This window comes from Peribacillus sedimenti, from assembly GCF_046237635.1.
GTDB classification, from domain to species: domain Bacteria; phylum Bacillota; class Bacilli; order Bacillales; family DSM-1321; genus Peribacillus; species Peribacillus sedimenti.
The window spans coordinates 2,931,716-3,047,058 of record NZ_CP143547.1; the positions used below are offsets into that span (position 1 = coordinate 2,931,716).

Annotated in this window: 107 protein-coding genes, 1 tRNA gene and 1 pseudogene (1 of these 109 cut by a window edge); 28 read left to right on the forward strand and 81 right to left on the reverse strand. The window is 40.7% G+C overall.

Going from position 1 to position 115,343, the window contains the following annotated elements:
- The 3 genes from phnE to V1500_RS14520 all read left to right on the forward strand — a co-directional run.
- Nucleotides 1-653, forward strand: partial view of a phosphonate ABC transporter, permease protein PhnE gene (gene phnE / locus V1500_RS14510; protein WP_409300252.1) — the 3' portion only. Its footprint begins 103 nt before the window's first position; the window shows 653 of its 756 coding nt (coding positions 104-756); the start codon falls outside the window, past its left edge; the stop codon is at nt 651-653.
- A gap of 13 nt (nt 654-666) precedes the next feature.
- Nucleotides 667-1,428, forward strand: coding sequence for a phosphonate ABC transporter ATP-binding protein (phnC, locus tag V1500_RS14515; protein WP_409300254.1), 762 nt, complete (start codon nt 667-669; stop codon nt 1,426-1,428).
- A 91-nt stretch (nt 1,429-1,519) separates the two neighbouring features.
- The gene (locus V1500_RS14520; protein ID WP_409300256.1) at nt 1,520-2,110 is read left to right on the forward strand and encodes a polysaccharide deacetylase family protein; all 591 of its coding nucleotides are present in this window, start codon (nt 1,520-1,522) and stop codon (nt 2,108-2,110) included.
- Between the two features lie 1,113 nt (nt 2,111-3,223).
- Here V1500_RS14520 and V1500_RS14525 read toward each other — a convergent pair.
- From V1500_RS14525 to V1500_RS14570, 10 genes are all read right to left on the reverse strand, one after another.
- The gene (locus V1500_RS14525; RefSeq protein WP_409300257.1) at nt 3,224-4,123 is read right to left on the reverse strand and encodes a BadF/BadG/BcrA/BcrD ATPase family protein; all 900 of its coding nucleotides are present in this window, start codon (nt 4,121-4,123) and stop codon (nt 3,224-3,226) included.
- Between the two features lies 1 nt (nt 4,124).
- A complete protein-coding gene (locus V1500_RS14530) occupies nt 4,125-4,805 on the reverse strand; it encodes an N-acetylmannosamine-6-phosphate 2-epimerase (RefSeq protein WP_409300259.1) in 681 nt (226 codons plus the stop codon).
- A gap of 14 nt (nt 4,806-4,819) precedes the next feature.
- A complete protein-coding gene (locus V1500_RS14535) occupies nt 4,820-5,653 on the reverse strand; it encodes a MurR/RpiR family transcriptional regulator (RefSeq protein WP_409300261.1) in 834 nt (277 codons plus the stop codon).
- Nucleotides 5,654-5,677: 24 nt separating this feature from the next.
- The gene (locus tag V1500_RS14540) at nt 5,678-6,499 is read right to left on the reverse strand and encodes a carbohydrate ABC transporter permease (protein ID WP_409300262.1); all 822 of its coding nucleotides are present in this window, start codon (nt 6,497-6,499) and stop codon (nt 5,678-5,680) included.
- Nucleotides 6,500-6,510: 11 nt separating this feature from the next.
- Nucleotides 6,511-7,371, reverse strand: a complete 861-nt coding sequence (locus V1500_RS14545) for a carbohydrate ABC transporter permease (protein ID WP_409300264.1) — start codon at nt 7,369-7,371, stop codon at nt 6,511-6,513.
- A gap of 66 nt (nt 7,372-7,437) precedes the next feature.
- Nucleotides 7,438-8,766: an ABC transporter substrate-binding protein gene (locus V1500_RS14550; protein WP_409300265.1), complete on the reverse strand. Its 1,329-nt coding sequence runs from the start codon at nt 8,764-8,766 to the stop codon at nt 7,438-7,440.
- Nucleotides 8,767-9,608: 842 nt separating this feature from the next.
- Complete coding sequence (locus V1500_RS14555; RefSeq protein ID WP_409300267.1) at nt 9,609-9,722, reverse strand: YjcZ family sporulation protein; 114 nt, start codon at nt 9,720-9,722, stop codon at nt 9,609-9,611.
- Nucleotides 9,723-9,913: 191 nt separating this feature from the next.
- Nucleotides 9,914-10,045: a hypothetical protein gene (locus tag V1500_RS14560; RefSeq protein ID WP_409300269.1), complete on the reverse strand. Its 132-nt coding sequence runs from the start codon at nt 10,043-10,045 to the stop codon at nt 9,914-9,916.
- 192 nt (nt 10,046-10,237) lie between these two features.
- A complete protein-coding gene (locus tag V1500_RS14565) occupies nt 10,238-11,011 on the reverse strand; it encodes an SDR family oxidoreductase (RefSeq protein WP_409306001.1) in 774 nt (257 codons plus the stop codon).
- Nucleotides 11,012-11,190: 179 nt separating this feature from the next.
- Entirely contained in the window at nt 11,191-12,546 is a 1,356-nt protein-coding gene (locus V1500_RS14570) for a cytochrome P450 (RefSeq protein ID WP_409300271.1), read from the reverse strand.
- 1,561 nt (nt 12,547-14,107) lie between these two features.
- Between V1500_RS14570 and V1500_RS14575 the strand changes: the two genes are divergently transcribed.
- The 5 genes from V1500_RS14575 to V1500_RS14595 all read left to right on the forward strand — a co-directional run bounded on the left by V1500_RS14575 (nt 14,108) and on the right by V1500_RS14595 (nt 16,867).
- Nucleotides 14,108-14,281 (forward strand): hypothetical protein, encoded by a 174-nt coding sequence (locus V1500_RS14575; RefSeq protein WP_409300273.1) that lies wholly within the window; start codon nt 14,108-14,110, stop codon nt 14,279-14,281.
- Nucleotides 14,282-14,907: 626 nt separating this feature from the next.
- On the forward strand, nt 14,908-15,372 hold the full coding sequence (locus V1500_RS14580) for a hypothetical protein (protein ID WP_409300275.1): 465 nt from the start codon (nt 14,908-14,910) through the stop codon (nt 15,370-15,372).
- Nucleotides 15,362-16,417: an alpha/beta fold hydrolase gene (locus V1500_RS14585; protein ID WP_409300277.1), complete on the forward strand. Its 1,056-nt coding sequence runs from the start codon at nt 15,362-15,364 to the stop codon at nt 16,415-16,417. Before V1500_RS14580 ends, V1500_RS14585 begins: the two co-directional genes overlap by 11 nt.
- Before the next feature lie 36 nt (nt 16,418-16,453).
- Nucleotides 16,454-16,585 carry a hypothetical protein gene (locus V1500_RS14590; RefSeq protein ID WP_409300279.1) on the forward strand — a complete coding sequence of 44 codons (132 nt, stop codon included), beginning with the start codon at nt 16,454-16,456 and terminating at the stop codon, nt 16,583-16,585.
- 147 nt (nt 16,586-16,732) lie between these two features.
- Nucleotides 16,733-16,867, forward strand: coding sequence for a hypothetical protein (locus V1500_RS14595; RefSeq protein WP_409300281.1), 135 nt, complete (start codon nt 16,733-16,735; stop codon nt 16,865-16,867).
- Between the two features lie 367 nt (nt 16,868-17,234).
- Here V1500_RS14595 and dnaB read toward each other — a convergent pair whose 3' ends face one another.
- From dnaB to V1500_RS14670, 15 genes are all read right to left on the reverse strand, one after another.
- Entirely contained in the window at nt 17,235-18,530 is a 1,296-nt protein-coding gene (dnaB, locus tag V1500_RS14600; RefSeq protein ID WP_409300283.1) for a replicative DNA helicase, read from the reverse strand.
- A gap of 1 nt (nt 18,531) precedes the next feature.
- On the reverse strand, nt 18,532-18,867 hold the full coding sequence (locus V1500_RS14605; RefSeq protein WP_409300285.1) for a hypothetical protein: 336 nt from the start codon (nt 18,865-18,867) through the stop codon (nt 18,532-18,534).
- Nucleotides 18,860-19,618: a conserved phage C-terminal domain-containing protein gene (locus tag V1500_RS14610; protein WP_409300286.1), complete on the reverse strand. Its 759-nt coding sequence runs from the start codon at nt 19,616-19,618 to the stop codon at nt 18,860-18,862. Before V1500_RS14610 ends, V1500_RS14605 begins: the two co-directional genes overlap by 8 nt.
- Nucleotides 19,619-20,192: 574 nt before the next feature.
- Nucleotides 20,193-21,164, reverse strand: a complete 972-nt coding sequence (gene glpX / locus V1500_RS14615; protein ID WP_409300287.1) for a class II fructose-bisphosphatase — start codon at nt 21,162-21,164, stop codon at nt 20,193-20,195.
- An 18-nt stretch (nt 21,165-21,182) separates the two neighbouring features.
- Nucleotides 21,183-21,674: a ribose 5-phosphate isomerase B gene (gene rpiB, locus V1500_RS14620; RefSeq protein ID WP_409300288.1), complete on the reverse strand. Its 492-nt coding sequence runs from the start codon at nt 21,672-21,674 to the stop codon at nt 21,183-21,185.
- Between the two features lie 273 nt (nt 21,675-21,947).
- Nucleotides 21,948-22,472 (reverse strand): type 1 glutamine amidotransferase domain-containing protein, encoded by a 525-nt coding sequence (locus V1500_RS14625; RefSeq protein ID WP_409300290.1) that lies wholly within the window; start codon nt 22,470-22,472, stop codon nt 21,948-21,950.
- Between the two features lie 52 nt (nt 22,473-22,524).
- Nucleotides 22,525-23,298: a DeoR/GlpR family DNA-binding transcription regulator gene (locus tag V1500_RS14630; RefSeq protein ID WP_409300291.1), complete on the reverse strand. Its 774-nt coding sequence runs from the start codon at nt 23,296-23,298 to the stop codon at nt 22,525-22,527.
- A 256-nt stretch (nt 23,299-23,554) separates the two neighbouring features.
- On the reverse strand, nt 23,555-24,328 hold the full coding sequence (locus tag V1500_RS14635) for a triose-phosphate isomerase family protein (RefSeq protein ID WP_409300293.1): 774 nt from the start codon (nt 24,326-24,328) through the stop codon (nt 23,555-23,557).
- A 1-nt stretch (nt 24,329) separates the two neighbouring features.
- Nucleotides 24,330-24,983: a dihydroxyacetone kinase subunit DhaL gene (gene dhaL, locus V1500_RS14640; RefSeq protein ID WP_409300295.1), complete on the reverse strand. Its 654-nt coding sequence runs from the start codon at nt 24,981-24,983 to the stop codon at nt 24,330-24,332.
- Nucleotides 24,984-25,051: 68 nt separating this feature from the next.
- Nucleotides 25,052-26,044, reverse strand: a complete 993-nt coding sequence (locus tag V1500_RS14645) for a dihydroxyacetone kinase subunit DhaK (protein ID WP_409300297.1) — start codon at nt 26,042-26,044, stop codon at nt 25,052-25,054.
- Nucleotides 26,045-26,074: 30 nt separating this feature from the next.
- The gene (locus V1500_RS14650; protein WP_409300299.1) at nt 26,075-26,416 is read right to left on the reverse strand and encodes a Lin0368 family putative glycerol transporter subunit; all 342 of its coding nucleotides are present in this window, start codon (nt 26,414-26,416) and stop codon (nt 26,075-26,077) included.
- A gap of 31 nt (nt 26,417-26,447) precedes the next feature.
- Nucleotides 26,448-26,840 (reverse strand): Lin0368 family putative glycerol transporter subunit, encoded by a 393-nt coding sequence (locus V1500_RS14655; protein ID WP_409300301.1) that lies wholly within the window; start codon nt 26,838-26,840, stop codon nt 26,448-26,450.
- An 84-nt stretch (nt 26,841-26,924) separates the two neighbouring features.
- The gene (gene dhaM / locus V1500_RS14660) at nt 26,925-27,302 is read right to left on the reverse strand and encodes a dihydroxyacetone kinase phosphoryl donor subunit DhaM (RefSeq protein ID WP_409300303.1); all 378 of its coding nucleotides are present in this window, start codon (nt 27,300-27,302) and stop codon (nt 26,925-26,927) included.
- Between the two features lie 879 nt (nt 27,303-28,181).
- Complete coding sequence (locus V1500_RS14665; RefSeq protein WP_409300305.1) at nt 28,182-30,890, reverse strand: AAA domain-containing protein; 2,709 nt, start codon at nt 30,888-30,890, stop codon at nt 28,182-28,184.
- Entirely contained in the window at nt 30,857-31,798 is a 942-nt protein-coding gene (locus V1500_RS14670; RefSeq protein WP_409300307.1) for a DUF4011 domain-containing protein, read from the reverse strand. Before V1500_RS14670 ends, V1500_RS14665 begins: the two co-directional genes overlap by 34 nt.
- Nucleotides 31,799-32,365: 567 nt before the next feature.
- Here V1500_RS14670 and V1500_RS14675 point away from each other — a divergent pair.
- On the forward strand, nt 32,366-33,829 hold the full coding sequence (locus V1500_RS14675) for an excalibur calcium-binding domain-containing protein (RefSeq protein ID WP_409300309.1): 1,464 nt from the start codon (nt 32,366-32,368) through the stop codon (nt 33,827-33,829).
- Nucleotides 33,830-34,519: 690 nt separating this feature from the next.
- Here the strand turns inward: V1500_RS14675 and V1500_RS14680 are convergent.
- The 8 genes from V1500_RS14680 to V1500_RS14715 all read right to left on the reverse strand — a co-directional run bounded on the left by V1500_RS14680 (nt 34,520) and on the right by V1500_RS14715 (nt 44,657).
- The gene (locus V1500_RS14680; protein ID WP_409300310.1) at nt 34,520-36,049 is read right to left on the reverse strand and encodes a tripartite tricarboxylate transporter permease; all 1,530 of its coding nucleotides are present in this window, start codon (nt 36,047-36,049) and stop codon (nt 34,520-34,522) included.
- A gap of 12 nt (nt 36,050-36,061) precedes the next feature.
- Nucleotides 36,062-36,517, reverse strand: a complete 456-nt coding sequence (locus V1500_RS14685) for a tripartite tricarboxylate transporter TctB family protein (RefSeq protein WP_409300312.1) — start codon at nt 36,515-36,517, stop codon at nt 36,062-36,064.
- 61 nt (nt 36,518-36,578) lie between these two features.
- Nucleotides 36,579-37,613 (reverse strand): tripartite tricarboxylate transporter substrate binding protein, encoded by a 1,035-nt coding sequence (locus V1500_RS14690; protein WP_409300314.1) that lies wholly within the window; start codon nt 37,611-37,613, stop codon nt 36,579-36,581.
- A gap of 335 nt (nt 37,614-37,948) precedes the next feature.
- A complete protein-coding gene (locus V1500_RS14695; protein ID WP_409300315.1) occupies nt 37,949-39,052 on the reverse strand; it encodes an AbrB family transcriptional regulator in 1,104 nt (367 codons plus the stop codon).
- Nucleotides 39,053-39,175: 123 nt separating this feature from the next.
- Complete coding sequence (tcuA, locus tag V1500_RS14700; protein ID WP_409300316.1) at nt 39,176-40,684, reverse strand: FAD-dependent tricarballylate dehydrogenase TcuA; 1,509 nt, start codon at nt 40,682-40,684, stop codon at nt 39,176-39,178.
- Between the two features lie 161 nt (nt 40,685-40,845).
- Complete coding sequence (locus V1500_RS14705; protein ID WP_409300318.1) at nt 40,846-41,733, reverse strand: LysR family transcriptional regulator; 888 nt, start codon at nt 41,731-41,733, stop codon at nt 40,846-40,848.
- Nucleotides 41,734-41,925: 192 nt separating this feature from the next.
- Nucleotides 41,926-44,337 carry a DEAD/DEAH box helicase family protein gene (locus tag V1500_RS14710; RefSeq protein WP_409300320.1) on the reverse strand — a complete coding sequence of 804 codons (2,412 nt, stop codon included), beginning with the start codon at nt 44,335-44,337 and terminating at the stop codon, nt 41,926-41,928.
- The gene (locus V1500_RS14715; RefSeq protein ID WP_409300321.1) at nt 44,334-44,657 is read right to left on the reverse strand and encodes a phosphoribosyl-ATP pyrophosphohydrolase; all 324 of its coding nucleotides are present in this window, start codon (nt 44,655-44,657) and stop codon (nt 44,334-44,336) included. Before V1500_RS14715 ends, V1500_RS14710 begins: the two co-directional genes overlap by 4 nt.
- Before the next feature lie 925 nt (nt 44,658-45,582).
- Here V1500_RS14715 and V1500_RS14720 point away from each other — a divergent pair.
- The gene (locus tag V1500_RS14720; protein WP_409300323.1) at nt 45,583-46,524 is read left to right on the forward strand and encodes an HNH endonuclease; all 942 of its coding nucleotides are present in this window, start codon (nt 45,583-45,585) and stop codon (nt 46,522-46,524) included.
- Nucleotides 46,525-47,220: 696 nt separating this feature from the next.
- On the opposite strand, the gene V1500_RS14725 is transcribed toward V1500_RS14720, so the two are convergent.
- Complete coding sequence (locus tag V1500_RS14725) at nt 47,221-47,790, reverse strand: competence protein ComK (protein WP_409300325.1); 570 nt, start codon at nt 47,788-47,790, stop codon at nt 47,221-47,223.
- A 1,216-nt stretch (nt 47,791-49,006) separates the two neighbouring features.
- Here V1500_RS14725 and V1500_RS14730 point away from each other — a divergent pair.
- On the forward strand, nt 49,007-50,332 hold the full coding sequence (locus V1500_RS14730; protein ID WP_409300327.1) for an oligosaccharide flippase family protein: 1,326 nt from the start codon (nt 49,007-49,009) through the stop codon (nt 50,330-50,332).
- Nucleotides 50,333-50,425: 93 nt separating this feature from the next.
- Here the strand turns inward: V1500_RS14730 and V1500_RS14735 are convergent.
- A pseudogene (locus V1500_RS14735) lies at nt 50,426-51,707 on the reverse strand (OFA family MFS transporter).
- Nucleotides 51,708-52,159: 452 nt separating this feature from the next.
- Between V1500_RS14735 and V1500_RS14740 the strand changes: the two are divergent.
- Nucleotides 52,160-53,137, forward strand: a complete 978-nt coding sequence (locus V1500_RS14740) for an HD domain-containing protein (protein ID WP_409300329.1) — start codon at nt 52,160-52,162, stop codon at nt 53,135-53,137.
- A gap of 34 nt (nt 53,138-53,171) precedes the next feature.
- Here the strand turns inward: V1500_RS14740 and V1500_RS14745 are convergent, their stop codons facing one another.
- Together V1500_RS14745 and V1500_RS14750 are read right to left on the reverse strand one after the other, a co-directional pair.
- Nucleotides 53,172-53,399 (reverse strand): hypothetical protein, encoded by a 228-nt coding sequence (locus V1500_RS14745; protein WP_409300331.1) that lies wholly within the window; start codon nt 53,397-53,399, stop codon nt 53,172-53,174.
- A complete protein-coding gene (locus V1500_RS14750; protein ID WP_409306002.1) occupies nt 53,399-54,340 on the reverse strand; it encodes a beta-ketoacyl-ACP synthase III in 942 nt (313 codons plus the stop codon). The genes V1500_RS14745 and V1500_RS14750 overlap by 1 nt, the downstream gene beginning before the upstream one ends.
- A gap of 714 nt (nt 54,341-55,054) precedes the next feature.
- Between V1500_RS14750 and V1500_RS14755 the strand changes: the two genes are divergently transcribed.
- Nucleotides 55,055-55,417: a UDP binding domain-containing protein gene (locus V1500_RS14755; RefSeq protein ID WP_409300333.1), complete on the forward strand. Its 363-nt coding sequence runs from the start codon at nt 55,055-55,057 to the stop codon at nt 55,415-55,417.
- A gap of 46 nt (nt 55,418-55,463) precedes the next feature.
- Nucleotides 55,464-56,420 carry an NAD-dependent epimerase/dehydratase family protein gene (locus V1500_RS14760; protein WP_409300335.1) on the forward strand — a complete coding sequence of 319 codons (957 nt, stop codon included), beginning with the start codon at nt 55,464-55,466 and terminating at the stop codon, nt 56,418-56,420.
- A gap of 635 nt (nt 56,421-57,055) precedes the next feature.
- Here V1500_RS14760 and V1500_RS14765 read toward each other — a convergent pair.
- The 11 genes from V1500_RS14765 to V1500_RS14815 all read right to left on the reverse strand — a co-directional run bounded on the left by V1500_RS14765 (nt 57,056) and on the right by V1500_RS14815 (nt 68,729).
- The gene (locus tag V1500_RS14765; RefSeq protein WP_409300337.1) at nt 57,056-58,141 is read right to left on the reverse strand and encodes a tartrate dehydrogenase; all 1,086 of its coding nucleotides are present in this window, start codon (nt 58,139-58,141) and stop codon (nt 57,056-57,058) included.
- Between the two features lie 14 nt (nt 58,142-58,155).
- Nucleotides 58,156-59,145 (reverse strand): hydroxyacid dehydrogenase, encoded by a 990-nt coding sequence (locus V1500_RS14770; RefSeq protein WP_409300339.1) that lies wholly within the window; start codon nt 59,143-59,145, stop codon nt 58,156-58,158.
- Between the two features lie 18 nt (nt 59,146-59,163).
- Complete coding sequence (locus tag V1500_RS14775) at nt 59,164-60,357, reverse strand: thiolase family protein (protein WP_409300341.1); 1,194 nt, start codon at nt 60,355-60,357, stop codon at nt 59,164-59,166.
- 16 nt (nt 60,358-60,373) lie between these two features.
- Nucleotides 60,374-61,525, reverse strand: coding sequence for an acyl-CoA dehydrogenase family protein (locus V1500_RS14780; protein WP_409300343.1), 1,152 nt, complete (start codon nt 61,523-61,525; stop codon nt 60,374-60,376).
- Nucleotides 61,526-61,536: 11 nt separating this feature from the next.
- Nucleotides 61,537-62,310, reverse strand: coding sequence for an enoyl-CoA hydratase/isomerase family protein (locus V1500_RS14785; protein ID WP_409300345.1), 774 nt, complete (start codon nt 62,308-62,310; stop codon nt 61,537-61,539).
- 19 nt (nt 62,311-62,329) lie between these two features.
- Nucleotides 62,330-62,998, reverse strand: a complete 669-nt coding sequence (locus tag V1500_RS14790; protein WP_409300347.1) for a 3-oxoacid CoA-transferase subunit B — start codon at nt 62,996-62,998, stop codon at nt 62,330-62,332.
- Entirely contained in the window at nt 62,982-63,686 is a 705-nt protein-coding gene (locus V1500_RS14795; RefSeq protein ID WP_409300349.1) for a CoA transferase subunit A, read from the reverse strand. The genes V1500_RS14790 and V1500_RS14795 overlap by 17 nt, the downstream gene beginning before the upstream one ends.
- Nucleotides 63,687-63,721: 35 nt before the next feature.
- The gene (locus V1500_RS14800) at nt 63,722-64,600 is read right to left on the reverse strand and encodes a 3-hydroxyacyl-CoA dehydrogenase family protein (RefSeq protein ID WP_409300351.1); all 879 of its coding nucleotides are present in this window, start codon (nt 64,598-64,600) and stop codon (nt 63,722-63,724) included.
- 169 nt (nt 64,601-64,769) lie between these two features.
- Entirely contained in the window at nt 64,770-66,119 is a 1,350-nt protein-coding gene (locus V1500_RS14805; protein ID WP_409300353.1) for a flavin monoamine oxidase family protein, read from the reverse strand.
- Between the two features lie 30 nt (nt 66,120-66,149).
- On the reverse strand, nt 66,150-67,568 hold the full coding sequence (locus tag V1500_RS14810) for an amino acid permease (RefSeq protein ID WP_409300355.1): 1,419 nt from the start codon (nt 67,566-67,568) through the stop codon (nt 66,150-66,152).
- A gap of 63 nt (nt 67,569-67,631) precedes the next feature.
- Nucleotides 67,632-68,729 (reverse strand): aromatic ring-hydroxylating oxygenase subunit alpha, encoded by a 1,098-nt coding sequence (locus V1500_RS14815; protein WP_409300356.1) that lies wholly within the window; start codon nt 68,727-68,729, stop codon nt 67,632-67,634.
- 182 nt (nt 68,730-68,911) lie between these two features.
- Here V1500_RS14815 and V1500_RS14820 point away from each other — a divergent pair, with 182 nt between their 5' ends.
- Nucleotides 68,912-70,135 carry a CdaR family transcriptional regulator gene (locus V1500_RS14820; protein WP_409300358.1) on the forward strand — a complete coding sequence of 408 codons (1,224 nt, stop codon included), beginning with the start codon at nt 68,912-68,914 and terminating at the stop codon, nt 70,133-70,135.
- Nucleotides 70,136-70,238: 103 nt separating this feature from the next.
- Here the strand turns inward: V1500_RS14820 and V1500_RS14825 are convergent, their stop codons facing one another.
- On the reverse strand, nt 70,239-70,634 hold the full coding sequence (locus V1500_RS14825; protein WP_409300359.1) for a VOC family protein: 396 nt from the start codon (nt 70,632-70,634) through the stop codon (nt 70,239-70,241).
- Nucleotides 70,635-70,943: 309 nt separating this feature from the next.
- Between V1500_RS14825 and V1500_RS14830 the strand changes: the two genes are divergently transcribed.
- Nucleotides 70,944-71,183 carry a hypothetical protein gene (locus tag V1500_RS14830; RefSeq protein WP_409300360.1) on the forward strand — a complete coding sequence of 80 codons (240 nt, stop codon included), beginning with the start codon at nt 70,944-70,946 and terminating at the stop codon, nt 71,181-71,183.
- Between the two features lie 76 nt (nt 71,184-71,259).
- Here V1500_RS14830 and V1500_RS14835 read toward each other — a convergent pair whose 3' ends face one another.
- From V1500_RS14835 to V1500_RS14845, 3 genes are all read right to left on the reverse strand, one after another.
- The gene (locus V1500_RS14835) at nt 71,260-71,979 is read right to left on the reverse strand and encodes a Type 1 glutamine amidotransferase-like domain-containing protein (RefSeq protein ID WP_409306003.1); all 720 of its coding nucleotides are present in this window, start codon (nt 71,977-71,979) and stop codon (nt 71,260-71,262) included.
- A gap of 396 nt (nt 71,980-72,375) precedes the next feature.
- The gene (gene modA, locus V1500_RS14840; protein ID WP_409300362.1) at nt 72,376-73,185 is read right to left on the reverse strand and encodes a molybdate ABC transporter substrate-binding protein; all 810 of its coding nucleotides are present in this window, start codon (nt 73,183-73,185) and stop codon (nt 72,376-72,378) included.
- Nucleotides 73,186-73,825: 640 nt separating this feature from the next.
- Complete coding sequence (locus V1500_RS14845; protein WP_409300364.1) at nt 73,826-74,215, reverse strand: cupredoxin domain-containing protein; 390 nt, start codon at nt 74,213-74,215, stop codon at nt 73,826-73,828.
- 529 nt (nt 74,216-74,744) lie between these two features.
- Here V1500_RS14845 and V1500_RS14850 point away from each other — a divergent pair.
- A tRNA-Cys gene (locus V1500_RS14850) sits at nt 74,745-74,816 on the forward strand.
- 150 nt (nt 74,817-74,966) lie between these two features.
- Here the strand turns inward: V1500_RS14850 and V1500_RS14855 are convergent.
- From V1500_RS14855 to V1500_RS14885, 7 genes are all read right to left on the reverse strand, one after another.
- Entirely contained in the window at nt 74,967-75,179 is a 213-nt protein-coding gene (locus tag V1500_RS14855; RefSeq protein ID WP_409300366.1) for a Fur-regulated basic protein FbpA, read from the reverse strand.
- Between the two features lie 218 nt (nt 75,180-75,397).
- The gene (locus V1500_RS14860; protein ID WP_409300368.1) at nt 75,398-76,285 is read right to left on the reverse strand and encodes a sulfite exporter TauE/SafE family protein; all 888 of its coding nucleotides are present in this window, start codon (nt 76,283-76,285) and stop codon (nt 75,398-75,400) included.
- 817 nt (nt 76,286-77,102) lie between these two features.
- Entirely contained in the window at nt 77,103-77,720 is a 618-nt protein-coding gene (locus V1500_RS14865; RefSeq protein ID WP_409300370.1) for an FMN-binding negative transcriptional regulator, read from the reverse strand.
- Between the two features lie 22 nt (nt 77,721-77,742).
- On the reverse strand, nt 77,743-78,264 hold the full coding sequence (locus V1500_RS14870; protein WP_409300371.1) for a GNAT family N-acetyltransferase: 522 nt from the start codon (nt 78,262-78,264) through the stop codon (nt 77,743-77,745).
- Nucleotides 78,265-78,287: 23 nt separating this feature from the next.
- The gene (locus tag V1500_RS14875; RefSeq protein ID WP_409300373.1) at nt 78,288-78,740 is read right to left on the reverse strand and encodes a MarR family winged helix-turn-helix transcriptional regulator; all 453 of its coding nucleotides are present in this window, start codon (nt 78,738-78,740) and stop codon (nt 78,288-78,290) included.
- Between the two features lie 487 nt (nt 78,741-79,227).
- On the reverse strand, nt 79,228-79,611 hold the full coding sequence (locus tag V1500_RS14880; protein ID WP_409300375.1) for a VOC family protein: 384 nt from the start codon (nt 79,609-79,611) through the stop codon (nt 79,228-79,230).
- Between the two features lie 960 nt (nt 79,612-80,571).
- Entirely contained in the window at nt 80,572-81,579 is a 1,008-nt protein-coding gene (locus V1500_RS14885; protein ID WP_409300376.1) for a fatty acid desaturase, read from the reverse strand.
- 1,001 nt (nt 81,580-82,580) lie between these two features.
- Here V1500_RS14885 and V1500_RS14890 point away from each other — a divergent pair.
- On the forward strand, nt 82,581-82,991 hold the full coding sequence (locus V1500_RS14890; protein WP_409306004.1) for an SET domain-containing protein: 411 nt from the start codon (nt 82,581-82,583) through the stop codon (nt 82,989-82,991).
- Nucleotides 82,992-83,568: 577 nt separating this feature from the next.
- Entirely contained in the window at nt 83,569-83,769 is a 201-nt protein-coding gene (gene cspC / locus V1500_RS14895) for a cold shock protein CspC (protein ID WP_101634077.1), read from the forward strand.
- Nucleotides 83,770-84,043: 274 nt separating this feature from the next.
- Here the strand turns inward: cspC and V1500_RS14900 are convergent, their stop codons facing one another.
- The 3 genes from V1500_RS14900 to V1500_RS14910 all read right to left on the reverse strand — a co-directional run bounded on the left by V1500_RS14900 (nt 84,044) and on the right by V1500_RS14910 (nt 87,805).
- Nucleotides 84,044-85,717, reverse strand: coding sequence for a ribonuclease J (locus tag V1500_RS14900; protein ID WP_409300378.1), 1,674 nt, complete (start codon nt 85,715-85,717; stop codon nt 84,044-84,046).
- 526 nt (nt 85,718-86,243) lie between these two features.
- Nucleotides 86,244-86,606 (reverse strand): group I truncated hemoglobin, encoded by a 363-nt coding sequence (locus V1500_RS14905; protein WP_409300380.1) that lies wholly within the window; start codon nt 86,604-86,606, stop codon nt 86,244-86,246.
- 650 nt (nt 86,607-87,256) lie between these two features.
- Nucleotides 87,257-87,805: a GNAT family N-acetyltransferase gene (locus V1500_RS14910; RefSeq protein WP_409300382.1), complete on the reverse strand. Its 549-nt coding sequence runs from the start codon at nt 87,803-87,805 to the stop codon at nt 87,257-87,259.
- Between the two features lie 805 nt (nt 87,806-88,610).
- On the opposite strand from V1500_RS14910, the gene V1500_RS14915 reads away from it, so the two are divergent.
- On the forward strand, nt 88,611-91,109 hold the full coding sequence (locus V1500_RS14915; protein WP_409300384.1) for a transglycosylase domain-containing protein: 2,499 nt from the start codon (nt 88,611-88,613) through the stop codon (nt 91,107-91,109).
- Between the two features lie 265 nt (nt 91,110-91,374).
- On the opposite strand, the gene V1500_RS14920 is transcribed toward V1500_RS14915, so the two are convergent.
- The 3 genes from V1500_RS14920 to V1500_RS14930 form a co-directional block, all read right to left on the reverse strand.
- Nucleotides 91,375-91,809, reverse strand: coding sequence for a GNAT family N-acetyltransferase (locus V1500_RS14920; RefSeq protein ID WP_409300386.1), 435 nt, complete (start codon nt 91,807-91,809; stop codon nt 91,375-91,377).
- A gap of 218 nt (nt 91,810-92,027) precedes the next feature.
- Complete coding sequence (locus V1500_RS14925) at nt 92,028-93,260, reverse strand: MFS transporter (RefSeq protein WP_409300388.1); 1,233 nt, start codon at nt 93,258-93,260, stop codon at nt 92,028-92,030.
- 30 nt (nt 93,261-93,290) lie between these two features.
- Entirely contained in the window at nt 93,291-94,295 is a 1,005-nt protein-coding gene (locus tag V1500_RS14930; protein WP_409306005.1) for an ROK family protein, read from the reverse strand.
- A gap of 407 nt (nt 94,296-94,702) precedes the next feature.
- Between V1500_RS14930 and V1500_RS14935 the strand changes: the two genes are divergently transcribed.
- A complete protein-coding gene (locus V1500_RS14935) occupies nt 94,703-95,011 on the forward strand; it encodes a DUF6980 family protein (protein ID WP_409300390.1) in 309 nt (102 codons plus the stop codon).
- A gap of 207 nt (nt 95,012-95,218) precedes the next feature.
- Here V1500_RS14935 and V1500_RS14940 read toward each other — a convergent pair whose 3' ends face one another.
- The 11 genes from V1500_RS14940 to V1500_RS14990 all read right to left on the reverse strand — a co-directional run bounded on the left by V1500_RS14940 (nt 95,219) and on the right by V1500_RS14990 (nt 103,722).
- Nucleotides 95,219-96,091 carry an aminoglycoside phosphotransferase family protein gene (locus V1500_RS14940; RefSeq protein WP_409300392.1) on the reverse strand — a complete coding sequence of 291 codons (873 nt, stop codon included), beginning with the start codon at nt 96,089-96,091 and terminating at the stop codon, nt 95,219-95,221.
- A gap of 134 nt (nt 96,092-96,225) precedes the next feature.
- Nucleotides 96,226-96,981: a class I SAM-dependent methyltransferase gene (locus tag V1500_RS14945; protein WP_409300393.1), complete on the reverse strand. Its 756-nt coding sequence runs from the start codon at nt 96,979-96,981 to the stop codon at nt 96,226-96,228.
- A gap of 110 nt (nt 96,982-97,091) precedes the next feature.
- Nucleotides 97,092-97,715, reverse strand: coding sequence for a Type 1 glutamine amidotransferase-like domain-containing protein (locus V1500_RS14950; RefSeq protein ID WP_409300394.1), 624 nt, complete (start codon nt 97,713-97,715; stop codon nt 97,092-97,094).
- A 13-nt stretch (nt 97,716-97,728) separates the two neighbouring features.
- The gene (locus V1500_RS14955; protein WP_409300395.1) at nt 97,729-98,175 is read right to left on the reverse strand and encodes an NUDIX hydrolase; all 447 of its coding nucleotides are present in this window, start codon (nt 98,173-98,175) and stop codon (nt 97,729-97,731) included.
- Between the two features lie 556 nt (nt 98,176-98,731).
- Entirely contained in the window at nt 98,732-99,526 is a 795-nt protein-coding gene (locus tag V1500_RS14960; RefSeq protein WP_409300397.1) for a DUF817 domain-containing protein, read from the reverse strand.
- A 96-nt stretch (nt 99,527-99,622) separates the two neighbouring features.
- Complete coding sequence (locus V1500_RS14965) at nt 99,623-99,844, reverse strand: helix-turn-helix domain-containing protein (RefSeq protein WP_057775318.1); 222 nt, start codon at nt 99,842-99,844, stop codon at nt 99,623-99,625.
- Between the two features lie 10 nt (nt 99,845-99,854).
- On the reverse strand, nt 99,855-100,337 hold the full coding sequence (locus V1500_RS14970) for a DUF2975 domain-containing protein (RefSeq protein WP_409300399.1): 483 nt from the start codon (nt 100,335-100,337) through the stop codon (nt 99,855-99,857).
- 336 nt (nt 100,338-100,673) lie between these two features.
- Nucleotides 100,674-101,777 (reverse strand): threonine synthase, encoded by a 1,104-nt coding sequence (locus V1500_RS14975; protein ID WP_409300401.1) that lies wholly within the window; start codon nt 101,775-101,777, stop codon nt 100,674-100,676.
- Nucleotides 101,778-101,894: 117 nt separating this feature from the next.
- Nucleotides 101,895-102,020: an HPr family phosphocarrier protein gene (locus V1500_RS14980; RefSeq protein WP_409300403.1), complete on the reverse strand. Its 126-nt coding sequence runs from the start codon at nt 102,018-102,020 to the stop codon at nt 101,895-101,897.
- Between the two features lie 201 nt (nt 102,021-102,221).
- Nucleotides 102,222-103,037 (reverse strand): alpha/beta fold hydrolase, encoded by an 816-nt coding sequence (locus V1500_RS14985; protein ID WP_409300404.1) that lies wholly within the window; start codon nt 103,035-103,037, stop codon nt 102,222-102,224.
- 109 nt (nt 103,038-103,146) lie between these two features.
- Entirely contained in the window at nt 103,147-103,722 is a 576-nt protein-coding gene (locus V1500_RS14990; protein ID WP_409300406.1) for an MEDS domain-containing protein, read from the reverse strand.
- A gap of 395 nt (nt 103,723-104,117) precedes the next feature.
- Here V1500_RS14990 and V1500_RS14995 point away from each other — a divergent pair, with 395 nt between their 5' ends.
- Nucleotides 104,118-104,558 (forward strand): hypothetical protein, encoded by a 441-nt coding sequence (locus tag V1500_RS14995; protein ID WP_409300408.1) that lies wholly within the window; start codon nt 104,118-104,120, stop codon nt 104,556-104,558.
- Between the two features lie 185 nt (nt 104,559-104,743).
- Here V1500_RS14995 and V1500_RS15000 read toward each other — a convergent pair whose 3' ends face one another.
- Nucleotides 104,744-105,982: a diguanylate cyclase domain-containing protein gene (locus tag V1500_RS15000; RefSeq protein WP_409300410.1), complete on the reverse strand. Its 1,239-nt coding sequence runs from the start codon at nt 105,980-105,982 to the stop codon at nt 104,744-104,746.
- Between the two features lie 346 nt (nt 105,983-106,328).
- On the opposite strand from V1500_RS15000, the gene V1500_RS15005 reads away from it, so the two are divergent.
- Complete coding sequence (locus V1500_RS15005; protein WP_409300411.1) at nt 106,329-107,948, forward strand: LysM peptidoglycan-binding domain-containing protein; 1,620 nt, start codon at nt 106,329-106,331, stop codon at nt 107,946-107,948.
- A gap of 323 nt (nt 107,949-108,271) precedes the next feature.
- Nucleotides 108,272-109,033, forward strand: a complete 762-nt coding sequence (locus V1500_RS15010; protein ID WP_409300413.1) for a glycosyltransferase family 8 protein — start codon at nt 108,272-108,274, stop codon at nt 109,031-109,033.
- A gap of 755 nt (nt 109,034-109,788) precedes the next feature.
- Here the strand turns inward: V1500_RS15010 and arsC are convergent.
- The 3 genes from arsC to V1500_RS15025 are packed head-to-tail and all read right to left on the reverse strand — an operon-like array spanning nt 109,789 to nt 111,880.
- Nucleotides 109,789-110,208, reverse strand: a complete 420-nt coding sequence (gene arsC / locus V1500_RS15015) for an arsenate reductase (thioredoxin) (RefSeq protein WP_409300414.1) — start codon at nt 110,206-110,208, stop codon at nt 109,789-109,791.
- 23 nt (nt 110,209-110,231) lie between these two features.
- A complete protein-coding gene (locus tag V1500_RS15020) occupies nt 110,232-111,524 on the reverse strand; it encodes an arsenic transporter (RefSeq protein ID WP_409300416.1) in 1,293 nt (430 codons plus the stop codon).
- A gap of 20 nt (nt 111,525-111,544) precedes the next feature.
- Entirely contained in the window at nt 111,545-111,880 is a 336-nt protein-coding gene (locus V1500_RS15025) for an ArsR/SmtB family transcription factor (RefSeq protein WP_409300418.1), read from the reverse strand.
- A 550-nt stretch (nt 111,881-112,430) separates the two neighbouring features.
- Here V1500_RS15025 and V1500_RS15030 point away from each other — a divergent pair.
- Nucleotides 112,431-112,613 carry a hypothetical protein gene (locus V1500_RS15030; RefSeq protein ID WP_409300420.1) on the forward strand — a complete coding sequence of 61 codons (183 nt, stop codon included), beginning with the start codon at nt 112,431-112,433 and terminating at the stop codon, nt 112,611-112,613.
- Nucleotides 112,614-113,177: 564 nt separating this feature from the next.
- Here the strand turns inward: V1500_RS15030 and V1500_RS15035 are convergent.
- The gene (locus tag V1500_RS15035; RefSeq protein ID WP_409300422.1) at nt 113,178-113,633 is read right to left on the reverse strand and encodes a CBO0543 family protein; all 456 of its coding nucleotides are present in this window, start codon (nt 113,631-113,633) and stop codon (nt 113,178-113,180) included.
- Between the two features lie 214 nt (nt 113,634-113,847).
- Between V1500_RS15035 and V1500_RS15040 the strand changes: the two genes are divergently transcribed.
- The 3 genes from V1500_RS15040 to V1500_RS15050 all read left to right on the forward strand — a co-directional run bounded on the left by V1500_RS15040 (nt 113,848) and on the right by V1500_RS15050 (nt 115,251).
- Nucleotides 113,848-114,000 carry a hypothetical protein gene (locus V1500_RS15040; RefSeq protein ID WP_409300424.1) on the forward strand — a complete coding sequence of 51 codons (153 nt, stop codon included), beginning with the start codon at nt 113,848-113,850 and terminating at the stop codon, nt 113,998-114,000.
- A gap of 6 nt (nt 114,001-114,006) precedes the next feature.
- Nucleotides 114,007-114,360: a hypothetical protein gene (locus V1500_RS15045; RefSeq protein WP_409300426.1), complete on the forward strand. Its 354-nt coding sequence runs from the start codon at nt 114,007-114,009 to the stop codon at nt 114,358-114,360.
- A 705-nt stretch (nt 114,361-115,065) separates the two neighbouring features.
- Nucleotides 115,066-115,251: a hypothetical protein gene (locus tag V1500_RS15050; protein ID WP_409300428.1), complete on the forward strand. Its 186-nt coding sequence runs from the start codon at nt 115,066-115,068 to the stop codon at nt 115,249-115,251.
- Nucleotides 115,252-115,343 lie beyond the last annotated feature (92 nt).

The window sequence follows — 115,343 nt, forward strand, 5'->3', positions numbered from 1 at the left end:
TCCGGAACATGATTGACTTCCTGTCACAATGGTTTCCGATGGATACCACGGCGCTGCCTAGAATGGTGCGCGAAAGTTTTGAAACATTGGCAATCGCATTCCTGGGCAGTATTTTTGGACTGATTATTGCCCTTCCTGCCAGCTTTATTGCTGCACGGAATACATCGCCATCTACTGTGGTATATCACATATCAAGAGTGGTGCTAAGCTTTGTTCGCTCCGTTCCTGAAATTGTGTTTGGCTTAATTCTATTAACAGCATTGGGGCTTGGCCCCTTCCCTGCTGTTTTGGCGATTATGTTCCACAATATCGGTGTTCTAGGGAAATTGATATCAGAATTAGTTGAGGCTGCCGACCCTGGTCCGCAGGAGGCAATGAGAGCGGTAGGTGCAAAAAGTTGGTTTGCCTCCCTTTTCAGCATCCTCCCTCAAATTTGGCCCAATATATTATCTCAATTTTTCTATCGATTCGAAGTCGCCATCCGCACATCCTTAATATTGGGATTCATCGGGGGCGGAGGAATCGGTCAAAGGCTATTTAACGATTTTAAAACGTTTCAATACTCTGCGGTATCCCTTGATGTACTAGTCATTATGATTATCGTTGTGGCCGTTGACCTGTTCGGCAGTTATGTCAGAAATAGAGTTATTTAAAGGAGGCAGCGTAATGATAGAGTTGAGGAATGTATCTGTAAAATATCCAGGAACGAATCACCCTGCCCTATCGTCGATCAACCTTACATTTAACGAGGGCGAATTTGTCTGCATATTAGGAAAAAGCGGTGCAGGCAAGTCGACACTGATTCGCTGCATGAACGGTTTACAAAAACCCAGCGAAGGGGAAATATATTGGAATGGTCAGGCATTGTCAAAAAAGAATGAGGAACAAAAACGGCATGTACGCCGGGAAATGGGAATGATCTTTCAGCATTATAACCTGGTCCCCCGCCTTACCGTTATCCAAAATGTCCTGACAGGTATGTTCGGTTATCGCAATACGTTTAAGAACTTGATTGGCTGGTTTACAAAAGAAGAAATTGAGCAGGCCAAACAAGTAATCGATGATGTTGGACTAACTGATTTCGCAGAACGCAGAGTCGAACGTTTAAGCGGCGGCCAAAAACAAAGGGTCGGCATTGCCCGGGCTTTGATCCAACAACCGAGAGTGTTTCTCGGTGACGAGCCTGTCGCAAGTCTGGATCCGGGGACGTCTAATCACATCTTTTCATTGCTGAAAGAATTACATGAACGCCATCAGTTACTGACCCTGATTAATGTTCATGATGTAACATTAGCAAAGCGATATGCGACCAGGATTATCGCCTTAAAAAACGGAAAGCTGATCTTTGATGGCAAACCCGGCGATTTTACAGAAGACCTGTACGATGAAACGTACGGAGCTGATAAAAAAACCGTGCTTAGTCGTTAAACCCCTTTTGCTGTTGTCCGCAAATATGGAATAAAATGATAAGGGAGTCCTGAATATGAAGAGTCCATGAGTAGTTACAGACGAAAGAATCGTGTACGATTCTACGGATTCCAATGTACTCACTACTGTGGATTCACCACAGAAAAAGTCAGTGGCATTAACATTTGATGATGGCCCGAGCAAAGTCCTGCCGCAAATACTTGATGTGTTACAGGCAGAAAACATCCCCGCCGCCTTCTTCTGGCAATCCCGATTGCTTCATCGAAAAAGGCCATGGGAAAGAGTATTAAGCGAAGGGCATCAAATCGGCACCCATTCGATGAAACACCGGAACTTAACGGCCCTATCCTACGAAGAGCAATACCAGGATATCGCCAATAGCATAAAGAGCATTGAAGATATAACAGGACAGAAAGTAAAATACTTTCGGCCGCCGTTTGGCCAATTCAATAATGATACAATCTTAGCTGCAAAAGCATTAAACATAACTCCTGTTATGTGGAAGATTTCATCAATGGATTGGGAACTTAAATGCGACCCGCAGCAAATCATTACGAACGTGATAGAAAACCTGGAAGAAGGTGCTATTATCCTTTTGCATGAACTGCAGCAGACACTTGATGTGTTGCCTGAATTGATTGAGGAAATACGGGCTAAAGGCTACCACTTTACCCGGATATAAATGGCGACTTATATAGCTTAAAATTAATCGTTATAAAAGATATCGCAGCGAATTAGGATAGATAGCTATAGTTTGATTTGCAGCATTATTAACTTGAGGTTGTTATGACATTTGAATTAATCTGTTGCCGCGATAACACCTTAAAATATTGCTCTCAGAGCCTATGTTAAATCTGTATGTGATTTTACAAGAAACTCGCTGCAAGCAAACAAAGACCATAAAATGTTGAATAAAAGGGACCTCCTGTCAAGGATACAGCCAGATTTTAATAAATAATCTCATGAACTCACGCAGGAGTTTTAGTTTTTTCCAAAAGACAGGTAGGTTCTTGATCTTTTTTCGTCCAAGGCCCTACCTGTTTTATTTTCCTTTTTCTAATATAAGCTTGATAATTCGCTCAAAGTTTTTAGTCAGAAATTGGTCTGATACCTTATACCTTCATTCCAAATGAACCCACAGTTTCCCCGCATCATACCTGTTTCCCTGTTTTAACCGCTATATCTTCGCCGCAAGCTCCAAAAACATCAAGACTAATTTTTCTTTAATTTATGATCCAGTTTTTCAGCAACGTCAGAAGCATAACTAAATCAGTTATCAGTGTCGTCACAATTGTAACAGCAATTAAACTCATAACTCTAATACCTTTGGCTGGGCAGCAAATAGTAAGGCGAGGATTGCAGTGGTCATATCAAATGGTGTAATGGCCATAATATTCCCTCGAATAGGTTTTTATTGTTTGAAATCAACCGTGTGTAGAAGTTTTTCACTATGTATTAGGTAACCCACATTGCTGAATCTTCTTTATAAAGGCATTCGATATATAACACATGCCGCTATACCGGCTCAGTACAGGGATTAAACGTATTTCAATTTATTAAAAGCAAAAATCCCAAGCTGTTATCAGCTACTTGGTCAAGCTTATTGACTACGCACCATTGTAACCCACTACCCAAAGGGAAAACGTATAGATAGTTATAATAGTATAAAGCGTATATCGGAAAGAGTACAAATGATTTATTACTTACGCATATCCGTTATTCCGGTACACATTCGTTTTTTTCTTTTTCTTTTCCACGGGTAACAATCAAAAATCCTGTGACGCAGAAGAGGATTTCAGTCTACAATATTTGTTTTCATATAACGAAGAATACCCTCTTCAGGCTTAACAGCCTTGATGGAAGGACGAATCAATCCCTTAGTCTCCATCTGTTTGTTAAATTCAATCTGGATAAAAGGCGATCGAAATACTCCACCTGATGCATGAATAGGAATTGTTCCAAGTTGACGTGTCATGTTTTCGGCCAGCTCCACAAGGTGGGCAACACCTTTTTTCAAAATTTCCTTTGCAATAACGTCTCCTTTTTCAGCCGATTGGATCATAGAGGGAGTAATAAGGGCAATATCAGCATCTGAAATCCTCCCAGAATAAAGAAGATGGGCAATCTCGAATTCATCAGAGGTTCCAAGCCGCTCTTTCACTGACTCCACAAGCATAGTAGGGGGGGTAAGACCATTTATGCTTCGCAGTACAGCTTTGATCGTTTGAAGCCCGAACCAGTAACCGCTTCCCTCATCCCCAAGGAGATGTCCCCATCCGCCAAGACGGCGTTTTTCACCTTTTCCATTTTCCCCGTAAGCTATTGTCCCTCCGCCACTTATAATTACCATCCCTGGATTCCCTCCTGTGACTGAGAACCAGTTACCCAGATAATCTGGAATTATCCAAACATTGCTTACTTCTGGTAATATTTTGTCTACAATATTCCTTATGTATTGCACTATCTCATGCTCACCATGAAAACCACTTAGCGAAAAACAGATGTTTATATTCTGCACCCCGTCCAAAACCAGTTCAGTCAACACGTTCGTCACGATGTAGCCTAAACACTCCATGCCCCCTTCTGCTGCCGGATGAAGGACCGGTTTTTCAAACCATGTTCGTATTTTTCCTCGTTTCTCAAAGACGGTTACTTCTGATTTGGTTTGGCCACAATCTACTGCTACAAACCTCATTTTATCCCTCCGATCTTCCTAGGTGAACATGCCAGCTGGTGATGGAAACGGGATCAGTGATTGCAGTTCCAATAACAACAAAGTGAGCACCTTGTTCGAACGCCCTTTTTGTGTCCTCAGGTGTACGAATATGCCCCTCACACACACTGCGGATACCTCTTTCCACTAGGGATTTGATTAAAGGGAAATCTGGTTTTGGACGGTTATTGCTCTCCTCTGTATAGCCTGAAAGAGTGGTAGCGACAAAATCCGCCCCCATCCCCCATGCCCTTTCCCCTTCCTCTACGGTTGAAATGTCAGCCATAACTGGTACCCCAAGTTGGGAATGGATGCTTCGGATAAGTTGCTCGAGCATTTTGTTACTTGGCTGGAATTGTGACGTTGCTTCAATTGCAACTATGTCTGCCCCTGCCTCAACAATTCTCTTTGCATGGTCAAACGTCGGGGTGATGAAATAGCGTCCTTTAATCGTTGTGGGCACCTTATATATACCAATCACTGGAATTTTCACCCGTTCCTTAATTAACCGGATGTTATCTGGGTGGTCGGCACGGATAGCTGCCGCTCCCCCCATTTCAGCGGCCAGGGCCATCCGTGTAAGTATATGGGGATCATTCAATGGGTGGTCAACCCGCGCCTGGCATGAAACCACTACTCCATGTTTCAACCGTTCTAAATTCATGTATGCCCACTCCTTTAGTATAGTTTTCGGCTACTCGCCTTTGCCGTCCACTCCATCATCCTTTCTGCCTCATTACCCATCTGCTCCGATACTGACTGGAATAGAATATCTAAGATATGCAATTGGGAAATGATCGAGCTAAAGGAACTTCCCTCAGTCGGTTTTACCCTTGATGGACTCAAAAAAAGGATGTCCGCCTCTTTGGCAGCAGGTGACTTTCCATGTCCGGTGATACAAATGACCGTGGCTCCATTTTTCTTTGCTGCTTGCGCGACATCCACTGTATCCACAGTACTTCCGGATACGGATATTACGATCATTACATCGTTCGTACCAAGCAGAGCAGCCTTAACTGAACCGAGATGACTGTCGGTGATGCTCTCGACAGGAAGACCAAGACGGATAAAACGATAATGAGCATTCTGAGCTGTTGAACCCGAAGAACCGACTCCAAAAAGGAGAATTCGATTCGCCTTGGTTATGAATTCCACCGCTCTTCTTAATTCCGATTCCTTTAAGAGGCGTGTTGCATCCTGTATAAGCTCCATGTTTTTACGAGCAAGGCTTTGTATGATATTCACTTCCTCAACTAACGGTTCTGCCTGGGATGAAATTGACTGGGCAAGTGCGATTTTGAAATCCTGGAACCCTTTGTAGTGAATCCTCCTGCAAAACCGAAGGACACTTGTCTCACCGACCTCTGCTTTTTCTGCAAGATCAGTTATTGATCCATACATGACCCCTTGGGCTTCTTCAAGTACAATATTGGCTACCTTTTGTTCTGTTTTGGTGAGATTCGGATAGAGACTACGGATCTCAGATAATAGATTGATGGTTGTCGTATTCATACCTATCCCATCCTTCATGTATTTTTATCCCTTTACACTTCCAGCCGAAAGTCCTTTGACGAGGTACTTCTGAGCAAAGAACGTAAACAAAAGTGGTGGCAAGATGCTAAGAACCGTCGCAGCAGATATGTCCCCCCACTTGATCCCCCAGCTTGTAATGAACATAGTGGCTCCGAGGGTGACCGGTGTCGCCTCACTGAGCGCAATAATCACAGCAAACAGGTAATCATTCCAGGAAAAGATGAAAGTTAAAATACCTACACTTGCTACGCCTGGTCCCATGAGGGGCATTATTATGCGCCATAGGATTTGGAACACACTTGCCCCATCCATCACGGCTGATTCCTCAATCTCCTTAGGGATTTCCTGTAAAAACCCAATCATGATAAGAAGAGCCAGAGGAATATTCAGGAAAATATTTATCAGGACAAGTCCCGTCACCGTGTCTAACAGCCCCACCGCCTGGAACATCATATAATAAGGAATAGCGAAGATAATCGGTGGGAACAGACGGATTCCAGTCGCTAATGGCATCAGGCGTTTGGTACCGAACCCTAGACGAACGATCGAGTATGCGCTAGGCAGTGTAATTAGTATTACGAGGATACTCGTTGAAACGGAAAGCAAGATTGAGTTCAGCAAAAATTTTGGGAAATTGTATCCTGCCGCATACAACACGTTTTCAAAATGCTCCATGGTCGGTGAGAAGACAAATTTTGGGGGACTGGATGAGATGTCCCCTTCCGTCTTAAGACTGGTTAGGATCGTATTCAAAAGCGGGATGTTCAAAAATAAAGCAATAACCAGTACGATTCCGGTAACCGTCCAGCCTTTTTTTCGTTTCACGCAAATCCCCCCTATCTTGTCCGAATGGCTAGACGCTTCAATAATACGGAAAATAGAATAAGAAGCATCCCAGAAATAAGGATTGATGCCGCCGCTGCCTCACCAATATTCCCTTCCTTGAACGCCGTCTTATAGATAAAGATACTAGCTGTAGTTGTTGAGCTTCCCGGTCCTCCATTGGTTAGCACATAAATGACATCAAACGTGCGGAACGCATCAATTCCTCTAAGGAATGCTGCGACTAAAAGAATAGGAGAGACAACTGGAAGAATAACCCGAAAAATTGTCGTCCAGTATCCTGCTCCATCCACACTTGCAGCTTCATACAATCCGGTATCAACGGTCTGAAGCCCGGCGTATATAATAAGGAACGTGAACGGGATCCATTGTAGAACATCCAACGCTATTAGAAGCGGGACTACGCTTTTCGTATCGAACAGGTTTACCGTAATCCCAATGGCATCCAAGAAATAAGTAGCCACCCCAATATTTTCGTTCAGCATTAGGCGAAGCATGATTCCCATTAAGCTTGGTGCAACCATGATTGGGATGAGAATGAAAGATAGGACAATTCGTTTCCCCGGGAACACCCGATCAAACAAAAGAGCTAGAAGAAATCCGCACGCCAGTTCAATTATGGTAGTAATAACTGTAAACTTGACCGTAAACGACATCGCTTCCCAAAATGCTGTCCCCTTTAGAACGTTTAAATAGTTATCCAGCCAAATCCACTCAGTCACTTCACTTTGAAGGGTCATACTTTGGGTACTGGTGTACACACCATACAGCGCAGGAAACAGGACGAGAATGATAAGGAAGACAATCAATGGCGATGCGAACACCCACTTGGCCCATTTTTCTTTTTTGTACATATTATTCACCCCCCTGCATCATATGAAAAGAGGGAGCCAACATTGTTGCTCCCTGTTTCGACGCGTTTACTTCAAGGAATCTTCAAGTCCCTTCTGAGCATTTTCAAGGGCCTTATCGGTATTTCCTTGATCAATCCAAACCGCGCTCAGTTCTTTCGCTAGGATTTCAAGCATTTTTTGTGTTTGTGGCAGAATCGGCGGTGAATAACCAAACTTCTCAATGTGCTCTGAAATCACCGGAAGCACTTCACGCTCAGCTCCCATTTCATCAAGAACACTTGGAAGCGGAGGAATCCCACCATTTTTCGCATACGTTTTAAGTGCATCCTTTCCAGTCAGGTACTCCATCCATTTCAGAGCGGCTTCCTTGTGCTTGGAGTATTTGTTTAAACCTACCCCCAAACTGTGGACATGGGTTTTTCCACCAGGAATCGGGGCGATTCCGATTTTTCCAGCTGTATTGGGGCTCTTCTCTGAAGAGTTCAATTCGTCATATGCAGCACTCCACTGAATTGCAAACGCCGCGTTCCCTGATTTTAGGGCTTCCTGGGTTTCAGCGTATTCTGCTACACTTGAGTTGGGGCTTGTAAATTGGTTTTTATAAATATTTTGATACACCTGTAAGGCGGTTTTCGCTTCAGGTGAGTTGATGGTTACCTTGTCACCTTCCATCCATTGTCCACCACTTCCCCATAGTACATCATCCCAAATCATCACGTTGAAGATTAGGTTTTTCAACTGTAAGGCTGTGCCATATTTTGTTGGAGAGTCGGCATTTTCATTCTGGGTAAAAAAGGCAGCAGTAGCGACAAAATCTTTCCAGTCCCAGTCTTTTGGATCCTTTGGCTCCAGGCTTGTACCGACTGCTTTTTCGCTGACCTTAGCGTATGTTTCTTTCCACTTGGTATCATTTAGAAGTTTTTCAATGAGGTCTTTCCGGTAGAGAAGGAAGTGATTACTCACGTCCATGGGGATTCCGAGGGTATTTCCGTCCACGGTTAGTGAGTCAATAGAAGATTTTAGGTAGTTGTTCAGTTCTAGTTTGTTATTTAATGGGTCCAGGTTAGGTGCGTGTTGGCCAATAATGTAGCTCGCCGTAAAATACATGTCGACTTCATCCGATTTTGACTTCATCATGGCCGCTTCACGCTCATATGTTCCGTCTCGGCTCAGCAGCACCATTTCTACTTTTACTTTATCTTCTTTCCCCTGGCCACTATTGTACTCTTCCACCACTTTTTGCATGGCATCACTTTCAGGGCCTGGCCAATAAACCATTTTTACCATTGATGCCCCGTCTGACTTTCCTCCGGTCTCCTGGCTGTTTTTAGAACACGCCACGATTATGCCAATAGACAGAATAAAGACAAAGAGCGCAAACATCCGTTTTTTCATTCCCAATCCCTCCTTATTGAAAATTTAGAACTTTCAGAATTTATTATAATTCCTCCTGTTTTGGAAGTAAATACCTCTTTTCGATAAATTTAGGAGAAAATTTCCGTTTATATGCAAATTTACAGGTAAGATATTCAAACATAATCAAAGTTACTGTTATTATTTCAACTCCTCAAAACTTTCATATTCATTAAGAAACTTCAGCTTAACCGTCCCATTCGGCTCTTCCGCGGCTTAGGCAAGAATAACTTCCACCACATTAGCTTCCACACTCTCATTGTTGTAATAATCCTACCGATACAGAAACGCAATCAAGTCAGCATCCGGCTTAACCTAGAAGATAGAATGATAAAAATACTGCTTCTTTTCACCCGTATAACCTTGCTATCCTTCCGAGATATCTTCTTTCGTGCGCATTTTTTGAATAGTTTGGGATAATGTCCGATTCGCTTTTAACCAACGAACAATAGAATATTATACGCCGTAGCTTGTCCAGTACAGCAACTCTATAAAAGGGGTATTGCTTTGCCAGGGTTGATTCAGCACATCGGCCGGGAGGTCATTGTGCGAGGTCGTGGTGGCAGAGAGTTTCAAGGGAGAATGGATGCAGTTGACCCAGCACGGGGAGTATTTATTACTTCCGGATTCAGAAGACTTTTTTTCCCTTCATATTCATCGTTGACATTTTTTCATTCAGTGGAAGACTCATTTTTTAGGGGAAATAGGTAAAGTCAGATTTTTCATTTATTAAGCTGGGATAATCCCCGATCTTTTTTGCATAAATAAAAAAGCCTATTACAAGAGTCTGTCCCAGTTAACAGGCTTTTTCACTATCAAGTGTATTAGTAGCCGCCGTATCCGCCCATCCAAGAGCATCCGATGATGATTAATAAGATAAACAATACTACGATTAGAGCGAATCCATTGCCCATCCCTCCACCATATCCATCTGACATATTATCAGCCCCTTTGCGTAAATTCTTACTGTCACTCACTTTATCTTATGTACAAACCCTCTTGAAGGACAGGGCTTTTAACAATATGCCAGTCTCTTTTGCAGCATAAAAATGCAAAACATAGAGTCTTCGCTTTTTAAAGGATGAATGCCGAGGGTGTGGAGACGGCTTGTTTCTTCCTTTAATTTAGCTTATGCCGCACCTATAAAATCTTCAGCAGGTACATTAGTCTCTCCTTTGATCATCCCTTCACTTCTGTATAAAGAATACATATACGCAGCAATCTGGAGGTTTTTTCCACAGCACACCATATATCCAAACATCCATTTCACTCCCTGCTTTTACCTTTTTTTAGAATTCGACCACTATATGAAAGAATAGAGTAAACGTTACTTAGCCGCATCCTTATAAGATAGTTACGATTCCCAGGACGATGAAAAAGAGACAGTTGGACTCTGTCTCTTATAATTTTATTTCAAGTTTTCTAATGTTGAGGCTAACGATTTCATTACGTCTTATACACTGGCTGTTATGCCCCCATCGACATTCAAGATTTGCCCTGTCATATAATCGGAGGCGTGGGAGGCTAACAAGACGGTCACACCCTTCAAATCGGTATCATTGCCATAACGCCCAATCGGTATGTGTGACTCGATTTTTAGATGGGGTTTTAATACATCATTTGACATCTCTGTAGGAAAAAATCCTGGTGCAATGGCATTCACCTGAATTCCGTATCTTGCGAGTTTGATACTCAGGTCTTTCGTCAAGGTAATGACTGCACCTTTGCTCGTATTATATGGAACGGCCTGCATAACGGCTGGCGACGAACCCCCATAACCTGCAATAGAGGCTATATTGATGATTTTGCCGTAACCTTGCTTGATCATGACCCTGGCGGCTGCCTGTGAAAATAAGAATGCCCCCAGAACGTTCACATCCATTACGTCCTTCCATTGCTGCTCCGTTATTTTAAGCAAGGGGGCAAGGAAGGCAGTGCCGCTGTTATTGATAAGGATATCGATCTTGCCAAAAGTCTCAAGCGTTTGGTCGATCACGTCTTCAATATCTGCCTTTTTACTCACATCACATGGGCAGGCAAAAGAGTCGACTCCCATTCCCTTCAACTGCCGGCTGACTTCCATGCATGCTTTTAGATTTCGTGAACACACAACGATGTTTGCACCTGCTTCAGCCAGTGCTATCGCCATTTGCTTCCCCAATCCTCTTCCGCCGCCAGTGACAATGGCGGTCTTACCGCTTAAATCAAATAATTGATTGATATTTATATTCAGTCCCCCAGTCGGCACATTGTATTCAAAAAGTGATAACCTATCCGGTTTCCTTATTAACATATGCAGCAAGGAAGAGTCAGGAGTGGACAAACCGTTTATTTGATTCCAAGCGAATGGGGGTCAAGCAGCTATCTGGTCTAGGCGTTCTGTATTTTCGCCTACATATTGAGGTGTTACCTGTCTAATACAATCATCCTCAAACCATTCTTTGGCCTTAGTGTAATAGATGGGTAGGTCTTTACTTCATGATGGTCAGGTGCAAGGGTTAACCGGAAGCGCTGCATTATGGTCACCAGCACCAACGCTGCTTCCATCATGGCAAAGTGGTTACCGATACAGACTCTGGGGCCGCCACCGAAAGGAAAGTATGCGTAGGCCGGAATTGTTTTTACAAAATTATTTTCAAATCGTTCAGGGATGAAGGAATGGGGGTCATGGAAATACTCGGGTTTTCTATGCATCACATATTGACTGACAAGGACAATATCCCCTTTTTTAAACTGATAGCCACCGATCTCCACATCCTCGTCCACTTTCCGCCCGGTGACAAACCCCGGTGGGTACAGCCGCATAGATTCCCATAAAATATTTTGTGTGTAGGATAATTTCATAAAGTCATCCGGAACCGGTGAACGGTTACCAATAACCCTATCTATTTCCTGTAAAAGTTTTGCCTCAGCCTCAGGGTGCTGGGAAAGCAAATACAATGTCCAGGAGAGAGCATTTGCGGTCGTTTCATGCCCCGCAAGGAAAATCGTCATCACTTCATCACGGAGTTGCTCGTCTGACATGCCTACTCCGTCAACGTCATCGCGTGCATCCATAAGTATGCCTAGCATATCCTCATGCTTCTCGGGATCAGTGCGTCTCTTTTCAATGATATCGAAAATGATTCGATCCAATGCATTGACTGCATTTTTAAAATCCCGATTTCGTTTTGTGGGTACCCACAATGGAAGGTTTATAAGGCCTCTCATCCTTTTAATGGCCATTTTCATAGCTGTCTCTATCGATTCCCCGATTCTATGGTAACCCTCCGTAAAGTCCATGTGGAACATGGTTTTACAGATAATGCCTAGCGTAATGCTCATCATATCCTGGGTGATGACCCTTTCTTCCCCATGATTCCAATTAGATAAATAATCGGCTGTTAAATCAATCATGTCCTGTCCATACGTGATAATATGAGATTTCTTGAACGCAGGCTGAATCAGCCTTCTTTGACGCATATGGAGGTCCTTGTCGCTGGTAAGCAGGCCTTCCCCGAGTATGGGCTTCAGAGCCTTGAAGTCATCCGACTTCACAAAGCTCTTTTGCTTTGTCACGAGTACCTGTTTAATCATCTCTGGGTCTGAAACCAGATAAAAATTTCGGAATGGACCCATACGAAATTTAGCAACCTCTCCGTATTCCGTTGCCAACTGCGTAAGAAATGCAACTGGATCCGATTGGAATTCATTTAGATTCCCGGTTAGGATTTTCCCCTTTGGTCCTGTGGGCAAATTATGATATGTTGACGTCTCATCCAATGTTCCGTTCTCCTCCCTGGTAGTAAGATATATTTCCTTTATGTTATGTACAAATAAACATTCGGCTTGTACTTTAGTTGACTATCACACAATAAAAAATAAGGGCGGAAGCAGCACGGCTTAATTAAAATCACTACCTATGCTAACCAGACTTTTGTCGAAAATATAACTTCTGCCAAGGAAGAAAGTATAGCCTCAATGAATCGGAAGGAAAAAACTTCTCCTAAAACCTGTACGAAAAACCACACTGTCTGGGCATAATCAACAGAGTACGTAAGCACCATGATGCTCGAATTTTTGTAAAGAACGAGTATCAAAAGGATTAAACGGGCAATATGTTATATAGAGCGAGGCAGGTTTACTACAAAACAAACCACCAGCATAGCCTTGCTCCTGTTTAGCAAAGTATTTAGTGGTTGTTATGCAGTAAATAAAAAAGGGGCTGCCTTAAACAGCTCCTGTTTCTCCATTCAAGCACCCGTTCCTGAAAAAAAGGAGCCAAAATCCCCTTTCCACCTTTTATGTGTAAAGCTGCTTATCCCCATGCCCTAATGATCGGTCGTGAATACTTCATTAATGTCTGTATAGTTTGCATAGTTAGGACTCGCGATGAGACTGTCTAGCACCAATGCAACCGCTCCAATTATGGCCCAGTAAAAAGGCTTAGCTTCTCTAAGCCAAAGCCAAATTATATCCCCTTCCTATTTCAGACAAGCCCAGGCAATACAAATCATGCAATTGCCTGAATCGATGAGTACTCACAATTGGTTAGCGATCACGTTGATACCAAAACATTACTCCCGTAAATACATACATTCACATTCATAGATACGTATCAATCGCATACAAAAATGCACGCTTACTATAGCAGCGTGCATTTTGTGCAAAATTCTGTCCGGAGATTGAAACGTATTTACCTATCAGACTTCAAAATCATATACTCCCTCTCCACTATTAGTTTCTCCACTTAAACAGCTTGTGGCCTTTACTTTCTGTCTTCTGTTATTTTAAGATTGTCAATTTGAAGCTTTCCATAATCGGTATAGGTGGCCAGCATTATATCCTAATCACCATTTCCACCATTTCAATCGCGGTAATCGCTACTCTCATCGTTTTTGGGATGAGTTTTTCAAAGATTATGAACCTCAAGTAAATAAAATTTTGAATACTTTCGCTAGAAGCATCCCTTGTTACTGGATGCTTTTTCTAATGTTTAAAACTAGGTTGCACCCTCCCGTAATGAACAACCTCATTCAATTCTTCACATTTCTGATAATATCCGGTTTTTGATCCTTACACACCTTACTAAGAATGTCTTTACGGCTTGCTCAATTTTCCTGGCAGTCCGTACACCTCCATATATTGGAGTCCGTTTTTAATCGCTTTTCTCATGTTCCGCCTCATTTTAAGTTAAGGCAGCTAAGGGAGCCTGTGCTCATTTGAATAAGAATTTATAAAGAATCGGATGTGTAGGTCATTGATGTTTGTTTTACAAAGTAGAATTTTTGTCCAATCCTTTTCGATTAACACTTCATTCTATGATGTGTAAAGGATGTGATATATGAGTATGCGCGACTATGTTTCGGTAAAAGACTCTTACGTAGTGAGAATCAGCGGCAAGTTCTTTCTGGTGATAGAGCTGCAAATAATGTTACATGAAAAAAAGCAGGTAAAAGTATTTTTTCATGAGATTTCCTCACAGGAGGCTGAAATTCTAAAGCATATGGGCGTATAAGAGGATTTCGACTGCTGCATTTAATGCCTTCCTTCTCCCTATCCTTTTTATTCCACAGCTACTCCAAAATAACCAGCAATAGTCCAAGCCATCAACACCTACGCGCATAAAATAAAAGAAAAAGAGACGCAAGAAGCCACTTGTTAGAAAAAGGGGAGTAGTAGCAGCGCACCGCTCAAAACGACATGAACAATCGTTAAAATCCAATACACGTCTTTCCTACCTCCTGCCGGGACTCAATCCGAAAATCAGAACAAATTGTTCTAAGGCGCCATTTACACAAAAAGCATGATTCTAAAAAAACTTAGACCATACGTTCATAGGATCTGGGTTCAATCCCATCATATATGACCTTGATAATCGCTATGTTTCGAAAATCCCAATGTCTCCAGAGGGTTTTAGAAGCAACGAAAAGAGGATGATATATACCTTAACTGCGATGATGGATTAAAAAAACACCTTTGCCCTGCAATTGAGCATGACATGGATGGATTATTATGAAAAAGATGGAGACAAAGCTTTCTTGATTAGTTATGGGATTTTTTCCTGAAGTGTATTTTACATGTGGATGGCGGAGCTTCCGCAATCGCTTACTATTTGAAAAAAGAATGAAAGGAGACATTTACTTGAAAAAAATAAAGAAAAGCAGAGATTTTTATGAATCTCTTAAAATAAGAGGACTTGAAATAGAGCAAGAACTTAACAGAAAGATTCATGATTTTATGAATAAGAAGGAATTGATTCAACAAGCAAGTCTGAACTCCGCTAAGTTTGCCAATAGAGTAAGACAGCTTCAGGAAAAGATGGAGACGGTATCCTCTGTATGGGATTTTCCAACAAAGCGTGAAGTGGCGGATCTGGCAAAATCGCAGGTTCGGCTCGAGGAAAAAATCGATAGATTCGAGGATATGATATCCCAGCTCTTAACAAGCCCACATTCAACTGGTCATACACAAGTCGAAGCATCGATACCTGTCGTTCAAGGCCTTTCAAAACAAGATAAAAAGCAAAGACTCCGTCGGCTCTTTCAAACCATCCTGGATAAGCATACAGCAACATTGAATCAAAGGGAGAACTCAAATGAAGGATAGAAAGGGAAAAAGGAAAAGCTACGAAAAGCATTCTAAAATGAAGCTGGCTCTTGAAGCCCTAAACTCACCATTGCCTGAAATGGGCGTCACGAAGAGAGAGGCAATCTGGAAGAAAAATAAAACGACGCTTTGGTATTACCCTCCATCTGAAAAAAAATTCCTTGTTCCCGTTTTTCTGGTATATTCGCTGGTAAACCAGCCGGTAATACTAGACCTGGGACCAGGGATGAGTCTGGTTGAAGCCTTTGTCAACGACGGCTTTGAAGTGTATCTTTTGGACTTTGGCATACCGGGTTACGAAGATGGAGATATCAGTATTGATAAGTATATTGTGGATTATATTCGGGTGGCTTCACAGAAGACGTTAAGGCATTCCGGTGCGCAAGAACTTTCAGTTATGGGATTCTGTCTTGGAGGCACAATGGCTGCGATGTATGCTTCCATTGCTGATGAACCCATTAAGAACCTGATCCTTTCTGGAACTCCTGTTGACTTTAGTCATTCTCCCTTTGATCAGTGGGCTGAGGCTTTACGGGAAGACTCCATTAACTTCGATGACCTATGGGATATACTTCAGATTATTCCCGCTAGTGCCATGAAACAAGGGACACGGCTAATAACTACCCCTCTAAGCTTCTCCCCTTACCTGTCCCTCCTTAACAAAGCAGACGATCCGGAATATGTGGAAAAGTGGCGTCGGATTAACGCCTGGACCAATGGACATATTCCACTCACTGGTGCGGTTGTAAAGCAGCTAATGAACGATCTATTTAAACACAACAGACTAATCGAGGATAACCTTTTAATCAATGGAAAAAGAGCCTCTTTAACAAATATAAAAAGTTCAGTTCTAGTTGTTTCCGGAGAGAATGATAGTTTAGTACCCATGGACATGATCACGCCTATTATGAAACTTCTTTCTAGCCAGGATAAAGCACTTAAGGTTCTAAAAAGTGGACATATATTTTTTGCAGAGACTGGTGGTCTGCCTGAATATATTGCAGAATGGCTGCCTTCAAGGTCGGTCCCCATCGGTGACCTATGACCATAAAAGTCCCTTTCACCGAGAGGAGGGATCAAAATGTATATGATCTTTCCACCCGGTGTCGGAATCATTCAGCTAGAAACACAGACTTTAGGGATGGCGACTCCAGTATTCGCCAGCTTTTTAGCCTATTTACAGGAACTCGAGAGTGACGACACAATACTTTAGTGTTTAGTTGTATGTGCACCCTTAGCATGTAAGGATTGCCATATAGTTCTTATCGTTTATAGCTCCTTAATTTTATATTATCAGAAAACCCGTACCCTTTCAGGACAAGCACCTGGGTTAAGGATCGGAATGAAAGGAAGTGATGACATGAAGGGAAGAAGAAGAGCAAAGATTAGACAATACCTTGAGCGTTTAAGGGATTTTCAATTGGGAAGACGAAAAAGAAACCAAAAGAAGGAATTGCTCCGTAAACTAATCAAAAATGTTAATGGGTTTAAGTAAGAAACGTTCCTAAATGGAATGTGGAGGTAAAATCCACGCACAAATCAGTGCAGGTGCTGGCTATACCGGAAACTATACAAAGTCTGGTTTACTACACAGTCCTCCATCGGTCTATTAACGCTCTTCCTTATAAATAGCTATGAAATAAAGTCATACATTCTCCGACTATTACTCTCTTAATCAACTTCTCATGGATTCTCTACAAAAATAATTGTATGAATTTGTTCATAGAAAATTTACTGTTTATTAACTTACCCTAGGAAGATCCCTTTCCTAGGGTTATTAATTTGAGCACAAAGGAAATTAATAAAAAAACTATCCACGAAATAATGTGTACTAACTAAACCTCCTTTCAACTTTCATATAGTTAAACCTCCTTAAACCGCCCGAACTCCTTATGGAAATCCAGTCTAACAGTCCCAATCGGCCCATTCCGCTGCTTCGCAAGGATCACCTCCACCACATTGGCTTCTTTGCTTTCATTGTTGTAATAATCATCCCTGTAAAGAAACGCAATCAAATCGGCATCCTGCTCAATTTGTCCGCTTTCCCGCAAATCCGAAAGCAGGGGCCGTTTGTTCTGCCTGCTTTCCACTCCCCTGCTCAGCTGGGACAGAGCCATCACCGTTACGTTCAGCTCCCTTGCCATATGCTTCAGTTCACGGCTAATCGCACTGATTTCAGCCTGCCGATTCTGTTTATGCTTTGGATCCCCCACGATCAGCTGCAGATAATCAATCACCACCAGCATTCTCTTTTCCCCATCATACATCTTCCGTAATTGCCGGACCTTGGACCAGATATAGTTGATATCCATTGCCCCACGGTCAAATATATGTAAATTGGAAAGCGAGAGTTTTCCCATCGCATCCGTCAAACCCATCCAATCACTGTCCTGAAACTCCTTACGCGGATTCCTCATCCGCTGTGTGCTGATATTCCCTATGAAACTCGTCGCCCTTTTCAAAAGCTGCTTTTTCCCCATCTCAAGTGAAAAAATGACAGCTATATGTTCGATGGCAGCATGGGCGGCAATATTGAGGGCAAAGGCGGTTTTACCAACACTCGGACGGGCACCGATCACGATAAGGTCACTATCCTGAAACCCTCCGGTAAGCAGATCTAGCTTGCCGAAACCGGAGGATATGCCTGTGATATCCCCCATTTCTGTTTCACAATCCTCGTAAATGTCAGTAAGTGATGAATATATACTGCCTGAATCCTCATCTTTCGCTGACTGGCCAATCGAGAGCAGCTGGTTAATTCCCGTCTGGATGGTGCTGCCGATATCCTCTTCTCTTGCTTGTTCCATAATTTTAGCGGCTATTTCACCAGTCCTGCGTTTTTGATAGTATTGGAAAACCGTATCCTGGTAATAGTGAAAATTGGCACTGCTGGGGACGCTCCCGGCCAGCTGTGTGATATATGCAATCCCGCCTATTTTCTCAAGATTATGGGTCCCTATTTGCTCCACGACCGAAATGACATCGATTGGCTTGCCTTTTTCGTCCAGCCGTTTCATAGCCCAAAGTATTCGCTTTAATCTCGTTATGTACAGATGCTCTGGCTGAATTGTACACTCCCTGATCAAACCTTCATCAAGAAATAATGCACCAACGACCGCTTCTTCTGCATCCTGGCTGAACAATCTCAAAGCATCCATATCAATCCTTCCTGATGCCAAGGATATCCCGCATTTTCGCAAGCTCCTCCTGAATGACCGCTTCCGTTGCAGGCTTTGGTTTATTGTTTAAAATCGTATGTGTTTCCTCCAGGTCAGGAATGTATCGGTTGGTGGTTTCTTTCGCAGCTACAAGGTCCGATATTTTAGGCGAGTAGGGAGATGCTGCCGCTAAGGACAGAACCTTCTTTTTCGCTCTGTCGAAAGGAAATGACCGTAATACCTCAAACCAGGCATCCACCTTTTTCTGCTCCACCTCAAACTGTTCGTAAAACTCTGCTATCAAATCCAGTAATTGAAAGACCTCCTTCTTAGTCACGTAAATCCAGATCCTCCTCCCTGACCCTCTTTCTTCTAGGCTTCTGGTTTAGGTAGGATTCAAATTTGGGACCGAATAAAGTCTCCGGCCTTAAATACTTGCTCCATGCAGCATCTTTCAGCCATTCATCCGCTTTCAGGTCAATAACCTTTTTAAAATCCTCAAGGGTATGCCCTTCTCTGTATCTGGCTCTAATAAACTTCATGGTCTTTTTGGTGGTTGTTTTGAAAGTCCCGTTGATTTTAAGGTTGAGGTAGTCGATGATTTCGACAAACGGGATTATATCTTTTTTCTCTGTTGTAATCTCTGTAGTAATCTCTGGTATTGCTTTGTCCACGGTGGCATCAAAAATGGTTCTTTCTGAACGGGATATTTCTTCAGCCTGGTCCGGTAGAAGTCCATTTTGAGCATCTGATGGTTCTTCTTCGAGCATCGCTACTTTATCGTAATCAATGGTATACCACTTGGTTTGGTCCATTTTGCTGTAATTGAATTTATCAGAAATTAATAACCCCCGTTTCTCCAATGTATTAACGATTCGTTTGATCGTACTGTAGGACCAAAAAGGCATTTGCCTGTTCCACTCATCATAGGTGTTATACACCCACCTTCTCCCTTTGGCAAAATGCGGGCTTTGAGTCAGCCAATAATGTACCTGCTGTAACAATACGGCTTCGTTTAACCCAATCTTCATTGCCAGTGATGGCAGAATCAACAGCGGTGTTTTTTCTTCAATAACCAAATTAGACATCTTTTGTCCCCCTCTAAATCAAATAGTCAGTCCCAATCTTTCAAAGTATCAGGCTACACACTTGTTATATAAATAAAAGGGGCAAAAGGATAATCTGATTGAAATATTTTTACTGATTCATAGTTTTAGTTCACGCTTTGTTCACAATCTAGTGTTCGTAATAAGCATAATGATGACTGTGCAGGCCTTCCTCATTCATTTCTAATTTTCAATTTTAAAATCATACAACTGCATAAACTCCAAAAAAATAAACCCACCGGTGTAAAAAGATGGGTTCCCATGTTTTGTAAGTTCCTGCTAATCTCTGGATTATTAATTTGACTCACTATATTTTCTGGTTAAGTAATATTGATTTTTTCCTTCGACTGCCAGGCATACTTCCGAACCTGTAGCAATTAATATTGTTCCAGGAGGTGTATACCGTTCCCAACCTTGTGGATAAGCCATTGCTATCACAATACGATTTCAACACTAAACCTAATCAATCAATTCTCTTAATGCCTTCCGGATTTCTGTGCTTCCTAACTCATACCAGAAATCCCTTTGCCAGAATCAAGTTTTAGCGACACTTCATCTAAATTGCGTTTTTTAGAGAATCCCTAAAAAGAGTTTCATAACAATGAACGGATTTGATGAACTGGGCTTTTTTCTGTTTGCCGTACATCAACAATGACTCCGTTACTAGTTTTCCAGAGTCATAACTCACTCCCTTCAGGAGAAAGCTGTCTGTGATTCCTGTTGCTGCAAATAAGCATTCATCAGAATTTACAAGTTGATTCATCCTTAAAGGAGCCATAGGATTAGATATACCCATTTGAATGCAACGGTCGTATTCTTCTTCATTTGCCGGAAGGAGCTTTCCCTGAAGCTCCCCACCTAAACACTTAAGGGCAACGGAAGAAAGAACTCCTTCTGGTGCGCCTCCAATTCCTATGAACATGTCTACATTGCTGTTTGTCATCGCGGCGGCGATACTGAAAATAATGTCTCCATCGTCAAACAGCTGAACCCTTCCACCCACTTCGTGAATTTGATCTATTATATGTTGATGGCGTTCTCTGTCCTGAACAATGACATATATATCAGATAATTTTTTCCCATTGCATTCTGATACGATTTTCATGTTGACTAAAAGCGGTGCTTCAATATCGATTTTGCCAGCTGCTTTTGGCCCTACTGCGATTTTCTCCATATACATATCCGGGGCATGAAGCAGTGTGCCTTCCCTGCTCGCAGCAATCACGGCAATGGAATTTCCCCTGCCCGTGGTCATTAAGTTCGTACCCTCTAGTGGGTCGACTGCGATATCCAGTTTCACCCCGGCACCGCTGCCTACCTGTTCGCCAATAAACAGCATGGGCGCTTCATCAAGTTCACCTTCACCGATGACCACTCTGCCTTCCATTGAAATCTGATTTAGCCGTTTACGCATGGCTTTTGTAGTTGCGTTATCAGCTTCGTATTTATTTCCCCGTCCAATCCAATGATGGGATGCAATTGCCGCTATTTCCGTTACCTCAACGAAATCCATTAAGATGTGATTCATTGTTTCTCATCTCTCCTTTTAGCTGCAAGATGATCTGGATTCATACTCAATTCCTGAAGTCTGAAGAAGTTCTTTTTCTCGATCTATTATCTTCTGTACTTTTTTGTTTGAGGGACTATTACTATCAAAACTAGAGTTCACATAAGCTTCCACGACTTTTTTTGCTGCCTCTAAACCAATGATCTGTGCACCCATCGTCAAGACCTGCGCATTATTACTTTTTTGGGCACGTTCAGCTGAATAAGGATCATGGCACAGTGCGGCTCTGATTCCCGGATATTTTCCTGCAGCAATCGCAACACCGATGCCAGTTCCACATATAAGGACGCCTCTTTCAATTTTGCCGCTGCTGATTTCCTTAGCTACCTCAAAAGCAACATCTGGATAATCCGTTGATTCAGGGGAATAACAACCATAATCCACTACATCGATTCCCTTTTGCTCCAAAAAATCCTTAATCTGTTCTTTCAATTGAAACCCATTATGATCAGACCCAATTCCAATTTGCATCTCAATGCTCCTCTCTGATTAAAAAATATCAAAAAATAAATGAGTGTAAACAACAAGCTTAATATGAAATTCATTATCTTTCTATTTTCATTTTATTTTTTATTATTTTAAAAGTCAATTGTTTGCTTTCGTTTGTTTTTGTTTTATTTCTTTTGTTTTTATATGTATTATCTGAGATTAATAAAAACTATTTTTTTCATTTAATCAGCATAAATAAAAAGGGCTTTTCCATTTCTGGAAAAGCCCATTGATATAGATCTTGTAAATGTTCTATTATTCTGTTTCCAATACGTTAATAAACTCCCTCAGATAGTCAGGAAGGTCTGGTGGACGGCGACTAGAAACTAGATGGCCGTCTACCACCACAGGTTCGTCGAACCAGGTTGCACCTGCATTTTCCATGTCATCCTTAATACCGGGTGTGCTTGTTACTTTTTTACCCTGCAAGACCTTAGCCGAGACCAAGACCCACCCTGCATGACAGATCTGACCTATAGTTTTTTTGTGTTCGTCCATATGCTGAATAAGTGAGATCACTTCAGGAAATCTTCTGATCTTATCAGGTGCCCAGCCCCCCGGAACAAGAATGGCATCATAATCGTCAGGATTGATCTCACTATAGGCATACTCAGATTCAGCAGGGACCCCATATTTACCAATGTATGTTTCATTAGCTTTTTCTCCGACTAAATGAACGACTGCTCCCTCTTCCCTGAGTCTTATCGTGGGATACCAAAGCTCAAGGTCTTCGAATTCATGATGAACGAGGCTGATAATTTTCTTTCCTTCCAACCGCATTTTCATATTCCTCCTTTTGTGATTATATAATCATTCCACTTTGTATCCTGCATCAAACCACTATAAGGTTGATTTGCTGTCGTTCTATTTCCTTTATATATGATTCTGATGCAAATTCATCTGTAATAATCGTATCAACTTTATCAGTACTTGCAAAAGATGCAATGGAACTTCTCCCTATTTTTGTGTGATCGAGAAGAGCGATCAATCGAGATGAGGAATTCACCAAGAATTTTTTTAGCTCTACTTCATACACATTGAAGTCCGTTAACCCTTCTTCAAGCGTAAAACCTTTGGCAGAAGAAAACATTGTATCCACATGAATCTGTTTAAGAATTTCTGATCCAAGCAGCCCCTCCAGTGCGACTGAAGAGTTCCTGAGTATGCCACCAAGTAGAATAACTGTTAAATTAGGATTCTCTCTTAATTCCATGGCTGTAGTAACCCCATTAGTGACTACAGTGAGACGCATGGATGTGTGCTTTAGCAAATAGGCCAGTTCTAAGCAGGTAGAACTTGCATCGAGCAAAATACACTGGCCATTGTGTATAAACTCCATAGCTTTCCTGCCAATTTTTTTCTTTTCACTGCGATTTTTCTTCTCGCGTTCAGAAAAGGTATTTTCCGCCCGGTTTTTATCGTCAATCATTGCTCCGCCATGTGTCCGTACTAAAAGCCCTTCCTCCTCCATTACGTTTAAATCAGTCCGCAGAGTGGCTTCAGATACATGTAACTTTTCAGATAATTCTTTAACAGTTATTCTCTGTTTATCATGTAAAAGATCTAAAATCTTTTGCCTTCTCTCAGTAGCGAATAACTTACTCAAATCCATCACCTACAAATTCCAAATAATTCATTTCTCTATGTTTTATCATACGGTAATGAAGAATGAACATCAATCTATACGGTCGGCAAAAATGCAAAAAAACGACAATAAATCATAAAATAATTAAAAAAATGACACTTAATGTAAAAAGGAAGAAACATACCAACACATTTGAAGACTGCACTATATGATTAAACACCGTTTATTAGCCAAACGGTGTCCTAAAAAACTTAATAAAATTTTTTTCTTAATAAAATCACAGTCCTTTTACTTCTCTTACAATGCCTACAATTTCTTTGTAATTATGCGGATCATGACCAAATCTTCCGAGAAACACTCCATCTACGTTTTCATTGTCCACAATTTGTCTCGTATTATGCTTGCTGACGGAGCCTCCATAAATTAAGCGCATGTGGTCCGCAATTTGTTTTCCGTAAAGCGCGGCAACAATTTGCCTTATAATACGATGAATGCCGTGGACATAACGTGGCTCAGCTGCACTTGGCTTTCCAATTGCCCAAATCGGCTCATACGCTATAATTGCCTGACTAAGCAAATCAATTCTGGCCCCTTCAAAGTACTCTTTAATTTGCTCCCTAAGTATTCCTGTTACTTCATTATTATCCCTGATTATCTCCTCTTCTCCGATACAAACCAAAGGAGATAATCCCATTTCTAAAGTCAGTTTAATCTTTTCATTAATCATTTGCTGGCTTTCATGGAAAATACGCTTTCTCTCAGCATGGCCAATTTCAATATAGTTCCCGCCCATTTCCATAACTGAAATGATTGACATTTCTCCAGTAAAAGGGCCCTCTTTATAAGGTCCGATGTTTTGGGCACCAATGGAAAAGACTGTTCCTTGAGCCATTTGAGCGATTGGGTAGATCGTACCCAGTGAAGGAAAAAGTATTTGTTCAACTATTGTTTCTTCACCTGTGTGTCTATTTAGTTCCTGAAAGAGCTCAATGGTTTGTTGAATGGAGTTTATATAATTCTTTAAACTTAAACCGACTACTGGCTGTCTCAACTTAATTGGACACCTCTTTTAATCTCTTTAAAAAAATGTCCATTAACATCCACGCTGACTCCGCTCCTGGATCTTTATGGCCCACTGCCCTTTCTCCTAACCGCATCGCCCTTCCTTTTTTGGCAACCAAGGGTATCGTTGATTCTGCGCCAGCCTTCATTTCATCAACAAACTTTTCGAATAGTTCAATTTCATCATCTGATTGCTCAACTTCAGAAAGCACTCGAATTCCCGGCAGAAAAGCATCAAGCATCGTTTTATCACCTATACTTGCTTTCCCTCTTGTTTCGATTGCTTTTACACCGGTAATAATCATATCGCAAAACTCTGCAAAACTTACTTCACTCTTCCCTTTAACGTTGTCACCTGCTTTAATAAAGAAGCTGCCATAAAGCGGGCCAGAAGAACCACCAACCTTGCCAAGAAGGATCATCCCGATTTTTTTCAGCAACGTAGAGATATCAGGTGATTCCGAGTCTATACCTTCAAGTTTCGCAACAACTTCACGAAATCCGATTGTCAAATTCGCACCGTGATCACCATCACCAATTGCAGAATCCAACTTAGAGAAGTGATTCCGTTGTTCTTCTGCCAGGTTTTTCATATCCTCCATTGCCTTCAAGAAAAAACTCCTGTCCAAAATTAAACCTGCCATACTGTTTTCCCCCTATGAATTAATTGCAGGTGTACCCTCCTTAGAAAGTACACCGAAATCTTTGAATATTAAAATTTTAAGTAAGGAGTGTCGCAAGGGTAGTCTATCAATTCCTTCAATTCTTTATCTAATTTAACCAATGTAATGGACATGCCGACCATATCCATCGATGTTGCATAATTTCCTACCAGGGATTTATGAATCTTGATTTCTCTTTCTTCTAATATTTGCGATACTCTTCTGAAGCAGATATACTGATCCATTACCGGAAGGCCGCCAAGTCCGTTAACAAGGACATACACTTCTTCACCCGTATCCAGACCCATATCTTCTAAAATATACCCGAGGATTTCATCTACTACTTTATCCGCTGGTTCCAGCTTCGCTCTTCGGACACCTGGTTCACCGTGGATTCCCATTCCAACTTCCATGTCCCCGTCTTCCATTTCGAAGATTTGCTGCCCTGTAATCGGCAATGTACAGGAGGACAATGCAACACCCATGGAACGTGTATTATTATTGGCTTTTATGGCAGCTTCCTTAACCTGATCCAAGTCTAGCCCCTTTGCAGCAGCGGCAGCGGCAGCTTTAAAAACAAACACATCACCCGCTACACCACGACGGTCTTCGATATTTTTCGAAGAGTACACATCATCAGTAACCAGTACTGTTTCTACCCGGATCCCATCATCCGCCGCCATTTCTGCACCCATGTCGAAGTTCATGACATCACCTGCATAGTTTCCATACATATACAGGCAACCTTTACCAGTATCAACCGCCTTAACAGCATTGTAGCAAGGTTCTGGGGATGGAGATGTATTGATATTACCGATAACTGCAGCATCAGCAAAATTTTCACCGACATATCCTAAAAATAACGGTTCATGTCCGGAACCTCCACCGATGATGATGCCCACTTTGCTTTCCGGGCTTCTCTTCTTACTGACAACCACACGACCGTCATGCTCCAGTAATTCAGCATATTCGCTGTTCGCTTTGCAATATCCTTCAAGCATTTCTTCTACAACATCATATCCATCATTAACTAATCTCTTCATGGTCTCTCCTCCAGGATTATTATTTAATATTTATAGAAACAGTGAAAGTAAAAAACCGCCTGCTATACCGCCCACTACGGCGGAAGATAAGTTAGTTAGGGATTTAGAAATTTTACCGCCGCTTATGGCAGACGAAACGAAGATGCCTATTCCAGCTGCCCATGCCATATCTATCCATGCATCACCACTTTGGTGAATGAGGGAAGATGAAAGCCCATGGTTTATGGTCCAAACCGTTCCTACGATAAATGCTGCTGCCATCCAACCTCCAATTGCACCCCAAGTTTCCACCATTCTTCCCCACAGCATAATAATTGCGAAAGGAAATAAAAATCCGCCGAATATCGTTGCAACTGCCAATTCGAATGTCATATGAATGCGCCTCCAATTTCAAATTTAAAGATTATGCAGACTGTTTTTTCTCTAAAATATCAATGGGCTGTGCTTTCTTTGCCATGTCTTTCTGTATCATCGCACCAACGATACCTGCGGCTACTGCGCCAATTGCGACCAGTGAAAGTGTTGGAAGTGATGATTGAAGCGCGCCTCCTCCATTCATGAACACATCCCGCATCGTCCCACAAATCGCGATTCCAAGAGCCATGTCCACGAATGCTGCGTCATCCTCATTCGGTATTAACCCGACATAATGATTCAAATACCACATCGGGCCAATGATAATAATGGCCGCGACATATCCCCCGGCTATACCGTAGCTAGTAGCAAAAGCTCCCCAAACACTCATGACAAGCATTCCAGCAATACAAAAACCGATTGATCCTCTTAAAAAACCCATACTGTGTCCCCTCTCTTAAAAACTATTTTTATAGTGAAAAATGAATTAAAAACACATATGTTAGCGTTTACATTTCTTTGTTTGTTACTTGCACTGTGAGACCTCATGTAAAATGGAATCCAGATCTTCTGTTAACAATGAATGAACTGACGCTACAAAGGCTCCTTCAACTAATGGACCATCAATGATATGGCATTTTTCCTTCAGTTCATCGTCCAGCAGCTCTATTGCAGTTTCTGCGCTCAAAATAGAACTTCCCATATCGCAGAATAAAAGAATACGTTCACAATTCTTGCAAGTTTCTATGCTCTCCATGATCAATGGTGCACTAGTGCCTATTCTTCCATCGCCCGTTCCGCCTGCTGAAAATATCATTTGCTCGGTTCCCGTCATTTCTGTGATCATCTCTTTTAAACCATCAGTAATTTTTCTGCTATGCGAGACCAAAATAATACCTAACATCTTCATCCTCCTTTTTTTCTTTATTTTCTGACTTCTCTTGGAATTCATGATATCACGTCCGTTGTTTATTGTCATTTATTATTTTTATTTTTTATTTACTTTTATATTACCTGTTTTTTTGTTTCGATTATATTTCAAGTTACTTTATTATTTCTGAATATTTTTCATTTTTTACATAATATGCCTATAATCCAACGTCAGATTATGACTGATCTCGTTTTGTCTTTATCTGTCTTTTTTCATGTAACACAGTTTTCAACTGTGGGTTTCACATCTTTTTCTCAAATTGTGAATCTTATTATGCTAAAAAAACACCTTAATAAGTTTATTTATGGCTTCAATGACTTTGTTAATGAAAAAAACAATCCAAAACAATTATTCAAAAACTTAATAATTTGTCATAATGATATCGACATATATAGAAAATTAATTCATTAATTAGATTCAATTATCCTGTCATAATCCAAATAAAGTTGAGAAAATTAGATTCTATCTATAAAATAAAAGCAAACCGTACTAGTGTGACTTGAGCCGGAAATCACGTCAGACTAAATTACTAAGTCTTTCACCGGATTAGCACGAAGAACAAAGTCGCTTTACTACTAGTTTGACAGTTCAATATAATAATAAAATCAACAAAAAAAGATGGCCAAAATGCCACCTTAGTCTTTTTATAGTATTTAATTAATAATAAAGCCACATTTGGTAAAGAAAGATCCCTTACGCCTCTTCATTAATGATGACATTCTTCCCTCTCATTTTTAAGAGGCAGGCACAATTAGCCAAAATACGGATATACTGAGAAATGTCACGGAAATGGGGTTCTGGGCAAATACCATAAAGTCTCCGTTGGATCCTGTCAGTGTGCGTCTTAATTTATTAATTACTAACTTTTTCTCGCACCTCTATGCTTTTTAGCAATTCTTTAACCTTTTGGTCAATTCTTTCTATTTCCGCACCAGGATTCTTCCACCAATTTCTGCTCCAAATACGTTCAATCGTCCAGCCCCTGCTTTCCAGGAACCTCTGACGGTATACGTCTCGTTCTTTAGCATTTAATGAACTGTGATACATGGCTCCGTCACACTCTACACCGAGGATATACCTTGATGGATCCTTTGGATGGACGATTGCCATGTCAATACGGTATCCTGACATACCGACTTGTGTTGTAACGGAATATCCAAGGTTTGTTAACTGTTTATATACCTGTTCCTCAAATGGTGAGTCAAAATGCAGTTCTTGTACCTGTACATGTGTGTTTACATTTTCATTGATCTCTTGGACAACTGCATTAATTTCATCAGAATGTAAACCTGAAACAGCCCTAACATATTTTAAATAGGTTTTTAATAATTTTGGACCTAGTTGTGTTGTATTCGCTACATTAAGTTCTTCTGGTTCTATACTTGAAACGACAATAATGCCTTCTTTGGCCCTCGTTACGGCCACATTAAGACGGTTTTCTCCGCCTTTCTGGTTCAGCATACCAAACCTGTTATAAATTTTACCTTCCTCATTTTTTGCATATCCAATCGAGAAAAGAATAATATCTCTTTCATCACCCTGAACATTTTCTATATTCTTTACAAAGATTCGCTCGTCCAGATCCTTTGCCATCACTTGATTGTAGACGGATCTAAATTCTTCATCTTCATTTGATAATTTTTCAATGATATCCATTATTTTAGTTTGTTGCTTTGAGTTAAAAGTGATGATTCCTACAGATTTTCCTGTTTGGTTAATAAGAATATCCTTAAGTAATGTTACAACCTCGATTGCTTCCTCATTTGATTGGTTATTCCATCTTCCTTCGACTTTTTTCCATTGAATAGCCGGAGGATTTTTAAATGGAATAACATTTGGAGCAATTTGAACATGACCATTATAAAAAGCATGATTAGAGTAATTGATTAATTCTTCATATTTTGAACGATAATGCCATTGAAGGATCTTTTCAGGAAATCTTCTCTTCGCCAGATTTAACAAACTAACAGATTCGTCTGTGTCATATTGTTCTTCCTCTTCATCCTCATTAACAAAAGAAGACTGGAACATGTTAAATGGTGGAAGCTGCTTCTCATCGCCTGCTACTATTAGTTGCTTAGCCCGATAAACAGCTGGAATTCCACTTTCTACAGTACATTGTGAAGCTTCATCAAATATAACTAAATCAAATAATCCTTCTTTCAAAGGGAATATAGAAGAAACAATCTCCGGTGAGGCAAGCCACACAGGCATAATATCTACTAGACTATCAGCTGCGAATTCGTTCACTAATTTCCTCAGAGACCATATCATTCGCTTCTTACTTACTTGATGTTTTAGTTCTCTTACACTTTTTGAATGTGCAAATTGAACAGTATCCACTTTTTTCGTTAAAGAGTGAATTAAAAATTGAGTTGCAACTGTTCTTTTTTCCTCAATTAATTTAGCAAAGGAATCACGAATCCTAGCAAATTCACTAGTCGATATTTTTTGTACCTCAGGATATTTCTTTTCCGTTTGGTCTATCCAATGTACATAAGCTGAGTTTCTAAGTAAGTCTACCCAGGAATCAGCAAGAGTTAAATTGTGATCAATTGTCGTTTTGTGCTGAAGCTGCACAATAACCTTTTTGACAATATCTGAACTATTGGTCCAGAAGGTATCCATTTGTTGGAGATCTTCAAAATCCCGATGTATATATTCCAAAATTTTATCCAGATCTGACAATGGAATCTCCCCATCTGATATGCGATTCTTTAATGCTTCGACACTCACATCATCTATATATCGTTTTAGCTTCTCTATCTCTTCAGCCATTTTTCTTGTTTCTTTTGCGATTTGATGCATGCTTACCAAAGCTTTTTTGATTTTTAGCCACTCTGGTGAACTGGTTCCTGTAAACTTTTCTCCTTCAATCAATTGTTCTATGATTGCTTTACCTGAGACAGTTGTCCACCACCAAATTCGAAGACCTTGCAGTGTCCTTTTTTGCCCATCTTCCAAATCAGGATATATTTTATCCAGCTTGTTCTCGATTAGCCACGTATATGCTGGGGTAATCTGATCATGATCGAGAGAGTTAAGGTATTGAACGGCAGTTTTAGCCTTGGCAATCAACTCGGTTAGTAATTCAACAGCTTCAAGTTTATCTTTCATATTTAATTGAGCATATGATTTACGTATTTTTAGAGGGTATCCATCATATCCAAATCTGTCATACCATTCGGCGTACGTGTAAACTTTCTCAGAAATATCGTCCAAGGAATCTTTGTTTATGGCCCCTATTACTTCTTTTAATTCGATGATTTGGGTAGTTTCTCCAACTGGATTTGCCAAACCGTATAGGTCATATAATCTCAATCCAAAATCCTGGTATTCATATAAGGCATTAGCAATACTATTTAGCAAATCCTCTTGGGCCGATAACTTAGAAGATGTAGATGCCAACAGACTGACAGCCTGTTCAAATGAAACTTGATTTTGAGTTAAAACGGATTCAATCTTGGTATATAGATTCTTTCGGTCCAGCTTTTCATCATGAACCAGTGCGACATGGTTACTCAGGTTTAAACCATCAAGTCTTTGAAATACAACATCCAAAGCAGCTCTCTTTTGGCAGATAACCAACACTTTCTTATCTTGATTATTGCGTCAGTAATCAAATTAACTATGACCTGCGATTTACCTGTTCCAGGCGGTCCGTGTACAACAAGACCCTTTCGATAGCGGGCTTCCTTAAGGATTTCTTCCTGAGAACCGTCAGTTTGTAATAGATTCAATATTTCGGGATTTTGATCATCTGTATCTCTTTCCAGATTTTCAATATCATCATTGTCATCGAAGTGGGTATCTTTCGGATCGATTAGTTCACCCACTAAGGACAGATCACTTTCCTCTGACAGCTCAATGAGAAGGTCATAATCTTTTACTAAGGATGATCCACCTTGAGGAAAGTTACCTATAATAGCATTCTCAAGTAAGGTAAAGTTTGCAACTTCTGGTATATCTTCTTTCTTGTACTCTTTCAATTTTGTAATTCCTGTAGGAGTAAAAGAAATTTTTAAATCAAATTGTTTAAGAAATTCTAGCCACTGTTTGTAATCAAGGGTTTTCGCAATTTCAGCTGCCTGCTCATAGAAATCTTCCGTAAACGATAAATTATTTAACTTTTTAAAAGCTAAAAATAATGTTCGGTTTATTTGTGGGCCACCTTCATCAACTTTTAAAACCCATTTTTGTGCATTCACGTTGATTTTTTCGAGTCTGGCAGGATACAAGAATAAAGGTGCTTGAAAAAAAGTCCCATCTATAAAGGTTCCTGAAATAAAGGGAAATCCTAAATAAAAATCATGGACACCTGATTCTTCCTCTATTCCTTTAATATTTCTTACTAAGTCAGTAAGTTTTTTCGAGATTACCATAGAGTCATCATGATCTATTGAGGGCTTAAGCAAAGTAATGTCACTTTTAGTTTGCTTAAGTATCTTCTCAAACAATGGTCTTGGCAAAATCGTCACCAGATATTTTGTTAAGATCTGTTAAATCAAAACTCCACTTATTATATAACTTCAATAATCTTATAGACCGATTGCGACGGCTAATATCATTGAGCTTATCCCTCATATGGACGAGTTTTTCTTTCATTTTTAAACCTCTTTCCGAGATAGCTTGTATTTGAACATATTGTTGTCATACAGGTGTAATAATTGCTGGTAACATTATATCAAATTGTGTAAATATATAGCGAAGAATGTACGCTTTGGAAAATTTTTATTAAGACAAATTCCCTAGTCATTTGATAAGTTCTTTGTTAGTCATCGGTCAAACATAATTCCTGAGATATTGAGAAGTAATCGAATGTTCGGTATTAGATACTTAGCTTGTACATCGTAATCTTCCCTCATCCAAATAATTGGATAAACTTACCATCACCAAATAATTGTATGATAGTGCTTTATACTCATTTAATCTTTTTACAGATAATGTAATATTTTGTTGTTTGCATTATATTGAAATTTTTCACATATTAGGAGGCAATTACAATCGTACAACAATGGATTGGCAATCATCCTACATTGTCACAAAAATCAGTTTTCAACAAGCATGAAAAAACATTAACTTATGCTCGCCATGCAATAATAGACCAAAACGATGTAGTCTTAAAAATGATCGACGCTGAGTTCGATAAAAAAAGTGGTAAAGAAGTAGACGGTTTACTGCTACTTACGGAAACCCAAATAATCTTTATCTCTAAACATGAACATCAATCATTCAGATACTCAGATATAAATGATATGAGTGTCCACCCAGACGGCAAGGATAAAAATGAGTTAACACTTAAACTTTTTGTACATGGTCTAACTCACATTTTTGATGATATAAAGAAGAGTGATGACAGTCAGGAGTTTTTTGATATTCTCGAAGAAAAAATAATTAGTCCTGCACAAAGTCTTCTGACTACGGTTACTCATAACTTTGACACTTTTTTACACGCAGAATGTTTAGATTATTTGAAACAACACGGCATTAAACCCACTGCTTTTCTAATGAGAAGAGATGACATGGGTTTTTCAAAGAATGCAAAACGTTTATTAAATGAGAAACACCCTAAAGCTCAACTTATTGTCGAGGGATATTACCGAGACAAGGAAAAAAAAGGTAATTTCATTGTCGTTGATAATTTTGTTTGGCTATATCAATACGATGATAAAGAAAGAAAAGCAAAGAAAGTACAAACCTGGCCATTTGCATATTTTGAAAATAACAGCGTAGATCATTTTGCTATTAAATCAGAGATTACAAGTTCTGAAGGTAAGCTTGTATTGAACGGGTCTGGCAAACAATTTGTGGATATACTTGCTTTGACCGGAATATCATTCAAAATGAAAAAACGTAAATGGTACCGGAAGGTTGTGGGCTACAGAAGTACAAAATGGTGGAAAGCCTCAATTGCCTCTCTTTTCTACCTTTTCTTATCGTTTTTCATACTTGGTATGATATTCGGTGGCAAAGATGAAGATAGTAAAGCTGCTACAACTAGTGAAAAATTAGCAGCCGCTTCTAAGACTGACGACAAAATACAAACAGAATCTAAACGTCTAGAAGAAGAGAAACAAAAAAAAGCCGAAGCCAATCGTTTAGCCGAAGAGAAACGGAAACAGGAAGCCGCAAGATTAGCTGAAGAAAAACGCAAGAAAGAAGCTGCGAGAATAGCCGAAGAAAAACGAAAGCAAGAAGAAGCTGCGAGAATAGCCGAAGAAAAACGAAAGCAAGAAGAAGCTGCTAGATTAGCTGAAGAAAAACGAAAACAAGAAGAAGCTGCTCGATTGGCTGAACAGAAACGCAAAGAAGAGGCAGCCAAGAAGGCAGCAGCACAACGCGAGCAAGAACAAGCTGATTCGCAAAACAATGCAGCGAATGTTTATTATAAAAACTGTGACGCCGCACGCGCAGCTGGTGCTGCACCAGTTCATAAGGGAGAACCGGGTTATGCTAAGCATCTTGATCGAGACGGAGACGGCGTAGGTTGTGACCGCTAAAAAATTACAAGATTAGTCTATTTAATAACCGCCTACTATGGCGGTTATTTATTTTGAACTAAAAAACCCTCTATAAAACACAGGCGGTTACCAAAAATAAACCGTCCGGTATCCCCTATTACAAAAACTTCCAAACTCCTTATAGAACCCAAACAAATCATCCCAATAGCCCCATTCCCCTGCTTTGCAAGAATGACCTCAACCAGTCTATCCTCCTCCCTATCTCGTTCTATTAATCATCCCGATATAGAAAAGCAATCAGATGTCCTCTTCTTTATACTGCAGTCTAGTGTCCTGATAAAAAGTTGAGTTTGCTGTAGTAGGAACGCTCCCTGCAAATTCTGTTATGTATGAAAGACCGCCAACTTTATCAAGGACTTTGCGTCAGCCAATAATGAACCTGATGCAAAAAATACTTCGTTCAATCCGATCTTCATAGAAGTGATGGCACAACCAACAGCGGTGTTTTTTTGCTCATTAACGTTATTAAGTATCTTTTACTTCCCCTATAAATCAAATGCCATAAAGATATTCTGAATTAATAATTTTGATCGATTCATAGTTTCCTTTCACGATTCACAATTTGTTTTCAGCAATCAAAAAAAGATGACCTTGAAGGCCACCATGATTTAGTCAATCTACAAAAACAACAATCCATCGGCTATAGAAATCCTTCCATTCAAAGATCCCTTACGCCTCTTCATTAATGATGACATTCTTCCCTCTCATTTTTAAAAGTGCAGGCACAATCAGCCACAATGCGGAGATACATAGGAATGTCACTGAAATAGGGTTCTGGACGAATACCATGAAATCCCCGTTGGAGCCCGTCAGCGCCCGTCTCATATTGTTCTCAAGCATTGGTCCCAGCACTAGGCCTAATACAATAGGTGCAAGCGGAAAATCATTTTTGGAAAGGAAGTATCCTACTACTCCGCAGGCAATAAGCAGCATGATATCAAAAACCGTAACTTGGACAGCGTATACTCCGAAAATCGAAATCGCGATGATGATAGGTAATAAGTATTTCTTTGGGGTCTCGATTATTTTGGCGAATACCTTTACTAGCGGGAGGTTCAACACTAATAGCATCACGTTTCCAATGAACATGCTTGCGATCAACCCCCAGGCTACCTGCGGATGTTCATCGAACAAGAGCGGTCCTGGCTGGATGTTATACATAATGAAAGCCCCCATTAAAATGGCCGTCGTCCCGGAACCAGGAATGCCTAGAGTAAGAAGCGGAATCATCGCTCCACCCGAAGAGGCATTATTTGCTGATTCAGGGCCGGCGACCCCCTCGATAGCCCCTTGTCCAAATTTGGCAGGATCCTTGCTGATTTTTTTCTCCATGACATATGAAAAGAAAGAGGCCAGTGTAGCCCCGGCTCCTGGAAGAATTCCAAGAAAGAATCCTAAGATGGAACCCCTGGTTATCGCACCGGAACTATTTTTCAAATCTTGCTTCGATGGTAGCACTTTCCCTATTTTAATAATATCATTGCTTGCTTGATTATCCTTTTCCAGGACCGTTTTGAAAACTTCACCAAGGGCAAACAGACCGACCGCAATCGTTAGGAACTCAAGCCCGGAATACAAGACCGGAATGTCATAGGTAAACCGTGTTACCCCGGACACGCTGTCAATGCCGATTGTTCCAAGCAACACACCGAATACAGTCATCATCAATGCCTTTGTCATCGATTTACCGGCAAGACCGCTGACAGCAAGCAGACCTAAAATCATAAGTGAAAAATATTCTGCTGGCCCGAACTCGAGAGCGATATTGGATAATGGTTCGGCAAGGAGCACCAGTCCTACCAGTGAAAAGAGACCTGCCACAAACGACCCAATGGCCGCAATTGACAATGCGGATCCCGCCTTGCCTTTCTTTGCCATCTGATAACCATCCAAAGTAGTCACAACCGATGAGGACTCACCAGGTGTGTTCAAGAGGATTGAGGTTGTAGAACCTCCATACATCGCCCCATAATAAACACCAGCAAGTAATATGATGGAACTGACGGCTGCTGCTTCGGGGGGAAGCCCGCCTGTCATGGTAGCGGTAACGGGAATGAGCAACGCAACGCCGCTCATCGGTCCAATTCCTGGCAGCACGCCTACCGCCGTTCCAATCAATACTCCAACAAAGGCAAACAAAATATTCTGCCACGACAGGGCCGTTGCAAATCCATTTATTAAAAATTGAATCGTATCCATTCTATCACCTTCCTAGTTCATCCATACCGGGAATCCCGGCAAGGTTCCTGCCATTACTTCTACGTATAGATAATAGATTCCATATGAAAATGCCCCTGAAATCAATAAAGTTCTGATCCAGCCTCCCTTTTCCATTGTCTGAAAGCAAATGGCTAAAAATAAAAAGGTGGTAATGACATAGCCAAGCGTTTCTATCAATAATCCATATAGAATGGCAGAGATGACAATGATAAGGAATCTTTTATAATCATATTTCCCTTTTTTAGATTCAAAATTTGCGTATCCTCTAGTTTCAATGAATAACCGTAAGCTTAATAGAATAAGAACAAAACCTAGCCCCATCGGAAAAATATCTGGTCCTACATTACTGCCATACGCACTTGCCGAGATCCTTCTGCTTTCGATTACGAAACCAAGCCCAACTAGCAAAAACAAAATACTGGTATACCGGTCAAACCTCTGGCTCATTTTTCGCTTTCACCTCCACTGAAATAAAAGAGGGAAATGGATCATTTCCCCTGCAAGTCTATTATTTTTGCATATCCAGCGCTTCTAGCAATTCCTTAATTTGTTTGTTTTGCTCATCTAAGAATGTTTTAAAGTCCTCTGAATTTTTATACTCGCTTTCCCAGCCGCTTTGATCCATTTCTTGTTTCCACTCATCTGTCTCAACCATTTTTTTAATGGTTCCGTTCCAGAAATCCAGTGCACCCTTGCTCATTTCTTTCGGTCCGAATATCCCCCGCCAGATGGCAAATTCAGCATCTATTCCAAGCTCCTTCATAGTAGGGACCTCAGCGAGTTCTCCCTTCAGCCTATCTGGAGCTGCGACCGCTAACACCTTAATCTTTCCGGCTTTCAAGAACTCTGTTACGGAAGAAGCATCAGTGGCTATTGCGTCGGCATTTCCACCAAGCAGTGCAGTCATGGCCTCACTTGTACCATCATAAGATACATATTTCATAGATTTGTGGTCGACGCCAGACTTATAAGCAGGCAGAATGGATACGAGGTGGTACATGGACCCAGGTCCTGATCCCCCTGCGAATGTGACTGATTTCGAGTCCTTTTTGAGATCATCAATTAAGGACTGAAGGTCGTTATACTTGGAATCAGCCTTGACGACAATCGATCCAAAATCCCTTGTCAATTGTGCCAATGGGGTTGTATCTTTATAGCCGAAAGGACTGTTCCCCTCTTTTTTAAGATTATTGATCAATACAGGCGGTGAACCGGCAAAGAGCTTGTAATCATTCTTTGAATCGTTGCTTACGTAATCTGCTATAAAGACGGTGCCTCCCCCGCCAGGTTTGTTTTCGACGGTCATCGTTTGATCCACAAGCTTCGTTTTAGTTAGAACTTTTGTAAAAGTCCTCGCTGTTCGGTCCCAGCCGCCACCCGCACCAGATGGGGCCACGACTGTAATCGCCTTTTCTGGATAGGAGTTTTTGCCTTCCGCATTAACCTTCTCAGAACCTGCACTGTTCGATGCACTGCAACCAGCAAGTGTAACAGCCGTTAATCCGCCTAATAACATCATTTTCCAAGTCTTTAGCTTATTCATATACTTCACCCTTTCATTGATTGAATCCAACTATTTAAAATGGCATTACATTTACAACCAGTCCTAGAAAGCGGTTACATTTAAAAATGTGAAGTTTGACCTACCTGCCCCCTCTTCCTTGTGTGTTTTTAGAGCCCTCTATGTTGATGAAAACTAATTAACACTATGGTCATGTCGTAAACCAATAATAAAACAATTCTGAATATAAATAAAATAACAAATTTTTAACTTATCTCATAAAAACTTTTTATAATACTTGGAATCCGACATATGACTCATTACCAAATAAAAAAGATTAACCACCAAAATGGTTAATCTAATAACTAATTATAGTTTCACGCATGACTGTTCTTCTCACGTAAAGCCCTGTTATGCACCAAATGAAATAGAGGCGGCATCATGACAACCCTTAATATTTGCACAGCAACAACGAACATCGGGTCTGCGTTAAGAATGACGGACGCTGCAGTCATTTCAGCAACACCTCCCGGGGCCAAAGCCAATGCGGTGGTAATATAGGACATTCCGCTCATTTTTGAAATGATCCATGCACAGACCATCATTGCAAGAATAAAGCCAACTGTACTTAACAGGGACACAAGCATGATCTTCCGTATTCCTGAAAACATTCCCTTTGTAATCATTGACCCCACACTGGTCCCAATCATGATTTGTGAAAGAACCATCACGCTGTCTGGCCACCAAACCGTTATGGGCTGCGCTGTAAACAAATAACTAGAAGCCTGAATGGAAGCGACAGTCAGCAAACCGCCAAGAAGCCAGGGAGTAGGGAGCTTCACCTTTTTCCCCAATTTTGCCCCGCACCAGGCTGCACCTATGAATAAGAATGTCCAAAGGATTCCCAAGCCGCTTACAGACGAATGAATTCCCGGGACATTTTGTGTAGCTTCGCCAATCCCTGAATGCGAGGACCCCAGGATGAACAAAGGGACTAATACTACCACCAGCAAGACCCGGGAAGTTTGCAAAACCGTTACTACTCCCACATTGGCGCCAGCGTCCTTTGCCATGCCAGGCATAGCAGAAATCCCGCCTGGAGCAGATGAATAAAGGCCGGTCAGAATATCCAGATTACAAGTTTTATATAAAAGAATGCCTGAACCAATCGAATAGATCATCGATAAAGCCAACACGATAATAATAATTAGGCTGTTTTCCTTGAGGACATGGAACACGGACAGATTAAGCTGCAATCCCAGATGCATGCCCAGCAGCAACTGACCTGCTCTAAGCCAAAATTCCCTGCCCTCCATTGACAATGTAAGAGCTTTCGGGTTTATATACGTTAAACCGACAGATGCAAATAAAGAACCCAGCATCCAGCCAATCGATAATCCTGTGGAGGCCAAAATGAAACCACCAACAGCACATAAAGATAAAACCAATAAACTGTTCAGATAATCTGATTTTACATTCATTACAATACCTTCTTATTTTTTGTCTTTTGACACTCAAAAAACACCAAACAGAGAAAGCCGAGTTTTCTAATATAATTTAGAAAAAATCGGCTAAATAGATTGATATAAAAATTCTTACTTATATTAGTAGTTAATGACAGCTTTCCTCTTCTCAAATACATATCCTGCAGCCGATAGACCGGCAAGCTTCCCGAACACGGAACCAGACATCAAGCCGGAACCACCAGGATAGTTATCGTAGAAAATCCCGCCAATCATCTCACCAGCAGCAAACAGACCGGCGATTGGAGCACCCTCTGCATTTAATACCTCACCAGCTTTGTTTACATGAAGGCCGCCAAATGAGAAGGTAATACCGCAAGTGACCGGGAAAGCGTAGAATGGCCCTTGCTCGATACGCAGCGCCCAATTGGATTTAGGCGGTGTGATGCCTTCAGTGCCCTTGCCATCCTTCTCAGAAGGATTATAGCTACCTTCCTGTACAGAATCGTTATATTCCTGAATGGTCTTCAGGAATTGCTCTTTGTCAACAGGCAGCTTTTCTACCAATGCTTCAACGGTATCAGCCTCATAAACAGTCGCTTCTTCAAGATTATACTCCTTACGCAGCATTGGGCGTACCCGTGCATCATAGATTTGATAGGCAACCTTATCAGGCTGTTTTAGAACTTCACGGCCATACTTTGCGTACGTGTAGTTCCTGAAGTCAGCCCCCTCGTCCACAAATCTGAAGCCTTCTTTATTAAGCATGATGCTGTATGGGTACGAATGCTTCTTAAAGATATCGCCAGGCTTTGTAAAATCCCCAACCTTCGGAGCATTATAATCTGTACCGATGGAATGGCAGCCATCCCATTGCCCGTACTTTTGTGCCCCAATTTCCAGCGCCATCGTAATTCCGTCACCCGTATTGAACTCAGTTCCCCGGACAATCGCCTGCTCCCACTCTTCCCCGATATACTGGTTCCTCATCTTCTTATTAGCCTCAAAACTTCCGCAAGCAAGAACCACAGCAGATGCAGTAACCGTCACGGTTTGATTTGGTTGCTCTACGACTACACCAGAAATCTGATCATTTTCCGTAACAAGGCTGACGGCACGGGATTCATACCAGACGTCAATCCCCAGCTCCACGGCACGTGCGAACAGCTGCTTCATAAGTCCGACACCCTTATTGTCCGTTTTCACAGGGAGTCCGCCCCAGAAATGCCACTTTCCTTCTTTTTGGAAGGATTGATTGTCATAATTCAGTTCAAATTTAACCCCGTGATTACTCATCCATGCAATGGTCTCATAGGATTTTGACACAAGCTGGTTGGCCAAGTCCGGATCGCTTTTTCCGCCTGTCACTCTCATTAAGTCACCTAAATAGTCATCTTGACCGTATTGCGGCATGACGATTAGCTCGGCCTGTTTATCCGTAAGCTCTGGAATTACTTTTCTTATATCTTCTAAACTATTGTAAGCAAAGCGGATTGCTCCATCGGTGAAGAATGAATTGCCACCTCTTTTGTTTTCGGGACCGCGTTCCAACACAAGCACCCTTGCACCTTTTTCACGGGCTGATATCGCAGAGCACAGTGCTGCGTTCCCTGCTCCGATCACAATTAAATCGTAATTTGTTTCAACCATGTATATTCCTCCTAAAAATTAGCTTCGTTTGTGCAGTGATCCCAGTAATCAGGGAATACAGCAAACACTGAGAATTCAGAATATTATCTGTTGAAACTATCGTAATACATAGATTCTGATAAATAAAATATATATTTTTATGTATATTTGATAAAAAAAATTTATAATACGGTTCTAAAAGGTTCCCAACTCTTCGACTCGGCTTTTATAAATTCGATAAATTCATTAACAACAGAAAGATGCAAAAAGGCCTTGTCGAACATCAGCCACGTAGTACGTTCAATAGGAACACCCTTTTTATCTAATAGGGGTAAAACAAATAAATTATCACTTTCCTTAAGTGACATTTCCGGAATGACCGCCACACCCAAATCATATTTCACCATTTCCTTACAGGTTTCCAGCTTATCTACTTCCATCGTAATATGGGGAGGCTCTGAAAAATGCTCTTGCCACCAATGGTTGATTAAATTCCGCAAAGAAGGGTCGGTGCTGTAATCAATGAAAGGCATTTTAGCAATTTGATTAAATTGGAGCTCTTTCTTCGAAATAAGCATCAGTGATTCTTTTGCCAACAATACTTTTTCGCCTTTCCATTGGTAATCGTTACGCACAATTCCCACCTGCACCTTCGTGGAACCGAGGAGATTCATGATATCATTACTCCAGCCTGTCTTGACACTGAACTGCACAGAAGGAAAGCGGACGGAAAAATTCTTTAACACCTCAGGCAGCCGATATCGTGCAAAATTACTGGAAACTCCAAGCCTTAAGGTCCCATTCACCTCTCGCTGCATATTCTGCATATGGTCCTTAGTGAGTTGCAGCTGCCGTTGCATATCGTCCGCGTATTTAACGAGATAATCGCCTTCCGAAGTAAAGTCGATGCCTTTCTTCGTCTTGAAAAATAGGTTCACCCCAAACTCCTCTTCTATATTCTTAAGACGATAACTAAGTGCCGGCTGCGAAATAAACAATCTCTCCGCAGCCCGAGTAAGATTTTTTTCTTCGTACAGGGTCTTCAAGAATATCCAGTCTTTTTCGTCCATATATGGCTCCTTTTATATTGAATATAATTGTTATAAAGGAAATTTATCTATTAATAAATTCAGTATATATTTTATTTATGACAGCTTCTATCATTATCGGAGTTTTACTGCTAGTTATCTACGAAAAAAAAGATCTATCCCTGTATATAAAAGATAGACCTAACCTGAGTGACAGCAATATTTAATTTTGTATTATTCAGCTTTTCTTTCAAAGTGTTTGTGTAGTCTATATTCACAAATTTCATGTGTTACGACATAAACCAATTGTTGATCTTCAGACAGGATATCAAACTCTAGTTTAAAAATATCATTTTCGTAAGAAATTAATCCCTTCGAGCTTCCACTCCACTTTGTCATGGGCATGTCAGCAATCAATTTACTTAGCCCAGCTTCATTGTAGTTCCAGAGCCTTTTTGATGAAGCATCAGAAAAATCAATTCGCTTTCGATATTCGGTTGCAGTTAAGTATTGATGAAAGAATGGAGCGATTTCTTTAGACGATATCGGTTTGAACCATCCTTGAGCACCTTTGTGAAGCATTCCTAACAAAACAACCATTTTATAGCTTTTGGACATTCCGGTCTTCTCGACCTCTACAAACCAATTTTGATATTTCTGATAAACTTCTTTTTCAACATTGTTCAGTTCGTCTGCCCATTCCAGAAATCCGAAGTAGGAGGAGAATTCCTGTTTATATTGCGCCGAATCCGACCCTCCCTTTAAATGCAACTCTAGGTAAGATGGCCGCCTTCCCAATTCCTGCTTCAGTGCAAGGTAATCGTTTAATAATTTTTCTCGTCTCGGCTGCCTTTTCCTTGTCATTTCAGCAAGCAAATTTATAACTTTTAAATCTAATTCTATCTCACACATGTCTGGAACTACTGGCTGGATTACTCTTTGGTGACCTTTAGTTGAAGACTCAGTATCAAATAAACTTAATTTAATATCTGCATTTCGATAATTACCTATCAAGTCAATGATCACACATTTTTCTTTGGATTCATACAGCCGCAATCCACGGCCGATTTGTTGAGTAAACACAGTTAGCGATTCAGTTGGCCTTACGAATAATAGCGTATCAACTTCTGGTATATCCACACCCTCATTAAAAAGGTCAACTGTAAAAATTACATCGAGATCACCGTTTGCCAGCTGATTGATAACATCATTTCTACTATATAATTTTTGCTTTGAGTGCAAACTGACAGTTCGATATCCGTTATTATTAAAATAACTTGATAAAAAATCGGCCTGTTTAATAGAAGAGCAAAATCCTATAGTCCTAGTCTGTTTTTTATCTTTCCAGGCATCCAAGATTTTTTGCGCCATATCATCCCGCAGTTGCAATTGCAAGAGTTCCTGTTCATCATATCGATTCCCTATCCAAGTAATTTGGCTGTAGTCTGTATCATCAAATACGCCATAATAAGAAAATGGGGACAACCATTTTCTCTGAATTGCCTCCAAGAAGTCCATTCGAAATGCCACATTTCCATCACAAATAGCGTAAACATCTTTATTGTCGTTACGTTCTGGAGTAGCGGTTATACCTAGCAAAAATTTCGGTTTAAAATATTCTAATATTCTTTGGTAGGAATCAGCCGCTGCGTGATGAAATTCGTCTATAATAATCAAATCAAAATCCTCTGGAGAAAATACTTGTAAATGCTTCTGCATACTTAAGGTATAAATAGAAGCAAATATTGCATCACCATCATTTTCTTTAATCCTTCCATTATAAATGGAATACTTTTTATCAGGCATAACCGACTCAAATGTCTTCTTAGCCTGATATAGAATCTCTTCAAGATGTGCAATGAACAGTACTTTCTCGAACTTTTCCGCAAAGAATCCCGCTAAATATGTTTTCCCCAATCCAGTAGCCATAACCACTAAAGCTTTACTATAATCTTCTTCAAGTGTCTTATCTAATTCCTCCAATGCCTCTAACTGAGCAAATCGTGGCCTTATCTCACCATATACGGCAGGAGAATCTTGTATGACTAACGGTAATTCTTCTTTTTCAGAAGGCAGCATTAAATCTAACTCTTCAGACTCAGTCCAGGTTTGTGTCAAATTTGGATTTTGTTGATGATAGCATTCATATTGTGTTTTATACTTTTTCAAGGTTTCTGAATTAAGTGGTACTGTATTCTCCGAGTAAAAAGTATGCAAAAACTGCTCTAATCCTTCAGCGAATACCTCTTTTTCATTACTTACGGAGATATTCCACTCAACTCCAGGTCCAAGAGCAGATCGAGATAAATTGGAGGACCCAACAAATAGACTTTCATTGCCTTCTCTCTGAAACAGATATGCCTTAGGATGAAAAGCCGTGCCGTTGCTTTTCCATAACCGAACCTCTATTCTTTCATCTATATTAAGCAACAGCTCTAATGCTTCAGGCTGAGTTACATACAAATAATCGCCGGTACATACCTTAATATCTGCTCCCCGTTCTGCAGCCGCCTGTAAAGCCTGCTTTAGCATTTCTACACCAGATTTCATTACAAATGCAGTCAAAATGTAAATAGTTGAGGCCGAATCCATGTGTTCGTGTATGTGCTTTCCTAGCTGTCTTGTAATTAATTGAATGTTACTCAATCTTCTACCTCTATTAAGAAAATTTTTTCCTTGAAGCCACCGCGTTTTTCAGCTTTCTTCTGACGAACCAATTCCACTTCCTCTATAGAAGAACCATGATACTCAGCCAGTGCATGGATGATTTCTAATAAGTCCGCTAGTTCCTCTATTGCGTCCTCTTTATTCGTAGTTTCCACATACTCCTGTAATTCTTCAAAGCTTTTCTTCTTAAGTTCTAATATATATTCTTCATCCGTTAAAATTCTTGAAGAAAATTCTTTGCCTGTATTAGTAATTATTTGTGGGATCACGTCACGTACCAATTTATTATACTTTGGCATATTAAATTCTCCTTTTTTATACATATCTTGTTTATATCATTAAATAGATAATGTGTATATTAAATTAAGTATCATAATTCAAGTCAAAAACAAGTACTGATCCATGTACAAATAGTGTAGAAACATTGATAAAAATGGAGATTTAAATGAACAAACCCAAAAGTATTATTTTTTTAGTTTATTCAAACATTTTTATATAATGATAATGATTCTCTCAAAATAAAGAATTCTGCTTCCATTAAAATGAGATATGATTCTTTTATTTTTATTTTCATTATCTTTTTTCAAATGTTAAGTTCATTTACCCTGACAGCAGCTTCAGTTGGTAAGAACATAGTTGATAACGATAACTAAAATTTTTATGTCTATGTAATCTGTGACACAAATCCTCACATAAAAGCCACTCTATCCACAGGTGGCTCATCTTTTTTATTTCTTTACAAAAAGTAACATATCTTTTACCTTCTACGTACTAGCCACTACCTCTCATTATCTGATGCTGCTTATTTAACACTATCAATTAATTGGTTAACACCTCGTTCAACTATTGATGCTTCTCTTGGAGTAATTGTTTCATCATGACTATGTACTAATTTATTTCTCCTGTTCAACCATTTCTAACATCGTTCGAAGCTCTTACATAAAAATTTCCATCTTCCACAATCAAATTCATCAGGATCCCTTTCATCAATTAAATTATCAACATCAATTGCCAATTTCATCTCTAGTGATCTCACTTAAAATACTTTGGATATAACCGTGGAGTATGGTTGTATGATGTGGATATTACAATTTTTAAAAATAACCTGAAATGGTGTTTGACAAAAATCCGCTTCATCCCATCACATTTTACTATATATGTTACCTGTTTTAATATAATAGAAGAAAGTAAAATATGATTCATTATTTTTTAAGAGGTGAGATCATGAATGAACTTGAATCCTTAACAGTAAATAAATCTCAAAAGGTAAAGCCCACCGGTTATTGGACTTTTTTCTGTAATCCCAAGAAGTGGTATATTGATCAATTTATACTATCAGGGGAAATTGAAGATAGTTTTGCTGTGTCTGAATACCATAAGGAAGACTTTAAGCCAGGGCAATTAGGCGTTATAAGAGTTGGACATGATAGGAGAACAAAAAAACAGCTTGTTGGTAAGAAAAAGCTGGAAAGAGGCATTTATGCAGTAGTAGAAATATTAGATTCAGCAAAACCATTGAAAGGTACTAAAAAGAAATATTGGGAAGAGGAAGGTGATGCCGATAAAGTTAGATATAGAGTGCCAATAAGATATATAAAAAGCCTATTAAGGACACCCATCCTTTTGGATAACTTAGACCTTTCATCAGAAGAATATGATAAATACTTAATTGAAGGACAACAAGGCTCATCCATGCCATTAAACCGTCTAGCGTTCAAAAAAATAATAGATTTAGTTGGTGGATCAGATACTTTAGAGCTGGTTTTTAATGAATCAAACGCAGACAATGATAGTATTGCAAAGCTAGAGAAAAAATATGGTGAGGCCGTTCCAGAGGTTAAAGAAAGAATTAGTAAATATATTGAAAGAGGATCAATAGCACAGAAATACAAAAGAAGAACGGGGTTTAAATGTCAGGTGTGTGAAGCCTTGAACCTAGAGCCATACTCATTCAAAAAAACAAATGGGGAATATTATGTGGAAACACATCACATCATTCCAGTTTCAGAATTACAGGCTGGTTCTTTATCGACGAACAATCTCTTAACTGTATGTGCTAATCATCACAGGCAAATTCATTATGGTGATTTTAACTTACAAGAAATCAATAAGGATAAATTTATATTTAAAGTTGATAATAAAACCATTGTAGTTAATAAAATCTAAAGAAGAGTTACAATAAAAACACCTCATATTACAGTAAAAGTCTAACTAAAGAAAGAATTAAAAGGCAACTGTTAGAGTTTTTTAACAATGCTTTTGTTCCTTATATTCATTTTTCATCATTCCTTCTGCGAGAGGAAAGTAATTCTCTACTTAAAAATGCAATTAGTGCCGTTGATAAAATTACACTTAAAATAGTGGTGTAGATAGCCCTAGCCCACTGCCATATTGTAAGAAATAAAGATTCCAAGCAAAAATATATAACCATTAAACGATCCCAACAAAATGGAAAAGATATGCTTGCCTACTAGAATAATTCCTTTAAGAAGGATCACATTGAATTCTTAATCTTTCACTGAGTCTCTCTTATGCATTTAGGTGACTTATTAGCACATAAACTATAAATCCTTATAACAGATAATTCATTATATTAAACTAAACTTCTAGGCAAACAGAGGTGTTAAAAGTGAGTCACGGATAGGCAGTAACGATTCAACAATTCTTACAAATCTAGTTAAACTATTTTATCAGTCGACTCAATTCATATGTTTACGGTATACCCGTAGCACCGGAAAATGAGAGCAACAAAAAAGAACTCTTCAATTTATAAGTCGGAAACGGCACGATTCATTCAAAATAAAAAAATATTGAGGGGGAAACAACTCCCCTCTCAACTTATCACTGCCTTGCTAATTGTAATCAAAAGTCTTCGAATAAATCGCTACTTCTGTTATCAATCCTATAATTCCTATTACCAGTTTCCTTTACTATATCAAAACCATAATAGTTACCCATATATTCTCCAACCTCCTCTTTTATAAGGTACACATGAAGTTCTGCTGCCTTTTTCATCTTTTGGTCAAAGCTATAAGTACTTATATCCAATGTCAAGGTATGACCATATTTAAAGTATATCCTTGTTTTTTTCCTTCCTAATCTTTCTCTCTTCACGATATGTGCGTGGGCCAGCCACACACATTCTCGATCCTTCGGTGAAGAACAGGGAAACCAAATCATCACTTTTCTAGGATTTACATTGATCGGTGGCATTTTAATGTTTCCGAGGATTGACCTGCTTCCTCTGAAAGCGCCAAAAATGTCATAACCATAAGCTTTTATGCTATCATTCAGCAGCTCAAAAGGCCTTGTTTCAATCATCATAGGTTTGTCTTTATCAAAAACGATTGATAGTTCATTACCGTGCTTATCATATTCTGTCATTATTATGGATGCTTCATTATCAATTATGTAATTCATTACTCTTTCCATTATCATATCCTCCTTGTTTTCACATCTATTTCATTATTTTGCATGAAAGAGTATACTTGATTATAGGTCTGGTATACTCCAGCTCCGAAAACCCTTTAGGTAAAGGTCCGGCAAGACAGAGCCTAAAGGGTTTTGTTATGTAATTTTCACATAAATTTCACCTCCTTTATTATTCAGCCTTTTACCAGCTGATTTATCGTTTTTATTATCATTTGAATACGCTTACAATTGGTCAAATCTGGGAGAATGACAGAAACTTCATAAAGGAAGGTCTTACGATCCCTCCTTTTTCAGTCTCTACACCTGCTGTTTAAATCCCCTTGTGTATGTAATACATGATTACTAATTTGATTCTTTGTATGCCTTGAATCGAATGAGCACCTTTTGGAAAGGGATATTTTAGACCTTTTGTATTTCAGTACAGATACAGCTGCGGTTTCTATTCTTCTCAAATCCTTGTAATACCTGAATCATTACCTCTCTGAAGAATTCCAGGATTTTAATAGTATGTAGCTTTTTTTTGACTTATCTTTTGAAGGTCTTCAATAAAAAACACTTTAGCTGTACAACATGCAAGCATCTTTTTGAGCCCTTTTTTTCGGAAGGCTTCATGCTTTCTTTTTCGATAAGTTCTGAATTTCATTGGTGAATGAATGGTGGATTAATAGGCTGGGATGTAAGGGCATGTACGTTGTTTAAATATGGGGTCATGTTGTTAACAGAAGCAATTCTGTTTACTGAGTGTGTTTTTGTTCGTGTGTAGAAAATGTATTCAGCAATCCTCCCAATATCCGACATAATATGTCATCTCTTGTGACTATTATACATACAGCTTATCTTATTGAAAAACTCGCTTTTCTTGATTTGTCTGATATTTCTTCTGCCTTCCTTTTTAATTCAATCTTTTTTTTCAGCTACTATTGACGCCACGGAGAGTGTATTTTATAATTTCCAAATTTAATAAAAATGCCGCTAATTCCAGTCCAACTCCATTAATTTAATAAGTTATTACTGCCATTGAAATGTTAACTTCTTCAATTTTGAATTCTTTATGAATTTTAAGCCTACTGTATTTAGAGCTTACGATGTATTGTTCATAGTGAGAACCGCAGTCCAATCTCCACGTTTCCCTCGATTTATTCGATCATGTTTTCTATAGTCCTAATAATTTGCCTGCTTGTCTCATATGTATGGATATTAGCGGAGGTGACGCAGCGTGAATTCGTTTTTAAGGGGTACGGTAATCCTGATCTGTGCTGCTTTTTTGAGTGAATGTGTTGAGTTTTTTGTGAATATGCAGCTGGCAAGGGAGCTCAAGGAACAGGGGATGGGCTTGTACATGTCCATAATGCCTGTTGTGTTTTTGATTTTTATCCTGGCCAGCCTGGAATTACCTATTTCCGTCTCTAAATATATTGCCGAGAACAAGCGCGACACCCACTTGAGCCTTTTAAGACATGCTTTAAAGCTGGGTTTTATTTCGATGATTGTTTTAATCATCCTAACGGCTATTGCTGCTTCGATCCCGTCTGCTTTCAGCAAATTTCCGGATCACATCCAATGGCTTTTGTATGTGCTGATTCCAACAGCAGCCTTTTCCTCTATTGCCCGCGGATACTTCATGGGCATTCAGCAAATGAGTAAAATCGCAGTTGCCAATTTCCTGAGAAAGGCAGCTCAATTCCTGTTACTGTTTCTCATTTTTCAGTTCTTTGATTATAACCAGGAAACATCACTGCTCATGGCGATTGGAGCCTTGATTGGCAGTGAATTCATCGTTCTTCTCTACCTGTTTAGTTTGTTTTTGATTCACCTTCAGGGTTTAAAAACATCCTCTATTGTTATAATCCCGGCAAAACAGGCCCGGCAGAATCTGCTTTCTGTTTCCCTGCCTACTGTTGGGATGCGGTTTCTTCATGCCATAGTCAATGCGGTACAGCCCTTTCTCATTCAAGCTGCCCTAGTGAAATCGGGTTTTACGACCGTAACTGCAACCGAGCATTTCGGGATGCTTATGGGGGTCGCGATGACTATTGGCTTTTTCCCGGCCTTTATTGCTCATTCCTTGATGGTTACCCTGATTCCCAATGTATCGGATGCCTATTCACGACTCGAAGACACAAAACTCCATAATCTGCTGAATCAATCGATGTGGCTTACCTTGCTGTATGGGTCGGTTGCAGTGTTTGTCATGTATCACTTTGCACAAAATTTAACGTCTCTCTTCTTTTCTTCAACTGCAGCAGCCTTCTACCTGCAAATGCTGTGGCCCTATTTTCTGTTTACATTCTTCATCATTCCATTGCAGGCCTATTTAATTGGTGTGGGATTGGTAAAGGATGCTTTCCTTCATAGCATCTGGGCGCAGGCTTTAGCTTTCACTTTTATTTATCTGCTTGGTTCCATGCCGGTTTTAAATATGACAGGTGTGATTCTTGGTATGAACCTCGGCGCTGTACTTCAAGCATTGCTTCATTACTTCACAGTTTGCAAGCGGATTGGAGTCAAGCTATGGTTGATTCCGCGTAGAATAGAATTATAAGTTGTCATTTTACATAGCAAAAATTAAAGGATTGGAACCTGAGATGACAGGAACCAATCCTTTTGTAAATCACCTTAATTATTCAATAAATAATCAATGTGCAGCCTCAGTATATGCTCTTCCCTTCTGCCTTTTTTCATTGCGAAGCCTGCTAATATCCCTTCGGATCAGAAGCGAAACAATCAATGCTACAATGAACAGGCCCGCAAAGAAGGTCAGGCTCGTAGCATAGCTGCCGGTCGTATCCTTCATCCACGCTGCAAACATCGGACCTGCAAGGCCAGCAGCCGCCCATGCCGTAAGAATATAGCCATGAATGGCACCAAGCTGCTTCGTTCCGAATAGGTCCCCAATAAATGCCGGAATGGATGCAAACCCTCCGCCATACATCGTGTATACGACTGCCAGCATGACCTGGAATAATATTACATTAGTTGTATGCGGCAAGACAGCAAACAACACGATTTGGGTGGCAAAAAAGATTGTATACGTATTTGGCCTTCCGATGTAGTCAGATATGGAGGCCCATCCAATGCGCCCAAATCCATTGAAAAGTCCAAGTACCCCGACTAGCGCTGCCGCTTCAGCTGTCGTTAGCCCAATGCTTTCCTCCGCCAACGGTTTTGCCGCTGAAAGAATCGCGATCCCGCAGGTAACATTGATAAATAGCATCAGCCACAGATAATAAAACCTTGTTGTCTTGATCGCTTCATTTGCAGTCAATTGGGCTAAATCTTCTTTTATAGTTGTTTTCCCCGATTGGACTTTTTCCTTAAATCCCTCCGGCAGCCAGCCTTCCACAGGTTTTTCTAAGTATAAAGAGGATAATGCCATGATGATGAAATAGGCTGCGCCCAAAATATAAAATGTATTAGCTGTGCCAACAGATTTAATTAATGAGTCCATAATTGGACTGCTGATCGCAGCCGCAAATCCGAATCCCATGATCGCAAGTCCTGTAGCCAGGCCGCGGCGGTCAGGAAACCATTTTACCAGGGTCGAAACAGGCGCAATATACCCTACTCCCAATCCAATTCCCCCGAGTACCCCCGTACGTCACATACAGTAAAATCAAAGAACCAAGGTTTACAGCAAGTCCAGAACCGATGATCCCCGCCCCAAAGAAGGCAGCCGCCAAGAGACCAGCCCTTCTCGGCCCATGCTTTTCAACGAAATGGCCAAGGAACGCAGCAGACAATCCTAGGAATAAAATCGCCAAGCTGAATGTGAACTGCACTTGCTTGCTTGTCCAGCCAAATTCATTGATTAATGGATTCGTAAAATTGCTCCACGCATAAACCGAGCCAATGGAGATGTGGATTCCTACTGCACACAATGCAATCAACCAACGGTTTTTTGTTTTTTTCAAATGCATAACGCCTCCAGTTCATTTAATATGTAGCAAATCGGAAAACCTGTAAGAACTTGACCCTATACCCATGAAGCTGCACGATGCACTACTGTGCACTACTTTTGCAAATACACCATAGATATGACCGCATTTTAACCTGGGATCCGTTGTCTCATTTTCCTGCTTGCTGTGCCGAGACACCACAACCGCTTCGCATTGGGCATACAGGTTGTGCCAAATACACCCCTCCTCCCCTTCTATATTTTGACATTATTTGAAAATTATAAACATTTTGTAAAATAAAAGTACTGGAGTACACAGTCACTAATTGCTCTACTTAACCATTGATAAAAATTAAAAGAAGTCCTATAATAATTTTAAGAACAAGTGTTCGTTTTGATGTCATGCAAGTTATATTGCAACGGACTCAGACAGCGATATTTAAATGGACTAATGTTATCGGGGGTGTGGGAACTATGAAATTAACAGATGTAATTTATGGGGATTATACGGTCGATGGGATCCTGGAAGAGCTTATTTTAAGCAGCCCGGTACAAAGATTAAAAGGTGTGTACCAGGGAGGGGCGAGTTATTTTGTTAATGAAAGCTGGAATGTCACCAGATATGACCATTCTATAGGTGTCATGCTTCTGATCAAAAGCTTGGGCGGATCTCTTGAAGAACAAATTGCAGGCTTGCTTCATGATGTGTCGCATACTGCCTTCTCCCATGTGATTGATTTTGTGTTTGAGAATAAAAATGAAGACTACCACGAAAAGATTTATCATCAGATTATTGCTAACTCTGAAATTCCTCATATTCTAGAAAACTGCGGATATGATTACAAAACCATCCTCCTGGATCATTCTAAATGGACATTGCTTGAGCAGCCAGCTCCTGAATTATGTGCGGACAGGATCGATTATACACTTAGGGATATGTATAACTACGGAAGTATTACACTAGATGAAATTCATTTATTCTTAGACAATTTAATAGTAATCGACGGAAAAATATATCCTGAAAATACAATCACAGCCGAGTGGATCGTAAAGACATACTGCAAAGAGGTTATTGACTTCTTTATGAACCCCCTTAATATGTATGGATATGACATTCTCGCAAAAACCGTAAAGACTGCTTTAGATAAAGGTATTATTGACCTGGATACCCTGCTTCGTACAGATCAAGAAGTGATGGACTTGTTGCAAGCGTCTGACGACCCGGAAGTTAAAAATCTGTCAAAGCAAATACACCGAAATGTAATGGTCACAGAAAACAAACTGGAATATGATTTACATCGAAGAAATAAACTGAGGCTCATAGACCCCTCTGTACCTACTAATGAACAGCTGATACGTGCTTCTTCTGTATCAGACAAAATCAAGAATCTAAACGGAAAAGCAAGGAAAAAAGCCGAAGAAGGACTGTATGTAAAAATAATTGCCAACTAAAATCTTACAATGGAATGAGTAGCGTTGAACACATTCACACACAGCAATACACCCAGCCAATTAACACATGTACTGGAGCATAATCTTTATAAGTATCACTAAACAATTGGCTGTTTCTTTCCATCATATAAAAACTTGTCCCCTTGAAAAACCTTTGAGCAGGCTGACGGTCTCCATATGATTGCATAATCGTGCGCCAGATGTGCTCGTTTAGTACCATCTGGCTGCTGCCTCCCATCTTTTTCACAAGGCTGCCATGCATTATATTCCCCACCTCAGGCAAACTGCACCCCATGTTAATCCAGCTCCAAAACCGACTAACAATATAATCTCATCATCCTTAATCTTCCCTTGCTCGATTTCCGCTGCGAGGGAAAGTGGAATGGATGCTGCGGAAGTGTTGCCGTATCGATCAACCGTAACGGAGATTTTTTCCTCAGATAGGCCCAGACGAACTCTCGCGGCTTCGATAATGCGGGTATTTGCCTGATGCGGGATCAAAAGGTCGATATCTTGATTTGTCAAACTGCACTTTGCCAGGACTGTTTCAGTCACTAATGGCAGCTGCCGCACGGCAAACTTAAACACTTCCCTGCCATTCATGGACACCAGCGGATCAGCCATTAGATGCTTTCCTCCCGTTCCATCCGCTCCCAAATCAAAGGAAAGAATCCCCCGATTGTGGCGTACTCTGCCAAGCACGACCGCTCCTGCGCCATCTCCAAACAAGACTGACGTGTTGCGGTCAGTCCAATCGATTATGGAAGAGAACTTATCTGCACCTATCAAAAGAATATATTGGTGGGTATCTACCTGTATAAAGTGCATGGCAGTCACGATTCCATAAATAAATCCGGAGCAGGCTGCGCTAATATCCATCGCAGGGACTCCAGACGGAATTCCAAGGCTCTCCTGAACCATACAGGCTACTGATGGGAAGGAGTGGTCAGGAGTGACTGTCGCAACTAAAATCATTCCTATGTCCTGCGGTAAAATATTTGCATCTTTAATGGCAATCCTGGCCGCTTCAGATGCCATATCAGAAACCAGCATGTCCTTTGGTGCAATCCTCCGTTCCCGGATACCTGTACGCGAACGAATCCAGTCATCGCTTGTATTTACTTTTCCCTTCAAATCGTCATTGGTTACAATATTGTCCGGAAGATACGTTCCAACCCCGAGTATTCCCACTGAATTCACCATCATGCCCCCCCACCAAAATAACGAAATATCTTCAAGAGATAAATGAATCTCTTCACTTTGCAACTGATTTTCCTCACCAATCTGGATTTTATTGAGAGGAAAAATATCTCGTTTTACAAGATCATGTCATCGGAAAATCCATCAATTAGTTTGTCAGCACTCTCCAAGTCCTCTCTTCTCATACGAATAACATATTCAATTAGTTGGAAAGTGGTAAAGGCTATCTTAATAGCCCAAACAGAAAATTAATGAGGTGCAATCTGTAAATACAAAGAAATCACCATAAAGTTCGGATATTCCGATAAAGAGCTTTTGGCCAATCGGGGTTAGCTTGATGGAGCGACCTTTAAATCAAGCGACATAATGGTTCATTTTATGAATTCATTGTGTCAGCAAGTTACTTTATAAATGTCTTCTAAAATGGTGCTCCTGTTCAGGCTTATTTTTGCACCGTCCATTTTGAAAGGTAGTACACCGTAATTCTGAAGTAATTAGTTATCCCTTCGATTTTTATTCCGAAAGTATCATAATTGATGAATATACCCATTACCAAAGCATTGGAATTGAATAGCTTATAGGAGGGATAGGTGACAAATGTACTAGCATTGGATGAATGCAAAAACAACCGCGGCCCACCCAGAATGGCCGAATTATCAGGGGATGGCCCTGGCTTAGAATCTCAAATAGAGTCTGTTTAAAGAAGCAATGCCTGATGTGTACCTTGCGAAGTTGTTCGCCTCTCTGGAAAAAGTGACCAATGAACCTTGGACCATCTCCATACTTGGCCTCACATTTAAGCCTGAAACGGATGACCAAAGAGAGTCTCCTGCAATTAAAATCGTGAACAAACTACTGCCTTCTTGCAAAGAGATTCGCATCCTAGATCCTATCATTCAATCAAACACGCAAACTCCGTGGCCTACTGACAGTAAAATCAAAGTCTGCCAAACAATCGAAGAGACATTGGTCGGAACTGATGCAGCCATTCTGTGTACAGCTTGGGATCTCTTCAAAGACATTGATTGGAATGAGGCAAAGGATTTTATGAACGGAATCTTTATGAACCAAACATCATGAAGGAAGCAGGCATAACCTATTTAGCGTTAGGGAGGGGAAATCAAACATGAAGGTACTTGTAACAGGGGCAGCAGGTTTCATAGGCTCACATCTGTGTCAACGGCTGTTGGCTGATGGACACGAGGTTGTGGGTGTAGATATGTTCCTGTTCAAAGAATGGGAACACTTCAAACAATATCATATTCAAGATTTTATACAGCACCCTAACTTCAAGTTAGTCAACGGCAATCTCCTGGAGCTTGATTTACAAGAACTCCTTGAGGGAATCGAAGTCATCTTCCACCAGGCAGCGATCGCAGGCGTCAGGAATAGCTGGGGAACTAACTTCCGGCAATACGTGGAGCTAAATATCCTTATGACCCAAAGGCTCTTGGAAGCATGCAAGGACCTGCCCCTCAAGAAATTCGTGTACGCCTCGACTTCCTCCATTTATGGCATAACGGACGGCAGAACATCTGAAGATAAACCTGCATTGCCGATTTCACCATATGGTACAAGTAAATTGGCCGGTGAGCATTTGGTCCGTATGTATCACCTGGGTTTTGGGCTGCCTGCAACTTCGTTGAGATATTTCACCGTATACGGTCCAAGGCAGCGCCCTGACATGGCCTTTCATAAATTCCTGAAAGTAGTCCTGAAAGACGAACCCATCTCCCTCTTCGGCGACGGCCAGCAAACCAGGGATTTCACGTATGTGAGTGATGCCGTTGAAGCAAATATTCTGGCTATGAATCACACGGAACACGGAAATGCATTTAATATCGGAGGCGCAGAGAGGTCTTCCGTGAATCAAGTCCTTACACTTATGGAGGCTGTCACAGGAAAGAAAATAAAAATCGATTACCAGCCCAGACAGCCCGGTGATCCCCTCCATACCTGGGCTGATATATCGCTGGCGCGTCAAAAGCTGGGATATAACCCTAAAATCACCTTGCTTGAGGGCATCCAAAATGAGTGGGATTATATCAAGAAAATGTATCACTACTTAGAAGCACTTTATTAATGGCGCATAACCAGTTCATATGTAAATAAATACTGCACCGTGCCGGCTAATTGACACCTGGAGGTATATAAATGCCAGAAAAAGGAGCTATGCTGCTTCCCTACAAACCGGATGAGTGGTCAGAGATCTGTTATTTAGAAATGGGTACAATCATTTAATGAAAATATGATGCCTTAGCTTGAAACTTGTATTGGCGAGTGCAGCAGTACTCTGTTTAATAGATTACAAGCTATAAATAATGCTGCAAAAATTACGACAAGAGATGTGTTTGCCATCATAGATACAGATGTCATATACGATCCACAGGCGTTAATCGATGCGATCCAGCTGCTCAAAAAATATGCCTGGTTCATCCCCTATAATAAAGTTCCGCGGGGCGGGTTCATGAGCCTCTGCATTGCCCACCGCTCTTGTCGGGTCCCCAATGTTCCGCTGCCCCCGCAGGAGTCTTCGCTTCTTGCACGTAAGATCAACCAGTCGGTCATTAAAAATTAAAAAATGACTGCACCCCCTTTGTAAGATGCATCTTTCAATGGAGGGGCAGTCTTTTTTTCTCTTGATCAAAAAAAGGTCTGGATTCCAGACTTACATATTTTACTGTGATGTTACACCAAGACTGTGGAACCACTCCAAACCTATCTCGCCACCGCATACTTGGCCAGCTTTTTGCAGACCTCGTCTCCAAATTCCTCGGTTTTCGCTGTGCCGCCAAGGTCAGGTGTCACGGCAGCACCTTCCTCAAGCACATCCTGGAGGGCTTCCAATATGGCTTCTGCCAGTTTTGTCTCACCCAGATGCTCAAGCATCATGCTGGCACACCAGATTGCGGCCGTCGGATTGGCGATCCCCTTCCCTGCAATATCGGGCGCGGAACCATGCACCGGCTCAAACATGGACGGAAACCTTTTCTCAGGATTGATATTAGCTGACGGCGCTATCCCCATCCCGCCTATAATTGCCGCTCCCAAATCGGTTACAATATCACCAAAAAGATTGGAAGCTACGACAACATCAAACACATCCGGTTTGCTGACAAAAAACGCGCACAGGGCATCGATATGCGTGATATTGGTTTCAACATCGGGAAATTCTTTATTGATCTTTTGGACATATTCATCCCAAAACGGCATTGTATGAATGATTCCATTTGATTTGGTAGCCGCTGTCAGCCGTTTTCTTTTGCCCTGCTGGTCTGCAATATTGTACGCATAGCGCAGGACCTTCTCCACTCCCTGGCGTGTAAACACACTGCTTTGAACTGCCATGTCCTGGTCCGTTCCCTCATACATCCGTCCCCCAACGCTTGAGTATTCCCCTTCGTTGTTCTCACGGACGACTACAAAGTCCAGATCATCGGCACCCCTGTTTGCCAGCGGTGACTTTAAGCCCCGAAGCAATTTTACAGGCCGTATGTTTATGTACTGCTGAAATTGGCGGCGAATCGGAAGGAGAAGCCCCCATAACGAAACATGGTCAGGTACGCCTGGATAGCCTACCGCCCCCAGATAAATAGAATTGAAGTCTTTCAAGATCTCCAGCCCATTTTCAGGCATCATTCTGCCATTCTTAAGATAGTATTCACAGCTCCAGTCAAACTCCTCATATTCCAGCTTGATGCCTCCGTCCAATTCGCAAATCGTATCTAATACCTTTCTTCCTTCCCTGATCACATCCACACCGATGCCATCTCCTGGTATCAATGCAATAGAATACTTCCTCACTCTTGCTGCCTCCTTTACCAGACTTTTTTCATAACCTCTGGGTTCCCGATGTACTCAGGCCGTCCCCCCGCAAGAACATTCAAGATGTTTTTCGCTACCGTAGCAGCCATTACACGATTGCTCTCAACAGTCGTGCCTCCCACATGAGGTGTGACAATGACCTTTGGATGTGACAACAACGGCAGATTCCGGGGCGGCGGCTCCGGGTCAAATACATCGAGAGCTGCACCTGCTATTTTGTCTGCGTTAAGCGCTTCCAAAATATCATCCTGATTGATAATTGCTCCGCGTGCCGTATTGACCAGGAAGGCAGTTGGTTTCATCTGCTGGATATAGCGTCTTTCTATTAACCCCTTCGTTGCTTTGGTCAACGGAATATGAATCGAAATATAATCTGATGTGCTGAACACATGCTCCAGGTCCGTTGTCACCTTTGCGCCGATATCCCTGGCCAGGCCATGCTTGCTTTCATCATATTCTCTTACCCAGACTAATACATCCATCTCGAGGCCCATTTTCAGCCTTTTTGCGACTTCCTTCGCGATGCTGCCAAAGCCTAGGATGCCTGCGGTCTTCCCCTTCAGTTCGAAAGACTTGAGCTTCATTCTCGAGTCATAATTTCCAATGCACATTTCCTTGTGAAACCCGATTACATTCTTGCTTAATGCCATCATCAGCATCACCGCATGTTCTGCTGTTGATACGGCGTTTACTGAAGGGGCGTGCAGCACAGGAATCCCCTTTTCTGTGGCATACTTGACATCGATGTTATCAAGCCCGACACCTGCTCCCGATATCGCTCTCAGGTTAGGCGCTGCATCGATGATTTTCCTTGTGAGCTTTGCCGGGGCACGGAGAACAATACCTTCCACATCGCTAACGATTCGGCAGAGGGAAGCCTCGGCGTATTTATCTGTTCGGATCACTTCTGCTCCCTCGTTCAGGATCCGTTCACCTTCTTCATGATACATCGATAAAATCTGCAGCATTTTGGGCTTCGCCATTTGACGTCTCCTTTTATCTTATACTCTCAGATTTTCTACGATGGCTGATAATCCCTGGCCTCCGCCAATACATAGGGTGACCAGGCCGTATCTTTTTCCTGTGCGCTCAAGCTCGTGCATAAGCTTTGTCATCAAAATCGCTCCCGTTCCGCCAATCGGATGTCCAAGAGCAATGGCCCCTCCGTTCACATTGACTTTCTTCTCATCCAGCCCGAGTTCCTTCATCACAGCCAGGGTTTGTGCTGCAAATGCTTCGTTTAGCTCGATCAAATCTAAATCATTCACTGTCAGGCCAGCCTGCTTCAATGCTTTCAAAGTAGATGGCACAGGGCCGATCCCCATGATTTCAGGCGAAACCCCCGCGGACGCCTGAGCAATGATTCGGACTCGCGGCTCAAGCCCCCGCCTTCTCGCCTCATCTTCCGACATGACGATATGAGCGCTGGCGCCGTCATTCCTGCCGCTTGCGTTTCCAGCTGTGACAGTCCCGCCAGTTTTGAAGACAGGCTTAAGCTGTCCGAGTTTTTCAATCGAAGTTAAGCGAGGATGTTCATCCTTATCAAATAAGATGGTTTCTTTTTTCTTCTTGATTTCCACCGGCACTATTTCATGCTCGAACTTGCCTTCCCGAATGGCTGCAGCTGCCTTTTCCTGACTGGAGTATGCAAACTCATCCTGCTCCTCACGGCTGATGTTGTACTTTTCCGCCAGGTTTTCAGCTGTCAAACCCATCGTTAAATTCCCATACACCTCAATTGGCTGTGCACGCGGCTGGCTTTCTGTATTCGGGTCGAGGATTTCTGCATTTCCGGCACCAAACCCGTAGCGTGCACCCCTTAAATAATAGGGAGCTGTACTCATACTCTCAGCACCGCCCGCCAGCACAACCTCACTGTATCCGCACATGATTTCCTGGGCTGCGTTGAGGATCGCCTGCAGTCCGGAAGCACACTGGCGATGGACCGTATAGCCTGCCACTTCGATTGGCAAACCGGCCCTTAATGAAGCAAGACGGGCAAGATTGGGATGGTCTGAGCTTTGCTTGGCCTGCCCCCAAATGACCTGGTCGACCGCCTCACCCTCGACACCGCTCCTGTTCAGAACTTCTCTCATCACCACTTCTGATAATCGATCCACTTCTACATCCCTAAGAGTTCCGCCCATTTTCCCAACCGCTGTCCTGACTCCATCCACTATTACGACGTTTCTCAATTCTCGACACCCCTTGTTATTTATAGAAGCTTCTTTTTAGCTCGCTTGCTATGATATTTTTCTGGATCTGGCTTGTTCCTTCATATATTTTCGTGATCCTGGCATCCCGGTAAAACCGTTCGATTGGATAATCCCTCATATAACCGATGCCTCCATGAATCTGGACTGCCATGTCAGCCACCCTGTTGTATACTTCCGAGCCATAAAGTTTTGCAATCGCAGCTTCCTTGACAACCCGCATATTCTGGTCCGTCATCCAGGCAACCCGGAAGGTCATCGCACGCAATACTTCGATTTCAGCCGCCATATCCGCGAGCATATGCTGGACCGCCTGCTGTTCAAAAATAGGCTTGCCAAATTGCTCCCTCTCCATCGAATATTGAAGGCTCATCTCAAGCAGCTTTTCACACGAGCCCAAATTCCGTGCTGCAAGTCCGGCACGGCCATTGGCGAGTATTTTTAAGGCATTCACATACCCTTTCCCTTCTTCACCAAGCACATTTTCAGCAGGCACTTCAAGATCCTCGAAGAACAATTCTGCTGAATGGGAACCGCGTAGCCCCATCTTCCGTTCAACTGTCCCGACCTTAAAGCCAGGAAAATCCTTCTCCACAATAAAAGATGTAATCCCCTTCGCACCCTGGGATGCATCCGTTATGGCCATAACTGTAAACACATGCCCGCACACCGCATTGGTGATGTAGTGCTTTGATCCATTGATGATATAGCGGTCACCTCTCCGGACAGCTGTCGTTTTCAAATTGGCAGCATTGGAGCCAGCGCTGGGTTCGGTCAATGCAAAAGCACCAATCCATTCACCTGACGCCATCTTGGGCAGGTATCTCTGTTTTTGTTCCTCAGTGCCAAGCTCGACTATGCCGACCGAACCAATACCTGTATGCGCGCCAATCAATGTGGTGTAACCATTATGCGTTTTGCCAAGCTCTTCGTAGATGGCGCACTTCCCGACCATATCCAGGCCAAGACCGCCATATTCTTCGGGAATACCCAGCCCAAACAGGCCCAGCTCCTTTGACATATTGACGATCCGCTCCGGTATTTCATCGTTTTCCTCGATTTCCATCGCAACTTTTTCTACTTCATTTTGAACAAAGTCCCTTACCGTTTCCCGCAGCAATTCTATTTCCTCTGGCAATTGAAAGTTCATGTTTCTCTCCCCTATTCTCCTGAAAATACTGGTTTGCGTTTTTCCAAAAATGCCCGCGTGCCTTCCAGCTTGTCCTCAGAACCCATTAAAATGGTCTGGGCAAGCTTTTCCATCATGAGCGCCATTCCCATATCGGCATCCGCACCATGATGTATGACTGCCTTGGCAAGACGGACTGCCAAAGGGCCTTTGGCTGCCAATTTCCGAGCCATTTCCATCGCCTCTTGAAGGAGGTCCTCCTTCTTCACCGCCTTTGAGACAAGTCCAATTCTGGAAGCCTCCTCAGCGGAAACCATGTCCCCCAGCAAAATCATCTCCATCGCTTTTCCTTTTCCAACGATTCTTGTCAGCCTCTGGGTACCGCCTGCGCCGGGTATGATCGCTAGATTCAGCTCCGGCAGCCCGAGCTTTGCATGGTCTGCAGCAATACGAAGGTCACATGCCAAAGCCAGCTCCAGCCCTCCGCCAAGAGCATATCCATTGATGGCAGCAATCGTTGCTTTTTCATATTCTTCAATCTTCCGGTATACAGAAGTCATATTTGGTTTCAACGCGTCACGCATCGTCCTCTGCTGCAGCTGGGCGATATCAGCGCCGGCTGCGAAGGATTTTTCCCCTGCCCCGGTGAAAATAACCACCGCTACTTCGTCATTCTCTCGCCATTCTTCCAATACCGCTTCCAATTCTCGAAGTGTTTCAGCGTTCAAAGCATTACGTACTTCCGGACGGTTGATTGTAATGATTCCAATCCCATCTTCAACATTTATCAATAAATTGTTCGCCATTCCTGAACCCACTCCTTGTTCACACATTCATCAATTGCATATTCCGAGCAACTTGAAATCTGGCTTCAGTCGAAGACTTTATTTCCTCCAGGGTTACACCTTCTGCAATTTCCGTCAGCACCATCACGCCATTTTCAATGGAAAAGACCGCCTTTTCAGTCACAATCAACTCTGCCATCCTTAGGCCGCTTGTTGGATAGGTTAACTGTTTAACAAGCTTTGGCGACCCACCCTTTGCATTATGGGTGATCCCGACGATGATTTTTTTGGCGCCCGACACAAGGTCCATAGCCCCGCCGACTCCAAGAATGTCGGCTCCGGGAACAGCCCAATTGGCTATCTCCCCTGTTTCGCTCACCTGAAGGGCACCGAGCACTGCTACATCAATATGGCCGCCGCGGATCATGACGAAGGAATCAGCACTGGAAAAAATCGCACTCCCTTTTTCCAGTGTGACGGGATGTTTGCTGGCACTGATGCAGTCCATATCAATCTCTTCAGCCGGCGGTGTTGGTCCCATGCCGAGCATTCCGTTTTCTGACTGTAAAAATACTCCCTGGTCCGCTTTTAGAAAATCGGGGATTAATGTTGGTATGCCAACACCCAGATTGACAACCATCCCGCTTTTCAACTCCCTCGCTATTCTTTTTGCAATCCGTGCACGCTCTCCCTTACTGTCTTTCAACATAGACACCCCCCGATTTTACATAGCGGCTTTCTACAATGGCATCGACATAATTATGAGGGGTAACGATCCACTCGGGGTCAAGCTCTCCCGTATCGACGATTTCATCTACCTCCGCAATCACCAGGTCAGCGGCGGTAGCCATCATCGGATTGAAATTCCTTGCAGATTTATGGTAGATGAGATTTCCCATTACATCTGCCTTCCAAGCTTTGATGAGTGCGGCATTTCCCCTAAGGGATTCTATTAAAATATGTCTTTCCCCTTTAAAAACCTTTTCTTCCTTTCCGGCTGCAAGCAAGGTCCCCACTCCTGTCTTAATATAGAAACCCGCAATCCCCGCTCCGCCGGCCCGTACCGCCTCAGCAAGCGTTCCCTGGGGAATGACTTCAATTTCCAATTCCCCATTCTTCCACGCTTTCACAGCATCGCGGTTGGATGTGAAATAAGAACCGATTGCTTTCTTTAAGTGCCCTGTCTGCAGCAACTTGCCCAGCCCTTTTCCTGCTTCGCCCAGATTATTGCTGATTACGGTCAGGTTCTTCGCTTTGGTCTGTCCGGCTATCGTATCTATTAGTGTAAAAGGGGTCCCACATAACCCGAACCCGCCTACCAAAAGGGTATCGCCATCTTTGATTAAATCTATCGCTTCCTCGGGAGTCTTTATCTTTGTTGATTGGACCATCCTCATCCAAATTCCTCCTCTCCGATCCATCAGGTCTCCAATCAATTCTTACGTCCTGTCGCCGGTTGGGCTTGTTTGCGGTAATCATAAAAGCCCTGTCCCGATTTGCGGCCGAGTCTCCCTGCCTTTACATATTTGATCAGAAGCGGACATGGACGGTATTTTTCACCTAATGTCTGGTATAGATATTCCATATTCCGAAGGCGTGTATCAAGCCCCACCAAATCTGCCAGCTCAAGCGGTCCCATTGGATGGTTGAGTCCAAGCTTCATAGCCTTATCAATGTCTTTTGCTGAAGCCACACCCTCCATCAGCATATTCATCGCTTCATTTCCAATCAGACAGTTCATCCTGCTCGTAACAAAGCCCGGAAATTCATTAACCTCCACCGTTTCTTTCCCAAGCCTTTCCGCCACATCCTTAGCAATGGCCACGGTCTCATCGGCTGTATCGAGCCCGCGGATGATTTCAACCAACTTCATTTTGTGGACCGGATTGAAGAAATGCATTGCAACACATTGTTGCGGCCTCCCGGTTTGCGAGGCAATTTCAGTGGGGCTGAGCGTTGAAGTATTTGTAGCCAGAATCGTATGTGGAGGACAAAGCTCATCGAGTGACTTAAAAATATCCATCTTCAATGGAATAGACTCATAGACTGCTTCAATCACAATGTCCGGTCGTTCTGCTGCTTCCTTGAAATTAGTAGTGTATTGAATATTTGATAGGGCTGACTCCATTTGTTCCGGCTGTATATAGCTATGGTCCGCACTTCTCTTCAATTCTTTTTTGATATACTCCTTTGCCGCAAGCACAGTTTCTTCATTCATATCCTGCAATAAGACGGAAAATCCATTCAATGCGGCAGTGTACGCAATTCCCCTGCCCATCGTTCCTGCCCCGATTACTGATAGATATTTCATACGCTTCCCCTTTCCAGTTTTTCACTTATTTCTATTATCGAAAACTAGCATCCTAAAAATCTATGTGCATTTCTCACAAAAATAAATGGAATTTGAGTTTTACATTTTATCCATTTTGAATGACTGTCATAACCCCAAAAAAAGTGTCCACAAAGGACACTCGTTCAAATTATAGATTCGGAACATGCTGCCTCTCCTGATTTGCAGTCTCTGCTCTTAAGTACTTATGGACTCTCCTCCCGACAGTCACGCCGTTTTCTATCGCCCCGTCAATAAAACCTGCCCATCCCCTCGCATAAGTGGTACCGGCAAGGAAGACAGAGTTTTCCGGAGTATTCCACTCCTCGAAGTAAGATGTGAGCTGTTTTGGTTTCAGCATTGGCCAGGTTTCCATGGAGAACTCATCATTCACCCAGTCATGGCCTGTACTCTCGATCACCTCAATGTCCGGAATCCAGTGGCGCAGCGCTTTTTCCACTCCATCCCGATTCATGGGATCCAGCCAGTCCGCATTGGGGCCAAAGCCGACCAAAATGCTGTCGCCTTCTACATATCTGTCTAAATGAACTGAATTCAAAGGGTAGGTGCCAGGAGCCAGTGCATCGAAAGCCTCAAGCCTTCCTTTGACACGTGCCCATACCTTCACACCCGTGGATGTCTGACCTTCCCTTGACGCAGCCTGTTTTTTCAATGACAGCGCGGGCACAAACTCTATGTTTTGAAGAGTGGTAAGCGGAACAGTCACAATGACACTGTCTGCCAGATACTCGCTGCCCTTTTGGTCGGTAACCACTGCCCCATCCCGGTTTTGGACGACCTTCGTTACAATCGTTGAAAGCCTGATATCAGCTTTTGCATCGGCAGACATGTGTTCAATCAAAGCTTTGGTGCCATCCTTCAGGCGATAGCTGGAAATCATCGCGCTATGCGTGTCCCAATTTCCTTGTGAGAACACCCACCAGCGGAAAATTTGGGTTACGCCTCCTTCTGAAGGAGCTCCGCAAAAGTCTGAAGCAATCCACCCATGCAGGATGTCATATTCCTCTTGGGTCAGCCCGGCTTGTTTCATGAATTCCTCGGCTGTCATGCCGTCTATTTCCTTTAGCAGCGGGGAATGAAGCGGCTCAAATGGCAGCGGAATGTATCTGTGGCTTTCTCTCATTAATCGCTGCACGGTTGCCCTCAGCTTATTTTTATATTCCTCCGGTGTGGCGCTGTATGTCCTTCCATCAGAGATCCAGTAAACTTTTTCTGTCTTCGGCCCTGAAACAATGTCCAGGCCATACCTCATGATTTCACTCCAGACATGAGGCTGATGCCAGTGCACATACGTACCTCCCATTTCCAGATTGGAATCAAGGCGATGATCCACCCAAGTACGGCCCCCGATCCTCTCACGCGCCTCTAGGATCAAAACCTTATGTCCCAAAAGACGCAGTTCCCTGGCCGCCGAAACCCCTGCAAATCCTCCGCCAATGATAATGACATCATATCTTTCTCTGCTTGTAGTGTTTTGCATAATGATTCTCCTAAGTTATTATTTTAGCTTCTATAACTGATTTTCCTGTGTCGTTGGAAGCACCGGCACAGCTGCCTTTCTTCTCGTAAACATCACATAATAATAGAGGTAGCATGCGGCTACAAATCCCAATCCCCATAGAAGCGAGGTGCGCTGGGCCGAGTCGAAGAACATGAATCCGAATATGAACAGGCACATTCCGATACAAAGAAACGGCACGAACGGGAACAGCCGGACGCGGTATTGCAAATCCTCCAGTTTTCCGCCTTCCCTCATATACTGCCTGCGGAATCTGTACTGGGCAAACGCGATCGCCATCCACGTCAGTGTACCGCCGATTCCGCTTACGGCCAGCAGGACAACAAATACGGTGTCCGCTGCAATCACGCTTGTCAATAAGGAAAGAAGTGCGAATGCAAGTGTGACCAGCAATGCGTATATAGGAACCCTGCGTTTATTTAACTTTTTGAAGGCAGCAGGTGCCATACCGGATTCAGACAGTGAGAAAAGGACCCTCGTACAGGCAAACATCCCTGTATTTCCAACAGACAAGATTGCGGTTAAAATAACAAAATTCATAATGTCGGCGGCATACGGGATACCTACCATATCAAAAACAGTAACGAAGGGGCTTTCCAGCACTCCAGCCTCTTTCCATGGAACCAGCGCTGATAAGACGAATATGGAAAATACAAAGAATAACAAAACCCGAATCACGATATTACGGATGGCTTTCGGTATATTCTTCTCGGGATTTTCCGTTTCACCTGCAGCTACACCCATAATTTCGGAACCCTGGAACGCGAAAATGACGGTCATCATGGAGATGAATACACCAGTTATTCCGGCCGGGAACAGCCCGTCCCCAATGAAATTGGACATATACGGAGTTGCCTGTGATTCCATCTTGATCACTCCAAAAATAGCTCCGGCCCCGATAATGATAAATAAGATAACTGCTAGCACCTTGATGCCGGCGAACCAATATTCTGTCTCGGCAAACGCCCTCGTTGTAAGCGAATTGATCGTGAACAAGACGGCAATGAAGATCGCACACCAAATCCATGTCGGAACATCAGGAAACCATCGTTTCATCAGGAGTCCCGCTGCCACAAACTCAAGGCCGATATACATGGCCCAGCTCAGCCAGTACACCCAGCCAAGCACAAATCCTGTAGCCGGTCCGATAAACCTTGCCGCATGAGCCTGAAACGAGCCGGAAACCGGCATGACCACAGATAATTCGCCCAGACATACCATGGATAAATACATCAACAGTCCTCCGACCAGATAGGCCAAAATCGCTCCGAGCGGCCCTGCCTCTCCGATCGCATAGCCAGACCCTAAAAACAGCCCGGTCCCGATCATTCCCCCGAGTGAAAGCATAAAAAGATGGCGGCTTTTCATTGTGCGCTGTAATTGTGTATGGTTTTCTGTTTCTTTTACCATATCGATCCCTCATCTCTTATAAATATAAGAAAGCGCTTACATTACTTTTTCCAAACAATTGTGTTAAATCGTTGAGGGGATTTTAGCAGCAAGTCTTTGCAGGCTTTGCTCGAGGTCTTTTTGTACGAGCAATTGGAAATGATGGACCAGGTTTTCAGTAAGCGAGAATCTTCCCTGCGTGTAGGCGCCCGTTTCAATTCCTTTCTGGACCTCTTCGCAGATTTCCAAATCCTCTTTCCGAACCAATTGGTCGATCGCCATCAATTCTTCTTCTTCTTCGCTTACCTCATCTGTCATAAAGAAAGTAGTGTAGATATATTTCGTGGTTTTGTGGTCGATTGGAATGGATTGATGAATGGAAAGGTTGGCAGGTCCCGGATCAAACGAGAACCAGGTATTCGGATAGAGCCAATAATAACGCCCGCCCTGTCCAAGCCCGTATTCTCCTTCAATTCCCTTTAACGGTGTTCCCTGATAAGAGTAGTTATCATACATCTCCATTTCATATTTCTTCATATCCAGCTTGGAAACAAGCGCTTTATGAACGATTGAACAATGGTCGCATTCCAAATAATTGTCGATACCGACCTTCCAATTGGATTTACAGATGGTCTCAATTACTCTAGCCTTTTTGAAGTTTCCAAGGCTATATTTTCTGACATGCTTAAATAAATCAGGATACAGGACAGACATAGGTTCTGCATTTGGATCGAGATTGACAAAGATAAAAGATTCTACGATCTCAAGCCTTACCGTTTTTAAACAAAAATCATCGGGGTGAAAATTTTCAACGCCGTCCATATTGGGGGCCCTGTTGAGAGAACCGTCCAGTCTGTACGTCCATGCATGGTATGGGCAGGTCAAGATAGGCTTGTTCCCCTCCCCGTCCGCAAGTTTCGAGGCACGGTGAGAACAAACATTATAAAATGCACGCATTTGTCCATCCTTTGCATATGTTAAAAGGATTGATTTACCCGCTACCTCGGTCGTTACATAATCTCCCGGCTTGCTTAGCTGGCTGGTGTGCCCGGCATATTGCCAGGTTTTGCTGAAGATTTCCCTTTTTTCCAACTCCAATACTTCAGGATCCCGGTAAAGCCGGGCTGGCAAAGTATGTGCTTCACTTAACTTCCCGCTAACTCTCACCTCATAATCGGACACAGATTCCCCTCCCTTTTTCACGGAAAAATATAGTATAAGTATTTAGTTAAATAGATTATAGATTGTAAAAATTCATAATAGTATGTTTATTTTGACTAAAAATATTATAAAATAGAGGGAGATTTTTGTTTTATTTCTACAGGAGTCATTCGACAATCCAGCATAGGGAGGTGGCCATAACTTTGAATATTCTAGAGCATATAGCCCAGGACATTACCGAAAAAACAAGTGAGGTCCTCAAATATCCGATCAGCATTACAGATAACGAGGGATTTATCATCGGCTGTACCGACAAAGACAGAATCGGGATTTTCCATAAGCCCTCCCTCGAAGTGATCAAAAAGGACCGTATGGTTGATTGCCAGGAAAAAATAGAAAACCGCATCCTGCCAGGCGTTTCGGTCCCGTTAAAATTCAATAATGAAGTAATCGGGGTTTTAGGGATCATCGGAGACCCCAGAGAAGTGGAAAAATATGTGCAGCTGGTTAAAAATCAGGTAGAAATGATGTGCCAGGATGCATTTAGAAAAGAGGTTCTGGAATTACAGGCAAAAATGGTCGAATTGTTTGTCCATCGAGTGATCCACTATAATGATACCGAAGATAACGACCACATTATTAAGTATGCCGATATGCTGCATTATGATCTGCAAAAGGACAGGACCTGTTTATTGATCGATATCTATTCTCCCTCTCAGAAACCAAAAAACGATATCCGGAATGAAACACTGTTTAACGGTGCACAGCTGCAGTATTTCCAAAAAGAGATTCTGGATTTTCTTCATCTGCTCTTCCATGAAACAAAAGATGATATCATTTCATCCATCAACATCGAACGTTTTGTCATCTTCAAATCCATCATGAAAAACCAATCCTTCTCACAGCTTCAGGAAAATCTGGAAAGAAAACTGCAGCGCTTAAATACGTTTCTTGAATCCAAATACAGCGTTTCCGCCTGCATGGCCGCCGGCGATGTTTCAAGCGGGATTGGCGGCTTTTCAGAGTCGTACAATCATGCAAAAAAAGCGATGAAAATTGGCAAATCAACCGAGCCGGAGCCTTGCATTTATTTTTATAATGAACGCGAAACGCTGCTTAGATTGCTGCCAAAAGAATTAAGCAAGGATTTGCAGCACAAGCTGATCCAGCTCATTACCCCATTAATCCAGCAGGACAATTACGACATCCTCGCTCAAACCTTTAATATGTTCTGCAAGCATAATATGAACTTAAGCGTAGCCTCCCGGAATATGTATATACACCGCAATACGATCATCTACAGGCTTGAAAGGATTAAAGAACTGACTTCCCTGGATACAAGCCAGTTTGAACAATGTATGCTGCTTTATACCGCTATCCAGATCTATGAGGAGTCCAGAACGAAGGAAAAATCCCCTGTTACGTAGGATCATACTCGCCGATTCCGTATGCATATGTACCAGAGCCTTAGAAAAAGGAGAATGGCCCAGTGCATTCTCCTTCTCTTATCAGTTTTCACCTGTCATGTAACTATTTTGCATTCTCATCTGGCTGATGAATGCCGAATATGTTGCCTTCTGTATCTATATAGTATCCTTGCCACGCCATACCCGGCAGAGCATGCTTGGCCATCGCCACCTTACCGCCATTACCGATAATTATGGCTTCCGTTTGATCGTAATCTTCGACACCCATAGTACATGCAAATCCATTTAATGCCTGTCCTGGTTCCGGCGCAGCACCTTGCCTCTGCATCAAAGCACCATTAATTCCCAGTTCCTTCTCATCGCCCGTGACTGCTCCGAAATAAGGCATTCCTGCATACTCACTCCAATCCTGAAATGACCATCCGAATACCTCTCCATAAAACTTCTTCGCCCGCTCCATATCATCCACATGAATTTCAAAATGAATCAATCTTCCCATGTTTTTCCCTCCTGTCAATTCCATTTAATAATTTCATGATATTCCGTTGAGTGTATTCCTTCTAGTTCGTGTGTATATTATAACCCATATGGAAAAAAATACAAGAAAAAACGGAACATTCGTTCGTTTTTATATGAATGAACGGATTATACAGCTAATTTACCAAACATTACCCGTGATATTTTCTTATACTCACACCAATATCCTGGAATGTATCAAAAGAAATTACATAAGCATTATAATGTCCATGCTGTAAATGCCTGTGTTAAATATTAACTCTCACGATAAGCTGGAAAGGGTGCTACATGAATGAAAAGGACGAATGATGATATTTTTATGGAATTAATGAGGATTTTTATAATTAGAGAAGAGCAGAGGGATGTGGATGGTGTTCTGCATACATCAGCCGAGAAGATTGCCAAATTACTGAATGAGCTAAAAGCCAACGGGCATAAAGATGATTATAAATTCATGAAAGAATTGAATGAAGACTGGATAGAGTCAGAATTAGAAAGAAAAGCGAAGCAATGGGATGAAAATTTGGACTGATCGATGCAGTCCTTTTTTTATTCCTTTCTTTTATTTTCAATTCATTACATCTCCCTATCCTTCTTTGCCCGAACAACTATCGGTCTCGTTCCTCCTTTTTTGTACGACCTAAGAATTCTATTTCCAGCTCTGTCTCGATCCCCAGTGTATCAAAGTCAACTTTATACGCTTTAGCACCTGGTCTTGAGCTGACGATATTGCTAATCTCCTGCTCTATGTAATGTACTGAAACACCGTCATCTGCTGCCACTCCACCCTTAATTTTCTTAGAAGCTATAAGATTATGATAGGTTGGTCTCCTGTCTATTTCGCCATCATAATGTGGGCAATTACTGCCCTTTAAAAAACCCAGGCACTTGATTGGTTCCAGTCCATCGCCATATGAATCAGTGACTCCTTCTTCAAACCAACAAATAGAACCGGCACTGACACCAGTTAGTATTATTCCTTGCTCCCAAGCCCTTCTCAGCATGATATCCAGCTCCCATTCCTTCCATAAAGCTAATAAATTCTTGGTATTTCCACCACCAACATAAATGATGTCCTTTTCCAAAATGTAGCCCTCTAAATCTCTGGTAGGTGGTTTATATAATGATAAGTGGGACGGCTGGCAGTTCTGTTGTTCGAAGAATTGATAAAACCTGGAGATGTAATTGTCCGAGTCTCCACTTGCAGTAGGAATAAAACAAATTTTTGGCTGTGGCTTTTTTGATTGATTAAGTATATATGAATCTAGCAGAGGATTCTGAGGCTCCATTGAAAAACCTCCGCCTCCTAAAGCAATGATTTGTCTCATATGGCCGCTTCCTTTCAAATAAAGCATAATTTGATAACCCCTCCACCCCAGCGATCGGTGGAGCATTGCTTCACCTTATTGCCCCTTAATCTTCAGAAACACACATTATCTTTAACAGGCACACATCTCACCTTCTGTAAAATTCAAATGTTTTATATTCCTTATGGAAAAGACAAAAAGGATTGATTACTTTCTAATTCTGCAAATACACTAATAGTAACAACCTGGAAAAACACCTGCACTATTACAAGTTTATCATATGGTATGATTTGGATTTATACTAACATTTGTTTGTGTTTTAGGAAAGATCGCTTGATGGATCCGAATTAGTAGGGTATAAAAAGTTCGATAATAAAAAAGGCTCCTTCATTAAAGGGCCTTGTTTCCATTTTCATATTAATTGATGTCCGTAAATCCATACTTTTCTAAAGTGCTCATTGACTTTTCATTTTGAAGATAATCATAGAATAATAGAGCTTGTTTAAGGTGTTCAGTATTCTTAACCACACCTACAGGATATATGATGGGTGCGTGAGTATTTTCCTTTGCGGTGGCTGCAACCTTAACCTTCTTAGAAATCATCGCATCTGTTTTGTAAACGATCCCCGCGTCAACATTATTAGTCTCAACATATGTAAGCACCTGCCTAACATCTTTTGCAAATACTACCGATCCTTCAACCGATTTCCAAATATTTATATTTTCTAATGTTTCCTTCGCATATTGTCCTGCTGGTACAGCCTCCGGGGTGCCAATTGCTATTTTCTCTATATTTGCAAGGTCTTCAAAAGACTTAATCTTTTTATTCGAACTCATTGGCACTACTAATACAAGTTCATTTCCAACCAGGTCTGTTGATTTTTTCTGATCAATTTGCCCGTCTTGGACCAATTTATCAAATTTGTCTTCGGCAGCAGAGAAGAAAAGATCAACAGGTGCGCCCTGATTTATTTGCTGCTGTAGTGCACCCGATGCTCCAAAGTTAAAGTTTACTTTCACGTTTGGATGCTCCTCCTGGAAGGCTGCTTTAATCTCTTTTAAGGCATCTTGCAGGCTTGCCGCTGCTGAAATTGTCAATTCTACTTTCTTCTCGGATCCTTCCTGCTTCCCCGCTTCTTCCTTTATAACTCGCTCATTGGCTGAACATCCAGACAATGTCAGGAAGAGCAGAACCGTCGAGAGAATAACAAGATATCTATTTAACATTATCTATCATCCTTTCGCATTAATTATAACAGTTAATAATTAATTTTAACTAATTATATAAGTTAGAACTGGAACGCACGAAAAATATTGAATCCGTCATACTTGTTTCAAAGAATATACTTTTGACTACACAGTAAATTAGAATATAGGATAGAGGCGAAGCTAAGGTCAAGGGAGCTTTCCTATACGATTGAGAGGTTTCCCAGCTATTAAAAATCTCGAAATTAACCCTCTATGACCTTGTCAAAAAGGGAACTGCCTGTCTTCCGTGCTGGAGGGCATGAGAAGAGATATTAAAGACCTGAACAAATAGAGAAAAACCATAAAACGAATAAGAATCCTTCCTTTCCAGCCCCTGTTGCTGCTGATAACAGGAAAAGAACAAAGGATTCTTCCAATATCGTTATTAGCAGGCAGGACATAGTCTTTAGATAGTTTAAAACATATTGAGAAAAGTTCAACCTATAAACCATTAAGATCCTTTACAGCGACAAAACGGATCATCTGAAATTGCAGCCAACAAAAGGATTGGATCATGGTCCTACCATAATCGCAGTTTATACTTAAATGATGATGCTGGGATAAAGCAACAATGTAACCGTTGCCAATTTAAAAAGCAAGGCCAGCTTGGCCCTGCCTGTTATTTGACTATTACGTTCCCGACCATCCCTTCCTGTAAATGGTACCGACATACGAGTCCATATGTACCTGGTGTTTCCGGTCTCACGGTAATGGTTTTTTCTTTTCCCGGCTGAACTTCGGCATCAATCATGAGCTTTTCCACTGTGAAGGTGTGTTCTTTTTTACCTTTGTTTTTCAATATCAGCGTAGTCATTCTCCCATTAGGAATAGTGATGACCTTCGGATTAAAAAAATCATCGTTCAACTCGACCTCAATCGTTTTCACCGACTCATTGGCCTGTGTTACGACCTCGGTTTCGGCAGAGACACTAAGTGACCGAGGAGTTGTCACAACCACAATCATCGCAAGCAAAACGGCCAAACAAGTCAATCGCTTTTTGACAGACATTCACAATCCCTCCTTTCCTAAGACTATTTTTTCCCATTCATAAAATGTTATCAATAATAATTGGGGTTCTAAAGTGCTTCAAACAGGTACTCTTACAATTAAACAGAACCATAAATTCGAACACGCCAGCGATTCCTAATTCACTTGGATACTTAACATATTTGCATTAAGTATGGGAAGATACTCTGTGTCTCGTATGTACAATACATCGAATTAGATGTAATTAACTCACCAAGTTTCTCCGAGATTGTGCCGATGCTTGTGCATTACTTTGCCAGATGATTGCCCGCAATAGTTCCAATGCCAAATTGATGGCTAGTATGTGTGCCAATATCTGCGAAACCTGTGCTAGAGCTTGTGAAAACTGTTCTGATGAATGCTGTAAAATGTGTGCTGAAATGTGCAGACGATGTGCTGATGCTTGCCGTGAGGCTTGCTGCTGCTAAATAGAGTTACTTAGCTAACAACGATAGATTGTACTTAGGCCGATTTTAAGTTCGGGAGTCAGTTTTGTTCTCCCGGCTTTTACGGGAGTATAGCCAGGGGGTAAGGCAAAGGTCTGCAAAACCTTCATTCTCCGGTTCAAATCCGGATACTCCCTTCATTACCCAGTCCCATAGAGCCGGTTTAGTTGATGTTGCTAGCTTTCCCTGATAAAAAAAGAGAGCTGCAGTAACAGCAGCTCCGATAATCCCGGCTTTATCCTCAGCTTTATTACATGTTTCCTGGCCATAACACGTTATAATTACTCTTACTCTTGGTTTCGCAAGTTACTTTTAAATTTAATGGAACCAAAATCACCATGGGGGTGATTATTATGTTGAAATCTTTTATATTCTTGTTCCAATTCTGTTAAAGTTAGCTTCGTAAGCGGGTTTTCTTCCCTGTCATACTCATTGAACATAATAAGAAGCTCTATCAGTTTCTGACGTTTTCTCTCCACAGCATTAAGAAGATTTCCCATCTTTGCTCACTCCTATATTAAATCAGTATTAAGCATTTCGGAGTCATAACTGTTGATTTCAATGACAGGAACGTCCGCTGCAGCGATTAATATGAAGGAGTAAAAATACAAATATAGTACATGTAATCCAAGGATATCATTGGTTTTATGACTGTTTGGCATAAATAATAACTTGGCTATTGTAATTTATTTTATCTTAAAATCTTATATTCAGAAACTTAAACATTGATGTCTGGATTAAGGGATCGATAGCTTTGCAGTTTCGAAATCGTATACACAATGGCGGCTACCCAGATGGCACTGATTCCTACGTAAATATATGGGTACACATTCGTGTCTTCAATCCAAGTATTCAACAGGGTCCTTGCATTAACCAATATAATGAACCCGCCTACAAGAACACCCATTAACTGAGCAGGAAGCTTCCGGACGAGCCATGCAGCGATTGGCGCAGCAATAAGACCCCCTGCCATTAATGCCCCTACCCATAGCCAGTTCACATCTTCCCATCCCAATGAGATAAAAAAACCGATGGTTGCAGAGACAGCGATCGCAAATTCACTAGTATCAACTGTACCCACTACTTTTCTTGGGCTAATTCCTTTTTTGGCTAACAGCACGGGAGTTGTAACAGGTCCCCAGCCTCCGCCTCCTGATGCATCAGCAAAACCCGCAATCAATCCTAATGGAATGGATTGTTTTATTGTCAAGTTCACCCCTTTCTTCTCTCCAGTTTGTTGGAACCTAAACAAGAAACGAATGAGTACATAAACTCCTAATAGCAGTAAAAACAAGGATATATAAGGTTTTGCAAGGTCCCCAGGCAAATTGCTAAGGAATGTTGCACCTAGAAAAGCCCCTATTGATCCAGGGATGATCAGACGGTAGACGGTTTGTTTGTCTACATTGCCAAACTTAATATGCGATACCCCGGAGGCCGCCGTTGTAACAACTTCAGCCAGGTGCACTGAAGCAGAGGCGACAGCGGGTGCAATACTGAATGCCAACAAAAGCGAGGATGAGGTAACTCCATATGCCATCCCCAACGCACCGTCGATCAACTGTGCGAGCAAACCAATTACAGCAAATACGAATAATTTCTTCATATAGATCACCTCATATTATTATAAGAATAAAGAAAAATCGTTAGGATAGTTCTTGTTGCGAACTATATGTAGCTTTGCCCCTTTCAAAATGTTTTTATTGAAAGTTACATAGGAAATGTAACCAACAATGACACGCTCCTTCTTGCCCGGTTCTCCCTTCGAAAACAATCCACGCTGAATACATAAGTAAACAAAAACGGGATACAGAATTTTATGGCTAGGCATAAAACTCCGTATCCCTCGGCTGTCCGGTTGGATACGCTTATTAAAATGGATGATTATGGATATAATACACCGACTAATCTGATAATTCAAGTAGGAATTATCAGTTTTTTTATGTGTTGTTAAGTATATTTTGTAAACCTATGCTTTAACAGGGATAAATTTATTACGAAACACCACTCATAGGCAGATAAAAAACAACTTATTTCATTTGAGATGCAATCTTTGCATCCAGCTCGTTCAGGAGTAATCGATAATAGGAAAGGGATTGCTTTATTTCTTCGACCTGATCGGTATTTCCTGCGCGTTGGTATTCCAGCATCTTATCTAATGATAAATGGACAGAACCAAGAATGGTATCCCGTGTCAACTGGAGTGCGAATGGGGTTAAACACTACGATTCCACGAAAATTAACTACAGATATGCTAGCCTGACCCGTTAGCATCATAAGAAAAAGCCGCAGAAAAGCGGCTCCGAATCTTCAGCTCTAGAATCCGGTAGTTTATGTACAATCCTTCAGAAATTCACAAGAGAATCTGCCATTTTTTAACTTACATCCTTAAACCCTTGCATCCAATCTTATAAAACGCTGTATTATTTTTTTATGCTCTTTTCCATCTGTTCTGCAATTTGTTTGGAATTTGAGTTTCCTTCATTTTGTAATTTATAAATGATGTTAGCATAATCCGTTTCATTTCGGTTTTGGCTTAATTTATAGGCGGCCTGGATTTCTTCGGCTTTAATCTTAAATCCTACAATACCTTTTAGTTGTTGTTCTAATAACTGAGGAGAAAGGGTATCCCATAAAACTGGATTCTTTCGGTGTTTTTCGTATTTTTGCAGCAACATTGTCAGATCCAGTTTTAACTCTTCTATGTCTAAAATCCTGGCTGTACCATATACATGTACAGCTTGATAATTCCATGTCGGGACATTCTCCTCTTCATACCAGGAAGAAGAGATATAAGCGTGCGGTCCTTGAAATATAACCAATACATCTTCACAGGATCCGAATGTTCTCCATTGAGAGTTCCCATAAGCCATATGCCCCGTTATATAATAAGTATCTTCTTCTCTAATTAACTGTAAAGGCAAATGAGTGGCAATTGGTTTCCCTTTTTCTGTTGTGACAACCGTACCAAAAGAGTTCTTTTGAACAAAGTCCCAAATGTCATCAACATTTGTGACCTTAAAATATTTTGGAATATACATGACAATCCACCTCCCCAAAAGGTCATATCAGTGTTTTGGTCATTATAAAGTCAATTTGTTCTTCATCACCCATATAAAAAGAGTGGGCTCCCGTTTGAACAAACCCCATTTTCTTATAAAAAGCAATAGCATTTTCATTTTTTTCCCATACGCCCAGCCAGATTTTCTTTTTGCCACGTTCCAGCGCAATGTCCATAGCTTTATTTAAAAGATATTTACCAAGCCCCTGTTTTTGAAATTTATTCCTTATGTAAATCCTCTCAATTTCAAGCGATTCATCACCCATTATTTCAGACTGAGCTTCATCGGCGTTGACCTTTAAATATCCAGCGACTTCATTATTAACATAAACAAAAAAGAATTCTGAAGAGCTATTGGATAATTCCTTTTCTAATTGTTTTACGTTAAACGCCTTATCCAAATAGGCTTCCATGTTTTCAGGTGAATTCTGATCTTTAAATGTATCGTTGAATGTTTCAATACTTATTTCTTGGAGTATTTGCAGTTCTTCATGGCTGCACCTTTTTATATTGATAGTGGTCATTTAAATATGTCGCTCCTTTAAAATCAATAATTTCTCTTGTTTCCCTTTTTTACAAATTCCCAGTCTTTTTCTATATTTTTTCTTACTCTTTGAAGAAGATTGAAAATGTTTTCTGCTTCTCTTTCGGTAAATCCCTCTAATGCAATGATATTGGAATAATCATTTTCTCTTTTTATAAAAGGATACACGCTTTTCCCTTTCTCTGTAGGAAAGAGTTTTTTAATTTTTTGGTTATGATCATCATCTTTCTTTTCAATGAAGCCATTATTTTCAAGTTTATTGATGGCACGAGCGGCTGTTGTCCGGTCTACTTTTATCATTTCAGCTAACTTTCCCTGAATGATTCCTGGATTTTCACATATTCGCACAAGGTACAAATACTGCCCTTTTGTAAGGTCATAATCTTTAAACTCTATATTGCTTATAGAATCTAATGCCCTGGCAATCATTCCAATCTCACGAAGAATTTCCTTCATAATTATCTCCCTGGCACATATTTTTTGTTTCAAATGCAATAAAAGTGGCATATATTAAATCTAATTTATTTTTGTTGCATTTGCAACAAAAATAACAAAAAAGAGGTTGAGTATCTTATTTATGTATCAGGTATTATAATATTAACCCTTGGTATTTCGTTCAATTTACAATCAGACCTTGGGACTTCACCATTTGATGCACTTTTGGTAGGTCTATCCATAAAGGTGGGGCTTACTGTGTGAAGTTCAACAAAAAAGGCCGTTATCCCCTCCTGGATCAACGGCACCCTTTAGCTTAAGAACTTATTCATAATGGTACATTCTAATAAAGAACGAGAACGATGTCACTTATCTTTAAACCTTAAACATGTATAGCCCCGTCTAATAAAAATAGGACAGGGTTAACATTAAGGAAAAAAACACTTCATCCAACTTACAACATACCAATAAGCGTTTTGAACAGGGATACATCTATTTCTACATAAAGTTACTTCTGCACGATCTGAATAAGGTTGCCGCATGTATCGTCGAAGACAGCTATGGTGACTTCGCCCATTTTTTTCGGCTCCATAGTAAACTTCACACCGTTATCCAATAATCGTTTGTATTCTTTATGAATATCTGAAACGCCAAACATTGTTGCCGGGATGCCGTCGCCAAATATTTTCTTTTGATACTCCTTTGCGGCAGGATGGTTATTCGGTTCGAGTAAAAGCTCGGTACCGTCTTGAGCATCAGGAGAAACAAGGGTTATCCACCTAAATTCTCCAACAGGAACGTCCTCCTTTTTCACAAACCCCAGCTTTGCTGTATAAAACTCCAGTGCCTTCTCTTGGTCTTGTACGAATAAACTGGTAACTATGATTTTCATAATGTTTTGCCTCCTTTGATATTTACAATGCTGGTGCTCTGGCTCCAAGCAGAATAACCTCTTCATTTGTCAGCTGCCCTAGATTTTCAAGTGGTTCTTTGTTACATGCCAATTCTCGAAGTTTTCCCTTTGTTTTGATTTTACGAGCCCTGCATCTTCCAGTACAGAAATGTTTAGCTATCGACTGCGCATAATGGAAAGATCGTGCTTCGTAATGGTACATACCGTATGTTCATACATCGTCTGCTCGTTCGCGTTTGGAAAGGCCGTCTAATATTAGTGGCGTGGAGTCGAGTCGCCAAGTGCTTTGAATATATCATCTTTGTCCCCATTCACCAAATCGAATATAAGCAACAGTATGGTTGCGTTATAAAGGAACCGTATCTTGCTGCCATAGAGTTTAAACCCTGGATCTACTTTATAAGCAAATCTGCAATCCTCTTTCGGTTTTGGGGGAACTGGAGCTGTGTGTTCCCTCAATCTCTTTTTTACCTCATCTATTACAATTCCTTGTTCATCCACATGCAGAAAGGCTAAAAACAACGAAAGTAGCTAACAATGCTTTTTTCACAATATGCACAGCCTGTCCTCCTATGTATGGCCCCCTGTGAATTTCAGTTTCTACCATTATTTTACTAGTTTTTCGAAAAATTCTCTATTGGAGTATTATTCTGGCAAGGGCTCTTCAACTAAACTGCCCGTTAGCTCAGTAATGCAAGAACCGCTCTTTTGAAACATATATAACGGTCGAACAGACTCTGAAATCACAGGAACAATTAACTATTAAAAAAGCCGCTAATAGTCCAAAAAGATTCTAAGCGGCTTTTTTATGTCCGTTTTTCAACTCCAACCAACCAACAGCTATTTAAAAAAAGCTTTCCTTCAATAATACGATTGACAAAAATAAAAGGACTCGCTATAAATTCTAGTGAGTCCTATTTCCAGATAAAAAACTTGAAATTATTTTTGCTTGGCAATAATATGATGAACTTGTTTAAAACCAATGAAATTTTTATTTTCTTCATCCCATATGTGCATTTTAAGCGAATTCAAACTGGTTCTCAGGGTAATGGTTGGAACCTTTTGCAGAGGTTCTGTATGATAGTGAGCAGCCTCCAAATGATAATTGGGCACTCTTGGATTTAAATGGTGAACATGATGAAATCCTATATTACCCGTAATCCATTGCAGTATTTTAGGCAATTTATAGAAAGAGCTCCCTTCAACGGCCGCTTTCACATACTCCCATTCTTCATTATGTTCAAAGTATGTATCTTCAAATTGGTGCTGAACATAAAATAGCCAAATTCCGATACTGCCGGAAACCATAAATATGGGGATTTGGACTGCTATAAACTCTCTCCAGCCAATCGTCCAGCACAACAAGGCAATAATGGAAAAAATGGCGAGATTCGTAATGTACGTATTGATACGTTCCTTTTTTTTTGCTCCTTTTTTGTTAAAACGCTGCTGAATGAGGAACACATATATAGGTCCTAACACAAACATAACAAAAGGATTGCGATACAAACGATATTTAAAGCGAAGCCAGGGAGAAGCTTGGACATACTCATCGATGGTAAGCACCCATATGTCTCCTGTCCCGCGTTTATCTAAATTCCCACTCGTTGCGTGATGAATGGAATGGCTGTGTTGCCATTGATGATACGGAAATAAGGTAAGAACCCCCATCAGGGTACCAACCCATTTGTTCGCTTGCCGGTTTTTAAAAAATGAGTGATGACAGCAATCATGAAAAATAATGAACATACGCACCAAAAAACCTGCATTGACAATAGAGATCACCAATGCGAGTACATAAGAGACCGACAGACTTTGGTACGCTATCACCCATAAAGAGAAAAATGGTACTAATGTATTGATGAGTTGCCAAACACTACTTTTTATACTCGATTTTTCAAAGGTAGTGGTTTGCTTCCTTAATTGTCTTGCTTTTAGTTTATCCATTCTCGCATTCCTTTCGATACTGCGTAAACGCGGCACCAATATAAATTGCTTTTTCTATTATAATTCTTTTCTGTCTTCTTAGCGAGTTATTTGGCAAAATAGAACGTGGCACATACTTCGCAGATCACGGTGGACCCGTTAAAAGTGTTTGGAAACTCATTAAATTCTCGAACTTCCTGTCTGTTACTTCTTTAAGTATCCTGTCCCGCCCATGAATGCAAGAAGGCTTTATCTTTCCTCTGCCAGAAAGAGACATAGCTGGAAGTTGCTTCTTTATGAATAACTAATCCCCTGCATAATTTGGATTACCAGTGATATTGTGTCAAACGAGAAAAATCCCAGAGAGCGATTCAGGCGTCCTGACCGGTCTTTAGGATTTCCCTCGAGAACTTTTGTTATTTTTAGATGTTAGATTTCTATCCCGAATGGGAAGTGAGGTTGTAGAAATTTAACTTCTGTCATTACTATGTCAATTGTGAAACATTATTATGCAAGAAAAAGCCGAGAAGCACGAGAGAGAGGATAATTCGTGAAATTTCAAGGAATTTTTCTTTGAACCGCTTTACTATTAGTGAGATTACTTACTTCCAGGAAAGAGAAGCAGCTAGAAGAAGCTTCATGAAATTAGCATTAGCGGAAATGGATCGTTTTTATACTGTTTGCAGCATATAACATAAGAATGTACTTATATTAATATTCGGCAAAGAGGATTTATGAAAGTAACCAGCTTCATACAATAAACGTGGGGACCAGGTAATCCCACCAGCGATAAATTCCTTACGGCTCTGGATCTTGTACAACCCTAAAGCAACCCATCCTCAATCTAAGAGATGAATGCAAGTCTTTTCTGTATTTTCTTCTCCAACTGACCTGCCCCTGCTATATCATGATGATTACGGCTGAGACAGTGCTCCAGTCAGAGGTTTATTAATTTGACAGTGTAAACATTTGCTTTCTGCATAATAAACCCTCAATATAATATTAACTTGGAGGTGATTAACATTTTAGAAATAAAGTCATCCCCCCTCAGTGATGGGGAATTTAATAGAGGAGTATTTGCGACAATTGATATAGCTAAAGGTGAGCTTATCCATGAGGCACCTGTCATTCCTTATCCTAATAGGGAGCATATTTTTATTGAGAAAACGGTACTTGATGATTATGTCTTTGAGTATGGCGCAAACCACACCGCAGTCGTGCTAGGGTATGGCATGTTATTTAATCATTCATATACGCCTAATGCAACTTATGACATTAACTTTAAGAATCATACATTTGAATTTTACGCATATACGGATATAAAAGCAGGTGAAGAAATACTAATCAACTATAATGGTGATGTTGATGACAAAGAGTCACTATGGTTCAATAAACATAAAGATGAAAATGGCAAGGATAAAACCGAAAGTTGATATTGCCTATTTACTCTGAGCATTCTTTTCTGGTCCCTGTTTATTAGCCTTTTAGGTTATCACGTATTAAGTAGCATGGGATTAACGGCTTTTGTCTCAACTGCGATCCTTGCGGCCAGCAGTTTGAGCACTTGCCTAGCCTCTTGCTTTTTTCTTATCAGTTTTGGACAATTATTTAAAGTTCAGTAGGCAACTCTTCCCGGGACATACCTTTCTTGACGTAATGGCGGTCTGCTTATTTTTTAATTGTACGTCTGTATAAATACTGCTTGATCGGTTTCATGGTTTTTTTCTTGCTTTAGGACGTCGAACAACTTCTCTTATTTACCTGTCTCTTTACTTTATAAACCGCTTAAGATGCAGGAATAGTAACAGCTTTTAAATTGATATATATAAAAGTACTATGGCAGGATTAGCCCAATGATTTGCAATAATATCGATTTCCTGTTATGATAAACAAGAATTATTTTTGTTCGGTGTAAAGGGATAGCATTAATATAGACTTTTCGTCTTGAATCACTTTGGGCAGGCAAGGATAGTAATACATTGTGTGTGAACGCACTAGGAGGCAACAAAAATGGAACAAGGTACAGTAAAATGGTTTAATGCAGAAAAAGGTTTTGGCTTTATCGAACGTGAAAATGGGGACGATGTATTCGTACACTTTTCTGCCATCCAAAGTGAAGGCTTCAAATCTTTAGACGAAGGTCAAAAAGTAACATTTGACGTTGAGCAAGGTCCACGCGGAGCACAAGCTGCTAACGTTCAAAAAGCTTAATCTCAAATCAAACATAAAAACAGGCTATATAGCCTGTTTTTTTATGTTCTCTTTATAAATCTCTATATAAAAAACCAAAAAACCCTACTCGATGTTCGAGTAGGGACATGGTACAGGTAAAGGTAAAAAGATTTAAAGCTTAAAAGGTTGTTTACAGTATAACATACGGATTGATAGAATGCGGAATATATTCGCTATTTATTTTATTTTTAGAGTACGATCTGAGTTTTCCTTACTATTTTCTTCTTCTGAATATCATCGGGTAAACCGCTCATTAAATTCCAATGATGACAGGGATTATCATGGGCTTCCTCTTCGTTTCTGAATATAAATATTGTACCACTGATTTTTTAACCTGTTGCTTCATGACATTCCACTGCTGAACATTCGCTTCTTGTAAATCGTTTACCACCTTTGTCACTAGGCGATTAACCTTTTGGCGAAGTTCATCCGAATCCTCTTTAAAAATGAACCCACGGGAAATGATATCGGTTTCTGAAACCATTTTTTGACCGGATTTATCAATAGTCATGATAATTACCAGCATACCATCTTCGGAAAGCTGTTTCCGGTCCCTTAACACGATATCACTGACATCGTCCACACCCATTCTATCTACATACGTGTCTCCGGCGGGCACCTTTCTGGTCTGGCGGGCAACTGAGTTTTCAACATCGACGACATCACCATTTTTTATGATAAACGTATTTCCTTCCTCTACTCCAACGGATTCGGCTAACAGGCGGTGATGGTGCAGCATCCTATATTCGCCGTGAACAGGAATGAAGTACTTTGGTTTCATGATCTTAAGCATAAGCTTTAAGTCTTCCTGATAGCCATGGCCGGAAACATGCAAGCCGGTTGAACTGCCGGAGCCATAAATCACGTTCGCACGCAGTTTGAATAAGTTGTCTATGATACGTGATACATCCCGTTCGTTCCCGGGAATTGGGGAGGCTGCAAAAATCACGGTGTCCCCCGGATAGAGGGCTGCATCCCGATAGTTTCCACTAGCCAGGCGTGCAAGGGCTGCATTGGGCTCTCCCTGGCTTCCAGTACAAAGAATCGCCACCCGTTCAGGAGCCAGTTTATTGATGTCGCGTGCGTCGATGATCATCCCGTCAGGAATGTTTAAGTAGCCGCGTTCCATAGCTACGGATACCACATTAACCATGCTTCGTCCAAGCAAAGCGAGCTTGCGGCCGGTTTTTAATGCCGCATCGGCCACTTGTTGAACCCGGCTCACATTTGAGGCGAAGGTAGTAACAATGACCTTCCCTTCCGCTTTCCTGAAAGCTTCGTCCATATGTTCACCAACCATTCGCTCACCTGGGGTTAAACCTTTCCGTTCAGCATTCGTACTTTCGGATATTAAAACCGAGACGCCTTGCATTCCGATATGAGCCATTTTATGAATATCAAAACCCTGTTCATATTCAGGTGATAAATCGAATTTGAAGTCTCCTGTATGGACGATATTCCCTTCAGGAGTTTGAAAGACAATACCAAGGCAATCAGGTATGCTATGGCTCGTCCTGAAGAAGGATACGTGGATTTCACCCAATTCAAGCATCGAATCCGAATCGATCTGAATGCATGTCGTATCCGCAAGCAGCCGATGCTCTTTTAATTTCAGCTCAATCAGACCCAGTGTGAATCGTGTCGCATAAATGGGAACATTTAATTTCCTTAAAAAATAAGGAATACCGCCTATATGGTCTTCATGTCCATGTGTCACGATCAACGCACGAATTTTATCCTTATTTTCTTCTAAGTAGGTCATGTCCGGGATAATAAAATCTACGCCTAACAACGTCTCATCGGCAAACTTCACGCCGCAGTCGATGACAATGATATCGTTGGCATATTGGATTACATACATGTTTTTCCCAATTTCATTTATTCCGCCTAAGGCGATAATGGATAAGACCTTTTCTTCGGTAGTCATTTTTATATATGCACTCCCATCCAATTTAGATAGGTGTAGCATTCCCAATAGGATATTGTTTATTTCAGGTTAATCCGAAGGCTGTCACGGCATTAGGTGAAGGTGGTGCCAACACGCCCCACCAATCTGTCAGTTTTGCTCAATCAAACTGACCAAGTAGCAGCGAACTCGACAAAAACTACCTAAATACTGAATATGGTTTCTATGCTAAGTTTATCGTATAATTGTACGGGTCCTTTTTGACTGTACTTAGTCACCCTCCGTGTTTTTCATTGCTTCCAATTGCCCATTCAGACGTTGTTGCACATACAGGAATTGGCGCTCCGTTTCTTCGGCGGATATACAACCGGTCTTGGCATACGATCCTATTTGTACGGACTGTGCTGTTACCAGTTGTAAGGAAGCTTATTAGCTTCTGGTAAACATATTTATATTTCTTACTTAATAAAGTAACAACGATCTCTTTCTTCTACTTAGCTGCGTTACAGATCCGTAATTTAAAAAGCCGCGCTTAAGTACCTGTTTGTTATTTATACATTATATCGTCTCTCAATGTAGCAACTCTGCTTAATGCTCTATCTATATCTGTTTCATTTACTCCAAAATGAGCAAGGGCATCGTGAAGATGCTTTACAATAGTATCAAAATGGTGTGGCTGTATATTCATACCTTCGTGTGCTTTAGCCATTGATTTTCCTGAATACTGTTTAGGGCCTCCTAATGCAAAGCCAATAAATTTTGTTTGATGGCTTATTTGTTTTTTCATATCTGTATGTGTGAAAAAATGATTTACAGTTTCATCTTTAAGGACCAATTCTTGATAAAAATAGTTCACAACTTTGGTAATTGCTTCTTCTCCGCCAACTTTTTCATAAAGCGTTTGTTCCAATATGTACACCCCGATCTACATGTTTACTGTTGGTAGGAAATGCAGTGTTGGGGACTTCTTCCTGCTTCTGTATTTTTTTAAAAGTTAATTCCTTCCACCTAAAACGTTCCATTAACTTCCGGTTATATTATTTGTAATAACAACCTCATTATTCGGATGTGAACTGACCCTTATACAACCATCCTTTCCCAGCAGCCCATGGATCGCTAAGCCGGCAAGTCACCACAGAGTATGAAAATGAAAATGAAAATGAGAAAAAGCCGCCTATAAGACGACTTTAATGAAGGCAGGTGCTGTTGGGAGGGTTTCTGCTGCGAAATCTTTTAAAAATCCATTCATGGACTTTGGTTCGGGGTGGGCATACACAATGAATATATTCAATGAGGCTCCTCCTACTTCTATTAAAGGGCTAGGCTCCGCTTTTGTGAGCAACCTAGTCATTCAAAGAGTACCAAAACGGAACCCTCCATAAAATGTTACCCCAGCCTTCTTTTTCATTAATGCAACCACTTCTTCAACGAACTTTCACCGATAGTTCGAGCATTCAAATAGGTAAATGTACATCGTTAGTTGTATCAAATTCCTCAAACTGGCACTAACAAAACTACTAAACAAGTTCAAGAGCCGGCGAAGCACCTTTATCCTTCCTCCTACCTTCGTCCTTGAAACGATAGCCGGTGAAAGGTATTGATATACACAAACAATTCTTCTCCAGTTATCTCCCTGCAATCGGCCATGAGAGGAAGGTACATGGCATGGTAGGTTTCGGGCACCCAGATGTAGTGATGGACATACTCGGTGAGAATAAAGCCGCATGATTGCCAAAAGTGAATACGACTTCTATTTTCTGGTGTTTCTTCTGACTCTGCCTCAATAATTAATTTCTGATACCCTTCAGCAACAGCTTTCTGTCGCAGGTAATCAACAAAATGTTTCCCAAGTCCTTTGCCTCGCTCTTTTTCTGATACTGCCAAATAGTCAATGATCATAACACGGTCAGATACTAGCTTCCCTGACAGAGCCATAACAACCGGTGCCGACTCTTTGTACCCCACATGAAGCTCGGCAATTCCTCGTGCAAACATATTTTTGATGATCTTAACCGGTTTAGCCCCCTTTTCTCCAAACGCCTCCAAATAAAGACGGCTTGCGTCCGGCCAAAGTTCATCATCCCAACTGCCAACGGTTTTAATTTTCATATGGATTTCTCCCATCTAAGCTGCTGTTCCCAGTTTACACCAAATCCCTGCAATTTACATGGCTCTATGACTTGTGAATAAATTTAACCAACTAAAACAATTTGGCAACTAACTTTATAGATAGAATTGGTGACGTAATTGCACCATTAGTAAGCCTAATGCTAATTATTCATTGCCTATTCCTTCTCCAATAACCTGCCTTTCCTGAACATTTGTCTGTCTGTTATCGCACTCAACTACCGGACTGTACCTTAGCTATATACAAATTAAGGAAGTAGTTAACAGGTCAATAATCAATTAAAATTAGGCTAGGCAATTTCGAACATATGGTTAAGTTGGTTTAGCCTTTGCCTGATTTATTTGGTTATATGTAATGTGATTTGGTTTTTCATAAAGATGGTACAATTACTATTTAGTTTTGCTTATAAATTTCCACCTCTCTTGTTAAATGAATCATGCTATTCTTGTTAGGATGGTTTGCAGCATAATTCTTTACGTTAGGTGAAATGTTCGCATAGAGTTTTCACTGTACAGTTTTTAGCTTTACCCGCTACAATGATATTTCCCATCTTATTTTTGGAAGAATATTCAAGTGTTTGTTACACTGAATCTATCAAATCCTTATGAAGGGCCGACGCCTCACACTTCTCCGGCTGGTCATCGTCATGGAGAAACGGTCCTTGGTAAAAAATGTAAAAAAATGTATATTTTCAAGTACCTCGCTAGTTCCGATACCTGGAGGTTGAAAAGAAGTATATGGTTAACATGACCACTTATGGTAGTCAGTTCGAGAGGGGATTTAGAAATGAGTTTTTTAATTAAAGTTTTTTTAGTTCCACTGGCATTTTTCCTAAAAATTCATAAAAGTCTTCTTTCTGAGATTTTCTTCATACTAAGCAGTTTCGCCATTATTACTTTGTTGATTTATCTGTGGAAACTCTTATCTAAGTGGCAGAAAGAATACTCAGGAAACAAATGGGCGAGATGGGGGTTGCGTCTAGTACATAGCGTTATAATTGTGTATACTCCCATTTGGATCCTTGGGACCATAGGCCATATAGGTGCAGTAGTGGTGATTGCTGCATCAGATAAACCAGACAACCAACTGAGCGAATTTATCTTGGAAGATGAGGAAATCCAGAAGGAATTTGTGAACGTACACATCTATGATGGAAAAGGCAACCCAGTTTATACCGTAATCAATGATAGTGTAAACAGGGAGAGCGTTTCTTTAGATGAAGTGCCAACCGTGATGCAAAACGCATTCGTAAATGTAGAAGACAAAGATTTTTATTCGCATGCCGGAATTTCGGTTAAAGGTTACGTACGTGCCTTCTTTAATAATACCTTCAACCCTTCAGGCGGAAAACAAGGTGGAAGCACACTTACACAGCAGTTAATTAAAAACGCACAAAAGCATATACAAAACAGGAATTTTCTTCATAAATATCAAGAAGCTGCGTTATCCGTCCTGATTGAAAGTAAATATGATAAAAATGAAATTCTTGAAATGTATCTAAACAGAATTTACTTGGGAAATGGCATATACGGAATCGGAACCGCCTCCAAGTATTATTTTAACAAGCATGTTTCCGAATTGACTTTACCAGAGATCGCTTATCTCGCCGGCCTTCCCCAAGCTCCTACTAATTACACGCAAAACCTGACGCTTGGCAATCAGAGAAAAAACACTGTTCTCTCTGTTCTTGAAAAGGAAGAAACCATTACGCCTAACCAGCGAAAAAAAGCATCGCAGCAAAATGTGGCTTTCGTTTCCCGCCCCGTCATCAAACCATCGTCTCTTGATGCCTATGTGGACGCAGTATTGAAAGAATCCAAAGAACTGTACGGACTGACGGAAGATGACCTAAAACATAAGGGATATCACATTTATACTTATTTAAATACGGATCTGCAAAACCAAATGTACCGAACTGCTCAATCGTTTTCCTTTAAGGATAACAATGCAGCCACAGGGAAAATCGTACAGCCCGGCATTGCGGCCGTCGATTCGAACAGCGGGAAACTGATTGCCGTGTACGGAGGGAAAGATTTCGTCCGAAAAAAGGACCATAACCGGGCCATGTCGAGGTATCAGCCAGGCTCCATCTTAAAACCACTGGTTACCTATGGACCTGCCTTTGAAAGCAAAAAGTGGAATCCTTTTTCAAAAGTAATGGACAAACAGACCACCTTTGGCAACTATTCGCCGAAAAACGCCGGAAATGTCTATGAAGGTTCCATCTCCATCGAACGGGCCCTTATACGATCCGCGAATATCCCTGCCGTAGCTGTCTTAAAGGATATTGGAGTGGAAACAGGGATTCGCACATTGGAAAAGATGGACATCCCCATTGATCATAAGGATAAACAATTGCACATCGCATTGGGCGGCATGGAAAAAGGTGTGACCCCGGTAGAAATGGCGCAAGCCTATGCAACTTTCCAAAACTTTGGCTATTTCGAACCCGCTCGGGCGATCAAATACATTAAGGACCACAAAGGAAATTTCGTCGTAAAAACTCAGGAAGAAAAGGAAGGAACCGATATTTTTTCTGCAGAAAACGCCTATCACATGACCGAACTCTTGAAGAAGGTTATCACGGACCCGGATGGAACAGGCAGAAATGCTAATATCGGCCGTCCGGTAGCCGGCAAAACGGGAACAGCTGAAGAAAAAGGAACACCGGGCAACCGTTCAGCATGGTTTGTCGGATACACTCCGGGAATAACCATGGCCATTCACCTGGGCTTTGACCAACCAGGCAAAGAACGGTACTTAACCACGACCGGCGGCGGGGATCCCGCCATATTATTCTCGGCAATTATGAAAAAGGGCTTAGCCCATGTACCAGTGAAAGATTTTCAAAAGCCATCCGACGTCACATCCTTATTCGCTGGCCCTAAATTGGAAAAGGTGAAAGGGTTGGAAGCTGAATACGATTCTGACAAACAACATGTATCCTTACAGTGGGAAGCTTCCAGTTCTTCAGGCGGGATTGTCTACAAAATATACCGAAAAGGATCGGATGGAAAAGATATAGAAGTAGGCGAAACGACCGAAACGCATTTTGCTGATGATAAACTGACATTGAAGACAAAACCGGAAATTATACCCGAGGATAGCGGCTGGACGGAAAAATTAACACTGTTTGTAAAGAACGCTTATTCCACAACAAAAGATTTAGTCAGGGAAAAACGTTCTTACTATGTAGTCGCCACATATCAAAACAAGCAGGCGGAAGCTTCAGATGAAATATCCCTTTCTGTTCCAAAAGTCGATGCCGTTGAAGCAGCAAATTAAAAAAGCCTCTTATCTGGCCATTCAGATAAGAGGCTTTTTTCACTTTTGATGCAACGGATAGGACATTCCATCACTTATTCCCTCTTTCTAATTTTCTTCTTATTTTACTGTCGTAATGCCATTGCATTTAAGAAAAAGATCCGATTGGCGGATACTCCTTTTATTGGTCTTCGATTTTACTTCAATACAGGAATGTAGACCTCTTAGAACAACAAGAAAATATCCACCACATCATTCAAACCTTTAAATAAGGTGAATTCGGATATTAGTCATAGTGAGACAGCAGCTTAACAAAGTATTTAGGGGATTCTGTAAACCCTTGCCGAATATAAAACCTGTGTGCATCTATCCTTCTTGAATGGCAATGCACCTCGATTCTATCGCAATTTCTTTTGTTAGCTAAGTCAGAGCAATATTCTTCAATCTTACGGCCAATTCCCTTACCTCTGATATGTGTATCAACAGCAAAATAACTTATTCTGGCGAAATCTCCTTTAACAGCTAATTGAGGTATAAAGTGAATTGAAATTAACGCTACAACCTGGTTTTCTTCATCATAAACCAATAATTCCTCATTGGGGTCCATAATAAGTGTTTCTATTTTTTCTTTCATAAAAGTTTCCGTATCAGGATAGTCCAGCTGGCTCAAAAGCAAAGATATTCCCTTCCAATCATCAATATTCGCTGCTCTAATCCCCACTTGTTTCCCTCCATTATTATGGAATTATTAATTCCTAAAAGGAATTTCCGTAACCTGCCCCTTTTGTTTTCTTTAAAATCAGATTCTTGCCTGACATCAGCATACAGCCTTCTGTCAATCGCTGCTAAGAATTCTTTTATGTCTCCACCACTTCTGGTTAATCATTTGGATTCACCTTACCCGCTTCCTATATATTCTTTTTATGAAGGCTCACCTTATTACCATACTGTTGAGTTTGTTTCTTTCCTGTTTACTATTTGTTCCTTTTTCAATAGGCTATTTAATTTTTCTGAACTTAGGAACATTACTGCAACAAAAACAACAATACAAAACGGGAAGATTGCAATTGTTGTTTGAGATGCGATGAAACCAAGAAGAGGAGGCATAAAGGTACTGCCTGTGTAAGCAACGGCCATCTGATATCCCATAATTGTCTGGGAATGCTTCTTCCCAAAGCGTGTTGGCGTGTCATGCAGCATACTCGGGAATATCGGTGCCAATCCAAATCCAACCATTATAAAACCTATAAGCGAGAAAGTCGGTGGCAATGGCAGGAATAAAAGTGCTGCTCCGGCTAATGCAATTACTTGCCCCGCCCGAATGAGGGCGAGATTATTCATTGTAAAGGTAATAAAACCGGTAATAAATCTGCCAATTGTGATTCCGGCGTAATATAAGGAAACCCATTGTGCAGCAACTGCTGCCGGCAAATCCTTAACTTTTACCAAAAAGCTGCTCCCCCAAAGACCCATTGTGGCTTCAACCCCACAATAAAACAAAAAGGATATCAGAGCCAGTTTAACTCCTTTAACTTGCAGGGGTTTTAGATTTTCAGTATCGTCTTTATAAGGTACACCTTTTGGATCTTCCGGGACTTCGTTTAAGGCGATCTTGCTGTTTTCAGGCCCTTTGTTCCATAAAGGCAATGTAAACAATAGGATGAATGCTAACACAAATTGAACGCCTGAAATTGCAAAATATCCACTGCTCCAGGAGTGTTGACCTGAAATATACTGTGCCATTATGACAGGGCCAAGAGTAGCTCCAACTCCCCAAAAACTATGTAACCAACTCATATGATGTGCTTTGTAGTGTGTTGCTACATAATCATTTAATCCCGCATCAATAGCTCCGGCACCCAATCCAAGAGGTATGGCAAATAGAAATAACCAGATAATCCCCGGAGCAAAATAAAATCCAAGCAAAGCACCTGCAGTCATTAAGGTACTGACAAATGTTATCTTCCCCGTCCCAAACCGTTTCAGGAGCTTTCCACTAACTAAACTCGAGATAATGGTACCGCCCGAAACTGTCATAAATACCAATCCGGCAGTCTCAAGCGGGGCATTAAAGTCTGATTGCATCACAGGCCACGCTGCTCCCAGCAATGAATCTGGTAAACCCAAGCTGATAAAGGCCAAATAAATAATCACTAAAAGGAATGTTGCCATATTTCAACCTCGCTGCTTTTTAGATTTTTACTATTTTGTAGCATTCAACATAAGACCTAGTCCCAGCCTTTGTAATCCATATAAATAATCTTGTTTCCAATCACTTATTGTAAGGTCTGGAAGATGTTCTGATGGGATATATTTGGAGCTCGCTATGGCGATTTTATCTACTATTGATTCTTCGACTTCATCTCTGCAAAAAATGATGGTATGTGGGTTAATGAAAGCCGTAATCGAGGCTACTAATCTGCTGAATGCATCAATCTGATCCTCTTGAGAGATTAGCAGGTCTTTAGGTCCATTTCCGTTTTCCAATGCTTGCCCGAAATTCCGGTCATTATACTGAGGGACGAAGGAGACCTCTCCCGCGAAATATGTACTTCCTCTCACAACATCTCCATTGATCATAAATCCTGCACCAGGACCATTTTGGCCGGAATACAAATATACTAGTGATTGATTCTCCTTGATCCCCCTATTATGGTGATATCCGAGAACAGCAGCATTCATATCGTTCTCCACCACGACAGGTATTGAAAAATGATCCTCATAGAATCCTTTTACATCAATATTTTGAAATTGTTCATAACCTGGTATATAAAAAATCCGCCCATGATTAACAGAACCAGGAACTCCGATTGCGATAGAACTGATTTTTGGAAATGCAGTTATTAATTTTTCAATGTACGAAGTTAATAGGTGTAAACCATCCTGGGCTAATACACTCGGTTCTTTTCCTTGTACCTTTACTTCTCCCAAACAATTAAAAATTGTATAATTCGTCTCAGTTCGCTCTAAGAAAATTGCCAGGCCCAGCATATGCTCAGGATTGTATGTATATCTTTTCGCCCTTCTCCCTCCACTTGATTCATCCAAACCGAGTGAAATAATTTCCCTATCCTTCTCCATCTGCGACAGGAACTTACTTATGGTCGGGAAACTAATTCCTAATTTATCGCTAAGTTCCACTTTGGTTGCACTTCCAAGTTCTAAAAGAGAAGAACGAATTCCACTCAGGATTACCTTTTTCATCATTTTAGGAGTTGCATTCACAGATATCACCACCTATTAATCAGACTTATTTAACAACTTTAATAAGTATCGTTTAAAAAAACTTATTAAAAATCTTTAATAAGTTTTATTGATAACATATCAAAAAAAATTTTCAAATACAATGCTTTCCTTCTTAAACTAAACAGCCTCTTTAGTTGAAGAATGGAAAGAGCCACCCAGAGCGACCTAAAAGCTGCTATGGATTTTCGAATTAACATTGCGCGGATGGACACAATCACGCCGGAAATGAATTATCTACACTGTCGCTCTTTTACAAAATGGCTTAAAAAAATATGAATATCAAAAGGGCAGCCATACTGGTTGTTCTAACCGATCTGTCTTACATATAATATGTATAATGGAACAAAAATGGATGTATCGGAGGTACTATGAAGAAACAACATTGCTGTGAAGTTATGACAAGCCAGGTTAATCATGTCTGCGAGGTACATGATAATCCGTTTGATTGCCCGGACCATCTTGTATACTATAACGAAATTTTTGATGAATATAGCCTAATTATTCATGATGGCGGGTCGTCCACATTCAAAATTGATTACTGTCCTTGGTGTGGGATAAAACTTCCTGAATCAAAGAGGGATTTATGGTTTGCAACGTTAGAAACCATGGGTTTCGAAAGTCCGTTTTCACAGGATATACCGCAAGACTTCTATTCTGATAAATGGTATAACAAATAGTCTTTATCTCTTTCCGATAAAGACTTTTTTTTGTTATAATACCTACCTCCCGCCATCTCTTTTAAGCGCAAATTCATAGGGAACGTATTTTATATATAAAGCCATTATCATACTTTAATGACAAATTGCTAAACCACGTATCCATTGAAGGCAAATAAAGCCGTATATCCTCCTTAGATTAACGGACACTATACTAATGCCGCACACTCATTTTTTGTAATCTTCGACTATTGTCCAAATAGTATTGTATGCTTCATGTGCTTCCACTTTACCTGAATTTTTATGAGCATCATAAGTGATCAATGCCTTCCACAGAGCCCACCCTCTTGCCCTGCTCCATGTTCCTTCATCCATATTTATTTCATTCTTAAACACTTTTCGGCTGGTATCATCAAAGAAAGTCCAAGCCATTGCTGCATCACAGGCAGGGTCTCCCACTCCCAATATGCCAAAGTCAATTACCGCACTGAGTTTTCCATCCTTCACCAATAAATTACCTGGTGCTATGTCACCGTGCACCCATACAGGCTCTAATTCCCACTTAGTAGCTAAGGCCAAGCTCCATATTTCAGCCAATAACTTTCCGTCAAAAGTGCCTTTATTGCTGTCAATGGCATTTTGGGTTTCCTTATCGTAATAGGTTAATGACCCACCTCTATAAAAATTATGCTCGCCAGCAACCGGTCCTCCCTTAGCATCAATGGCCTGCAGCTCATTTAGAAATGAACCGAGGTCTTTTGCAAGATGATTGAGATCATCAATGTTGTCGTACGACAGGGTATCTCCTTCAAGCCACTTGTAGACGGACCAGGACCAAGGATATTCTTCATTTGGATTTCCTTTTGCTATAGGAGTAGAAATTTGCAAGGAAAGTTTTTCTGTCAAAACAGGAAGCCACTTGTGTTCTTTTTCCACTTGTGGAGCATAGCCCGCTGCACTAGGTAACCTTACACTCATTTGATTACCTAAATGAAATGTTCGATTATCATTTCCACCCTTTTTTACAGGTTTGATATCTAAATGAGACCATTCTGGAAATTGTTCGTTTATTAGTCTTTTTACTAAATCGGTATTGATCATCCTTAATCCCCTTCATTCCAAATTTTTATTCTTCAAATCTATTCTTCCCTCAACTTAAAAATCCTTTTTGAGCTAACTGAGCCTCATAGTTCAATAAGTAAAATAAGCTGCCAAAAGCAGCTCCGTTTTTCAGGTCATCTTTTTATGGCTTTTATGATCATAGTTGTTGGGAATTTTCTTGCCTTAAATAATGAATAATAGCGTTCCGAATATTCCTCTTCTATTAAATCAAAATCAGCTGATACATCACTTTCTATAACACAGTCAATTGTAAACCCTGCTTTAATTAATTCATTGATGTAGGTACTCATCTTTCTTTTAGGAATGACCACCGGAGCGTCTTCACCCTTAAATTTGGGATATGTAATTGTCCCTTCTTTCTGGTAACAGCCATCAAGGATGATCTGGCCGTTCCGGCTAACCATATGGGGATATAAGGGGTGATCCCAACTAAATATAAAGTTGCCCCCATTCTTTAAATACGAATAGATAAGCTCAAATGTGGCTGATAGATCAGTCGTCCATCCAATTGCATAAATGGAATAGACTATGTCAAAATATTGCTTTGGCAGCCCTATATCTTGTTCCATCGGTGCACAGAACAAATGAGGCTCCCGGTTCATTAGAGTTTCTTCTGCTGTCTTTATTTGGGTCTGTGACAAGTCAACTCCCCACAATTCCCTAGCTCCATGTTCCGCCATATAACGTAATGAATGTCCGCTTCCACAGCCAATATCCAGGACCTTTTTCCCTGACACCTCTTCAAACAGCCTTAACTCCTGTTCCGTTTGCGCAAAAGGGCCATAACTGGGTAAGGAATCCTTTCCATTAAAATGAGGGGCTACTAGATCCCAGCTCTTTTTATTTTGTTGTAAAATTTCATTCATCATTTTATCCCTCCACTATATATTGCTCTTATCACCAATTAACCTTACTTTTGTGGAACATGAAAAAAGCCGCCGAATCGCAGCTCCACATCCAAAACTCATATAACCCTCATTCAATAAGAGCCATTACTAACAATTAAAGATTGATCATCCTTAAGCCTTGTAACCGAACAATTATTCTTATTCTCAAAATTTTTCAACCTGTTTTCTATTGTTCTGCCTAAGCGGTCCGGAAATAAATCCTCCCTGTCATAATGTGGAAAAATTAGTTTTTTTGTTAGACATGCAGCTGTTAAATCTTTTATACCAACACTGTTCATGTCAGGTGTGAAAAAATCGACAACAGCTATGCTTTGTCCCAGGATCATTGCGCCGGCGCTTACTCCTACAAAAACAATATCCTGTTTAGCCATTTTTTTAAAAAGTGTATCTGTACCACTTTTCTTCAGATGATAAAGCAAATAATAAGGATTTCCTCCGTTTATATAGATAACCTCATTATTTTCCAGTAAATCGGGAGAGTCGAACTCTATATCAATAAAATCGGCCTTGCTGAAACCCATCGAAAGCAAATCTTCTTTAGCCTTAATTGCAAATTTATTGTTATGTTTTTCTCTTGAGGCAGTGGTGATGATGGAAGCCGATTTATTTAATATGAAGCCATTGATAAGCTGCATAAATTGTCTTTTAATTTCATCGGTATAAAATCCATTTGAAGTTAATAAAATCCTGCACAATCTACACCCAACCTTATATTATTTGCAAAGCGATTTGCTCGTTTTCCTTGCCGTTGAATTCCACATAAAACGGATGAAGCTCCTCGTTTAAACAATACTCAATTCTTTGTCTGAAGTTTTTCCAAGTGACCATTTGAAGAGCGTCCTTTACTGGAAAAAAACCCACTTCTAAACTCTCCGGGCTGGCAGTGGGGGTTCCACCAATGGACCTGCCCAAAAATAATGTATTACAAATGGACCGATCGACATTTTGAAAGATTCCACAAAATTTTAAAACCTCAATATCTATACCGGATTCTTCCTTGGCTTCCCTGATTGCTGCTTCTTTAAGGGATTCACCTTCCTCAACCTGTCCGCCAGGGATTTCCCACCCTCTCTTTGGGCCTTTAATCAGTAATATTTCTCCCTCGTCATTTAAAACAATTGTAGCCGCAGAAACAATGTGTTTAGGTATTGACATTGTATTTCCTCCGTTGCTATGTGTATTTATTGCTTTACATATTCCTTCGAACTTTTAAATAAAATATTCTACATTTTTTTCCAATATCCTTCTTAAACTGGCATGAATCACTACAATACGAAAAAAGAACTGTCACCAAACAGCTCCGGACTTTCACTTATGCACCTTTTAGTAAAGCAATATTTTGTTTGACGCTAATTGTTTTCCTTATAAGGCTTTTTTAGTAATGCCATTATGTTTACTTTACCGGTTATTAAGAAAAGAATCAGAAACAGCTTTTTACAATCCTCATTCTTATTTATGTGTTCGGTATATTAAATCCATTTGCCCTTGCTGCATTTGGATACCAGCTTAAGGTTTGTCCCATCTTCAATCTCAAGCTTAAACATCATCGCTTGTCCAATAATCATGTTAAAACAATTTGCTGTTTGCTGGTTGGGATTTTGTTTCAAACTGACCATTAGCTGAAAAAAAGAAGCCACCTCTTATTGGCAGCTCACATTGTAACACGTGCTGAAAGTGCTAGGGATCCGAATTTTCAATGCGTTCTTTACAGTTATAAAACATTGTGACTGGTATCCATCCTATTGGCCTCTGCTCCCTTAACCTGCTTTAACGTCGCTACAATAAGAAAACTGACGATCACCAATAATAGCCAGGAACTCACTTTTCCCAGATGGACAAGACTCCATGCATCGGTTTGGTTTGGATATTCCCAAGCCCCAAAGAACGTTGCGATATTTTCGGCAATCCATATAAAAAATCCGATGAGCACGAAAGAAAGTGCGAGCGGCATTCGGTATCGAGTTCCATTGACTTCGTAGGTTACCCATGATCGCCAGAAAACGATGATTACAGCTCCAGATAAAAACCAACGAACGTCAATCCAATAATGGTGGGTGAAAAAATTCACATAAATCGCAGCTGCAAGCGTTACAACTGCCAAAAACGGAGGCCATTTAAACAGTTCCACCTTTAACCTCCTCCACGCCTGGCAAAGATAACTCGCTACACTTGCGTACATGAATCCGCTATATAAAGGAACTCCAAAAATCTTGAAATATCCTTCCTCTGGATAAGACCAGGAACCCATATGTACCTTGAAAAGTTCGAGAGCAAGTCCAATTAGGTGAAACAATGTGATTACCTTTAGTTCATCACGTGTTTCAAGCCCAGAACGCACCATCCGCCACTGCATCAGCAGGCAGATGATGAGCAGCCAGTCATACCGCGGCAGCAATGGAAGCGGCAGGATTTTTGTCAGAGCCAAAGAGGCAAAAATAACGGCAGGAAACAAACATGACAGGGCCTGCTCCCGGCCAAATCGAACAAGTTGTTTTATAGCTCTCATGATTTATGCCTCCGCAAAGGTTTTTTCTGAAGTATGCAAATCCTGCTTAATGGATTGTGGCCAATCGTATAGGTAAACCCCCAGATTCCCAATTTATTAATCCTGGGTGTCTTCATCACTCCGGTATTCTAAAATATCTCCCGGCTGACATTCTAAAGCCTTACAAATTGCCTCTAAAGTAGATAATCGAATTGCCTTTGCCTTTCCATTTTTCAATATAGAAAGGTTGGCCATCGTTATTCCAACCCTTTCCGAAAGTTCTGTTACGCTCATTTTCCTTTTAGCCAGCATCACATCAATATTGATTATAATCGCCATGTCATTCACCTCAGACCGTTAAATCATTTTCAGATTTTATATCAATGGCTTCTTCTAAAAGTTTCTGGAGAACAGCCGCAAATACTGCGATGACCATCGAAGCAAATGGAACAACTAATCCGACAAAGATAACACCCGGAGCGTCATCTTTCTCCGCAAAGAGATAGAACAGTGGCAAAACTAGTACATGTAAACTACTGATTGTGATTGCACAGTATTTGATTTTATTTAAACCTCTTACAGATAATTCTGAGAAAGCTTTGTTTTTGTCAATATAGCGCAAAAGTTTGAAAGCCTGATACAAAGCAAAGTAAAAAGCTAGTGCTGACGCATAAAAAACAATGAAAACTAGATATTTTATATAAGCAAACCCTGGAAGCAATTCCGCTGCAACATTTCCAATTTCAGGAACCAAAAAAATGCACAAAGCAAAAATCGGAATTCCAATAAGAATAACAACTATCTTTAAAAACAGCGTTGACACTCGCTTCATAAACGCACCTCACTTATTTATTGTCAATTTTAATGTATCATGGTGTTTATCGATTTACAATAAAAAAATATTGATTTTTATTAATTACTTATTGAGATTTTGATATCATTTTCATTTTCAGACAATAAAAAAGCATTTCTCGTTTACAGAGAAATACTTTACAGTCCAATACTGTCCATTCATGTTGTGAAATCGACTATTTAGTGAAAATCGGGGTTCTAGACTCCTGCTAAGTTTTATTATGATCATTGCCGAATTGTCTTTTACTCCAGTTCCTTTGCTAAAACAAAAAAGCAGTAGCTGTGTTTGAAGAACTGCCACTATTTATTATTACATTTAATTTGATTTAAGACCTGCACCACATAATGGAATTATAATTTTTTCTTCTGGTAGCTTTTTGTATTTTAAGTATCCTGCATAGTTAGCCGCGGTTGTCACCTCAACATAAAATCCTTTTTCAGCTAGCATACTTCGTGCACCCAGTATTTCATGTTCTTCAATTTCAATGAATATGCCATTTGTTTCATGTACAGCTGTTAAAATTTGTTTGGATCGTGCTGGTGCTGCCACTGCTATACCTTCTGCTAAAGTACCATTATTTGTGACAGGTTCAGCCACTGCTTTTCCCTTTCCGTAAGCATTCACAAGCGGTGCACAGTTCGCTGCTTGGATGGCTATAATTTTTGGCATCTTTTTTATTAATCTGTTTTCAAACAGCTCTTGGAAGCCATAGAATGCACCAAGTAAAAGTGTACCATTGCCCACAGGTATGATTAATGAATCTGGCACTCCCTTTAATTGCTCAAAAATTTGATAAGCGTACGTTTTTGTTCCTTCAAGGAAGTATGGATTATACACATGGCTCGCGTAAAACACTTTTTCTTGATCTACCGCTTTCTGCGCTGCAGCTGCAACATCCTCTCGAGTGCCATGGATTTCTTTCACCGTGGCACCGTGTGCTTTTACTTGCGCAACCTTTTTAGGCGATGTTTCATCACTCAGATAAATGTCACAAGAAATGTTACAGCGAGCTGCATAAGCGGCTATCGCAGTTCCTGCATTGCCACTGCTGTCGGCAATGACCTTTGAAACTCCTAATTCTTTAGCCTTCGCCATTAAAACAGCTGCTCCCCGATCTTTAAATGATAATGTGGGCATCATATAGTCCACTTTTACATATGAATTTGGCTCCAGTGGATTTAGGATGATTAAAGGAGTCTGGCCTTCACCCATTGTGACTTCTTCCCACGTGTTAGAATCTTTTGCGAATGGCATGGTTTCAAAATATCGCCATAACGAGTTCGGATAGTTGTCCCAGGCTGCAATATCGATTTTTGGCGTATTTTTCATTATATCTAATACGCCGCCGCACCCACATTTCCATAAGACTGCTGTAATATCATGCTTATTACCGCAACTGCTACAAAAGTATTGTTCCATTTATCTTATCGACCCCTTCTAATATTCTTATAGGAAAGGTGGCAGTGTTGCTCCAATCTAAACATCCGCTTCCCCAGGAACAACTAAAAACAATACAACCATTATAGATTTTACATTTCATGCTCGCCCCTCATAAGCAAGCATGATTTCAGAACTGAATTTGCCTGCCGTCTGAACTAACTTAGTACCTGATCCAGCATGAATACCGTCTTTGCTATGAATCTTTATAGATTGTTGTACCACAAAAATTTATCTCCTATGGTCCCTGTGGTGTCATTATCTAAAGAGTCTGTGACTTCAGATTCCGGCACTATCACTGCATACAGCAAAAGCAATACTTAAGAACAATAAAGAAAAAAGCCGCCAAATATGGCCGCAGTATCTTAAAAAATCTTTATTGTGTAACAAGAAAGAGATTTCTAGTTTTAAAGTTATATGCCATACTTATTCTGAATAATACTTACCGGAATTACGGAAATGTTCAGCAAGAAAAGAATTAACTTCTTCTGGAGTTTCGAGTGCCAGAGAGTGGCCCGAGTTGGCAATGACTTTACACACACCATTTCTTACTGTGACTGCAATGTTGTTCGACTGTTCAACCGTATAGGCATGATCTTCAGCTCCTGCAATCGACAAAATCGGAACTTCCACTTCATTTAGTTCACCCAGGACTCGTTTGCGATGAACCACCTGATACGCAGCATCACCGATCGTGCGATCCAAACCTTCTATGTGATCCTTCCAGTAATTGAGTTCATTCGCAAAAGACGGATCTTCAAGTGACGTGTCTCCAAACATAATGTATATCAAAGTTTGGGACATGGGCTTTCCTCCATAATTCTGTAGATGCTCAACAATTGGCTGAAATTCATCTATTTTATATTCTTCTTCAGCGGATGTCCCCAGGACTGTACATGAAATAAGAAGTTCTGGATGCCTTGCAGCCAGACGCAAAGCAATGAAGCCCCCCATAGAGTTACCTACAAAATGACAAGGACCTAAAGCTAGCTCTTTAATAAGTGCTGCCGCATCCTCTGTCAATGTATCCAAATCAAGCATGTCCAACGTATCTCTAGCACTTTTTCCTTGCCCCCGATGATCATAACAAATGACTCTGTATTCACCAGCAAACCGTTCCACTTGTTTATGAAACATTCGGCTATTAAAGAATAATGAGTGACTGAAAACCAAGGCTGGTGCATCTTTTGGACCGCTATCTTGGTAGTAAAGCGTAGTTCCGTTTACATCAATGAACGGCATGAATGAGCCTCCTTAAATAATATTAGTATTCACACTTTCCAGATCACTTCATCATGGGATTCAAAAGGTAGAAATCAAAGGGTGATAAAATTCAATATGTTTTTTATCTTCATTTCTGTGCTCTCGCTGATGCTGTCAGATCAGTGATTTTATCATCTGTAATCTGAAATCCATGGCATCCAAGCAAAAATGTTTTAAAGGACTCAGGGATCAGCCTTGATTCATACGCACATACTCCTAAAACCGGCAATTCATCAAGCATCTCGTGAGCTTTTTCCTCAAACTCTATGAGCGAGCAAATTATTTCATCTTCATCCCGCCATTCCACATGACCCCATGTTCGAACCGGTACACCACTTTCAAAAAAAGGGTGGAGCTTTCTCTGAAAATGCTCAAATATAGTAGGCGGATGGAAATTGCCTTCCGAGAAATAAAAATCAAAATTATTCACGTGATAGATATGGGCCAATCGGTTTTCAGGCAATATGGTTTGCAGCGAACGATAGATAACCGGATAAAGCCTGTCATTCTCCAGAAATATCACATGTCCTTCGTCCTGCACTCCTGCAGATGCATAAGCAACGGCATTCTCAATATATTTCTGAATGTCCTCAAAATAATAAAAAATGTGTCCCTTTTTAGACACTGGCAGCATATTGGAATATTCAATCATTTTATTATTCACATTTCATTCGCTCCCTTGTTATTCGATTGTAAAAACTAGTTTTGATAATATTTTTAATTTTAACACATCTACAACTGGGAAGGACGTGAAGAAAAAAGCTAAATAAACCCGTCAATCGACTAATTTCTGAATATGACCATCACTTTGGACACTCTTCCCCTTTTCGTCGATTCAATGAAGTTTATGGTCTTTGTTATTGTTCGTTCATAAATAAGACTTATAACCTATTAAATCCCTATCATATCTTCTCTTGCTGGAATAAATATCCGCTAACCATCTTACTATTTACCCATCGACAAACTGTAAAAATTTAGTAAAAATGCACCGTGACCGTCATTTATCGTAAATATATAATGAAATGGCACATCATTTTCTACTAGCAGGAGGTAAATGGAATGAAAAAAGTTAAAAAGACGCTTATGGTGCTCATAACAGCATTTTTGCTGACGCTTGGTTTTGCAGGTATTAGTACAAATGAAGCTAGCGCGAAGGTATGGCATGGGAAACCAGGCTTGTTATATACGACCTGGTATGCAGATGGATATTTTTCAAACTATGTAGTTGTAGCGAAAACATTTACACGACAGCAGCCTGGCTATGGGTACATAGGAATGAGCGTAAAGGCTACCAGCAAAGCAAAGGGCTCCTTTACTGCATATTTGCAAAAAAAATCAGGAAGCAGCTGGGTCACTGTCAAAACCTACAAAGCAGCTAGAAATGGAACTACCAGTTTATCCTACTCAGATGCTAAAAAAGCAACATATCGTTTTAAGTTTGTGAATACCGGCTCAAAAACTAGAGTCAATTATGTATTTAGTGTCACACAAGCAAGATGATGATTTTCATATATATGTTTTGTGTGGGGACACAAGGCAGTGTTAAAAAAGGCTGATTCTTAAAAACGAATCAGCCTTTGATTTTTTCCTGTATTATTTTCGTTTCCTTTTTCACTAACTAAAGAAGTATTTCCTTCTCCAGCTATAGTTCAGGTATTGTTTTGCCTGCCTCCTAAAACGTTATGTTATTCATACCTGAGTTTCGCTTGGTTTTTGGCATGATACATGGCAGTGTCTGCTTTTTTTATCAGTGCCTCAATGCTGTCTCCATCTTCAGGGAAAAATGAAACACCTACACTTGTGGTAACGAAGATTGGTGTATGGCCTGCAAGAATAAAAGGTTCGGAGATTACATCCTCAATTCTCTTATTGGCGGACGCCAATTCAGCTCTGGATTTTATATTCATTTGAAGAACCGTGAACTCATCTCCACCCCAGCGGGCTACAATACCCTTTTCTCCCATGGCATATGATAGTCTTTTTGCCACTTCGGTCAGGAGCAAATCGCCCATGTCATGCCCAAATGTATCGTTAACGTATTTAAATCCATCCAAATCGAGTAACATCAGTCCGTGATATCCTCTGTTAGAGTCCTCAATAAGCTGATTGAAACGCTTTGTAAAAAAACGCCTGTTTGGCAAATCCGTTACACTGTCATGGTAAGCCAGGTATGCAATTTTCTCTTCTGATTCTATGCGGTCTGTAATGTCACGCCCGACACAAATGGTTTGAATAATGTCTCCTGATGAGTTTCGGATATATTCAGCTGTAGTTTCATACCAGCGATATTCACCATTTTTATGGCGTACTCGACCTGTAAATCTCACCGTATTTTGATCAATTAACAATGAATTGCGATGTTCCTGGAATTTTTCATTGGTGTCCGTCGGGTTGAAAAAGGCTGCTGGTTTCCCGATCACCTCTTCTGGTGTATAGCCGAGTAACGCCTGTACAGTTGGAGAGATGTATGTGAATATGCCGTCCCCTGAAATTGAAGAAATGATATTTTGTGATTTCTCTGATATTAAAGAGAACATCTCTTGAATATCTGATATTTCATTGCTTTGTGCCACGTGCTCCGTTATATCTTCAAATCTTAGGAAACTTCCCATTTGCTGGCCGTCTTGGACTAGCGGAATGCAGGTTAATCTTACATGAACCAAGTTTCCTTCTTTATGTTGAATTGCCAGTTTAGTTCCGTCTTTGAGATTTTCATTAGCGTTACCGCTTTCAGCAGCTGACCTTTGTATCAGTTGTTCATATGATATTTGTGATAACTCTTCGCGTGTGTAGCCGAACATAGTTAATGTCGAGGAATTTACGTATAAAAAATGGCCATCGCCACCAACGATACTTATACCATCTGGATGATTATCAAATAGATACTGAAATGCACCAGGTTGTTCGAGTATATTTTGAAACATTTTTCATGTATCCACCTTTAAAGATATTGAGATTTTCATATAATTTTGATGATCGCTCTGGTTTGATATTTACATTCTCTCATTATATTTCCAGCTGATATTTAAAAGCAATGAAATTTTACATGCTGAGTTAGAGTGGTGGCTTACTCATCTAACTTTCTGAGTGCCTCTATTTTTATCAAAGTTCAAAAATAACAATGTCCAGGAATGCTAACCTGCCATGTCAGCTGCACAAGTAAAGCGAGTCCCGCAATCATTCCCACTAGTTTCCTGTATTTCAGTTTTATTCCCTCTGTTATCATTATCCCGATACACCATACATACAACGAGAGGAAGACAACAACGGATGGTTAAGAAACTGTGCAGTATGATGAGTATAATATTGTTATCAGCTTTGTGGATAACAAATGCATCCGCGTCGGCGGCAGGGGTAAATGTACCTTTTAATGTCGAGCTTAAACAGAAAATTACTACAGACTTGGCGGAATATCATGAATTTGATGAAGCTGTGGTGCAAAATCAAACAATCTATGTTCCCGAACGGCAAGGCAATAAGATTACCGCAATCAACGCTTCAGACCGTTCCATTAAATGGCAATATGCCACAAACGCCAATTCGAGCTATTATTCTTTTTCTGGATTGAAAGGGCTTCTTTTCTTCCAGGCAAATGGGACATTGACTGCGTTGAAAGATAACGGTACAGGTGCTGCCGTTTTGTGGAGCAAGCCTTATACAGCTGCCAACTTTATGTTGGACGGAACAACCTTATATGCGACCGCAGAGGGCAAAGTGTTAGCTCTTGACACTTCTACCGGAGAAGTAAAATGGGAATATGCGCTTCCAGCTCGCGAAAGTTCCCACAGCAATATTGCAATAGGGAATGGACGCATTTTCTTTGTGACAGATAACCAGATTGACATGATTCGCAAGATGTATTCATTGGATGCTTCAAACGGACAAGTTCAATGGACAACAAGTAATGTAGATTACTATTCACAAAAATTGAATTATGCCGATGGCAAGTTATATGTGAAAAGCTATGATAAAATGCTCGCATTTGATGCAAGCAATGGTGCTTCGCTTTGGAATTTCACAGTGCAGGCAAACTTTGATTTCGAGATGGATACAACCACCATCTTCACTAAGACTGCTACTGGAGAAGTCGCAGCCTATGACCGTACGACAAAAGCGCAGTTATGGAAAAACAAAGCTGGTTCTTTTTCAAACGGCCCTGTCATAGTCACCCCTACTCATATCGCGGTCAATGGTGATGGTGCGATTAAATGGATGGACAGCAAGACTGGACAGCTTGTACGTACCATGACAGAACCTGGGGTGAAGATTCAGCCATTGTCTGCGGAGGACGGGGCCTTCGTTGCAATCGACACAAATAAGAATTTGTATTTCTATGCAACAGCATCCGAAAATACAAGTCCATCACCCGAAACAGATACTAATACTGATATAGTAATCCATACTGTTCAATCTGGCGAAACCTTGTGGAAAATCGCTCAGAAATACAACGTAACTATCCAAAGCATCATAGATACCAATAAACTGGATCTTTCAAAGTATCTATATGTAGGGCAAAAGATCATCGTACCTGTTCAGGCTCCAGCTAACCAAGAACAGCCAGCTACTCAACCTACAACTACTTATACTGTCCAATCGGGGGATACACTCTGGAAGATTGCACAGAAGTTAGGGGTAACCACTCAAGCAATCATTGATGCAAACAAACTGGATCCGACAAAGTATTTATATGTGGGCCAAAAATTGAATATCCCTGTAAGTTCAGCAGCTATTCAGCCAAACACAACCTACACTGTAGTATCAGGCGATACGCTCTGGAAAATCTCACAAAAGTTTGGGGTTAGTATCCAAGCTATTGTAGATACCAACAAACTTGACCCATCGAAACCTATAAATATAGGACAAAAATTGATTATGCCATCTAGGTCATAAACTGAGAAAGGAAAGCAGAACATTATAACTGCTTTCCTTTTTTTACTAGTTTTAGGGATACATAATAGTTTATTTGTATGGTTTTATATAATCATTTTTCGTTAAAATGTTATTCAACTACCTGCTCCTTTAGCTCAATAAGCATTAATGAACGATCTTTTCTGCTTTTCGACTAACTGTATTCGCAGCATTATTGCAGGTCATTACTTTTCTATAACTTTTATTATTCTCAATTTTGGTGACAGTCTATCAATCACAAGCCGTTCCAGTTGCTGTTGATTGTGAGTATAATTGCTCATATATGAGTTGAAAGGGTGGATGAATTGGAAACGATTCATGTTGTTGCTGCAACGAATGATGATTACGCCCTGCATTTAGCTGTCATGTTAAATTCTTTGCTGGAAAATAAATTCTCGGAAAATCCTATACAGATTTATATCCTTGACGGGGGCAACTTATCAGTTGACAGCAAAGCTAAATTAGAGAAATCATTGCAAAGGTTTGATGTAAAACCTCAATTTATACTCGTTGATGCATCTTTATATAGTGGGTGCCTGATTAACCGTTACTATAGCATGGAGATGTATTTTAGGTTGTCTATTCCTGATTTATTGGATCATGGAATTCAGAAAGCACTTTATCTCGATTGTGACCTCATTATAGAAGAAGACATTACAATTTTATGGAACAACAATATTGATGATTATGTAGTGGGAGCAGTGTTTGATCCTAATGAATTGCGACGCGAGCAGCTGTCCATCCCAAAAGAATATGGTTACTTTAATTCGGGCGTCCTATTAATAAATATAAACAAATGGACAGAAAATGATATTTTGGAGAAAGTTAAACAATTCATTAGTGATCATCCATCCGCGTTGAAATACCCGGATCAAGACGCATTGAATGTCATACTGCATGATAAATGGCTTAGACTTGAGGATAAATGGAATGTACGGGCCAATCGTCTTAACAAGACGGACATTATACTCGCGATAATCCACTTTACTGGTAAAACTAAGCCGTGGAATGGGAAACCGCCAGGTAAAAGTGCATATTTAAAATACTTAGATAATACGCAATGGTAACAGTTTTTTCTTTTCATCTGCACACATTGGACGTCTTTTTTATTCCACAAAAACGCGGCGTTACCCGTTTTCATATGTCATTGGTTTGGCTATAACCAGCACCTGCTCCTATTATCGTTTCAACGAAAATACCCCATCTCGGGGTTCTGTAGGTGGTTGATAGGTTAAGTTCTCCCTAGCAGTATTTTCGCTTTTCTTGAAGGGCCATATGTACCACACCCTATAGTTTGACATATTTAAGCCGTTGATTTAAAAAAAGGAACCCAATCTTCTTTTAAAGGAGAGATTGGGTTTTCTTATTATTTTTAGAAATTTATTTTTTAACTAACCTTCCTCAATCAAGAAACGAAAATCTAACGATTTCTTCAGTTTTCATAGGTTTTCATAGTTATCTGCCTGTCGGTAATATTTTTAGAGTTGGGGTTTTTACATTAAATAGGACATAATAGGAAAATAAAGAAAAAAGAAATATAATTTAACCTGCTAATCAATTTAGTTACAAAAACTCCCATACCTAACACTGCTCCTACATTCCTTCGGCCAAGCTGTCCCACAAGTTCTTCGCCGGGCCATTACATGTATGCAAAAATGCAATGTAAGATTCGGTGATAAATAAAAACGACTACCCGCTTCCAAAGAGTAGTCGCTAAACGTGAGTGTGCATCAGATACTATACCCGATTTAAAGGAAGTTAAACCTATTATTTAAAAATAATGCAATCATGCCGCAGGAAATAAACAGTCGCGCCATGCTAATTATTGCCCTGTTTCAGCGAATGTCTTGATACGTTCCCCGATCTCATCACGCACACGCTGGAAGAATGCCCATTTTTCCCCTTCTGTGCCTTCTGCCTTCGCCGGGTCATCAAAGCCCCAATGGTCGCGTTTGACATGATGCGGAGTCATCGGGCAATGCTCGTCCGCATGACCACACAATGTCACCACAAAGTCCGCATTGTTCAGAATTTCAGGGTCAATGACATCCGATGTCTGGTCAGAAATATCGATGCCGACCTCTTTCATCGCCATAACAGCGTTTGGATTCAACCCGTGTGCTTCAAGGCCTGCACTCAATACAGTCCATTCGTCACCAAGATATTTCTTTCCCCATCCTTCGGCCATTTGGCTTCTGCAAGAGTTGCCTGTACATAAGAAGTAAATTGTTTTTTTAGACATGTTTAAGTCTCCTTTTGCTTTGTTTAATGAATGATAGTTAACCATATATACAGACCTACCAGGGTAATGAACAGGGTAGGAATGGTCAGGATGATGCCTGTTTTAAAGTAGGTGCCCCATGAAATCTTCACGCCTTTTTGGGACAGTACGTGCAACCATAACAAAGTTGCCAGTGATCCAATCGGTGTAATCTTCGGTCCCAGGTCTGAACCGATCACATTGGCATAAATGAGGGCTTCCCTGATGACACCTGATGTATCGGTTTCCGCAATGGCCAGGGCGTCAATCATGACAGTCGGCATATTATTCATTACGGACGAAATGAAGGCAGCGATAAATCCCATCCCGATGGTGGCGGCAAATAAGCCTTTGTCAGCAGTTGCTTGGATCACGTCAGCAAGCACACTGGTAAGCCCCACATTACGTAATCCGTAGATGACTACATACATCCCAATCGAGAAGAATACGACCGCCCACGGAGCTCCTTTTACGACTGCCCTAGTGTTGACAACACTGCTTCGCTTTGCCATCAACAAGAAGAAGATGGCGACCACGCCGGCAATGATGGATACCGGGATGTGCAGGAATTCGCTGATGAAGTAGCCCAGTAACAGGATGGCTAGCACCACCCAGGACATTCGGAACATCTTCTGATCCTTGATCGCTTCTGTCGGCTCTTTTAGCTGGGATAAATCATACTGTTTCGGAATGCTCTTTCGGAAGTATAAGTATAAGACCAGCATGCTTGCTGCCAATGAAAAGAAGTTTGGCACGATCATTCGGGTTGCGTACTCTACAAACCCGATATCAAAGAAGTCCGCCGAAACGATATTCACCAAATTGCTCACGACAAGCGGCAATGATGTCGTATCCGCGATGAACCCACTCGCCATGATGAATGGCAAAACCATTCTTTCTTCAAACTTGAGGTTACGGACCATCGCAAGAACGATTGGTGATATGATCAAGGCAGCTCCGTCGTTTGCGAACACGGCGGCAACGAGTGCCCCGAGTATGATGACGTAGACGAACATCTTCGTCCCGTTTCCTTTTGCGGCCCTCGCCATGTGGAGGGCAGCCCATTCAAAGAAACCAATTTCATCTAGTATTAAGGAAATAAGAATGATTGCGACAAATGCCAATGTGGCATTCCATACAATTTGTGTTACATCGATGACGTCCTGGAAGCTGACCACACCTACGATTAATGCCAGGATCGCTCCGCCGCATGCGGAATATCCAATCGATAAGTTCCTAGGCTGCCAGATGACAAGTGTCAGCGTTAGTAAAAAGATGATACTTGCGAGTATAACCACTGATGCGTTTCCCCCTAAATCTAATCACAACATGTTTGACTAGTTTTCTCTATTTTGTGTATTTGACGTGGTAAATCTCTTATAACACCCATGACAAAATCGTAATAGGCCGACTCCGGATTCAGTGAATAATAGATCCACTGGGCACCCCTTCTTTCTTTGATGAGGCCACTGTCTTTCATTTTCCGGATGTGCTGGCTGATGGCCGGCTGGCTCATGTCAAAAACATCAACCAAATCACATACACAGCATTCACGCTCGGACATCATCTTCACCATGGTAAGCCTTGTTTTATCCCCCAATAGCTTCAGGATCCCGGCAACCGCGGCAATGTCTAACGATTCTTTTGTGGGCATAAGGAACCTCCTTCTACATAACCTAATAATTATTTGCTTATATAACCTGAATACTTTGCCATTGTAAAAGAATTTGCTTATTTGTGCAACCTATACCCCATCTTTGTATGTAGTCTGCCCATCAGAAACTAATTATCATCCCATAAATAAAAAGGGTCTTATATCCACTGCTACTGATGTTTAAACGTATTACACAGATAACTACTGCTATCGAACGACGATCCAGCAACGAACCATACCGAGCACGTCCTCGAAATGGTTTACCCCAATTGCCTATTTTGTGTCCTTACCTAACCTGCCCCTTTCGCTAAACAAAAGGCTCTGATAAACGACAATGTTGATTTTTAAGCGAAAGAAATAAGGACCCCATAGGGTCCTTATGCTAATCCCTTATTCAATTAAAGCCCCGATAGTTTAAGTGTATTTATTCACAAACTTAATACCTTTAAGCAACCTGCCTGTTTCCTTTCTATCCATTATTTATTGGCATAAGTTTAAATGCCGTTACAGATAATACCCCTATAACAAAACAAATTTGGGGGTAAAATAAATGGAAGAAGTAACCAAACGCAATCAGGAAATGAGTAATTCTAATAAACTAAACCTTTCAGGTATTGGTATTGGAACAGTTGTACTAACCACTGTTTATACGGCGGTTTTGGCTTCGCAATTATTGGCTACCAAACATAAAGTCGATTACCTTTATTACAAAGAAATAACACAAAATAAATAGCTGATTATAGATGGTGTTTTTTCAGAATAGAAAAGCTGCCTCAATGGCAGCCGTTTATCTTTAAATCTTGCACTTGTTAATTTAAGTACAATTTTTCAACCAGATTCACTTTCCTTCTTCGTTACGGTTAACCGGTGACGGCTAGTTGGTAGACATCCCCCTTTTTCAATTATCACATTGGTTCTTTCTCATAAAATTAAGAAACCAAAATATGTCCCTTTATTCTTTTTTCTATTGTTTTTCTGTCTCAATATTTATATGACTTCACAGAATGTAAAATTTTTACCTTTATTTTATTGGACAATTGCTTTTACTATGTTATCAGCTTTAACAATTATTGCTTCCCGTTCCCTTACAAAAATAACAAGAAATTGAGCTTGAATGCTTATATGACCTATCAATGACAAGTATATAGGCACTTGTTCCTTTTTTATTCAATTTTATTATTATTACTGAATTCTTCTTGTACTGACCTGCCAAGTTAGTGCCATAAGAAAAAGCTGCCTTATAGACAGCTCCGATCTTCAGCTAACGCCCCCGGTGGTTCAAGAAGAAATTGCGACATTATTGCTGAGTTTCCCTACTATCCACCGTGTACTTTAATATGAAATAAAGGATGTACATGGAAATAAAGTAAACCACCGCCGAGTAGATGGTATTCCATTCACCATAATGTAACACTCCAATATAAACTGCATACAACTCAAGTAATACAAGAATGCATGTCCATCCCAAGATATAGATTAATTTCTTACTGGCATTAGATTTCAGGGGAAAATAATTAAAAATAATGACGAGTACAGCAACTTCGCCAAGGACTACAGATAGGTACAACCACTCTATTTGTTCTTTATCAAAATACCAGTAAAGTTTGTACTTTAAATCAAGGTAATAATCCGTTGCAAAGTTCATGAACAAAGCAAACTGTATGGTAGCCAGCAGCTCGTGCCTAGTTTTTTTCCTGGGCATTTTTAGGGCAAATAAAAGAACTACTATAACTGTTACGATAAATATCCTCACCAAGAGGAACACCTCGTTTTTTTAAAAAAACAACAATATTACAACTATATTATCATTATTTAATCGACGAATTATTCTTCTTTAATTAACCTGCCCCTTTAGTTTTAACATCATTCCTATATGGTTCTAAGTTCCTTGAATTGGTATTTTTTTTGTGTTTGTTACGCCTTAAAGACAGGGTATATCCTCACTAAGTACCAAGGAGGGGAATAGTATGGAGAACACATCTTTTCTGGAAATACAATGTACAGAATGTCATATCTGGTTTTCCTCTCCAGCACCATTGGAAACAGTAAAAGGCAATCGGGTAAGATGCCCCCATTGCCAAGAAATGGTGTTCGTAGACGAAAACGTTAAAGGTGCCTAACATCCTGTGAGAACGATAAAAATATTACTTTGCATGATGCTAGTCACTGTTTTTCCCGTAGTCATTACCTTATCGTTCTTTAATCATACAATACTTTCTGATTCTATTAAAGTAGGCGTGATTGTGTTTTTGTTTTATTGCTGGCTATTTAGCATCTCACCACTGTTTGCAAGTGATTCACGAAGAGTGATCTATTCTGTAGGCTGCTTTTTAATTGTTGGCCTAACTTTGGAATGGTTCGGTCATTCTGGAATGTACAGTATGCTGATGGGAGTTTTGGTTTCCTCCATATTATATGCCCTGGATTTCATCATCCAGGACAAAATGGCACTCTTTCATAAGATGATCAGAAACAAATAAGTTACACCAACTTTATTGGTAAAGATTACTTATTTAGAGGAGAAATTAGTATGGAGCCTCGGTTTATAGATTCCTTACCTGATAAGAAAGTATAACCCAGAAGTTATTTCCGATGCTCCTCGTCACGTTGCCATTGATGATAACTTAAAAAAATAATAAAAGTTCCAAGAGAAGTCCTTGATACCATTTTTCTGTATGGTTTCCTGGATTTTTCTTGTTTAAGCACAATTTTGAAATAATCGTATACAGTAGTAAGAGTTCTTTGGTAATACCTTCATCTATTTACATTATCAAGGCAGTTTTATCGGCTGCCTATTTTGTATATTTTTGAAAAGCAAGCATATCCTATCATTGAAGCTGTTAAGCTTCAAACCACCACTAAGTTATTTTATCCTTCTAAAAACTATGCTGCTGTCCCGTTGGACGGCTTCTTAACATTGCTTTTCATAAAAAAAGAGGACTGGCAAAAATGCCGTGTTACGCCTCCAATTGATAAAACGTCTGTAATTGAACCAAGTCATTCCCTAGTTCATATGAGTCATTATCTTATCCAACTAACCCGCCCTGTTAGATCAATAACAAAAAAAGACCGCCGAAGCGATCATCATCTTTAACTCTTGCACCCGTTAGCTGTAAAGTCTAATGGTTCCAGGTGAGTATCTTGGGCATAATACGGTTTAAATCCATGTTAGAGAGGGGGATAGTATGAGGCTAAGAAATGGAGATTTTTATACAAACGTTTCTACTAATAAGTCATATAGGTTAAATGAAGATAACGATGGAAGCTGGTACTTGAGTTCGCGTGATGAAGAAGGGTATCATGAAACAGGAAAAATGTCAGGGCGTGATATGATCAGATTGGTGGAAGATAGTTATAAAAAAAGCCAATAAAAAAGTGGTACCCATTCCTGTCATAGTACCTGTAATCAGATTTTTTAGTGAAAAGTTGATAATACGAGAAACAATTATAAGATTTTCCGAGG

Bases quoted from the DNA above. Each gene is read 5' to 3' on its own strand.
- V1500_RS14810 (WP_409300355.1), bottom strand. From the start codon at position 67,568: ATGGTAAAAGAAACAGAAAACCATACACAATTACAGCGCACAATGAAA.
- V1500_RS14575 (WP_409300273.1), top strand. From the start codon at position 14,108: ATGAGTATGCGCGACTATGTTTCGGTAAAAGACTCTTACGTAGTGAGA.
- tcuA (WP_409300316.1), bottom strand. From the start codon at position 40,684: ATGGTTGAAACAAATTACGATTTAATTGTGATCGGAGCAGGGAACGCA.
- V1500_RS14750 (WP_409306002.1), bottom strand. From the start codon at position 54,340: ATGGTGAATTCAGTGGGAATACTCGGGGTTGGAACGTATCTTCCGGAC.
- V1500_RS14995 (WP_409300408.1), top strand. From the start codon at position 104,118: ATGAAAAAAGTTAAAAAGACGCTTATGGTGCTCATAACAGCATTTTTG.
- V1500_RS14525 (WP_409300257.1), bottom strand. From the start codon at position 4,123: ATGAGGTTTGTAGCAGTAGATTGTGGCCAAACCAAATCAGAAGTAACC.
- V1500_RS14740 (WP_409300329.1), top strand. From the start codon at position 52,160: ATGAAATTAACAGATGTAATTTATGGGGATTATACGGTCGATGGGATC.
- V1500_RS14705 (WP_409300318.1), bottom strand. From the start codon at position 41,733: ATGGACGAAAAAGACTGGATATTCTTGAAGACCCTGTACGAAGAAAAA.
- V1500_RS14560 (WP_409300269.1), bottom strand. From the start codon at position 10,045: ATGTTTGGATATATGGTGTGCTGTGGAAAAAACCTCCAGATTGCTGCG.
- V1500_RS14875 (WP_409300373.1), bottom strand. From the start codon at position 78,740: ATGAAGGAAATTCTTCGTGAGATTGGAATGATTGCCAGGGCATTAGAT.
- V1500_RS14870 (WP_409300371.1), bottom strand. From the start codon at position 78,264: ATGACCACTATCAATATAAAAAGGTGCAGCCATGAAGAACTGCAAATA.
- V1500_RS14745 (WP_409300331.1), bottom strand. From the start codon at position 53,399: ATGCATGGCAGCCTTGTGAAAAAGATGGGAGGCAGCAGCCAGATGGTA.
- V1500_RS14610 (WP_409300286.1), bottom strand. From the start codon at position 19,618: ATGTCTAATTTGGTTATTGAAGAAAAAACACCGCTGTTGATTCTGCCA.
- V1500_RS14915 (WP_409300384.1), top strand. From the start codon at position 88,611: ATGAGTTTTTTAATTAAAGTTTTTTTAGTTCCACTGGCATTTTTCCTA.
- V1500_RS14835 (WP_409306003.1), bottom strand. From the start codon at position 71,979: ATGAGACAAATCATTGCTTTAGGAGGCGGAGGTTTTTCAATGGAGCCT.
- V1500_RS14760 (WP_409300335.1), top strand. From the start codon at position 55,464: ATGAAGGTACTTGTAACAGGGGCAGCAGGTTTCATAGGCTCACATCTG.
- V1500_RS14595 (WP_409300281.1), top strand. From the start codon at position 16,733: ATGAAGGGAAGAAGAAGAGCAAAGATTAGACAATACCTTGAGCGTTTA.
- V1500_RS14825 (WP_409300359.1), bottom strand. From the start codon at position 70,634: ATGGGAAGATTGATTCATTTTGAAATTCATGTGGATGATATGGAGCGG.
- V1500_RS14885 (WP_409300376.1), bottom strand. From the start codon at position 81,579: ATGGATAAACTAAAAGCAAGACAATTAAGGAAGCAAACCACTACCTTT.
- V1500_RS14790 (WP_409300347.1), bottom strand. From the start codon at position 62,998: ATGTTGAAAGACAGTAAGGGAGAGCGTGCACGGATTGCAAAAAGAATA.
- V1500_RS15005 (WP_409300411.1), top strand. From the start codon at position 106,329: ATGGTTAAGAAACTGTGCAGTATGATGAGTATAATATTGTTATCAGCT.
- V1500_RS14805 (WP_409300353.1), bottom strand. From the start codon at position 66,119: ATGCAAAACACTACAAGCAGAGAAAGATATGATGTCATTATCATTGGC.
- V1500_RS14550 (WP_409300265.1), bottom strand. From the start codon at position 8,766: ATGAAAAAACGGATGTTTGCGCTCTTTGTCTTTATTCTGTCTATTGGC.
- V1500_RS14985 (WP_409300404.1), bottom strand. From the start codon at position 103,037: ATGCCGTTCATTGATGTAAACGGAACTACGCTTTACTACCAAGATAGC.
- V1500_RS14625 (WP_409300290.1), bottom strand. From the start codon at position 22,472: ATGCGGTTGGAAGGAAAGAAAATTATCAGCCTCGTTCATCATGAATTC.
- V1500_RS14535 (WP_409300261.1), bottom strand. From the start codon at position 5,653: ATGAATACGACAACCATCAATCTATTATCTGAGATCCGTAGTCTCTAT.
- V1500_RS14865 (WP_409300370.1), bottom strand. From the start codon at position 77,720: ATGTATATTCCAAAATATTTTAAGGTCACAAATGTTGATGACATTTGG.
- V1500_RS14830 (WP_409300360.1), top strand. From the start codon at position 70,944: ATGAAAAGGACGAATGATGATATTTTTATGGAATTAATGAGGATTTTT.
- V1500_RS14545 (WP_409300264.1), bottom strand. From the start codon at position 7,371: ATGTACAAAAAAGAAAAATGGGCCAAGTGGGTGTTCGCATCGCCATTG.
- V1500_RS14720 (WP_409300323.1), top strand. From the start codon at position 45,583: ATGAATGAACTTGAATCCTTAACAGTAAATAAATCTCAAAAGGTAAAG.
- V1500_RS14690 (WP_409300314.1), bottom strand. From the start codon at position 37,613: ATGAATAAGCTAAAGACTTGGAAAATGATGTTATTAGGCGGATTAACG.
- arsC (WP_409300414.1), bottom strand. From the start codon at position 110,208: ATGTCTAAAAAAACAATTTACTTCTTATGTACAGGCAACTCTTGCAGA.
- V1500_RS14770 (WP_409300339.1), bottom strand. From the start codon at position 59,145: ATGGCGAAGCCCAAAATGCTGCAGATTTTATCGATGTATCATGAAGAA.
- V1500_RS15030 (WP_409300420.1), top strand. From the start codon at position 112,431: ATGGAAGAAGTAACCAAACGCAATCAGGAAATGAGTAATTCTAATAAA.
- modA (WP_409300362.1), bottom strand. From the start codon at position 73,185: ATGTTAAATAGATATCTTGTTATTCTCTCGACGGTTCTGCTCTTCCTG.
- V1500_RS14935 (WP_409300390.1), top strand. From the start codon at position 94,703: ATGAAGAAACAACATTGCTGTGAAGTTATGACAAGCCAGGTTAATCAT.
- V1500_RS14930 (WP_409306005.1), bottom strand. From the start codon at position 94,295: ATGATGAAAAAGGTAATCCTGAGTGGAATTCGTTCTTCTCTTTTAGAA.
- V1500_RS14725 (WP_409300325.1), bottom strand. From the start codon at position 47,790: ATGGAAAGAGTAATGAATTACATAATTGATAATGAAGCATCCATAATA.
- V1500_RS14715 (WP_409300321.1), bottom strand. From the start codon at position 44,657: ATGCCAAAGTATAATAAATTGGTACGTGACGTGATCCCACAAATAATT.
- V1500_RS14880 (WP_409300375.1), bottom strand. From the start codon at position 79,611: ATGAAAATCATAGTTACCAGTTTATTCGTACAAGACCAAGAGAAGGCA.
- V1500_RS15040 (WP_409300424.1), top strand. From the start codon at position 113,848: ATGGAGAACACATCTTTTCTGGAAATACAATGTACAGAATGTCATATC.
- V1500_RS14585 (WP_409300277.1), top strand. From the start codon at position 15,362: ATGAAGGATAGAAAGGGAAAAAGGAAAAGCTACGAAAAGCATTCTAAA.
- V1500_RS14650 (WP_409300299.1), bottom strand. From the start codon at position 26,416: ATGACATTCGAATTGGCAGTTGCAACGATATTCGGCGGATTTTTATTT.
- V1500_RS14975 (WP_409300401.1), bottom strand. From the start codon at position 101,777: ATGGAACAATACTTTTGTAGCAGTTGCGGTAATAAGCATGATATTACA.
- V1500_RS14800 (WP_409300351.1), bottom strand. From the start codon at position 64,600: ATGAAATATCTATCAGTAATCGGGGCAGGAACGATGGGCAGGGGAATT.
- V1500_RS14555 (WP_409300267.1), bottom strand. From the start codon at position 9,722: ATGTCAGATGGATATGGTGGAGGGATGGGCAATGGATTCGCTCTAATC.
- V1500_RS14590 (WP_409300279.1), top strand. From the start codon at position 16,454: ATGTATATGATCTTTCCACCCGGTGTCGGAATCATTCAGCTAGAAACA.
- V1500_RS14855 (WP_409300366.1), bottom strand. From the start codon at position 75,179: ATGGGAAATCTTCTTAATGCTGTGGAGAGAAAACGTCAGAAACTGATA.
- V1500_RS15000 (WP_409300410.1), bottom strand. From the start codon at position 105,982: ATGTTTCAAAATATACTCGAACAACCTGGTGCATTTCAGTATCTATTT.
- V1500_RS14960 (WP_409300397.1), bottom strand. From the start codon at position 99,526: ATGAGAGCTATAAAACAACTTGTTCGATTTGGCCGGGAGCAGGCCCTG.
- V1500_RS14655 (WP_409300301.1), bottom strand. From the start codon at position 26,840: ATGGGTTTTTTAAGAGGATCAATCGGTTTTTGTATTGCTGGAATGCTT.
- V1500_RS14970 (WP_409300399.1), bottom strand. From the start codon at position 100,337: ATGAAGCGAGTGTCAACGCTGTTTTTAAAGATAGTTGTTATTCTTATT.
- dnaB (WP_409300283.1), bottom strand. From the start codon at position 18,530: ATGGATGCTTTGAGATTGTTCAGCCAGGATGCAGAAGAAGCGGTCGTT.
- V1500_RS14680 (WP_409300310.1), bottom strand. From the start codon at position 36,049: ATGGATACGATTCAATTTTTAATAAATGGATTTGCAACGGCCCTGTCG.
- V1500_RS14925 (WP_409300388.1), bottom strand. From the start codon at position 93,260: ATGGCAACATTCCTTTTAGTGATTATTTATTTGGCCTTTATCAGCTTG.
- V1500_RS14860 (WP_409300368.1), bottom strand. From the start codon at position 76,285: ATGAAGAAATTATTCGTATTTGCTGTAATTGGTTTGCTCGCACAGTTG.
- glpX (WP_409300287.1), bottom strand. From the start codon at position 21,164: ATGAATCACATCTTAATGGATTTCGTTGAGGTAACGGAAATAGCGGCA.
- dhaL (WP_409300295.1), bottom strand. From the start codon at position 24,983: ATGGCAGGTTTAATTTTGGACAGGAGTTTTTTCTTGAAGGCAATGGAG.
- cspC (WP_101634077.1), top strand. From the start codon at position 83,569: ATGGAACAAGGTACAGTAAAATGGTTTAATGCAGAAAAAGGTTTTGGC.
- V1500_RS14695 (WP_409300315.1), bottom strand. From the start codon at position 39,052: ATGAATGTAAAATCAGATTATCTGAACAGTTTATTGGTTTTATCTTTA.
- V1500_RS14965 (WP_057775318.1), bottom strand. From the start codon at position 99,844: ATGGCGATTATAATCAATATTGATGTGATGCTGGCTAAAAGGAAAATG.
- V1500_RS14845 (WP_409300364.1), bottom strand. From the start codon at position 74,215: ATGTCTGTCAAAAAGCGATTGACTTGTTTGGCCGTTTTGCTTGCGATG.
- dhaM (WP_409300303.1), bottom strand. From the start codon at position 27,302: ATGTTAGGTATTATTTTGGTCTCGCATAGCAGAAAAATTACTGATGGT.
- V1500_RS14910 (WP_409300382.1), bottom strand. From the start codon at position 87,805: ATGAAAATTAAAACCGTTGGCAGTTGGGATGATGAACTTTGGCCGGAC.
- V1500_RS14955 (WP_409300395.1), bottom strand. From the start codon at position 98,175: ATGTCAATACCTAAACACATTGTTTCTGCGGCTACAATTGTTTTAAAT.
- V1500_RS14785 (WP_409300345.1), bottom strand. From the start codon at position 62,310: ATGGCGAACAATTTATTGATAAATGTTGAAGATGGGATTGGAATCATT.
- V1500_RS14795 (WP_409300349.1), bottom strand. From the start codon at position 63,686: ATGAGGATGGTCCAATCAACAAAGATAAAGACTCCCGAGGAAGCGATA.
- V1500_RS14945 (WP_409300393.1), bottom strand. From the start codon at position 96,981: ATGATGAATGAAATTTTACAACAAAATAAAAAGAGCTGGGATCTAGTA.
- phnC (WP_409300254.1), top strand. From the start codon at position 667: ATGATAGAGTTGAGGAATGTATCTGTAAAATATCCAGGAACGAATCAC.
- rpiB (WP_409300288.1), bottom strand. From the start codon at position 21,674: ATGCAAATTGGAATTGGGTCTGATCATAATGGGTTTCAATTGAAAGAA.
- V1500_RS15025 (WP_409300418.1), bottom strand. From the start codon at position 111,880: ATGCCCACAAAAGAATCGTTAGACATTGCCGCGGTTGCCGGGATCCTG.
- V1500_RS14900 (WP_409300378.1), bottom strand. From the start codon at position 85,717: ATGACTACCGAAGAAAAGGTCTTATCCATTATCGCCTTAGGCGGAATA.
- V1500_RS14530 (WP_409300259.1), bottom strand. From the start codon at position 4,805: ATGAATTTAGAACGGTTGAAACATGGAGTAGTGGTTTCATGCCAGGCG.
- V1500_RS14685 (WP_409300312.1), bottom strand. From the start codon at position 36,517: ATGAGCCAGAGGTTTGACCGGTATACCAGTATTTTGTTTTTGCTAGTT.
- V1500_RS14940 (WP_409300392.1), bottom strand. From the start codon at position 96,091: ATGATCAATACCGATTTAGTAAAAAGACTAATAAACGAACAATTTCCA.
- V1500_RS14780 (WP_409300343.1), bottom strand. From the start codon at position 61,525: ATGAACTTTCAATTGCCAGAGGAAATAGAATTGCTGCGGGAAACGGTA.
- V1500_RS15050 (WP_409300428.1), top strand. From the start codon at position 115,066: ATGAGGCTAAGAAATGGAGATTTTTATACAAACGTTTCTACTAATAAG.
- V1500_RS14645 (WP_409300297.1), bottom strand. From the start codon at position 26,044: ATGAAGAGATTAGTTAATGATGGATATGATGTTGTAGAAGAAATGCTT.